The sequence below is a fragment of the Litchfieldia salsa genome (genome assembly GCF_900104555.1).
GTDB classification, from domain to species: Bacteria; Bacillota; Bacilli; order Bacillales; family Bacillaceae_L; genus Litchfieldia; species Litchfieldia salsa.
This window is the reverse complement of sequence record NZ_FNJU01000011.1, coordinates 1-115,343: the sequence shown is the minus strand read 5'-3', so window position 1 is coordinate 115,343 and position 115,343 is coordinate 1. Positions and strand designations below refer to the sequence as shown.

Sequence of the window (115,343 nt, the reverse complement as noted above, 5' to 3'; positions counted from 1 at the left end):
ATGGTGTAAGAAATGGGAACCGTGCCATGTTAGCTCAAGCAATTACTTTAGTGGAAAGTCATGCAAGTAAACATGCTGAAAAGTCTCAAAATGTGTTAAATGGGTTATTACCCTACACTGGGAACTCCATTAGGATTGGGATAACAGGTGTGCCTGGTGCAGGAAAGAGTACCTTTATTGAGGCATTTGGTCAGCATCTATGTAATATAGGGCATCGAGTGGCAGTCTTGGCAGTTGACCCCTCAAGTTCGATAACTGGTGGAAGTATTCTTGGTGATAAAACGCGAATGGAACAGTTATCGCAAGATCCCCGAGCGTTTGTACGTCCTTCTCCATCTGGAGGTACGTTAGGTGGAGTTAGTCGTAAAACACGAGAAACAATTCTATTATGTGAGGCTGCCGGATATGATATTATTTTGATTGAAACCATTGGTGTTGGTCAAAGTGAAGTTGTAGTAAGAAGTATGGTTGACTATTTTTTATTGCTTATGCTTACTGGAGCTGGAGATGAGCTTCAGGGAATGAAAAAAGGGGTATTAGAGTTAGCGGATTCAATTGTGATTCACAAGGCTGATGGTGATAATAAGCAAAAGGCATTGACTACTAAAGAAGAGTATAATCAAATCCTTCATTTCATGAAACCTACTACGAATGGGTGGGAAGTAAGAGCATACACTGCATCTAGTTATTCAGGTGAAGGAATTAAAGAGTTAGCAGGTACATTAGAATGTTTTATTGAAATCACAAAAAAAAATGGATTCTTTGAAGAGAGAAGAAAATCGCAGTTAAAAGAATGGCTCTATTCGATGATTAGAGATGATTTAGAGCGCCGTTTCTTTTCACATCCTAAAGTGAAGAAAGAATTGCCGCTTATCGAACAAAATGTCTATCTAGGAAAAGAAACGCCAACTAAAGCGGCCAGAGAAATACTCGGAATCTATAAGGAGGAAGGAGACTGAATAAGCAAAAAAAAATGAAGGAAAGAAAACTTTCCTTCCATCTAGGGAGTTTAGGGGTATGAACTAGATGTATTACTATCATCCCCACCTGAGGTGAATTTAAACATAAATAGTAAAAAGAAAGAGAAAACAATCTTCAAGATTGAATTTTTACGCTCTCTATTGATATGATATGATTGTACTGTATTGCATTTAATGTTTTTTTATTAAGGAGAGATCATGATGAGTATTGATTTTAATATGTTTATGAACGATGTCGTTCAACAAGCTCGTAAAGAAATTGTGGCTGCTGGCTATACTGAATTGACAACAGCTGAAGAAGTGGAAGATTGTTTAGCAAAAGAAGGCACAACATTAGTAATGGTTAATTCTGTTTGTGGTTGTGCAGGTGGAATTGCCAGACCAGCGGCTGCTAATGCGATCCATTTTGATAAGCGTCCAGATCAACTTGTAACAGTATTTGCTGGACAAGATAAAGATGCAACTGCAAAGGCTAGATCATACTTTGAGGGTTACCCACCATCATCACCATCATTTGCATTACTTAAAGATGGAAAGATATTAACAATGGTTGAACGTCACGAAATCGAAGGTCATGATCCAATGTCAGTAGTATCAAAGCTACAACAAGCATTTGATGAGTATTGTGAAGAAGTATAGGAACTAGGGGAGTCATTATGACTTCCTTTTTTTGTTCTTTGTAGTGAATAAGTTTAATGGAGTCGTAATTAGTAAGATTGTCACGATTTAGAGGTTGTAGTTGTAACTCGTGATACGTATAATGAGAAACATAAAATGACAATGGGTTCAGGAGTTGAAACATGTTTAAGATTGGTTATCGTACAATTAAAACAGCGAGTGGTGCTGCTATTTCAATTGCACTTGCTCAATTATTACATTTGGACTTTTATACTTCAGCAGGAATATTAACCATTTTATGTATTCAAGTTACAAAGAAAAAGTCTCTTAGAAGCTCTTTAGATCGTTTAATTTCCTGTCTTCTTGGCATCTTATTCTCTTTTCTTTTTTTTGAAGTGATCGGTTATCATCCGTTATCGGTTGGTTTGTTGTTACTCTTCTTAATTCCTACCATTGTGAAATTCAATGCGACAGAAGGAATTGCGTCAAGCTCTGTTATTATTCTACATATTTATATCACTGGAAGTTTTTCATATGAATTACTCATAAACGAGTTAGGAATTATTATGATCGGTATTGGCGTAGCTCTCGTTGTTAATTTATATATGCCAAGTGTTGAAAAACATTTGAAGCAATATCAACTAGATTTAGAAGATCAATTTGGTCATATTTTTAAAGAAATGGTTATCTACTTAAGAACAAATCAAAGTAATTGGGATGGAAAAGAAATCACTGAAACCGAAGAACTGTTACAAAAAGCAAAAACTCTTGCGTTTCGCGATGTGGAGAATCATTTCTCCCGTTTAGAGAATAACTATTATCATTATTTTAGAATGCGTGAAAAACAATTTGAGATTATTGAACGAATGCTACCAATCGTTACATCTATTACACACTCTGTAGAACAAGGTAAAATCATTGCGGATTTTATTGAAGAAATTAGTAATTCAATTCATCCGGGAAATACAGCGATCGAATTTTTGAAAAAGTTGGATCAAATGAGAAAAATATTTGAAGAAATGGAGCTGCCTACTACGAGAGAAGAGTTTGAAGCTAGGGCGGGACTTTTACAATTCCTTAAAGAAATGGAGCATTACCTGGTGATTAAGCAAACGTTCAAAGGTTTAGTTTAAATTTTTTCAGATGTATGGAATTTCTTAATTTAATCACACTAAGAGTAAAAGCGCTCAGAAGGTGATCTATGTGAAGGCGATAATCGCATTGATTCTAACAGTAACTCTCTCTCCAATTTGGCCATTAGGTCAAAATCCTCTTGTAGGTGACCCTTATATCATCATTAATAAACAAACGAACGAGCTTGCCTATTTTAACTATGGTGATATTCAAGAGATTTATCCTGTCGCTACTGGTGTATCGAAAGAATTAACCCCTGAAGGTGAATTTTCGATTACAGTCAAAGCGGCAAATCCGTATTACCGAAAAAAGAATATACCGGGTGGTTCACCAGATAATCCGCTTGGTTCACGTTGGATGGGATTAAATGCAGCTGGGACCGATGGCCGAATCTATGGTATTCATGGCACCAACAATGAGCAATCCATTTCAAAATATATTACAGGTGGTTGTGTTCGAATGTATAACAGAGATGTTGAGTTTCTATTCACAAAGGTACCGGTGGGAACGAAGGTGCTAATACTGAAAACTGACCAAAGCTTTGAAGAGTTAGGTAAATTGCACGGTGCGATCAATTAGTGGGCTATGAAAAAAATGAGGCTGTTCAACAAACGTTGAATCAGCCTCATTTTTATATGGTTGAATCTTTAATTTGCAGCTGATTTAAAGCATCATGCTTGCTCCAGCTAATAATGAAGTTAATAGCATCGTAGCAATCATTAGATAAACAACAATCTTTTGAGTTTTACGGGACATTACGAATTCCTCCCATTTTAGGTTTCTGATTCTATTTTAACTTGAAAGAATGAATAGAACAAGCCATTTTACTACAATTCAACTGTAACAATTTCACATAAAGTACACAATTTTGCAATCTTTCATGGTAAAATTAAGTGAGTGAATGTTCGAAAAAAATAAAATGTTAGCGCTTACTTAATGGGTTGGGCGCGTTATTTTCAGTAGGAGGTTGTCCTATCTTGATAAAGAACGTTGATCATATTGGAATTGCAGTCAAATCAATTAGAGAGATTCTCCCATTTTATACAGAGGTCCTTAATCTTACGCTTGAACACATTGAAGAAGTGGAATCAGAAAAAGTTAGTATCGCTTTTTTATCAATTGGTCAAATGAAAATTGAGTTGCTAGAGCCAACTTCAAATGAGAGTGCGATCGCTAAGTTTATTGATAAACGAGGTGAAGGTATACACCATATCGCATTTGGAGTTGAATCAATTGATGAAAGAATACATCAACTGAAAACTGAGGGGATTAGGATGATTCATGACCATGCAAAAAAGGGTGCAGGTGGAAAAAACATTGCATTCTTACATCCAAAATCAACAGGAAACGTTCTTATTGAATTATGTGAAAAAGAGAAAGGGGTCAAATCCTTATGACTGATATGTATAGTAAAATTAATGAACTGTATGATCGTCGGCGGGAAATTGAACTTGGGGGTGGGGATGAAAGAATAAAGAAGCAACATGAAAAGGGAAAACTAACAGCAAGGGAACGAATAGAACTTCTGTTAGATAAAGATACCTTTGTTGAGTTAAATCCATTTATAGAGCATCGTTGTTCAGATTTTGGACTTAACGATAAAAAAGGACCAGGCGATGGTGTAGTAACAGGTTATGGAAAAGTAAATGGTAGACCAGTTTATTTATTTTCTCAAGATTTCACTGTATTTGGTGGAGCATTAGGAGAAATGCACGCAAAGAAGATTGCTACAATTATGGATATGGCAGCAACAAATGGTGCACCTATTATCGGGTTAAATGATTCAGGTGGAGCAAGAATTCAAGAAGGCGTTGTTTCGCTTGATGGGTATGGTCATATCTTTTATCGCAATAGCATTTACTCTGGTGTTATTCCTCAAATTTCGGTCATCATGGGACCGTGTGCTGGTGGAGCTGTATATTCTCCAGCCATTACAGATTTTGTGTTTATGGTTGAGAAAACAAGTCAAATGTTTATAACAGGACCAAAGGTCATTGAGACAGTAACAGGTGAAAAAATTAGCTCTGAGGATCTTGGTGGTGCAAAAGTGCATAATACGATAAGTGGCAATGCTCATTTTTCTGGTGAGTCAGAGGAAGATGTATTAGAGCAGGTTCGAAATCTGCTAAGCTATTTACCTCAAAGCTATCAGGAAAAGCCACCATATGAAGAAAGTGCTACCATTGACAATGATGATCGTCCCAACCTATCAGACCTCATTCCATTCGATTCGACGAGGACTTATGATATTAGAAAAGTAATCAAAGAAATTGTGGATTTTAACTCTTTTACGGAAGTTCAAAAAGATTTTGCTAAAAATATTGTGGTAGGTTTAGCACGAATTAAGGGGGAAGTAGTAGGCCTTGTTTGTAACCAACCTAAATGGTTGGCAGGTGGTTTAGATATTGATTCGTCAGATAAGGCAGCTCGATTTATACGATTTTGTGATTCGTTCAATATTCCGTTGATCACATTTGAGGATGTTACAGGGTTCTTCCCTGGTATTAAGCAAGAGCATGGTGGAATTATTCGTCATGGAGCTAAAATTCTGTACTCCTATTCTGAAGCAACTGTTCCGAAGATTACAGTTATATTAAGAAAAGCTTATGGTGGGGCATATGTTGCTCTTAATAGTAAATCAATTGGAGCAGATCTAGTCTTTGCATGGCCTAATGCAGAAATTGCTGTGATGGGACCACAAGGTGCTGCAAATATTATTTTTACAAAGGAGATTAACGATAGCCAAGATCCAGAGAGTACAAGAAAACAAAAAATCGAAGAGTACAGGGAAAAGTTTGCTAATCCATTTATTGCAGCGAAGCAGGGAATGGTAGACGATGTTATTGATCCAAGAGATACAAGAATCAAATTAGTTCAGGCATTAGAGATGATGAGATTCAAACGTGAATCAAGACCGAACAAAAAACATGGTAATATGCCACTTTAGAATAAGGAGCACCGTGCAGATGGGCAATGTCCGTCTGTTTTTTTAACGTTTAAGAAGTATGTGGATTTCGTACTCAGTTATAGTGTCTAGCTCCAGCGCCTAGCCCCTCGGGGTCATAAGTCAAATCACTTCAGAAATCAAGATTTCCTGCGTGATTCGCCTTATGCCTGCCTGAGGCTGACCAAGGCGCTTCCGCTTTTCTTTGTTTTAAACACATTATTGGCTTGAATTCTTCTCTTATGGTAGTCTGAAATAAGAGTTATATTTAAATGGAGGTACATACATATGGTGAATCAAGATCGACTTGTTAATGAATTTTTGGAATTGGTTCAAATTGATTCTGAAACAAAATTTGAATCTGAAATTGCGAAGGTGTTAAAGGAAAAGTTCACTTCACTTGGAGTAAATGTAATAGAGGATGACACAACAGGTATAACAGGACATGGAGCAGGGAATTTAATTTGTACATTACCTGGAACAAAAGAAGGTGTAGATACAATCTATTTTACATCCCATATGGATACTGTTGTTCCTGGAAAAGGCATTAAGCCATCAATCAAAGATGGGTATGTCATTACTGACGGCACAACAATCCTTGGCGCAGATGATAAAGCAGGATTAGCTGCGATGTTAGAATGCATCAAATTACTTAAGGAAAGATCAATTGAACACGGAACAATAGAATTTATTATTACTGCTGGTGAAGAGTCAGGTCTTGTTGGTGCAAAAGCACTTGATCCTAAATTAATCACAGCTAAATTTGGGTTCGCACTTGATAGTGATGGAAAAGTTGGTAATATAATTGTTGCTGCGCCAACACAAGCTAAGGTAAAAGCAATCATACATGGGAAAACGGCTCATGCAGGAGTTGCCCCGGAAAAAGGAGTTTCTGCTATTACGATTGCAGCTAAATCGATTTCTAAAATGCCATTAGGTCGAATTGATGAAGAAACCACAGCAAACATAGGTCGATTTGAAGGTGGTACTCAGACGAATATCGTTTGTGATCGAGTTGATATTTTAGCAGAAGCACGTTCACTTGTGCCTGAAAAAATGGAAGCACAGGTTCAGAAAATGAAAACTGCTTATGAAACAACGGCTTCTCAAATGGGTGGAAGTGCCGATGTTGAGATAACGGTCATGTATCCAGGATTTAAATTCAAGGATGGAGATCATGTTGTAGAAGTGGCTAAACGTGCTGCATCAAAAATTGGTCGTACAAGTGAACTTCTTCAAAGCGGTGGAGGAAGTGACGCGAATGTAATTGCAGGTCACGGTATTCCAACGGTCAATCTTGCAGTTGGTTACGAAGAAATTCATACGACTAATGAAAGAATGCCAGTTGAAGAGCTTGTGAAACTTACCGAAATGGTCGTTGCAATTATAGAGGATGTAGCAGCAAATAATTAATGCTTGAAAAACAAGCAGTTACCCTATTTCATTAGCCGCTTCTCTTGTTTGTACGATATTGTAAGCAGAAATATAACATTGACTGTAACGGGAGTGTAGAACATGAAAAACATGTATCCAACAAATGGTAAAGTAATTCTGCATGTGGACATGAATAGTTTTTATGCTTCTGTCGAAATGGCTTATGATGCTACTCTCAAGGGAAAACCTCTTGCAATCGCAGGGAATGTGGAAGAACGACGTGGGATTATTATTACATGTAGCTATGAAGCTAGACGTTTAGGTGTGAAAACGACTATGCCTTTATGGGAAGCAAAGAGACTTTGTCCACACCTAATCATTAAAAAGCCTAACTTTGAACGATATCGTAAAGCTTCTCTCGCCATGTTTGAGTTTCTGAGGAGCTATACACCCGTTGTTGAACCAGTTTCTGTTGATGAAGGATATATGGATATTACAGAATGCTTTGAAAAAGGCTCACCCATTGAACTAGCGCAAGAAATACAGACTAAATTATATGAACAGTTAAAGCTTCCTTGTAGTATTGGTATTGCCCCTAATAAATTCTTAGCAAAAATGGCTTCCGATATGAAAAAACCAATGGGAATTACAATTCTGAGAAAGCGAGATGTCCCACATGTGTTATGGCCACTTACTGTGGGAGAAATGCATGGTATTGGGAGTAAAACTGCTGAGAAGCTAAAAGGGATTGGTATTGAAACGATTGGTGACTTAGCAAAAGGAAATGATGTTCAGCTTAAGACACTATTAGGCATTAATGGTGAAAGACTATTGCAAAGGGCAAATGGAATAGATAATCGTTCGGTTGACCCAGACAGTATTTCTGATTTCAAAAGTATCGGGAATTCTACAACTTTACCCCAGGATACCACACACCTTGAAGAAATCTATGAAGTAATGAAGCGATTATCCGCCTCTGTGGCTCGAAGAATTCGTCGCAAAAACATGATGACTACCAATGTTCAGCTTACAATAAGGTATTCTGATCGGAAAACTATTACACGAAGTAGAAAGCTTAATAATCCAATTGAACTGGAAGAAGATATATACCGAGCAGCCCTTTACTTATGGAAGCATCATTGGAATGAGGAAGCAGTTCGTTTAATTGGTATCACTGCACAAGATTTAGTTGAAAAAGGGGAAGCCTATAAGCAACTCGATTTGTTTTCATTTGAAAAGGACGCGAAAAAAGAGCCCTTAATGAAAGTAATGAACGAGTTGATTCAAAAGTATGGAAATGATGTTGTTAAAAAAGGAATGTCCCGAAGTGATGAAGAGAATATTGGAGATAATCATCATGGGACTAGTTTTGAGAAGGATTTTCTAAGTGATTTAAATAATAACAAAAATTCTAACAATTAAAAGGTGACAGTATCAAAGAAATTTGCTAAAGTAAAAGGTATTATGCTTAATGTAAATGAGCGCAAGAAAGGAAGTTTAATAATGGCAAAACAACAAATTGGTGTCGTTGGTTTAGCAGTAATGGGAAAAAACTTAGCTTTCAATATTGAAAGCAGAGGGTATTCAGTATCGGTATATAACCGTTCTTCTGAAAAGACAGAAGAAGTACTGAAGGAAGCAACAGATAAAAATTTAATTGGTACATATAGTGTTGAAGAATTTGTAAATTCACTTGAAACACCAAGAAAAATTTTATTAATGGTAAAAGCTGGAGCAGCAACAGATGCAACAATCGAAGCGTTAAAGCCTCATCTTGATAAAGGTGATATTCTAATTGATGGTGGTAATACATATTTTGTAGATACACAACGTCGAAATAAAGAGCTTGAAGAAGCTGGAATCCATTTCATAGGGACTGGTGTTTCTGGTGGAGAAGAAGGGGCATTAAAAGGACCTTCAATCATGCCTGGTGGACAAAAAGAAGCATATGATTTAGTTGAGCCAATCTTGAAGGACATTGCTGCGAAAGTGGATGGAGACGCATGTTGCACATATATCGGCCCAGATGGAGCGGGACATTATGTGAAGATGGTGCATAACGGTATTGAGTATGGTGACATGCAGTTAATTTCAGAAGCTTATTTCTTAATGAAGCAGGTTCTTGGTGTTTCTGCCCAAGAGCTTCACGAAATTTTTGCTGAATGGAATAAGGGTGAACTTGATAGTTATTTAATCGAAATTACTGCTGACATCTTCACAAAAATGGATGAGGAAACTGGAAAGCCTCTAGTTGATCTTATCTTGGATACAGCTGGACAAAAAGGTACTGGTAAATGGACAAGTCAAAGTGCTTTAGATCTTGGGGTACCACTTCCAATCATTACAGAATCTGTATTTGCTCGCTTTATTTCTGCAATGAAGGATGAGCGTGTAAAAGCAAGCAAGATTCTTAGCGGGCCTTCTGCAACTCCATACGAAGGTGATAAAGCGGCTTTAATCGAGTCTGTACGTAAAGCCCTTTATATGAGTAAAATCTGCTCATATGCTCAAGGGTTTGCTCAAATGAGAGCTGCTTCTGATGAGTATAACTGGAATTTAAGTTACGGTGAAATTGCAATGATCTTCAGAGGTGGATGTATTATTCGTGCGGCATTCCTTCAGAAGATTAAGGATGCATATGACCGTGAAGCAAATCTTTCAAACTTATTGCTTGATCCTTACTTCAAGGAAATCGTTGAGAGCTACCAAGGTTCATTACGTGAAATCCTAAGTGTTGCTATTGCTAACGGAATCCCAGTACCATCGTTCTCTAGTGCATTAGCATACTTTGATAGCTATCGTACAGAGACTTTGCCAGCTAACCTATTACAAGCGCAAAGAGATTACTTTGGTGCTCATACGTACCAACGTATTGATAAAGAAGGCGTGTTCCATACAGAATGGATGGAAAAGTAAAATAATTAATATTTGTGAGGACAGTTGGAGTGATCTGACTGTTCTTTTTTCTATGAATTGATTTATATTAATCAGAAAAAAAGACCTCATCCATAAAGATGAGGTCCAGTTTCTATTGAGATGCTTGTACACCTTCAAGCAATAATATACGAGCAGGTGCCGCTTCTATGCCTGTTAGTTTTAATGGAGCAGCAACCATGAAATATTCACCAGCAGGTACATCTTTAAGACGTAAGCCTTCAATAATGATGATATTTGCTCCAAATAGTGTTTTATGGGTTGGATGACCTTCCTGGCTGCGTTCGATTCCTAGTGCATCTGTAGCCACGCCACGAATGCCTTTTTCTACAAGATATTTTGCGGCTTCTTTAGCTAAAAAGATAAAGTCAAAGTTAAACTCCTCTTCAAAAGAGTTTTTTGTCTTGAAAATGATGAAATCGTTCTTTTGGATATCTAATGCTTCAAGGTCTTTTCTTGTAATTTTGTCTTCAATGTCTGTTAAATCAAAGACTTTACTAGAACCAACAAGATCCTCAAGAGCAAGTGTTTCGATGGCTTCACCATTAACGATCATATGTAACGGAGCATCAACATGTGTACCATTATGAACATCCATATCAAGTCTAGTTTCAGAAATATATCCGTCAGTCACAGTTGTGATAGTTGGTTTTTTTTCAGACTTGTTTTCATAAACAGCCATCCCATGTTGAATCGTTGTTGAAACATCATAGATTTTCATGTTAACACTCCTTTGTTACTTCTTATTTTCAAAGTCAGATAGTGGCCACCAATGATCACCATTTTTAGCTAATAGATCATCAGCTGCTTTTGGACCCATCGAACCAGCAGGGTAATTAGGGAAATCAGTCGTAATTCTACTTTCCCATACTGAAGAGATTGGGTCAACAAAGCTCCAAGAAAGTGAAACTTCATCCCAATGAGTAAAGTTGGTTGCATCACCACGAATGCAATCATAAATCAGCTTTTCATATGCCTCAGGTGTATTAATACCATCAATTAAATCATTGCTGAAATCTAACTGAACTGGTTGTGTTTCTTGTCCGGATTTCTTCACATTAAGATGTAGTGTAATTCCTTCTTCTGGTTGAATATGAATAACAAGAAGGTTAGGGTTTTGGACTGGTTCATTGACCCCTTTTTTGTAGTAAAGGTTCATTGGGATATCCTTAAATTGCACTACAATTTTTGTTGATTTGGCAGCCATTTTCTTCCCGGTTCGAATATAGAATGGAACACCAGCCCATCTGAAATTATCAATCATTAATTTTCCAGCTACATACGTTTCGGTAATCGAATTAGGATCAACATTATTTTCCTCACGGTAACCATTAACGTTAACGTCATTTACCGTTCCTGGTCCATACTGGCCTCTTACAAAGTATTCGTCGATATTGTTTTCATCAACTGGACGTAATGCACGTAATACTTTGATTTTCTCACTTCTAATTTCTTCTGTAGTTAATTTGATCGGAGGCTCCATTGCTAGTAGAGAAACCATTTGTAGCATGTGATTTTGAACCATATCACGAATGGCACCAGATTTTTCATAGTAGCCACCACGATCCTCAACACCTAGAACTTCACTTGAAGTTATTTGGATATTAGAAATATAACGATTATTCCATAGTGGTTCGAAAATCGCGTTTGCAAACCGGATAACCTCAATGTTTTGGACCATTTCTTTACCAAGATAATGATCAATACGGTAAATTTGATCTTCTTTAAAAGCATGTCGGATTTGATCGTTTAGTTGTTGTGCAGAAGGGTGGTTATGTCCGAATGGTTTTTCGATAACAAGGCGACTATATCCATTCGTCTTTGTTAATCCTTCTTCTTTCAAATGCTCGGCAATTGTTCCGAAGAATTCAGGTGCCATAGCTAAGTAAAAAATACGATTGCCTTCTGTGTGATATGTATCGTCTAATGTTCCTAATAACTGATTAAGCTCTTGATAAGAAGCGGTATTAGTCACATCAAACGGATGATAATAAAAATGACTAGAAAAGCCTTCTATATTCTCACAGTTTTGATCAACCTCAGAGACAGAGTTGATTACATTACTTCTGAATTCTTCGTTTGTCAATGGTCTTCTAGCAACACCAACCACTGCGAAATCTTCAGAGATTTTTCCTTTTTTGAATAAGCGGTAAATGGATGGAAATAGCTTTCGTTTTGCTAAATCACCAGTAGCTCCAAAAATAACAATTGTTGTTTTAGGTTTATATGTATTCACGAATAGTACCTCACTTTATTCATGCTTGATTATTTTGAAATTTTTATCCTATACAAATAATTAATTTTAGACTTTTATTTCAGTTAAATCAAACATTTAGTTTGTTTTTTGAAAAAATATTTTTGAATTGTGTCAAAATTCGAGAAACCAGTTCAATACATCGTTTTATTGTTTCCGATTTCACCGTTTATTACTTATTGATGTAGTGTATATGATTGTGGTATCGATAACATCATTTGTGCGATTCTTCCCCCATAGGTTAAAATGATACCATGTCTCTTTCTAATTTTGAAATATGACTACAGTTATTCTAGTTTATACAATTTTTCGAATTGTTACAATAATCTTTTTTCAAAAAGTGAGGTGTTTTACATGGAAATCATATTTCTCGGAACTGGTGCAGGGGTTCCAGCAAAAGAACGGAACGTTTCTTCAATTGCCCTACAGTTAGTTGCTGAAAGGGGTACAACATGGCTATTTGATTGCGGGGAGGCAACTCAACATCAAATTCTATATACACCAATTAAGCCACGTAGAATTGAGAAGATTTTTATAACACATCTACATGGTGATCATATATTTGGTTTACCTGGCTTGTTAGGTAGTCGCTCATTTCAAAGTGGTGATACTGTTTTAACTGTTTATGGTCCAAAGGGAATCAAGGAATTTATAAATACTTCTTTGTCCATTAGCAAAACACATTTGAAATATCCATTAAATGTTCATGAGATAGAAGAGGATGGAACGATTTTTGAGGATAATCAATTTGAGGTTATTGTAAAAAAGTTAGACCATGGAATTGATTCATATGGGTATCGTGTTATTGAAAAAGATCTGCTAGGTACATTACTGGTTGATAAACTAAAGGTATTTGAGATCCCACCTGGTCCTATTTATCAGAACATTAAAGCAGGGGAGGTCGTTACCCTTGATGATGGTAGAGTGATAGATGGTAAAGACTTTATAGGCCCTCCCCAAAGTGGTAGAGTAGTGACAATTCTAGGCGATACTCGTCATTGTGATAATAGTCTACTGCTAGCTAAAAATGCAAATACTCTGATCCATGAGGCTACATTCAGTTCTAATGAACAAGATTTAGCACATGAATATTTTCATTCAACAACCTCACAAGCAGCCCAAGTTGCATCTGATGCAAACGTAAAAACGCTTATATTGACCCATATTAGCTCAAGATATCAAGGCGATGATGCTAGTAGGTTAGAACGTGAAGCCAAAGAGATTTTCCCAAATACTTTTCTTGCCTTTGATTTATTTACATATGAAATCGTACGGTAAAGAGTGATGCTATAAATAATACTACAAGGGAGGGGAAGGCTTCGCTTTAGCTCTCCCCCTTAAAAGTATTATATTTTTTTCTCCATTACTGTGGAAACTTCCTTAAAACCTAGTTTCTCGTAAAGTTTTTTCGCATGGTTTCCTGAGAACACATTTAGATGGATTCGGTTAAGTCCAAGATGCTTAAAATAAGATAAGGCTGATTTTATTAATATTTTTCCTAACCCTCGATTTCGATGCTCCTTAAATACATATAATTCAAGAATCATTCCGGTCGTTTGACTTGTGTAATAGTCAAATGACTCGCCTACTAATACCCATCCTTGAATGACACCTTTATCCTCTGAAATAAAATAATCATTAAAGCCTTTCAATTCCTCTGCTGCATAAGGGCTATTAGCTAAATAACCTAATGAAGCTTCATCTCTAACTTTATCACCATAACTCCTGATTATTGCTATCTCATTGTGCGTGGCTCTTCGAATTGTCACGGTATTCTCTCCTCTTTGTAACTAATTTACCTATATATATTCAGTTGCAAGAGATGAGGTTAATAAGATGCCTTAATGCTTCTTTTTTGTTATAACTATAGTAGAGGAGGGATAATGATGATTATAAATTCAACAATCGAAACCATATTAAATCACCGATCGATCCGTAAATTTAAGGAAGAACCACTCTCCAAAGAGCAGATAGAGCTCATTGTTAACAGTGCCCAGGCAGCATCTACTTCTAGCTTTGTTCAGGCTTACACGATAATTGGGGTGAAGGACAAAGAGAAGAAAAGGAAATTAGCAGAGATTGCCGGAAATCAATCGTATGTTGAACATAATGGTCATTTCTTTGTTTTCTGTGCAGATTTATATCGTCATGAATTGGCTGCTGAAATGGAAGGAAAGGATATTTCGAAATCAATTGAAAGTACTGAGACATTTATGGTAGCCCTTATAGATGCAGCACTCGCTTCTCAAAACGCAGTGCTTGCCGCCGAATCAATGGGACTTGGGGCATGCTATATTGGTGGAATTCGAAATCACCTAGAGGACGTTCAAAATGTGTTAAAGATACCAAGAAGAGTGTTGCCTTTGTTTGGTCTTGCTATCGGTCACCCCTTAGATGAATCTAGCCAAAAACCTAGACTTCCTCTTTCAAATATCTATCATGAAGAGGAGTACCAACAGGATATAGAGCACTTTAAAGGGGAGCTCAAACAATACAATCAAGAAATATCAATGTATTATGCTGAGCGTACTAATGGTAATAGAAGAGACACGTGGACAGAGCAAATGTCAACGATGTTACAAATACCGAAAAGAACGTATATGAGAGAATACTTAACTAAACAGGGGTTTGGGTTAGATTAATCTATTCTTTTAGTTTTAATTACTTTGGTCAACATATTCTGCATCATACGAATTTTTACCAGCATGAACAGAAAGTAGTGTGTCTGCATATCCAACTAGTCGATCAATGGTTTCATCGCAAATCGCATATAAAAGTTGTTGATGTTTTTTTTCATGTAAAAGAGGATCATCAATGATAATGGTTGTGTTGATAAATACTTCTCGATTACCGTATAGATTATAATGTACGATTACTTTACCCGCAGCACCACCAATGTTTGGATCTTGAAAATGCTCAAGAAATAAATACCATTCTTCGGCTGAGGCTGACCGGAAATTCTTAGTGAAGCGGAGGCTTTTTAATTCAGTCTCAATCTTGAGTTTTTCTTCTTTATTTACTAAATTAATAATTTTTTTGTCGTCGCGTTTCATACGAATTCTCCTTTAATGGTGTTTTCTAGTAGTATTGCTCATATCGTATTGCTTACTCTTTAGTTTGGTTCTGAGTCTTTTTTATAACTTAAAAAATACAGGATGAGCACTAAGGAGTGCTATCCTGTATTTTTTGAAATCCACCAGCCTATGGATGTAAGTGGGGCTTCTTTCGCTTTTCTATTTGTCCAGCTACAGGCGCCATCGGCTCGGGGTCATAAGTCAGTCGCTTCGGAAGGCAAAAAGCGCCTTCTGTCAGCGCCTGTCTTATGCCTGTCGCCGATAAACGGGCTTCTTTCGCTTTTCTATTTGTCCAGCTACAGAAGCCACATCCTACGGCTGCTTCACAACTTCCGCCCGAGACCAAGGTCTCTCGTCAGTTGCTCCACCAACCTATGGATGTAAGCGGGCTTCTTTCGCTTTTCTATTTACCAACCACGGTCGTATTGTTTAGGGCTTTCGATTTCTACTCCTAATTGCTTTGCAGCGGTTCTTGGCCAGTAGGGGTCTCTTAATAGTTCGCGTGCGATAAAGATTAAGTCTGCTCGATCATTTCTTAGTATTTCTTCTGCTTGTAAACCATTTGTAATTAATCCAACTGCACCTGTTGCGATCCCAGCACCATGTCGAATTCTTTCTGCGAACTTAACCTGGTAACCTGGGTAAGGGGTGATAGGAGCTGGTACAACAGCACCTGAGCTTACATCGATCAAGTCTACTCCTTGTTCCTTCATCATTTTTGCATATTCCACATAATTATCCACATTCAGTCCGTCAGTGTGATAATCACTTGCTGATATACGCACCATTAGTGGACCATCCCAAACTTCTTTCACCGACTCAATAATTTCACCTAAGAAACGGTAGCGGTTTTCAAAGCTTCCGCCATATTGGTCATTTCTCTTATTTGATAATGGTGATAAAAATTGGTTAATTAAGTAGCCATGTGCTGCGTGAAGTTCAATGATCTCAAAGCCAGCCTCCTTGGCTCGACGGACACCTTCTCTAAATGCTTGAACGGTTTCTTTAATTTCTTCAAGCGTCATTTCTTTGGGCTGCTTCATTTGTTCATTAAACGCAATGGCTGAAGGTGCGATTATTTCTCCGTCTATGGTTGCTTTTCTCCCAGCATGGGCTATTTGAATAGACGATGTTGCACCATATTGCTTGATTGACTGAACTAGCTTTTGTAGTTCTGGGATATGTTCATCACTCCAAATTCCTAGATCAGCAGCTGAAATTCTTCCTTGAGGAGTAACTGCTGTTGCTTCTACCATAATTAGCCCCACTTGTCCAACTGCACGACTAATATAGTGAGTGTGATGAAAATCTTGAACCTTTCCGTCCTCATTATGGCTAGAATACATACACATTGGTGACATGACGATTCTATTTTTGATGGTTATGTTTTTAATCGTATAAGGTGAAAAAAGAGCAGTATCCATTAGGGAACCTCCTATGTAATAATTTCGATTATCTAAGTAATTATAGCACTTGACAGTAAGTTCCGTCATTTATCTTGCCCTAGAATGGTTATTCAGTTACTTCCTTTTTTGTTGGTCTCTCTTGTTCTTTCTTCTTAAACGGCATTGATTTACTATTCATCACAAACCAAATGTGGATAGGACCTAATAGATTAGCAAGGAACACTGTAGCGACAATTCCCCAAACCATCCAACGAGTATTTAAGATATGCTCATAAATCCAAGTATGATAAATATTCACAGGATCACCTCTTATTTTTTCTATATTCTCCATCTTGCTCTCTTTCATTCAAGTAGAATAGTGTTTTCTTTCTTAGGGGAAAATACTTCACAGAATAGAAAGGGAGAACTTTTATGAAACACGCAGACAAAGTGAGACACTTGTTAAAACAATCATTTAATAGTGGTCATGAGAATAATCTCGCATTATTTAAAGAGATTTTAAGTCATAATGATGACATCGTTTATAGAGAATTTGTATTCCACGATCATAATCGTGATATTAAGGGGACATGCATTTATACAGATGGTCTTGTTAATTCCCTTGAGATAAATGCGGTGTTAGATCTATTGGTGTATCGTGCAAATGAACTTCTAACTAGTATGCATGAGACGATGGAAGGTCCGGACTTTGCTGATAAATTGAAAAATGAGATATTAGCGAAACATAATGTTAAGTTAACGCGCAAAGTTGAAGAAGGAATTGATGCTATTTTATCTGGTGATTCATTATTTGTTATCGATCATTCCGAACAAGCATTTATAGCGTCTACAAAAGGCTGGAAGGAAAGATCGGTTGAAGATCCAGCGACAGAACAGGTGGTCCGTGGTCCAAGAGATGGCTTTACTGAAAATATTCGAACCAATACTGCCTTAGTGAGAAGAAGAATTAGAGACCCTCTTTTTAAGATGGAGGGAATGAAAATTGGTACTAAATCAAAAACAGACATTAATATTGCTTATTTAGAAGGAACTGTTAAACCGAGTTTAGTTGATGAGGTAAAGGAACGACTACAAAAAATTAAAATTGATAGCATTATGGATAGTGGGTATATTGAGGAACTTATTTCAGATGCTCCTTATTCGCCATTTACAACTGTTTTGAGCACGGAAAGACCTGATAAGGTTGCTTCAGCTATCTTAGAAGGAAGAGTGGCTGTTTTTGTTGATAATTCACCATTTGTTCTTCTAATGCCCACTTATTTCTGGCAGTTTTTACAAGCGAGTGATGATTATTATTCACGTTATATGGCTGGCTCCTTTTTTCGAATCATACGCTATATCGCTTTTGTGATTAGCTTAACTCTGCCATCTTTATATGTTATGTTAGTAAGCTTTCATCAGGAGATGATTCCAACTCCTCTAGCATTAACGATTGCTTCAGGGCGTGAGGTTGTACCTTTTCCAGTCTTATTAGAAGCAATCGTAATGGAGATTGCCTTTGAACTTATGAGAGAAGCGGGTCTCAGAATGCCGAAGCCTGTAGGGCAAGCTGTTAGTATCGTTGGGTCCTTAATTATAGGACAGGCTGCTGTACAAGCAGGTCTCGTTTCGCCATTTATGGTTATTATTGTTGCTGTTACGGGAATTTCTTCTTTCGCTATTCCTAATTATGCTGCTTCTTTTTCAATTAGGTTGATTCGGTTTCCGCTTCTAGTTGCTTCAGGAACACTAGGGTTACTAGGTTTTGCTACGATGTTTACGTTGTTAGCAATCCATGCCTTAACGATTCGCTCTTTTGGAGAATCATACCTTGCTCCAGCAGCTCCTTTCCAACCTTCAGATCAAAAGGACATTGTTGTCCGTATGCCATGGTGGAAAATGGAAAAGCAGCCACAGCTTGCTGAAGGGGTAGAGGATAGAGTTGGAAGTGACCAACTTCCTGAGCCTCCTGAAAAAGGGCCAAAAAAATAGTTTCTTATGAATTTATGAATGTGAGGAGAATGATAAGTGAATCGGAGGATTTTATTGTTTTCTTTAGTTTTTTTCTTGATACCCCTGCTGACTAGCTGTACTGGAAAAATTGAAATCGATGAGTTGGCATTAGTGATGGCTGTCGGTTTAGACAAAGGTGAAAAAGAAGGGTCGATCAGGGTTACAACTCAAGTTGCCCGGCCAGCAGATGCAAGAGGACAAACAGGGGCTCCTTCGGGACAAACAGGGGATCCTATTTGGTCCGCTTCTGCAGAAGGAGAAACGATCTTTGAAGCGATTCGAAATTTAGCTTCATTTTCTTCTCGCCGAGTGTTCTGGGCGCATAATTATGCCATTGTGATTAACGAGGATCTTGCTAGAGAAATAGGAATTGGTGATATCATTGATTTTTTTACTAGAAATCCCCAATTGCGCATGAGAACTTGGGTGGTCGTTACACCTGATAAAGCAAGTGAAGTAATTTCTACTATAACTGGTTTAGAGGTTGTTCCTGGTGAAGCCATTGATAAATTATTTCGATATACGACTATTTCTACTCATGCACCACAAACTCAAATGATGGATTTACAAGCTGCCTATTTAAGTGAAGAGACACAACCTGTTTTAGCAAGAGTAAAGCTACAAAAACGTGGCGTATCTAATAAAAAGGAAGGTCAATCTGGTTCATATAAGCAGGTCGATTTGGCAGGTGCGGGGATATTTAAAGACGATAAACTTGTTGGAATTGTCCAGCCAGATGAGGTTAAGGGATTATTGCCATTTATTGAGACTGTAGAATCAGGAGTAATCGGGATTAACTGTCCGAGTGATCCTACTAAAAAGTTAAGTGTGGAAGTTCTTGATCAGTCTTTTGATTTGAAACCTATGGTTAAAAATAATCTTCCTGCATTTGAAGCGACTATTGATATTTATGGTGCTGTTGTTGAAGCAGGTTGTCCATTTACTTTAAAAGATAGGGATCAAGTTGAAAAAATAGAGAAACTTGTCGCAGAAGAAATTAAAAGTCAGATTGAAACAGTATTTAATAAGGCTCAAGTAGAAAAATCAGATTTTCTGCAATTAGGGAAGGTATTTAATAATAGATATCCCTTGGAATGGAAAGGTTTTAAGGATGAGTGGGGGGATTTATTGCCCTCTATTACATTAAAGGTTCATTCAACAGCACATGTAAATGAATCTGCACTATTATATAATCCCACTGAGTCGGGTAAATAAAGAGGTGTTGCTATGAAAGTACGAATATCTAACGGAATGTTTATGGCACTAATGATTAATATGGTCTATGCAAAAGCCATTGGTGTGACTCAAGGATCAATGGCTCGTGAAATTGGAAATGATATTTGGATATCAACGCTCATATCGGTGGTGGTCGGTTTATTCATCATCGTATTTACTGTTTCTATTGTAAGAAGGCTACCAGATTCGGATATTATTCATCAAAGCGAAGTACTAGCTGGGAAGTGGTTTGGGAGAATAATAAGTCTACTCGTATTTATCTTTTTTCTTGCATCATATGGCACGATAATGGCTACATTTGTTTATCATATTAAAGATTATTTTCTACCTGATGCTCCGATTCTACTTGTGGTTTCTGTTGCATTTCTTTTAGGGGTTTATGCGATTCATTTTGGAATTGAAGTAATTGCAAGAATGGCGTTAATCGGCGTTTTTTCAATTTTAGCCTTAAATATTTTAATTATGATTGGTTCGTTGCCAAAGTTTGATATTCGTGAGTTAATGCCCGTGTTTGAATCTGGAGTAACAAAAACAATCTGGGCGAGTCGTCATCATAATGCAGATTGGATGATGTCGATTATGATGGCAGCTATTATTTTACCGATCGTAAAAAAACAGGAGGTATGGAAAAACTCTGGGGTGGCTGGAATTGCCTATGGTGGTTTATTTGTTGTCATTTGGCCCATTCTGGAGATCGGTGTACTGTCAGCCGAAGTAACGGGACAATATATTGTTTCATGTATGCAGATGGCCAGAAGTGCTGAAATTGGTCATTTTATTCATAGATATGAAATGATGATGGTTGCGCTTTTCGCATTATCCGTCTTAACGCAAATTATGATGACCTTTCTTTGTGCTTCAGTTTCTATCCAGCGGTTGTTCGGTCTAAAGGACTATAGACCTGTCATCATACCAGTATGTTCAGTGTTAACTGCTTATGGATACTGGGTTGTGTTTGATCATGAGAGAGCAATGATGTTTATAGAGACGTACTGGGTAATTATTGCACACGTTATAGGGATTGGGGTACTTGGAATTGTCTTTGTTCTCGGTCTGATTTTTAAGAAAAAGTTAGTTGTAGCTAGAGAAAAAGCAAATCCCTCCGAATGACGACAAGTTGGTGTTCTTCTTTTGTCAACGTGAGGGATTGTTATTCTTATTTTTGATTTAGTACATGTTCTTTAAGTTGTTCACCCATTTGCTCCGAGCGTTTGGTTGCTTGTTTGATACAGGAAATCATTGCTTCTTGATAATTGTAGTTTTCTAACACTTTTATTCCCGCTTCTGTTGTTCCACCAGGGCTTGTTACTTCTTTTCTTAACGTAGCAGGGTGTTTAGTCGATGATTTAAGCATCTCGGCTGCACCAATGATTGTTTGTAGGATTAAATCCTTAGCAACGTCCTTGTCTAGTCCGATTTCTGTGGCGGCTTTTTCCATCGCTTCTACTAGATAGTATACATATGCTGGTCCACTTCCTGATAGTCCTGTTACAGCATGTATTTCTGCCTCTTCAACTAATACTACAAGTCCTACTGTCTCAAATAATTCTTGCACAAGATCTCTATGTATATCTGTAGCATATTCCCCGAGTGCAATTGCAGTTGCAGATTTTCCAATAGCTGCTGATGTATTTGGCATGACCCTGACAATCGCCATGCTTTTATTAAATAACTGGAGGAGAGTGTCTGTGGAGACTCCAGCGAGAACCGAGATCACTAATTGGGATGTGTTTACAAAGGGGGCAATTTCTTTGACGCCCTCAGTGACATCTTTTGGTTTTATTGCTAAAAGGATTAGATCTGCATGTTGCAGAGCTTCTTGTTTGTTATGAGTTACTTGTACTCCATATGTTTCGTGTAGTTCTTGTAGTCGTTGTCTGTTTGAACGATTTGTTACAATGATTTGTTCTGGTGTGAACAACTGTTGCTGTAGCATCCCTGCGATAATCGCCTCTGCCATTGAGCCTGCTCCAATAAATGCAATTTTTTGCTTTTTCTTCATAAGATGATTCTCCTCTATTATGATGTTTTTGATCCTGAACTAATGTTTATTTTATAGTTAAGAAAGACAAAAAGTTGAGAGAATTATCTGTGTTTTTTTTCATAATGTCAATACTTTATTACGAAAAAGCATATTTGTAAACTTGACTTTATCTATTGATTAGGAGAAATTTAAGATATGTTTGATTTCTTTGAGGTGATAAAATGAATTCTGGTACATTAAAAAATAAAACAATTGTTATTACAGGAGCATCAAGTGGAATTGGTGAACGAGTCGCTTATATGGTTGCTGAACAAGGTGCTAGACCTGTTCTACTAGCTCGTAGTTATGAGAGATTAATTGAGATTGCAAAGAAGATTAAAGAGAGAACGGGTGTTGATTCCCTCTATTATAAAGTAGATGTCAGTGATTCAAAGGCTGTTGAGACTGTGTTTCTTGATATTTTAGACAAGACAAATAAGGTTGATGTGCTTATTAACAACGCAGGTTATGGTAAATTTGATCATGTTGTTGACGCTACTATTGCCGAAACGAAGGAAATGTTTGCTGTCAATGTGTTTGGACTGATTGCTTGTACAAAGATGGTGCTTCCAACCATGATGGCAAATAACAGCGGGCACATCATTAATATTGCATCACAAGCAGGAAAACTCGCTACACCAAAATCAAGTGTATATTCAGCAACGAAGCATGCTGTCTTAGGATTCACAAATAGTCTTCGAATGGAACTTACGTCTACAAACATTTATGTGACGGCTGTAAACCCTGGACCAATTCGTACTAAATTCTTTGATATTGCCGACGAATCTGGAAACTATGTAAAAAATGTTGAACGATTTATGCTTGAACCGGATGATGTAGCTAGAAAAATAGTGAACATTATGTTTACTTCTAAACGTGAGTTAAATCTTCCAGGATGGATGAACATCGGAAGTGTGCTATACACTCTCTTTCCGACAGTCGTTGAAAAAGTCGGTGGTAAAGCGCTATTTAAGAAATAGATGTTGAACCTTAGTGCCTGGCACCACGATCTCAATGTGGTGTTTGGCACTTTATTTTTGGCTAATTACGTGGTGAATTTGCGGATATGCACGAGAATTATATTTTTTGCGCGAGAAACAATCGTATATGCACAGAATTAGTCATTTTTTGCACCAAATTTTCAAGATATGCATATTTCACAATAGATTTTATTAGCTTCCTAAAAAAATTTAAAACTTAAAATAGACAAACAAGGATGTACAACTATGGGTATCCTCATTTTGTTAGATATTCATATACAAGGTCATTAATTATGTCATAGAGATTTTCATTGGGATTTATCGCTAGTACTTGCTTAATCTCCACCAGTAGATCTAGATACTCTTCCTTTGTGAGCGGAACTGATTCCAGATTATGATTATATTGTAAAAAGCATTTCTGTATCATTTTATGTAGTAATTTTTCGTCCATATATACACCCTCATTAGTTGGTACCTCATTATACCTCGTATTTTCAAAGATGATCATTTTCTGTTTGAAATTTCCATTGAAATCGAACGTATATTCGCTTAATATATAGAATATAATATAAATACGAACATACATTCTCTGAGTGAAGGTGATTTTATGATTGATTACAGTCAACTTCCAACACATAAAATTTTATGCATTGATATGAAAAGCTTCTACGCAAGCTGTGCAGCTGTTTTGCTAGGGTTAGATCCATTAGAATGCTATCTTGCTGTGGTCGGTGATACACAGCGCCAGGGGAGCATTGTTTTGGCTGCTTCTCCTAAAATGAAGCAGGAATTTGGCATTAAGACAGGTTCGAGGCTTTTTGAAATTCCAAAGGATCCAAGAATTCAAATTGTAAATCCTAAAATGGCTACATATCTAAGAATTTCAACTGAAATTACGAAACTATTCAACCGCTATGTACCAAAGGAAGCCATTCACACGTATAGCGTGGATGAAAGTTTCTTAAAGATAGATGGAGTAGAAAAGCTTTGGGGAGATGCAACAATCATTGCACAGAAAATTAAGGCTGAAATTGAACATGAATATGGACTTCCATGTGCGATTGGGATTGGACCGAATATGTTGGTAGCTAAATTATGTCTTGATCTTGAAGCAAAGAAAAAAGGGATTGCAGAGTGGACTTATCAAGATATAAAAGAAAAGCTTTGGCCCCTATCACCACTGAGCCAAATGTGGGGAATTGGAAGTAAAGTTGAAAAAACATTAAATAGAATGGGTATTACAACAATTGGGCAGCTTGCAAATTATCCACTTGACCTGTTAGAGAAGAAATTTGGAGTGATGGGAAACCAACTCTATCATCATGCATGGGGGGTCGATTTATCCGAATTAGGAGCTCCAATTATTCAAGGGCAAATCAGTTTCGGGAAAAGTCAAATTTTATTACGAGATTATCCAGACCCAACAGAGGTTAAGCATGTTATTTTGGAAATCTGTGAGGAAGTTGCAAGAAGGGCGCGACGACATAAAAAGGCTGGGCGAACAATCAGCTTAGGGATAGGTTATAGTCATGAGGAATTTGGTGGTGGTTTTTATCGTTCCAAAACCATCGATTCTAGCACGAATATTACAATGGAAATCTATAAAGTATGTCTTGAGTTATTTGAAAAGCATTATGTTCCAAGGACAGTCAGAAAAATTTCGCTAATGCTTTCAAATATTGAAGAAGATCAGGAAATGCAATTGGATTTATTTTATTCGAAGCGTTTGAAGCAACGCAAGGTAGGATATGTGATGGACTCTATTCGAAGTAAGTACGGTGCTAATGCCATTTTACGAGCAGTTTCTTATACGGATGCGGGAACCGCAAGGCATCGGAGTAAGCTTGTTGGTGGACATAAGGCGAATTAAGGGAAGGGATTTGAGTGCAGATGATTCGAGATCGTGGAGCTATAAAGTGGACATCAATGATGCTGCCAGAGCATGTGAAGTTATTAAGGGACTGGGCTAAGGAGGATTTAGATCAACAGAAGCCTGATCTTGACGAGCAACAGCTTGAAGCAATGAATAGTCTACTATTTGAAGCAATGGAAGCAGGAAAGCAGCTAGTTATTACTTATTACGAAAATAGGAGGCATAAGCTTCTGATTGGAAAAATGCATCATTATGATGAATTCAATCAAAAACTACATTTGGTGGATAAATTCGGTGAGCCTCATTATATTGGAGCAAGCCAACTGGTGGATTTAAGACTAAACAATTGAGGTAATAAAAAAGGATGGTCGTAACACTCTTTTGCCTAGGTGAACAAACTGGAGTGGACGTCATCCTTCAATCGTTTTGGAAATGAAAGCGCATAACTTTTTGGATAAAAAATTTTAAGAGAAGACTGTTTATTTTTGTTCGAAAATATTTAACTCAAACAGAGCTTTGAACACTTCTTCGCCTTCATCTGAAGTAATCTCAACTTCTTGCCCCGGTTGTAATGAAAGTGCTAATACTCCCAGTAAACTTTTTGCATCCACTACCCAGTGTTCTTTCTTAATAAGAACAGTTCCAGGAAATTGACTTGTTGTGTTCACTAACTGACTTGCCGCTTCAGCGAAAATTGGTTTTAAAACAGTAACAACCATTAAAAACACTCCTTTAAAATATGTATTTATCTTCTTTAGTATAGATAGGGAAGCAAGGTGTAGCAAGAGAAATTTTGAAAAGTTTGTAAAATAGACAAATGAATTACAGAATTCTGTATAAATTAGAGCGGAGAAGCCCTTATGATCATGATTATTTAGCGCTAACAACAGAGTCGAAATTTCCTTTGTGTGCTCCATCACAAAATGGTTTTTTTGCTGAAAGTCCACAGCGACAAAGTGAAAAAGTGTGTTTCGTGTCAAAGATATTTCCTTGCGCATCAATAAGCTCCACATCACCTGTCACTCGAAGAGATCCATTATTATTAACTTTAATTTGTCCTTTTGTCAAAATACTCCCCCCCTTTTTTTATAAAATAAGAAAAATTTTGCACTCGGTTTTAGTGTCTAGCTCCAGGCGCCATCGGCTCGGGGTCATAAGCCAAGCCGTCTAGAAGGTAAAAAGCAACCTTCTAGACGGCTCGTCTTATGCCTGTCGCCGATAAGCGGGCACCTTGCGCTTTTCTTAGGTGATATACATACAATATGTGTAAAATAGAGAAATATGATAAAATGAATGAACAAAGAAGTAAAGGGGATTTATAGATGGAATTTACATTTACAGAGGAAGCGATAACACGCTTAAATCATAAGAAAATTAATAATGAGCTTTTACTAAAGGTGAAATATGAAACTGAAGGCTGTGGGTGTGTGGTCAGTGGTGTCCCAACCCTTTGGATTGTTGATCACCAGGAAGAGGATGAGGAAAGGTTTGAAACGAATTTTTGTCCAGTATTAGTAGAGAAATCCAAAAAGGTCTTTTATGATGAACAACTAAAGATTGATTATGTAGAATCTGCGAACTGTTATTTATTGAGAAGTCCTAATCAAATATTAAATCCACGTATGATGTTAATAGAAAAGAGAGAACTCACACATGAACCAAAAGCTTAAAACGATTAAAAATGTAGCAGAAAACAAAACATGGGTATCATTTTTAAGTGATAATCACCCACTCAGCCTGCTTCACTGGTCTGTAGCAGGAAGTGATATGGAACAGAAAGATGTATGGTTGATTCAAGATGAGGTTACATTTGAAGCGAAAGAATTTGAGACAATAGATTTAGCGATTGCGTATATTGAAGAAAACTATACAGAGATTACAGATGTGTTAGGATAAGATGTCTTAACGCATAAAAAGTGCTAGGTACCACTTATGGTGCCTGGCACTTTTTATAATATTTCGTCTAAAAATTGATCAATGATTGATTCATACTCCTCTTTATTTTCGCCAAAGGAATAAGCATGATTTCCGTTCTTGGCAATAAATAATTTTTTAGGCCCTTCTTTTAATTCAAAGAGCTTTTTAGTCATTTCAGGGAGGATATAATCATCCTTAGCGCTATGAATGAACAAAACAGGATTTTTTATATTTTTGATAACTGTGATAGGGGATACATCCTCCATGCGATAACCCTCCCGAAGTTTCAACAGTTGATTTGCAATTGGAAGAACCGGAAACGGTGGGAGATTATAGTCTTTTTTTAGAAGATATTTCAGTTGGTCTTTAAAATCCGAAAAAGGACAATCGACAATATAGAAATCAGCACCATCCTCAACCATTCCAGCGTAAAGAAGAGTCGTCACTGCTCCCATGGATTCGCCGTGTATACCAATCACACTCTCATCTCCATACTGGTTTTTTATCCATGAAACAACTGATTGTAAGTCGAACTTTTCATAAAAACCATAACTAGTTGTTTTTCCGCCAGATTCCCCATGACTTCGATGATCGTAAACGACTACATTCCAGCCCCGACTTAAAAATAGCTTCATGTATTTAATTGAGTTGATTTTATTCATGGTCACACCGTGAGAAATAATCATAAATCTCTTGTCATTTGTTGCTTTAACAAACCACCCTTGAATCGAGTAGCCGAACTTAGAGGGAATAGTAATCGTGTCTTTATTTAAATGATTGAATTCTTCAAGTGTAAATCTTCCTTCAGATAACTCCCGATGTAGAATGGTATCGTCACTTTTCTTTTTAATATAGATGATTTTATTTGTAAAAAGAAGTCCAACTGCAGTTAAAGAAGCAATTCCTGCACCCAGTGAAAATAAAGTTTTTTTCATAAACAAATTCCTCCAACAAGTCTATAGGCTTATAGTATCACGAATGGGAAATTGATGCTCATGCCAAACAGTTTTTATAAAAAAACAAACATGATATAATCTGGTTAAAAGTAGGACTAATTTATAGAATCATTTTTAAGGTAGAAAAGGGAGAATTAAAATGGCAAAAAAGAAACAGCAACACCCAACTAAAAAGAAGCAAGAAGAAAAGCTAAGTCTAGGAGACTTATTGAATGAAGAGATTGTATCAAAATTAAAGAACACACAAAAAGAATTAAAGGAACAAGAAAGAGTGGAAATTGAGAGAGAGGAAGAAAGAAAACGCAAAGAACGAAAAGAACGTGAAAAAAACAAGTCATTCGAAGAATTGTTAAATGAAAGTCCTTTAAAGTGGAATGATTATAAATAAAATTAAAAAGAGGCTGTCTGAAACAAACAGCTGACAGCCTCAAACAAATGCTACAATCTATGTTGAGCATAACCTGCTGATTTAGTTAGTTGTCTAATTTGCTTCATTTCATCATCGGTGAGTGACGAAGATGATCCAGCAATAACGTTTGCATGTAATTGTTCGACATTACTTGCCCCGGCAATGACTGAAGAGACTGTTGAACTTTGAAGAATGTAACGCAAGCCAATTTCTGTTAAGGAACGGCCATCACAACTATTTCTAATCCTAGTAACGATCGATTTTAATTCTTCGGAAGAATAATCAAGATAGCCTTTTGAAAACAATGCTTCCTTGGATGGATTAAAGGAACGTTCAGTTAAAAAACCTTTTGCAACGGGACCACGAGCTAAAACACTAATTTGATTTTCTTCTAAAAGAGGAAGTACTTGTTCCTCTGGTCGTCGGTCAAGGATACTGTACTGCATCATTACACTGATAATCGAAGAACGTTTTACATATTCTTGAATAACATTAGGACGAATTGATGAAATCCCGTAATATCGAATGACACCCTCTTGTTTTAATGCCTCAAACGCATCGATTGTTTCATCAATATGATCTTCCATTGTTCCACCGTGCAACTGATAGAGGTCAATATAGTCAGTTTGTAATCGGCGTAAGCTTTCTTTAATAGCATTCATAATATGTTTTTTTGAAGGGTCCCAAGACCAGCCTTCTTTTCCTCGTTCAAAACGATTACCGACCTTTGTTGCAAGAATAAGGTCTTGTCTTTTACCCTTAATGGCCTTACCGACAAACTCTTCATTTAAACCTTGATCATATAGGTCGGCTGTATCAAGATAGTTAATCCCACTATCTATTGCTTCATCAATGATCCTTACTGCATGAGCTTCTTCAACTCCAATGCTCATACAACCAAGGCCAATCTCACTAGCAAATAAATCAGATTTTCCAATTTGACGTTTATTCATATTTTCGATTCCTCCAATCCTTGATTCCATTGTAACAATTTCACCATGTATAGCTCAAATAAGTTGAAACAGAAATGACTAGCATGTATTCTTAGCTATAAGAAAGTAAGAAGAAAAGGTGAGAAATAAAAGGAGGGGTAGAAATGAGTCGTGATGCATTATTAATCATCGATATGAGCAATGATTTCGTTTCAGATGAAGGGAATCTGACTGTGGGAAAGCCTGCACAGGTAATTGTTCCAAATATTTTGGAAGCAGCAAATCAGTTTTTAGAAAACGGAGATGTTGTGGCAATTTGCATGGACAATCATAAAGAAGACGACCCTCATTTTGAGTTATGGCCAGCTCATAATGTAGAAGGTACTTGGGGGCAAAAGTTGTTCAATGAGCTTGAGGAATGGTATGAAAAGAACAAGCATCATGAGAATGTAGTATACATAGGTAAACCAGAATATGATGCATTCTACAACACTGGTCTTGACGATGAGTTACGAAAGAGAGACGTTGCCAAAGTGCACTTAACAGGAGTTTGTACAGACATCTGTAATTTTTTAACAGCTTATGGTGCATATGTAAGAGGTTATAAAACAGTTGCACATCAGGATAAAATGGCTACTTTTACTGATCAACATGATACATTCATCAAGCACATGAGTACCGTTTTTAAAACAGAAATCGTCTAACATATAAAAAGGTCATTTGGAGGATTTAGAATCTAACCAAATGACTTTTTTTGTGCTATTTTTGGTGGAAAGGGCTTGATTAGCATTGAGCCATTCCTCAACGGTGTCAAACTCCTTACTGTACTCTTTTAGCTTTTGGCGAATCTCCCAAGGCTTACCAACCATTGTTAATCCTTTCTCTAACACATAAATTTTCATCAAAAGTTCACTCCTTTACCATTCATAATAATTCAACAGATTATGGTAAAATGTATGAGTATGATATCAGTGATAGAACAAGGAGTTGAGAAGAAATGGATCATTTAATAGAAAAAACACTCTCAAGGAAAACCATCTTTGAAGGTAAAATTATTGATTTACATGTAGATGATGTCGAGCTTCCTAACGGAAAAATGAGTAAAAGGGAAATCATTAAACACCCTGGTGCTGTTGCGATTATTGCCATTACAGATGAAGGTAAAATTTTGATGGTTAGACAATATCGAAAGGCAATGGAGAGAGTCATGGTAGAAATCCCAGCAGGAAAGCTTGAAAAGGGAGAAGAACCAATTGTGACAGCACGAAGGGAGCTTGAGGAAGAAACAGGTTATATATGTGAAACATTAAAACCACTTATTTCATTTTATACATCACCTGGTTTTGCTGATGAACTAGTCCACCTTTATGTTGCAGAAAAACTATCAAAAAAGGAAAATGCTGCACCATTAGATGAAGATGAGTTTGTTGATTTACTAGAAGTGTCATTAGAAGAAGCGCTTGGTTTACTAGAGGAGAAACAAATCTATGATGCCAAAACGGCATATGCTGTTCAATATTTACAGCTACAACAGGTATTAGGGAAATAATGAATCAGTATTATGTAGACTTACATATCCATATTGGTCGTACGAATACGGGGAAGCCTGTTAAGATTACAGGTGCAAAATCGTTAACAATCGAAAATATTCTATTAGAAGCGACTGAGATAAAAGGGATGGATATGATTGGCGTGATAGACTGTCATGTCCCAGAAGTGTTAAATGAACTAGAGCGGTTAATGGACAAAGGTGATGTTTTTCAGTTTGAAGAAGGAGGCTTGCGTTTCAAGGATGTAACCCTGCTATTAGGATCGGAATTGGAGATTTATGATGAAAATTGTAAAGGGCCAATTCATGTTCTTGCTTATCTACCGACAATAGAGAAAATGTGGGAGTTTTCACGATGGTTAGCAACAAGGATGAAAAATATTTCCTTGAGCTCCCAACGAATCTATGAACGTGGAACAGTACTTCAAGAAAAAGTCAAAGAGCTACAAGGTCTATTTATACCTGCTCACGTCTTCACTCCATATAAGAGTTTATATGGGAAAGGAGTCAAATCAACGCTAACAGAGGTGTTCAATCCATTACTAATTGATGCGATTGAACTGGGATTAAGCTCAGATACGATAATGGCTGATCATATATCAGAGCTACATGCGTACCCTTATGTAACCATCAGATGCACATTCACTAGGGAAAATTGCTAGAGAGTACCAAAAAATATTGATGGTAGAGCCTACTTTTGAAGAATTAAGGAAAGCTCTACATCGCGAACAGGGTAGACAAATTATGGTCAACTATGGTCTAGACCCATTGTTAGGAAAGTATCATAAAACGACCTGTGAAAAGTGTGAAAAGTTAATAAAGGATCTTGTAGAAGAAACCTGTCCCCATTGTGGACATCATCGATTTGTCAAAGGTGTTTATGATCGGATAATGGAGTTGGGGAGTGGTGAATCGGTTTCACCTTCAACAAGGGCTCCTTATATTCACCAAGTTCCACTTGAATTTATTCCGGGAATTGGACCGAAAACACTAAAAAAATTGAGGAATTATTTTAAAACAGAAATGGCAATCATCCATGAGGCGCCAGAGTCTGCAATAAAAGAAATTCTACCTAAAAAAATCGCAGAAACCATTATTTTTGCTAGAGAAGGTAAGTTAACCCTTCAATCTGGCGGTGGTGGGATTTATGGGAAAGTTAAATTGTAATCACCAAGCTCCTAACGGGGCTTTTTTTAATATAAAAGCTATTTTTCTAAAGGCTGTTTTTTAAAATTCTGTTGTTTTAGACATAAAACATTGAGAAGCTAGACTCTAGCAGGCTGAATACACGTAGACTCCTGCTCAGACCAGTGGCCAAAGTGATACACCAAAGGAGGTTCAGCGACGAGGAGGCTCACTGGTCACCCGCCGGACGCGGAGTGTATTCAGCCTGCGGCTTTAAAAGCAACAATCTATGCGAAAACAGCCATTATAAAATAATAAAATTACAAATAAATTCTCTTATCTGAGGTCATAGTTTCTAAAAAAATTCATAGAATCTAGTAAGAGACTGATAGGAGGAACAAAAATGAAAAAACAGACTCCAATAAAAATAGCATTACAAAACCATGGACGTGAGCATGCCTCTATTTATATATTTATCACAGTGCTCTTTTTAATGGGTGTAATTTTTGGTGCAGTTGTTGTTAATAGTTTAAATTTAAGCCAAAAACAGGATTTATATTATTACCTTAGTCAATTTTTTGGACAAGTATCTGAAGGTAGATTTGCGAGTGCTACTGATATGTTTAAGCAAAGCTATTTTCATAATATAAAATCGGTAGGATTAATGTGGTTACTTGGTATATCGATTATTGGATTACCGGTCATTCTGATTCTTTTATTTTTAAAAGGTGTAGTTGTTGGATTTACAGTTGGATTTTTAGTGAATCAAATGCAGTGGGACGGATTCTTGTTATCAATTGTATCTGTGCTACCCCAGAACTTGTTAATTATTCCAGCCTTTATCATTATCGGAACAATTTCCGTATCATTTTCCTTGAAAATGATTCGTCAACAATTTATGAAAAGAGCAAATGAACCTATCCTTCAGTTATTCACAAAATATACACTTGCAATGGTCGGAATAAGCATCGTATTATTACTGGCGTCTGGATTTGAAGCCTTTGCCTCACCAGCCTTAATGAAGAGTGTAATCGATGTTTTTAAATAACGAATATTAAAAACTGATCGGAATAGAGGGGTTTAAAAATTAAAATTATTTTTAAATGATATTCATTATTTTTATTTATTTGTAATAATTTTATTTGGACAGTTTCCGTATCTTTGCTATAATAGGATGGTAATGGCGAGGGAGGGAATTGTAAGATGGAAAATCGGATTGAACGGATCAAGAAGCAGTTGCATTCATCGAGCTACAAATTAACACCACAACGTGAAGCGACTGTAAGAGTACTTCTTGAACATGAAGAGGATCATTTGAGTGCTGAAGATGTATACCTCCTCGTTAAAGAAAAAGCGCCGGAAATAGGATTAGCGACTGTATATCGAACACTTGAATTATTAACCGAGTTAAAAATTGTTGATAAAATAAATTTCGGTGATGGAGTTTCAAGATATGATTTACGCCAAGAGGGCGCAGCTCATTTTCATCATCACTTAGTATGTATAGAATGCGGTGCTGTTGATGAAATCCAAGAAGATCTTCTTGAGGATGTAGAAGAAATAGTCGAAACAAAATGGAACTTTATTATAAAAGACCACCGTCTCACTTTTCATGGTATTTGCCATCGATGTCATGACAAAGATGAAGCAGCGACAGAACAAATAGAAGAATAAAAGTAAAGGCAGTTCACGGGTGGTATGTACGCTAACACCCTAGAACCTGCCTTTTTTCATTGAGGTAAACTAAACGAGCCGATCATAATATCTGAAAGATTTAGACAAGTATGTATAAAACAGAATCATTTTGGCATATCTTCTTAATAAAGTAACAATTTTGGAGGATTACAAAATGAGACAAATGATACAAATGATGTATGGGACTGTTAAAATCTTTATATTATTTACGGGCTGCACGATTTTATTTTATTATGGTATTATGTGGATCAATCAAGAATATGAAAACTATCACCGTTATGATGAACCACAGGGTACTGCTGTTAAGGTTTCAACAGTAGGTGAGGAAGAATATAAATGGTTTGATCGATTGAAGTTTTTCTACCATTATGGGGAGTAGTGAAAATGGAAGACCAGATTAAAGATTTCCTGCACTATCTAATCGTTGAACGAAGATTAGCAGAAAATACAATTGTTTCTTATGAAAGAGACCTAAGAGAATATCACAAATATATTTTCAATGTTGAGAAAATCACATCCTTTAAAGAAATAACTAGAATACATATTCTTCACTTTCTTAAATATTTAAACGAGCGGGGAAAATCAGCAAAGACTCTTGCTCGCCAAATTGCATCTATAAGATCCTTTCACCAATTTCTTCTTAGAGAACAAATAACGAGCCAGGATCCAACCGTTCACATCGAAACACCACAACAACATAAAACACTTCCTAAAGTGTTAAATATATCAGAAGTGGAAGCACTTTTAGAGGCTCCTAAAGACGATACCATCTTTGGAATCCGTGATAAAGCCATGTTAGAGTTGTTATATGCGACAGGGATACGTGTGAGTGAATTAATTAGCTTAAATATCCATGATGTTCATATAACAATGGGCTTTGTCCGCTGTATTGGGAAAGGAAATAAAGAACGAATCATTCCATTAGGAGCAACTGCAGCAAGAGCAATTTCTAGCTACCTTGAAAATGGAAGACCACTTTTATTAAAGCAGAATAAATCAGAGGCATTATTTTTAAATCACCATGGCAATAGAATGACTAGACAAGGATTTTGGAAAAATTTAAAAAAGTTAACAGCCTTGGCTAATATTCAAAAAGATTTAACACCACATACACTAAGGCATTCATTTGCAACCCACCTTTTAGAAAATGGTGCTGATATTCGTGCGGTTCAGGAAATGTTAGGACATGCTGATATTTCAACAACTCAAATCTATACACATGTAACAAAAGCTAGATTGAAAGACGTTTATAACCTATATCATCCAAGAGCATAATGGACAGAAAAGATTACTAGGGGGTCCTCAGTAGTCTATTTTTTTTAACAGAAAAGTTAAATGGAAAAAAATTCTACGATTCCATCATATTTTCCTTGCAATCAGAGACTATCAATTTTATACTCAGGTTGTCAGACTTCTGACAAGTGTAACCGTGGGATTAGTAAGTTCTCAGACGGGGAATATAATAAGTGTGTTGGGTAGTTCATAAACTAGGAAGTGAATATGAAAACCCTTTGATAGGAGGAGAACAACAATTGTCTATAAGTACATATAAAAGAATATTTCTAGTTGTAATGGATTCTGTAGGTATTGGCGAAGCACCAGATGCAGAGAAATTCGGCGATGTAGGCTCTGATACATTAGGGCATATTGCTGATCATGTAAATGGTCTTAACATGCCTTTCATGCAAAAGTTAGGATTAGGAAATATTAAAGAAGTGCAAGGGATCCCAAAAGCTGATAAACCACTAGCAGCTTACACGAAAATGCAGGAAGCATCAAATGGAAAAGATACAATGACAGGTCACTGGGAGCTAATGGGTTTATATATTGATACACCATTCCGAGTATTTCCAGAAGGGTTCCCAGATGAACTTTTACAGGAGCTTAAGGAAAAAACAGGTAGAGATATTATTGGAAATAAGCCAGCTTCGGGTACTGAAATATTGGATGAATTAGGCGAAGAGCATATGGAAACAGGTGCTTTAATTGTCTATACTTCTGCGGATTCGGTTTTACAAATTGCTGCACATGAAGAGGTTGTGCCACTTGACGAGTTATACAAGATTTGTGAAATTGCGCGTGAGTTAACTCTTGATGAAAAATATATGGTGGGTCGTGTCATAGCTAGACCATTCCTTGGTTCACCAGGTCAATTTGAACGTACTGCTAATCGGCACGATTATGCTCTAAAGCCTTTTGGACGAACGGTCATGAACGAGTTGGCGGATTCTGGGTTAGATGTAATTTCAATAGGGAAAATTGCAGATATTTATGACGGTGAAGGTGTTACAAAATCTTTACGGACTAAGTCAAATATGGACGGAATGGATAAATTAGTTGAAACATTACATATGGATTTTACAGGGCTTAGCTTTTTAAATTTGGTTGATTTTGATGCATTGTATGGTCATCGTAGAGATCCTGATGGGTATGGAAAAGCACTGGAGGATTTTGACTCAAGGTTAAATGAGGTAATGAAACTATTAAAAGAAGATGATTTATTAGTGATTACAGCAGATCATGGTAATGATCCTACGTATCCTGGTACAGACCATACAAGAGAATATGTTCCTTTGTTAGCGTACAGTCCTAAAATGATTAGTGGAAAAGAATTTCCAATAAGAAATACATTTGCGGACGTAGGTGCAACAATTGCTGAGAACTTCAATGTGAGTATGCCAAAGTATGGTGAGAGCTTTCTTTCATCAATTAGGGGGAATTTAAATGGTAAATAAAAAAACAATCGATATCTCTACAGAATTTCTGCAAAAGAAATTTCCTGAAACTCCTGAAATAGGATTAATTTTAGGGTCTGGATTAGGAGTATTAGCAGATGAAATTGAGAATGCAATAAAAATTCCATATCAAGAAATTCCTGAATTTCCTGTTTCAACGGTAGAAGGGCACGCTGGACAGCTTGTTTATGGAACACTTAATGGAAAGACAGTCATTGCTATGCAGGGACGATTTCATTTTTATGAAGGTTATAGCTTAGAAAAAGTAACCTTTCCAGTACGCGTGATGAAGAAGCTAGGTGTTTCTACATTAATCGTAACAAATGCAGCAGGTGGAATAAATGAATCCTTTGAAGCGGGCGATTTAATGTTAATAAGCGACCATATTAATAACATGGGAACGAACCCGTTAATAGGTGAAAATGACAAAGACTTAGGAGTTCGTTTTCCTGATATGTCAGAGGCATATTCAAAAGAATTAAGACAACTTGCAAAGTCAGTTGCTGACCGTCTAGGTATCTCCATTCAAGAGGGTGTTTATGTAGGGAATACAGGTCCAAGCTATGAGACTCCAGCGGAAGTGAGAATGCTTAGAGTGTTTGGTGGGGACGCGGTTGGTATGTCAACAGTACCCGAAGTTATTGTGGCGCGCCATTCAGGCATGAAAGTACTTGGTATTTCTTGTATCTCTAATATGGCAGCAGGAATACTAGATCAGCCATTAACCCATGATGAAGTAATTGAAACTACAGAAAATGTTAAAGCAAACTTTTTATCTTTCGTTAAAGAAATCATCAATCAGCTTTAATCTGTGTCATTGACTTGAAAAGATTGCATGAAAAGGAAAAAGGTGAATTATATGAGAATGGTTGATTTAATAGAGAAAAAGAGAGATGGACAAACACTTTCTAAAGAGGAAATCACGTTCATTATCGATGGATACACAAAAGGTGATATTCCAGATTATCAAATGAGTGCATTCACTATGGCAGTATTTTTCCGTGGCATGACAGATGAAGAACGCGCTGATTTCACATTGGCGATGGTTGACTCAGGAGAAAAGATTGACTTATCAGCAATTGAAGGAATTAAGGTTGATAAACACAGTACAGGCGGTGTTGGTGATACTACAACTCTTGTTTTAGCTCCGCTTGTAGCAGCTGTTGGAGTGCCGGTTGCGAAGATGTCAGGCCGAGGGTTAGGTCATACTGGTGGAACAATTGATAAGCTTGAAGCAGTCCCTGGGTTTCATGTTGAAATAACGAATGAAGAATTTATTGAGCTAGTTAACAAAAATAAAGTGGCTGTTATTGGGCAAAGTGGGAATTTAACACCGGCCGATAAAAAACTCTATTCATTAAGAGATGTTACAGCGACAGTAAATAGTATTCCTCTTATTGCAAGCTCAATTATGAGTAAAAAAATTGCTGCAGGTGCTGATGCAATTGTTCTAGATGTTAAAACTGGTGCAGGGGCCTTTATGAAGGATTTTGAAGAGGCAAAGGATCTAGCAAAAGCTATGGTTGATATTGGAAACAATGTTGGTCGACACACAATTGCTGTGATCACTGATATGAGTCAACCACTTGGTTATGCAATCGGAAATGCGTTAGAAGTTCAAGAGGCAATCGATACGTTGAAGGGTGAAGGTCCAAAAGACTTGGAGGAGCTTTGTCTGACATTAGGAAGCCAAATGGTTTACTTAGCCAAAAAAGCTAATTCGTTAGAGGCGGCGAGAGAACTTCTTGTAGAAGTAATCGAAAATGGAAAAGCGCTGGAAACACTAAAGGCGTTCTTAAGTGCTCAAGGTGGAGATGCTTCAGTAGTTGATGATTATTCTAAACTTCCACAAGCTACGTATAAAATCGAACTTGAAGCAAAAGAAGATGGCTATGTATCAGAGATTATCGCAGATGGTGTGGGAACTGCTGCTATGCTATTAGGTGCAGGAAGAGCAACGAAGGAATCAGTTATTGATTTAGCCGTAGGACTTCTTCTAAAGAAGAAAATCGGTGATCAAGTAATAAAAGGAGAAAATCTAGTTACTATTTATAGTAATCGTGAAAATGTCGAAGAAGTAAAAAATAAACTATACGATAGTATTAGAATTTCAAGCGAAAAAGTTGAAAGCCCAACATTAATTCTTGAAAAAATTATATAGAAGAAACGTAAAAACAGGTAAATTGCGAAGTATTAATGCAATTTACCTGTTTTTTTATTATTAGCTGTTTTATCAAAATTTGTTGTTTTAGCTTATAAAACATTGAAAAGCTAGTTTCTAGCAGGCTGAATACACGTAGACTCCTGCGGGACCAGTGGCCAAAGTGAGACCCCAAAGGAGATTCAGCGACGAGGAGGCTCACTGGTCACCCGCCGGACGCGGAGTGTATTCAGCCTGCGGCTTTTAAAGCAAAACTCTATACGAAAACAAGCTTTATTTTTTAATCCCAAAATTGACCAAAATTTTTGTATAGATTTGTGTTAATTGGGAAAAATGGGATGTATATAAGAATGGAGGGTTTGGAGATGAAACGCTATTTCATTAGTTTTTTACTATTATCAATGATAGTTTCTGTTAGTACCCCATTTGCTTTTGCAGAGGAAAAGGGAACATCTGTGAATCTGGCTGAGAATGCTAAATCAGCAGTTGTCATTGAAAGAGACACGGGTACAGTTTTATACGATAAAAATAGTCATGAAAAATTACCACCAGCAAGTATGACGAAAATAATGACAATGTTATTAATTATGGAAGCAATTGATCAAGGTAGTATTTCTTTAGATGAGAAGGTTCGAACAAGTGAGCATGCCGCTTCAATGGGTGGTTCTCAAATATTTCTTGAACCTGGTGAGGAAATGACAGTTGATGAAATGCTTCGAGGAATTGCAATTGCATCTGGTAATGATGCGTCTGTTGCCATGGCCGAAAGGATTGCAGGTTCTGAAGAAGGATTTGTTGAGAAAATGAATCAAAAGGTCAAAGAGTTAGGTTTAGAGAATACATTATTCCAGAACCCAACAGGCTTACCTGCTGAAAACCATTACAGTACCTCTTATGACATGGCTATAATGGCAAAAGAGCTTTTAAAATATGAATTAATCACAAAGTATACAGGGAAATATGAAGATTACTTAAGAGAAGATTCGGATGATAAATTTTGGCTAGTAAATACCAATCGTTTAGTGAAATTCTATCCGGGTGTAGATGGACTAAAAACTGGATACACAAGTGAGGCAAAGTATTGTTTAACAGCTACTGCTGAAAAAGATGGAATGCGATTAATTACAGTTATCATGGGTGCACCGACACCAAAGGAACGAAATGCTCAAACGACAAAAATGCTCGACTATGGCTTTAGTCAATTTAAAACACATCCGATGTTTGAGCGAAATGAAGTTGTTTCAAAGGTGAAGGTAGGTAAAGGTAGTGAAAATACAGTAGATTTAGTCACATCTGAACCAATTTCTGTTTTAACGAAAAAAGGTGAAGCGATTGATGATGTAAAAAAAGAATTCATCGTCAAAGAGGATGTTAGTGCTCCAGTTAAAAAAGGTGATGAATTAGGTACATTAATTATTAAGAAAAACGATAAAGTTTTAAGCGAAAGTCCACTTTTAGCTAGTGAGGATATCGAAGAAGCTAGTTGGTGGAAATTATTTAAACGTACAATTGGTACTTTTACAAAATCATCGTAAAGAATATTCACTAGTTTTGACGAATGAGCACTAGTTTTGTCATGAAGAAGGAATCTAGAGGGTTCTTATAGAAAAACTCATTATACGAAAAGCAAGGAGGAAAGTGTAGTGAGTCTCGCAATAGAACTAGAAGTTAAAAACAATGTGTTATGCATTCGTCTTACTGGTGAATTAGATCATCACGCTGCAGAAGAATTGCGTCAGAAGGTAACTAGTGTAATAGAGAGTAAGGATATTAATCATATTTTATTAAATCTTGAAAATTTATCCTTTATGGATAGCTCTGGACTAGGAGTCATTCTAGGGCGTTACAAACAAGTGAAAAGTAAGGGTGGGGAAATGGTTGTTTGTTCAATCTCTCCATCGGTCAAACGTTTGTTCGACATGTCAGGGTTATTTAAAATTATTCGATTAGAAACAGATGAAAATTATGCGTTACAAACATTGGGGGTGGCATAACATGAAAAATGAGATGCATCTCCAATTCTCAGCACTTAGCCAAAATGAGTCCTTTGCACGTGTGACAGTAGCGTCTTTCATTGCGCAGCTTGATCCGACTTTGGATGAATTAACAGAAATAAAAACAGTGGTATCAGAAGCTGTTACGAATGCTATTATCCATGGGTATGATAGTAACCCGGACGGCATCGTGTATATATCTTGTACACTTGAAGAAGACTGTGTGGTTTCAATGACGATACGTGATGAAGGAATGGGGATATCAAACCTTGAAGAAGCGCGTCAACCTTTATTTACGACGAAACCAGAACTTGAACGTTCAGGAATGGGCTTTACCATTATGGAAAATTTCATGGACGAAGTTGAAATTGCGACATCAGAGTCAAAGGGTACTGTATTACGTTTGAAAAAGCATTTATCAAAGAGCAAAGCGCTATGCAATTAAGGAGACTAGCCAATGGATGTGGAGGTCAAGAACGAAAAAACTGAAACGTATTTAAAGGATAATGAAGTAAAGAGTTTAATTAAGCGAAGCCAGAACGGGGAACAAGAGGCCAGAGATTTAATTGTCCAGAAAAATATGCGATTAGTTTGGTCTGTTGTTCAGCGCTTTTTAAACCGTGGTTATGAACCAGATGATTTGTTTCAAATTGGTTGTATAGGGTTATTAAAATCAGTTGATAAGTTTGATTTATCCTATGATGTGAAGTTTTCAACGTATGCAGTTCCGATGATTATCGGTGAGATTCAACGATTTATTCGAGATGATGGTACGGTGAAGGTCAGTAGGTCATTAAAGGAAACTGGTAATAAAATCCGTAAAGCAAAGGATGAGCTATCTAAGCGATTGGGAAGAGTGCCAACGGTGGTAGAAATTGCTACATTTCTAGAAATCACACCGGAAGATGTTGTATTAGCACAAGAGGCGAGCCGCACTCCATCATCTATCCATGAAACCGTGTATGAAAATGATGGTGACCCAATTACTTTGTTAGATCAAATTGCAGACAATAGTGAAACAAAATGGTTTGATAAGATTGCTTTGAAAGAAGCAATCCGAGAATTAGATGAACGAGAACGATTAATTGTGTATCTTAGATATTATAAGGATCAAACGCAATCAGAGGTTGCGGCACGATTAGGGATATCGCAGGTTCAGGTTTCAAGACTTGAAAAGAAAATATTGCAGCAAATGAAAGACCGAATGGATGCTTAGCACATCCATTCGGTTTTTTTGTGGAAATTAATGGTTGCATTAGAGAATGTAACAAATACCATACTACAGTTACAGAGATAACAACGTGTAGGGTGTGAAGGTAATGGAGAAAACGATATATGTACGCTTGCGCCATCGCATTCAAGTTAGACCTAATCAACTGGTGAGAATGAGCGATATTGCTCAAATTATTTGTAATAATGAAGAACAATGCAAGGAAATACAGAATATCCCAATTTACCAAATTACGATTCAGGATAAAACGATTGTTGTCATTGATCTAATGAATGTCATTAAAAAAGTGAAAATTTTTGATCCTGAGATAGACGTTCAAACAATCGGACCGTCCCAAGCGTTAATTGAAATTGTTTTTGCTAAAAAAAAGTATCCTTATTTATTTTTTGTATTGATTTGGTTTTTATTATTTGTAGGGGCAGCTTTAACAATTATGAATTTTCATGAAGATGTAAGCATGCAGCAGGTACATCAGAAGTTATATGAAGTGATAACTGGTGAAAAAGAAAAGCAGCCACTATTACTTCAAGTTCCTTACTCAATTGGATTGGGATTAGGGATGATCCTATTTTTCAATCACATTTTTAAAAAGAGAATTAATGAAGAACCTAGTCCACTCGAAGTTGAAATGTTTAATTACCAACAAGATTTAGATAACTACTTAATTATAAACGAAAATAAGGAAAGCATAAAAAAAATAGATGATCCTTAAAATAATCTTAATCGTTTTTATTGGATTCGCTAGTGGACTGGCTGTAGGTGCAGGATTTGTCGCCTTTTTAGCAGTGTTAGGGATTATACCTAGGCTAACTCAACTAACAAAAACATGGAAATATATTCACTTAATAGAGTGGGGAGTCGTGTTTGGTGCCCTTATGGGAGGTTGGTTTAGCCTTACAGATATCGTGCTTTCCTTACCAAACTTTTTTACCATTCCTGTGGGTTTAGCGAGTGGGATATATGTAGGCATGCTAGCAGCAGCGCTTACTGAAGTTCTTAATGTATGGCCAATTCTAGCAAAACGAATAAGGGTAGATGATAAAATTATTGCACTCTTAATGGCAATTGTTCTAGGTAAAGTAATAGGATCACTTTTTCATTGGTTATATTTTGTCAATCTTTAATGAACTTCTTATAAAGGAGGGGCTAGGATGGCTAATCGATTAAAAGACGATTATAAAAACAATATAAAACAATTTCAACCTAAACTACCACTATTGATGAATTGTTTAAAAGCATTTCTTGTAGGTGGAATCATTTGTACTTTTGGTCAAGGAATTCAAAATTTCTATATAAACGTATTTGATTTCACTAAAGAAACAGTTGGGAACCCTACTGTAGCAACATTGATTCTGATTGCGTCAGTTTTAACAGGATTCGGTGTATATGATAAGTTAGGTCAGTTTGCTGGTGCCGGATCGGCTGTGCCAGTAACGGGTTTTGCGAATTCAATGACAAGTGCGGCCCTAGAACATAAAAGTGAAGGCATTGTTCTTGGAATAGGTACTAATATGTTTAAACTTGCAGGAAGTGTAATTGTATTTGGTGTCGTTGCCACTTATGTGGTTGGAATTATTAGATACTTGTTTCACCTCGCATTAATGTAGATGAGAGGAAGATGTAAATGGAATTAGTAGGAAAACAAACATGGAAATTTAATCAGTCTATTTATATTAATTCAGTTGGAACTGCAGTTGGTCCAAAGGAAGCGGATGGTCCTTTAGGATTTCAATTTGATATTACACATAAAGACTTGCATTGTGGTGAAGAGAACTGGGAACTCGCAGAACGAAGGTTAATGGAGCAATCAATCACTACTTGTCTTGACAAAGTGAATCTTTCTTATGCAGATGTTGATTTTTTTCTAGCAGGTGATTTACTAAACCAAAATGTTACATCAAATTATGTTGCAAGACATACCCAAATTCCCTTCTTATGTATGTTTGGTGCTTGTTCAACCTCAATGGAAACTTTGGCTGTTGGATCAGCTCTTGTGGCAGGTGGATTTGCGAATCGAATCATTGCTTCAACAAGCAGTCATAATGCGACAGCTGAGAGACAGTTTCGTTATCCAACAGAATATGGAGGACAAAAACCAAGTACTGCCACATTCACGGTTACTGGTGCTGGGACTGCTTTAGTTAGCAAAGAAAAAGGACCAGTTAGAATTACGTCAGCGACCATTGGGAAAGTGAATGACCTAGGAATTAATAATCCGTTTGATATGGGATCTGCAATGGCTCCTGCTGCTGCTGATACGATAAAGACCCATTTCGAAGATCTTGGTACTTCACCAAAGGATTATGATCTAATCGTCACAGGTGATCTCTCGGGGATTGGAAGTCCGATTGTAAGGGAACTACTACTCGAAGAAGGCTACGATTTAAATACTAGGCATAATGATTGTGGATTAATGATTTACTCAAAGGATCAAGAAACCTTTGCAGGGGGAAGTGGGTGTGCATGTTCAGCGGTTGTAACGTATGGACATATTATCAAACAGTTAATCTTAGGGAATCTTCAAAAGGTACTAGTGGTTGCTACTGGCGCCCTATTGAGTCCAACGATGATACAACAAAAGGAGTCCATTCCAACCATCGCACATGGAGTTGTATTAGAAAGAACAATTGAAGAATAAAGGATGATCGTTCGTGGAATATATCATTGCATTTTTAGTTGGTGGAGGTATTTGCGTTATTGGGCAGATTTTGTTAGATGTGGCTAAGTTAACCCCCGCACATGTTATGAGTACATTCGTTGTACTTGGAGCAATTCTTGACGGATTTAATCTGTACGATAACTTTATTGAGTTCGCAGGTGCGGGTGCAACGGTACCTATTACAAGTTTTGGACATTCGCTTTTACATGGAGCAATGCATCAAGCTGATGAACACGGATTTATTGGGATTGGGATGGGTATTTTTGAATTAACTTCAGCAGGCATCTCATCAGCCATATTGTTTGCTTTTATCGTAGCATTACTATTTAAACCGAAAGGATAATGAGTGATGAATAAAGACCGCAGGAAGGTGATTCTTGTAACTGATGGGGATGAATATGCGCTTAAAACAATTGAATATATCGCTCGGGAATTTGGTGGACGATGTATATCAAAGTCGCAGGGTAATCCAACAACTCTTTCTGGTCCAGAGATCAGTGAATTAATCCTTCAGGCACCTAATGATCCAGTATTTGTTATGTTCGATGATAGTGGGTTTATTGGAGAAGGTGCAGGAGAACTGGCTTTGAAATATGTGGCTAATGACAAGAGACTTGATATATTAGGAATCATTGCGGTTGCATCAAAAACACATCAGGACGAATGGACAAGAGTGGATGTTAGCATTGATCGATTTGGAAAACTCACTCATTTTGGTGTTGATAAAAGTGGGGTTGAAGAATTTGATGTGGGGCGAATAAACGGTGACACCGTTTATTGTCTAGATGAATTAAATGTCCCGATCATTGTTGGGATTGGTGATATAGGGAAGATGGCAAGAAAGGATCATGTGCAAAATGGTTCGCCTATCACTCGGAAAGCTGTGGAATTGATATTAGAAAGGAGTGGATATTATGACGAATAACACTCAAAATAAAACCCCAATTTCTGATCAAATCAAGTTGAATGAAAAATTTTTTAAAGAGCATATCGAGATGGGCACCGGCAGCTTTGATATCGGTGTCAGAAAAATAACCATTCAAAAAAAGGATTTAAATCTATTTTATCTCAATGGTTTATGTGATACGAACTTCATTATTCAATTATTAAAGGAATTAGTGAATATCAATGACAAAGAAAAATTAGCACATCAGGCAATGGAAATTATTGAGAATAGAATGGTTCATCAGCAAGTATCGACGATCAAGAACCTGGATGAAGCTGTTGATAAGCTATTGTCAGGACTAATCATTATTCTAGTGGATGGTGAAGATACTGGACTAGCTGTGGATGTAAGAAGTTATCCAGGAAGAAATCCAGAAGAACCTGATACAGAAAAAGTAATCAGAGGTGCAAGAGATGGGTATACGGAAAACCTTGTCGTAAATGTTGCACTTACTAGAAGACGAATTAGAGACGAAAGATTAAGGAATGAAATACTGCAAGTTGGTGAACGATCAAAAACAGATATTTGTATTTCTTATCTTAAAGATGTAGCCAATCCAAATCTTGTTAAAAAGATCAAAGATGAACTTAACGCCATAAAAGTGGATGGTTTAACAATGGCTGATAAAACAGTTGAGGAATTCTTGGTAAAACAAAGTTATAATCCTTATCCGCTTGTACGGTATACTGAGCGACCTGATGTTGCAGCAAATCACTTGTTAGAAGGACATGTTGTGATTACTGTAGATACTTCTCCAAGTGTTATCATTACACCTACGACGATGTTTCATCATGTACAGCATGCTGAAGAATATAGACAAGCACCAGCTGTTGGGACCTATTTAAGATGGGTGCGATTTTTAGGGATTATTGCATCAATTTACCTGTTACCTCTTTGGTTTTTATTTGTATTAGAACCACAGTTATTACCTAAAGCTTTGGAGTTTATAGGTCCTAGTGAAAAAGGTAATATTCCAATTGTCGTACAGATATTTCTTGCTGATTTTGGGATCGAATTTTTAAGAATGGCCGCCATTCACACACCAACTCCTTTATCTACAGCGATGGGATTAATAGCAGCTGCGTTGATTGGTCAAATAGCCATTGATGTTGGATTATTTGTTCCAGAAGTTATTATGTACGTTGCAGTCGCTGCAATAGGGTCCTTTGCTACACCAAGTTATGAGTTAAGTATAGCAAATAAAATGGCTAGACTTATCTTGTTAGTAATAGTTGCAGTCTTTAAATTACCGGGATTTGTTATTGGGGCAACTGTTTTTTTCCTTTTATTAGCGAGTATAAGATCATTAAATACTCCTTACCTATGGCCATTTCTCCCGTTTAATGCTAGAGCGTTGTGGGAAATCGTTATTCGTTCTGCAGTTCCTGGTCAAAAATTAAGACCAAGTATCGTACATCCTCAAAATCCTTACAAACAACCAAAATAATTTTAAAATTGAAATGTTAAGATGATTGCATGATTGCCCAGCTTATGATATTTTTATGTCTATATAGCTGTAGTTAAAACGTATTTTCAATATGAAAGACAGCTAATGGTTTACTCCATTGCTGTCTTTTTTTAGGCTCTGTTGTGTGAAGTAGAGAAGAGCTGACCGTTGTTAAAAGATATTTATTGGAAATGAGTCAGTTCAACTATATCAATACTAATAATGAACATAGCTTATAAAAAGAATAGATTAATTACTAGTAGTGCTATGAAAAGAGGGAACTAATATGTATTTACATGGAACGAGTCGCGTTAATAAGCAAGGACATTTAGAAATCGGTGGGATAGACACGATTGAATTGACAAAAAAGTACGGCACTCCTTTATATGTATATGATGTAGCGTTAATCCGCGAAAGAGCAAAGAACTTTCGAGATACATTTGCAAAGTTAGGTATAAAGGCACAGGTGGCATATGCTAGTAAAGCTTTTTCAACCGTCGCGATGATACAACTTGTTGAAGAGGAAGGCTTATCACTAGATGTAGTATCAGGTGGTGAATTATACACGGCTCTTCAAGCTGGATTTCCGGTGGAGCGTATCCACTTTCATGGAAACAACAAAAGCTACGAGGAGTTAGAAATGGCGATTAAACATCAAGTTGGCTGTATAGTAGTTGATAATTTCTATGAACTAACCCTTTTGGATGAAATAAGTAATAAGCATCAAGTACAAACACCTATACTTCTGAGAGTGACCCCTGGAATTGAGGCACATACCCATGATTATATCTTAACTGGGCAAGAAGATTCAAAATTTGGTTTTGGTCTTGAAAATGGACAAGCAGACACAGCTGTTGAGACCGTACTATCCTTATCAGGAGTATCATTACTCGGAATCCACTGTCATATTGGTTCACAAATCTTTGAGACTACTGGGTTTGTGTTGGCTGCCAAGAAAATGTTTGGTAAATTAAAAGATTGGAAACAGGCCCATAATTATATTCCAGAGGTACTTAACCTAGGTGGAGGATTTGGGATACGTTATACGAAAGAAGACGATCCTATTCCTGTTGCTCAATATGTGGAAGAAATTATTAGGGAAGTTAAAATACATGCTGCGGAACTAAACATTGATGTTCCGGAAATATGGATTGAACCAGGTCGTTCAATGGTTGGTGATGCAGGAACAACTTTGTACTCGGTAGGTTCAAGAAAAGAAGTGCCTAATATACGCAATTATGTAGCGATTGATGGGGGAATGAATGATAATATTCGTCCAGCCTTATATCAGGCAAAGTATGAAGCAGTCCTAGCTAATCGAGTATACGATGAGGTTGAAGAAACAGTCTCTATAGCGGGGAAATGTTGTGAATCTGGAGATATGCTTATTTGGGATTTACCTCTGCCAAAAGCGAACTCAGCTGATGTTTTAGCCGTTTTCTGTACAGGAGCATATGGTTATTCTATGGCAAACAATTATAATCGGATTCCACGTCCACCAGTAATATTTGTAGAAAACAGTGAAGAACAATTAGTTGTAAAGCGTGAAAGTTATGAAGATATTGTTCGTTTAGATGTTCCATTAAAAGCAAATGTGAAAAAATAAAAAGTGAAGGGGATCCCCTTCATTTTTTTATACGAGTCTAACATTCATATATTTTAATTTGAAAAAAATTTAATCACAATTGGAATATTGAATTCAATTATAGTAGAATGGATACGTTCAATGATATTGACGAATCTATTTTTTTGGAGGTTTCACATGAAAAAAGCGAGTATCGAGTTTGAAAATGGAGAAAAAATTCTCATTGATTTATATGCTGATGCTGCACCAGGTACAGTAGAAAATTTTGAGAAGTTAGCAAAAGAAGGATTTTATAATGGATTAAACTTCCACCGTGTTATACCTGGTTTTGTTGCTCAAGGCGGTTGCCCAACAGGAACTGGTACAGGTGGTCCAGGATATACAATTAAGTGTGAAACAGCAGGGAATCCACATAAGCATGTAGCTGGTTCTCTTTCAATGGCACACGCTGGTAAAGACACTGGTGGGAGCCAATTTTTTATCGTACATGAGCCACAACCTCACTTAAATGGTGTACATACTGTTTTTGGACAAGTTACTGAAGGAATTGATTCAGTACTTAGAATTAAACAAGGTGATGTTATGAAGGAAGTTAAGGTCTGGGAAGAATAAGACATATGGCACAGCAGGCATTTGCCTGTTGTGCTTTTTTGAATGAAAGATGAGGGTGATCGCTTTGAAATCGACAAATTGGACTTTGTTTTTTATTATCATTACTATTTGTATTATTTGGGGACTAGTATACTGGTTTGTAATTGTCTAGGTAGCCAAACTTTGTTCAAATATAGGTAACCTAAATAGGTATAAAAAAACCAAAAATACGACAAAGCTATATATATTATGATATAATACTTGAAAATCAATATATTTCCTTCGGGGGTAGGGTGAAATTCCCAACCGGCGGTGATCATTTTTATGTGTAGCCCGCGACCCATATAGCTTTTTGCTATATGGCTGACTTGGTGTGATTCCAAGGCCGACAGTAAAGTCTGGATGGGAGAAGGAAAATCACAGGAAGCGGATAGGCCAAAAAATAGGGTTCTATTACCTTTATTTGGTGTGCTATAAATGCTTACATATCTAATGTGATATTCTGTTTAATATGAGGTTAACTCTTAAGCAAACTCCCTTGTTCACTTTTTTGTGGATTCTTTAGGGAATTCGTCTGAGAGTTAACCTTTTTTGTATACTACTTTTAAAAGGTGTTCTCCTTGAAGCATTGATTTGAGATGAAAAAAGTATGGAGAGGAGGATGAGCAGTTTGTTTACAGGAATCGTTGAGGAAATAGGTAAGATAAGTGACTTACAAGGCACAAAAGATTCTATTGTGATGAGAATAAAGGCAAAAAAAATTCTTGAGGATGTAGCATTAGGAGACAGTATTTCAGTAAATGGTGTTTGCTTAACTGTAACCTCTTTTACAAGTGATGAATTTACGGTTGATGTTATGCCAGAAACAGTGAAATCGACATCCTTACAAATGCTCAAAAAACAGTCATCAGTTAACTTAGAAAGAGCAATGTCTGCAGGTGGTCGTTTTGGGGGGCATTTTGTATCAGGTCATGTGGATGGAACAGGAAAGATTGTGTTGAAAGAACGTCAATCAAATGCTGTGTATTATGGAATTAAAGTAGATACATCACTCACAAATTATATGATTCCTAAAGGATCAATTACAGTCGATGGAACGAGCTTAACGATCTTTGGAATTTCTAACGATATCGTTACCATTTCACTAATTCCACATACAGTTACTGAAACCATTATTGGAGAAAAGGGGATTGGCGATATTGTAAATATTGAGTGTGATATGCTCGGGAAATACGTAGAAAAATTTATACTACAATCCAAACAGCAAACAAGGAAAACATCGGTTACCTCAAGCTTTCTTGAGGAAAATGGATTTAAATAGTAGGTAGAGAGAGGATGAGTTAAGCATGTTTGATCCGATTGAAGAAGCCATTTATGAATTAATGCAAGGCAAAGTCGTCATTGTTTGTGATGATGAAGATCGAGAAAATGAAGGTGACTTTATCGCTTTAGCTGATAAGGCAACACCTGAAGTGATTAATTTTATGATTAAGCATGGTCGTGGACTTGTATGTACGCCTATAACAGAAGAATTAGCTGGGAAACTACAGTTGTTACCGATGGTTAACCATAATACTGACCCACATGGAACCGCGTTTACGGTGAGTATCGATCATAAAACAACAACAACTGGTATAAGTACATTTGAAAGATCAACGACAATACTTGAATTGTTAAATCCTGAATCCAAAGGTTCTGATTTTAAAAGACCAGGCCATGTCTTTCCATTAATTGCTAAAAAGGGTGGGGTATTAAGACGAGCTGGACATACAGAGGCAGCAATTGATTTGGCTCGCTTATGTGGTTCAGAACCTGTAGGGGTTATTTGCGAAATTATTAATGAAGATGGAACAATGGCTAGAGTGCCAGAACTAAGAGCATTAGCAGATGATTTTGAATTAAAAATGATTACGATCAAGGATTTAATCGAATACAGAAACCGAAAGGATAATCTCATTAAACGAGAAGTTGAGATTGAATTACCGACAGAATTTGGTGATTTTAAAGCGATCGGTTTCTCAAATGTGATTGACGGGAAGGAACATGTTGCATTAGTAAAGGGTGAGATAATCCCTGGTGAAACAAGCCTTGTAAGAGTTCACTCTGAATGTCTAACAGGTGATGTATTTGGATCATATCGTTGTGATTGTGGTTCACAGCTTCACGCTGCATTAACTCAGATCGAAAAAGAAGGTTCGGGTGTACTATTGTACATGCGTCAAGAGGGCCGTGGCATTGGATTATTAAATAAAATGCGGGCTTACAAGCTACAAGAAGAAGGCTATGATACAGTTGAGGCCAATGAAAAGCTTGGTTTTGCACCTGATCTAAGAGATTATGGAATTGGTGCACAAATCTTAAAGAATCTCGGAATACAAAAGATGAGGCTATTGACAAATAACCCACGAAAAATCACTGGATTAAAAGGATATGATCTAGAAGTTGTTGACCGTATTCCATTGCAAATGCCAGCGAAAACAGAGAATGAAAAGTATTTAAGAACAAAGCATCAAAAACTAGGCCATATGCTTCATTTTTAAAAGTAGTAATTTGTACAATAATAATACGTTGTGTACAATGGGGTAACGTTAAGAAACAGAAAATGGAATATACTTAGGAGGATTATCATGAATACACAAATATATGAAGGCAATTTAATTGGTACAGGACTTAGAGTAGGAATCGTCGTTGCACGTTTTAATGAATTCATTAACAGCAAATTATTAGACGGTGCATTAGATGGTCTGAAAAGACATGGAGTTAAAGAGGAAGACATTGGAATCGCGTGGGTTCCAGGGGCTTTCGAAATTCCATTAGTTGCAAAAAAGATGGCAGAATCAGATAAATTTGATGCAGTCCTCACATTAGGAACTGTTATAAGAGGTGCTACAACACATTATGACTATGTGTGTAATGAGGTAGCAAAGGGTGTAGCTACAACAGCGTTATCTACAGGTAAACCAGTTGTATTTGGAGTGTTAACTACAGAAAATATTGAGCAAGCAATTGAAAGAGCAGGTACAAAAGCTGGGAATAAAGGATGGGAAACTGCAATCTCTGCGATTGAGATGGCTAATTTATTAAGATCATTCTAATAAGATCTTAATTACATGTATGATTTTTATGCACAATGGTAATCATGAGAGTGTTTTTCTTTTTAGTAACCAGGGTGAAGTGAATCCAACATCGCCACTGGTTATTCTTTTAGTTACTTTGCATCATATGGAATAATATTCAAATTATTTAGGTGAATGATGATTTTAACTATAGAAAAAAAAGTAGGAAAATGTTAATCTAAGGTAAAGTATAAACATAACTTAATTACTATTATTTTCAATTTCAGGAAAGTTATTTCATTAATGAGGGATATCTATGCTAATAAGATACAAAAAAAATTATGAAAAAATTGCGATGGGTCTTCTGTCTTTTATGCCATCAGAAAAAGATCTGAAAAAGCTTCAAGCAACAATGAGGCAATATGAGATGGAAGAAGATAGACAACTATTTCTTTGGAAAGAAGAGGATATCATCGGAATTATTGGAACACAATTGCTCGAAAACGAGGGCTTAGAAATACAGCATATTAGTGTTAATCCATCACACAGACTTCAAGGGATTGGAAAGAAAATGGTAAAGGCCTTAAAAGAGACATTTCCAAACAAGGCAATCCAGCCAAATGAATATACCGCAGCATTTTTTGATCGTTGTGACACTAAAGAAGAAAGGGACTAATTTGTCCCTTATTTTTATGGGGATTATAGCTACTATAAGTATGAACTCTGTTTGAGACCAGCTCCAAACCTAAAGGAACCGAGCTTCCTAGTCAGTGTCCGAAAGGTTTTTGGGGGATGAACAAGGTGCTTGCGCTTTTTTTAGTTTTTGCAACTCTCTTTCCGCTATTACCTCACTTCGATCCCTTCTTTTATGCTTTTCTATAAGTTCTATATTATCCAATTGACTTTCAGATCCCCAAATAAAACCAAGGCTTTCGCATTGTTCATTACATATTCTAATAAGAGCTGGATGACCAATTGGGAGATTAAAACTTTTATAGGCTACATGGTTTTGTATGTCATTAAGCCTTTCTTTTAGAATGGGTATTAAAGTTTCTGTATTTAAGCCAAATTCTTTAAGAGGTTTTCTGTTTTGTTCAATAATTGAGATTGCATTTGCCATCATTCGGAAGGCACCACTAAAATTACCTCTTCTATGATGATACAAGGAGACGGCAATTTGAATAAGTCCAACTAGATGATGTTTCCGTTTCCCTTTTGGATCTTGTTTCCAAAGCTCTTCTAATTCTTCATGACATTCAAAGTAATCCCTATCACCATGAAAATGGACAAGATAATTTATATATTCAGCTGGATATGTCAAAGAATACACTCCTTTTACGCATTTTACATCATATTAAGTTTATCATAATTATAACTTTTCGCGTATTTCACTTTCAATTAGTCTGTCTCGTAAACTTTGTTGATACTATAATTGTATGCCACCTCATATTCCAATTATCCAAGACAATATAGTATTTAAAAACAACAATCTCTTAAAAAAGAGCGTTCAATTAACATGTCCAGCAAGGTGTTAAGTATTTCCACTATGTTTTACATCAAATTATTATTGGACAAGACATGAATATACACTATACTATTAATTATCTATTAGTAAGTTAGTGTATGATATTTGGTGGGGTTATAATGGAATATAATGTAAAAATAGACTCATTTGAAGGACCTTTAGATTTACTGTTGCATCTGATAAATCGACTAGAAATTGATATATATGATATCCCAGTTGCAAATATTACAGAACAGTATATGTTTTATATAAAGACGATGACAGAAATGAAATTAGACATTGCAAGTGAGTACTTGGTCATGGCAGCAACACTACTTGCAATAAAAAGTAAGATGCTACTTCCTAAGCAGGAAGAGTTGTATGATGAGGATTTAGAGATTGATATTGAAGAAGATCCACGTGAAGAGTTAATGAATCGATTAATTGAATACCGTAAATACAAAGGTGCCGCTGAGGATTTGAAAGTACTGGAGGAAGAAAGAAGTCATATCTTTACAAAGCCTCCAAGTGATTTAGGTGAATGGATGGAAGAAACCACTAACCTCAACCAAAAAATCGATGTCAATCTGTATGATATGCTGGGTGCACTTCAGAAATTAATGCGCCGAAAAAAGCTTCAAAAACCATTAACAACGAGAATTACGAGGCAAGAAATACCGATTGAAAAAAGAATGGAAGAGATTTTAGTAGAACTTCAAAACAGTAGAGAACGAAGAAATTTCTTTGATCTTTTCCCATTACCTATAAAAGAACACATTGTTGTAACGTTTTTGGCTATTTTGGAACTATTAAAAAATAATTCAATAATTCTTGAACAAGACCAAAACTTTTCGGATATATTTGTATCTTGTAAGGAAAGGATTTGACGTTGTGAAAATAACCCAATGGAAAGCAATTGTAGAGGGTTTACTATTTGTAGCGGGTGATGAAGGATTAAGTCTTAAACAGCTTGCCGCAGTCCTTGAAGTAGACCAACAGATTGCTCAAGATATCATTAGTGATTTGATTATAGATTACAAAGACGAAGATAGAGGGTTGCATTTAGTTGAAATTGCAGGTGCATTTCAACTTACAACTAAAAAAGAGCATTCTGAGTATTTGAGAAAGCTTGTTGAGTCACCATCTAATACCGTTTTGTCACAGGCTGCACTTGAGACATTGGCTATTGTAGCATATCGGCAACCAATCACAAGAGCTGAAATTGAAGAAATACGAGGCGTGAAAACTGAAAGACCACTCCACACTCTCGCAGCTAAAGCATTAATCAAAGAGGTTGGCAGAGTTGAAAGAACAGGACGTGCGATCCTTTATGGTACGACAAAGGAATTTCTTGAGTATTTTGGTCTTAAAACCATTGAGGAATTACCACCCTTACCAGAAAAAATAGATGATGAATCAGTTCAGGAAGAAGCAGATTTATTTTTTGAGAGGTTCCAAGAAACAGTAGATGATTCAAAATAATCTCACATCATTGGCTAGTATATGTTAAAATAAAACTAAGCTAATTTTGTAGTTTGTTTTCCATTTTCAGAGTAAGGTAAATACAAACAAAGAGGTGGAATATGAAAATCAAAGACTGTAGGGGCTATGAACTTGAAAAAGAACAGCCTAATACATCTGAGGACTTTTTTAATCGTTCGGAGGTCGTTTATCTCGATCAAAATGAGGAAAGAATATTTCATGTGTTGTATGTGCGATACTTTGATGAGCAATTATCAGAAGAAATGCCATATAATAACAACAGTTTATTCAAAGTAGGAGATCGACAAGTAACGCTAAAGGATGTCATTGGCATCGTTTGTCTATTGAGTAATCCAAATTTCCGAAATCGCAAACGTGTCTATATTAATTCGCTGGAAGAATTACTATCGTATTTTAAGGGATTTGATTTTGACTTGTTACCAAAGATATTTCAAACGATTGAGGAAAACAAATTGTTTAATATTGAACCAACAATGCTATATACAACGATTAAATAAGTGAATTTACTTTTACATATAAGTAGTGGAGGGAAAGTTTTATGGGAAATCTAATTGTCAAATCACAAACAGAACAGGTAGAGGAATTCTTAAGAAATTCGGTTTCATCTATTACAAATTATTTAAACCAAACAACAATTGATTCATTAATAAATGAAGCAGATGGTGAAAAGGAATATTTTGAAAGTCTGTTAAGCAATATTAGACGTCTTGTGGTTTTTTGTGAAGAAGGACTTGATGCGTGTCAGGTTGTTTTGACGAACGAACCTTTTAGAAAAGGTGCTGCAGAAAAAACTTTGTATAAAATCTATCACCAATGTATTGAGGAGTTTTTCTCACCTAAAAATGATTCTTGGTATGAAGACAGTCGTTCAGCATATACAGGTAAGAATGCATTAACCTTTAGGCAGACTCCACCACCATCTACTGAGAAATTACTGTCTTCTTTGGAGGCAAGTTTTCAATCAATTCGTGAAGAGCTTGAATTTTACGAAACTGATTATCGCACAAAAATGCTACAGTCTAAATAGTGTTGAAAAAACTCAATCTGATTATGGATTGAGTTTTTTTAACTTAATCATAGGAAAGTTTAAACATTGGTTCTCGGTTTTGTTGGGTCACAGGCAGGAGGTTTAACATCTTTTGTAGATTGTGATAGTTTTGTTAAATAATAACATTCCTCCCTTGCCATATGATCTGCCATTAAAGGGGTTAACACACCTAATAATTCCTTGTTTAGCTCCATCTCCTCAAGTTCATTTAGAAATCCTTTGAAAATCGTCATTTCTAATTCGACTTGATTATTAAATCGTGATAGTGCAGGGAAATCGAACTGATTTGTACGTAAATACCCCACTAATTCAACCGCTTTAAGATAAAAATCTTCCCATTGCTTCGTATACTCCTGACCTTTCTCTTTCAAATCTTTTTCAACTCGATCAAGATTATCTGCTATCGCTCCTGCGTGACCAGCCGCATCAAGCAACCACAATAAGTGGTGATGAAGGGCATGGGTTGGTGGGACCGAATTCCCTTTCACAAGGTAACTTGCCACCCTGAGCCACTCTTCAAGTTCGTTTACCATGTGGCTTATAAAAGAGGGAGGAAGTTGAATCCCCACTTTCCCTACTAAATGCTGTTTGATAATATCTAACTTAAAGGCTCTTAACCTTTCTCCTTCTTCTATACCAGACTGAATAACAGCTTGTAACTCGTCAATATGTAATGACTGGTTTGATGCTCCAAGAAGTTTATCAAAACTGGAGATAAAATACTTCGCAGTAGAAATCCTTTTCTCTTCATTTGAAGATAAAGATTCAAAAATAAAGCGGCTATGATCTCCTAAAATCTGCATCCAAAAATTCACTTCAAAAACAGCTTCTTTTATAAACGCTTGATTCATATTAACACCTCCAAAATGTCCTTCTTAAATGTATGATTATTAATTGGTCTTCATGTGTAATAATTTTCCATTTTAAAACCGTGGGTTGATGTCACGTAAAATTAAAAACAGCATAGTATAAAGCGGAAAACAATAGGGGAGGAATTTATGGTATGAGTAATCAATTGAGTTATAAACAGTACATTCAGGAAGTTACTTTGTGGGCTGAACAACTAGAAACACTATTGGGTGAAATGCGAACCGAGGACAATGAAGCAAAGAAGAGTAAGAATGAAATTAGCGATTTGTTAAATTTGTTAAACAGCTTTGAGAATGAGATTCAGTATGAGGATATTGTTAGTATTAAAGAGAAGGTAGATATACTCTATCAGGATAGCTCATCAATCTTGCAAACTAACAGACAAACGGATGAGAGGTTAAACCTATACAATGGTATTAAAATTGGTGAGCACAAGTTACCTCCACTACCGTATAGCTATGATGCACTAGAGCCATATATAGCAAGTGAAATAATGGAATTACATCACAAAAAACACCATCAAAGTTATGTGGATGGACTAAACAAAGCAGAACGAATGATGGAAAAGGCTCGTCAAACAGGTGAATTTGATCTTATAAAGCACTGGGAACGAGAAGCTGCATTTCATGGTTCTGGTCATTACCTACACACCATTTTCTGGAATGTGATGAATCCAAGGGGTAAGAAAATTCCTACTGGCAAACTACTAAATAAAATCACAGAAGACTTCGGTAGTTTTGATGCATTCAAACAGCATTTCACAGAGGCAGCCAAAAAAGTGGAAGGTGTAGGATGGGCAATTCTAGTTTGGTCTACAAGATCACATAAATTAGAAATTCTACAATCTGAGAGACATCAAATGTTAACACAATGGGATACGATACCTTTATTAGTCTTAGATGTATGGGAGCATGCTTATTACTTACAATATAAGAATGAAAGAGCAGATTATGTTCAGAATTGGTGGAATATAGTTGATTGGAATGAAGTGGAAAATCGCTTTAAAGAAGCTTCAAAACTTCAATGGAAGCCATTTTGATCATTTAATAAATCTAAATAAATTGTCCTGAAGCTGTGTTCAAGGAGTGCAATGCACTACCTTAATGGAATACAGCTTTTTATTTATCATATTAGCTTTTCCAATTTTCGTTCATATACGGACTTGTATTGCATAAACTTGTACAAAACAGCAAAAGGGACGGGGATTTGATGACCTACTTAAGGAAATTTACCATATTACTACTAACATTGATGATCTTATTTTCTTATATTCCTCAAAAGACGGCTGCATTTGGATCAGTGAGTGCACTTAGTGCAGTTTTAATAGAAGAAAAAACTGGACGTGTCATATTTGAAAAAGATGCACATACACAAAGGAGAATTGCAAGTATTACAAAAATAATGACAGCAATATTGGCTGTTGAGTCTGGAAAGATGGATGAAATGGTCAAGGTAAGTAGTCGTGCATATGGAACAGAGGGGTCATCATTGTACCTACAAGAAAACGAGAAAATAAAATTGGAAGATTTAGTTTATGGATTAATGCTACGATCAGGAAATGACGCCGCAGTGGCTATAGCAGAGCATGTGGGAGGAAGTTTAGAGGGCTTTGTCATAATGATGAATCAAAAGGCGGCTGAAATTGGAATGAGAAATACTGAATTTGCCAACCCCCACGGACTAGATGATCATGAAAACCATTATTCGACTGCATATGACATGGCGATTTTAACACAGTACTCAATGGCTAATGAACAATTTAGGACCATCTTTGGGACAAAGGTACACCGGGCTCCAAATCCGAATGAGAAGTGGGATCGCGTTTGGAAGAATAAAAACAAACTATTAACTGGCATGTATCGGTACAGTACAGGGGGGAAAACCGGATATACTAAGCTTGCGAAAAGGACACTTGTATCAACAGCTTCCAAAGATGGGTTAGATTTAATTGCAGTGACAATAAATGCTGGTGATGACTGGAATGATCACATGAATTTATTTAATAGTGCTTTTGAAGAATACAAGCTTGTAAGATTAATGAAAAAGGGGAAATTAGATAACATAAAGGATACTTTCTATAAGAATAATGTTTATATTAACCGTGACTTAGTGTATCCATTAACAGAAGATGAGAAAGAGAACATAGAAATAGATATAAAACTGCTAAATCCAGAAGAGAACGAGTGGGATCAGCAAAGGGACGTTCCAGATATTGTTGGTTCCTTAATAGTAAAGCAAGGAGGAGAAAATATTGGGAAGCTCCCAATCTATTTCTCTCACAATAATAATGATGATCAAAAAAGTGGTTGGTGGGGAATATTTAAGAAACTCTTTATGATCACAATGGGTGTAAAGACTGATGGTTAATATTATATGGGTACTTATGACAATTGTTGGTATTGTTTTTGCGATGATCAATGGGACGATTGAGGAAGTAAATGAAGCCTTATTCAAAGGGGCTAAGGAAGCCGTTACAATTTGTATTGGACTTATTAGTATCCTAGTGTTTTGGCTTGGACTAATGAGGATTGCGCAGGATGCTGGGTTACTAAAGAAATTAGCAAGGCTTTTTCAGCCACTTGTAAGTAGATTATTTCCAGAAGTGCCTGTTAACCATCCTGCTATGGGATATATACTATCGAATATGATTGCAAATTTATTTGGTCTTGGGAATGCTGCAACTCCAATGGGAATAAAAGCGATGGAGCAATTAAGAGACTTAAACGGAGGATCTACAGAGGCAAGTCGATCAATGATTACCTTTCTTGCCATCAATACCTCTAGTTTAACTTTAATTCCAACAACAGTAATTGCGATACGGATGACTTATGATTCTGCCAATCCTACAGAAATTGTTGGGACTACTCTTATCGCAACACTTGCTTCAACAATAGGAGCGATATTGATTGATCGATATTTCTACCATCGTAGAAAGCGAAAAGGGGGTAACAGGTAATGGGGGTTGTTAGTCTCATTTCACTATATATTATTCCAGTCATAATAGGTTTCATCTTAATTTATGGAACCGCAAAAAAAGTGCCAACATACGAGTCTTTTGTTGAAGGTGGAAAAGAGGGTATCAATATTGCATTTTCTATTATACCTTATCTAGTAGGAATGCTTGTATCAATTTCAATCTTTCGAGCTTCTGGTGCAATGGATTTTTTCATAGATATATTACGTCCTGCTCTACAATTTATTGGTTTTCCTGCAGAAGTTGCACCATTAGCACTAATAAGGCCGATATCAGGGACAGCTGCATTAGGAATGACAACAGATTTGATCTCAACATATGGTCCTGATTCGTTTATTGGACGTTTGGCATCGACCATGCAGGGAAGTACAGATACAACTTTTTATGTATTAACAGTATACTTTGGTGCAGTAGGAATCAAAAAAATGGGAGATGCTTTAAAGGTTGGTCTTTTGGCTGATCTAGTAGGAATCATTGCTTCCATAGTTATTGTACTATTATTGTTTGGAGGTTGACGATAGAAGACATACCTAAGTGGGTATGTCTATTTTTTATTTTTATATCATGTAAGTGGATATATAATGTCGACGATTAGTGAATAAGTTTTGTTGAATATTAAGACATTAATGATATAAGGGTATTATTGATTACTTTGGCTTGTTTATTATGTGAGAAACAAGTAAGATGTTACAAGAGGTGAACACAATGGAACGATTACAAAAAATAATAGCTCAAGCAGGTGTTGCGTCTAGACGTAAGGCTGAAGAATTAATACTTGAGGGTAGAGTAAAGGTAAATGGAAAAGTAGTAAAAGAACTTGGAACGAAGGTAACCCTTAATGATAAAATTGAAGTGAACGGGATTCCACTTGAAAAGGAAAGACCTGTTTATTTCTTATTGTATAAACCAAGAGGCGTCATATCTAGTGTTTCAGATGATAAAGGAAGAAAGGTAGTAACGGATTTATTTCCATTTATTGAGCAAAGAATTTACCCAGTAGGAAGATTAGATTATGATACTTCTGGTCTTTTGCTTATGACTAATGATGGAGATTTTGCGAATATATTAATTCATCCTAAATATGAAGTTGATAAAGTATATGTTGCAAAGGTGAAAGGAATACCTTTACGTGAAAAGCTTAAACAACTAGAAAGAGGAATTATGCTTGAAGATGGAAAGACTGCTCCGGCTAATGTGAAAGTACTCTCTGTTGATAAGAAAAAACAAACATCAATTATTGAAATAATCATCCATGAAGGAAGGAATCGTCAAGTACGAAGAATGTTTGATGCAATTGGCCATGAGGTAATAAAGCTCAAACGGGAAAGATTTGGTTTCTTAACACTACAAGGATTGGCTACAGGAGAGTATCGAGAATTATCACCACATGAGGTTAAACAATTAAGAGCATTGGCGACAACAGAGGGTAATCGTTTGAAGAAATAAATATTTAAAAATAATTATTACAATTAGACACATAATGTTCAAAAATAACTAACGTGGGAATAGTGAAAAATGCTATAATATCATGTGTATTTAATGTTATTTTTAATGGGAGAGGTAGTATGAAAAAGTATCGTTTATTAATGCGAACTGTGATACTGCTACTTTTAGCAACTGCTTTGGGATACACGCTTTATTCTAACTTTTTTGTTGAAAAAGTAAAAGTAGCAGTCGGTGATAAAGCCCCTGACTTTGTCATAACAGACCTTAATGGCACAAAGCACCAATTATCAGAGTACCGAGGTCAAGCTGTGATTGTTAATTTTTGGGGTACTTGGTGTAAACCGTGTGAAAGAGAAATGCCGTATTTAGAAAACCAATATCAACTATATAAAGATCAAGGTGTTCAACTTATTGCGGTAAATGTAGGTGAACCGGAATTTAGTGTAGAAACATTCGTCGATAAATATCAAATGACATTCCCAGTGGGGATTGATAAAGGAAATGAACTCTTACATCTTTATGGAGTAGATCCGTTACCGACGACGTTTTTTATTGATAAAGATGGAATAGTGGTTGATATTGTATCAAGAGAACTAACAGAAAGAATGATTCATGATTATATGGAACAAATCAAGCCATAAGGGGTTTTAATAATGGAACAAACTAAGTGCACATGTGGACATATTAACCCGCATGGTACAATCTTTTGTGAATCTTGTGGAAGACCCATCGAAGAAAACAAGACTCAAAAATTACTAGATATGCGCTATGAAGGTAGTGCAAGGAGATCACAGACGTATAATAAAACCTTTATTGATAAGATTTGGAACTTTTTTTCATCTGTAAAGGTTGGAGTCTGGTTGATTGTCGTTACGTTAATTGCGTCGGCAGTTGGAACGATTTTCCCACAAGAAATGTACATACCCCCTACGGCGAATCCAGCTGACTTCTATGGTGAAGAATATGGATATGCAGGAAAACTCTATTATCTGTTAGGATTCCATAACATGTATGGCTCTTGGTGGTATATGATCCTTATTGCTTCAATTGGAATCTCTCTTTTTATTGCCAGTCTTGATCGAGTAGTTCCACTTTACCGTGCTTTGAAGAAGCAAGGAGTTACTAGGCATGGAAGCTTCTTAAGACGTCAACGCCTTTTCAGTGCTACTTCGGGAACTGAAGTAGCAGATGAGGACTTCAAAATAATAAAAGAAAATTTAGTAAAAAAACGATATAACATTAAAGAAGAAAATGGAAATATACTCGCTGAAAAAGGGCGCTTTTCAAGATGGGGCCCCTATGTAAATCATATTGGGTTAATCATTTTTTTATTTGGAGCAATGTTGCGTTTTATACCTGGAATGTATGTTGACGAAGTCATGTGGATTCGCGAAGGAGAGACAACTAGTATACCGGGTACTGATGGGAAATACTTTTTGAAAAACGAACAATTTCTAATGGAAGTCTATGAGAAAGAAAATGAGAAAGAAGTTTTTGGAGAAGCCATTGACAGAGTAGGAAATGGGATGGCAGTAAAAAATTATCAAACCAATGTAGTCTTATACGAACGCGATCATACGATGATTGCAGGGGATGACACCAATCTTCAAAAAATAAAAGATTGGAAGATTCGAGTAAATGAGCCGCTTAAACATAATAAGTATGCTCTATACCAAGTTGACTTTAAATTAAATGAGTTTAAAGCAATGTCATTTAACCTGATTGATAAGGAAACTGAGACCAATCACGGAAAGTTGACAGTAGAACTAAGAAATCCACAAAAAATGTATGAGCTAAACAATGACTATTCGGTAGAAATGGTTAGCTATTTCCCAGATTTCTTCTTTGATGAGAACGGCGACCCAGCAACGAAATCGAAAATACCGAATAATCCAGCGTTTGTATTTAAGATGTTTTCTCCCGAAAAACCAGAAGGTGAAGTGGCCTTTGTGGCCATACAACAAAACATTGAGCCGTTTGGTAATAACCAATACAAAATGACATTTGCAGGGCTCGATACGGCGAATGTATCTGGTTTGATCGTTCGAAAGGATCTAACTCTTTGGGCGCTTGCTCTAGGAGGTCTAATCTTTATGATTGGAGTTATACAGGGGATGTATTGGAATCACCGTCGTATTTGGGTTCAAAAAATCGACGGAGAAGTAATGATTGCTGGTCATACAAATAAAAACTATTTTGGTCTAAAGAGGGAACTTGAGTTCATTGTTGGGAACACAAGTATAACAACACCTATTGATCAATTAGATAAAGAGAACCCAAAAGAAATAGTAGAAACCAAAAAGGTTGAGAAGGAGGGGTAGGCATTGGCAGCATTGAGTGGGAATTTATTATATCTTTCTTTTATCCTTTATTTAATTGCAACATTTTTCTTTGGTGGTGCGATTCGAGATAAGAAAGAAAAGTCTAATATTAATCGATGGTCCCAAATAGGGATCATACTAACAATAATCGGTTTTATTGGACAGGTTGGATATTTTATTACCCGATGGATCGCTGCAGGACATGCTCCTGTAAGTAACTTATTTGAATTTACAACGTTTTTCGGAATGATGGTAGTTCTTGCTTTTATTTTTTTATATTTCATATATAAAACAAGTGCTCTCGGTTTATTCTCTCTTCCAGTTGCACTGCTTTTAATTGCTTATGCAAGTATGTTTCCTAGAGAGATTTCACCTTTGATTCCAGCACTTCAGAGTGATTGGCTTCATATTCATGTAACTACGGCTGCGTTAGGACAAGCGGTATTAGCAATTAGTGCGATTACTGGAGTTATCTATTTATTAAAAGTGGTTGACCAAAGTTTTTCAAGTAAGCGTACTTTCTGGCTCGAATTTATCATGTATACACTTGTTACAACAGTAGGATTTATTTTAGTATCAATTGTATTTAGTGTGATGAACTATGAATCAACATTTTCATGGATTGATAAAAATGAGAAACAAGCTGAAATGGTCTATCATTTACCTGCCCTTGTTGGCCCTAATGAGGGTGAGTTATTAACAGAAGGTAAGTTTGACCCAGTTATTGAACTACCTGCCATTTTAAGTGCAAGGAAAGTTAATACTGTACTATGGTCGTTTTTAGTTGGGACAATTCTGTACGGATTATTTAGACTTATGCTACGAAAGAGAATAAGTGCAGCACTTCAACCAATCGTTAAAAATGTTAATTTAGATTTAATTGATGAAATTGGTTACCGTTCTGTAGCCATTGGATTTCCAATCTTTACACTTGGCGCCTTAATATTTGCAATGATTTGGGCACAAATCGCATGGACTAGATTTTGGGGTTGGGATCCCAAGGAAGTTTGGGCACTAATTACATGGTTATTCTATGCTGTATTCTTACACTTACGATTATCAAAAGGCTGGCATGGTGAAAAATCAGCTTGGCTAGCTGTTATTGGTTTTGCCATCATCATGTTTAACCTCGTGTTTGTTAATCTAGTTATTGCTGGCTTACACTCATATGCGTAAATAGCAGAGGTCTGACAATTTTGTCAGACCTTTTTTAATTTGGCTAAATTATGATAAAATTGTGTCAGAAGAAAGAAAGTTTTTTACCTTTTGTGACAAATGTTATAGAAGTCTGTGTCTTATTTATGTACGATAATGTTGTCTTAAGGTTTTTTATATATTCATTGTATTAAAACAGTATTGAAAGTTTAGTATGTTCGATGTTCAAAGAGTGATACAGTCTGGAGGTTTTTTTGATGGAGAAAGAAGCTAGAATCTTAATTGTTGATGATGAAGAGAGAATTAGACGTCTATTAAAAATGTATTTAGAGAGAGAGAATTATGTAATTGAAGAAGCTGAAAATGGTGAAATTGCAATTGATAAGGCATTGCAATCTGAATACGATTTAATTTTATTAGATCTTATGATGCCAGGAAAAGACGGTATCGAGGTTTGTAAGGAAATAAGAGAAAAAAAATCAACACCGATTATCATGCTAACTGCTAAAGGTGAAGAGATTAATCGTGTTCAAGGTTTTGAGGTTGGCACTGATGATTATATTGTCAAACCATTCAGCCCAAGGGAAGTAGTATTAAGAGTGAAAGCATTGTTAAGAAGGTCTTCACCTACTTCATTTTTACAAACAGAAACGACTACAAAAGATGTTATCGTTTTCAGTCATCTTACAATTGATAATGATGCACATCGAGTAACTGCTGATGGTAAGGAAGTTAGCTTAACACCTAAGGAATATGAACTTCTTCTGTTCCTTGCGAAAGCACCTGACAAAGTGTATGACCGAGAGCAATTATTAAAAGAAGTATGGCATTATGAATTCTTTGGTGATTTAAGAACAGTGGATACTCATGTGAAAAGACTGAGAGAAAAGTTAAATAAAGTTTCCCCAGATGCAGCCAAGATGATAGTAACGGTTTGGGGAGTAGGTTATAAGTTTGAGGTAGTTAATGAATGATGTTCTGGCGAAGTATAGTTGGAAAACTTTGGATCACCATCCTTTTACTAGTTTCATTTGTATTATTTATCTTAACTGTCTTACTGCTTGAATACTTTGAAAATTATCACGTAAATGAAACAGAAGCTGATTTGACTCAGCTTGCCACAAAGATTGCAACAACACTCGAGACTTATGATGATAACGATGTTGCTAGAGCAATCGCATGGGAATTCGCTGATGATGTTACAAAAGTACTAATTATATATGATGAGAACACTTATTGGTATTCTCCGGACTTAGAAGGTATTGGGAATCTACCTATTTCATATTTTATGGATGATCCTAATTTACAAAAGGTCTTTTCAGAGGATATAAAGGTAAGTGAGAAGAAATATTTAACGGATGCTGGTCTGGATTCAGAGTTCCCTGATGAAATGTTTATCGTAGGTGCTCCACTACACTTCTCAAGTGATAAAACAGGTGCGGTATTTATTTATCAATCTTTAAATATCGTTGAAGAGACGTCCAAAAGAACAAGAACATTTATTTATTTTGCTGCAGGTGTAGCAATAATATTAACAACAATTTTTGCGTTTTTCTTATTAACAAGAATTACGGCACCACTTCGTAAAATGAGAGAGGCTGCTTTCGAATTATCTAAAGGCAAATTTGATACAAAGGTACCCATTCTGACAAATGATGAAATTGGCGAACTTGCAACAGCCTTCAATCAAATGGCACGTCAACTTAAATATAATATAAATGCAGTAAACCAGGAAAAAGAACAACTTTCGAGTATTTTATCAAGTATGGCAGACGGTGTTATTACATTAAATCGTGACAGTACAATACTAATTACAAACCCACCTGCAGAACGGTTCTTACAAGCGTGGTACTATCAGCAGGGAATGAAAAATAATCCTGGAGAAGAACTACCTGAAGAAATTAGAGAACTCTTTCAAAAAGCAGTTTCATTTGAAAAAGAACAAATTATTGAGGTAAGTCTCCAAGGGAGAAATTGGGTTATAATCATGAGCCCTCTTTATAATCAGACTTATATTCGTGGGGCTGTGGCTGTTTTACGCGATATGACTGAGGAAAGAAGACTTGATAAATTAAGAACTGATTTCATAGCAAATGTTTCACATGAGTTACGGACACCGATTGCAATGCTCCAAGGTTACAGTGAAGCAATTATAGATGATATCGCAAGTTCTGAGGAAGAAAAGAAAGAAATTGTTAAGGTCATCTATGACGAGTCATTGAGAATGGGGAGATTGGTTAATGAATTATTGGATCTTGCGCGTATGGAAGCTGGTCATATCACACTAAACAAGGATGAAGTAAATATTGACCAATTTATTGAGAAAATAATAAGGAAATTTCAGGGGTTAGCAAAAGATAAAGAAATTAAACTAACTACCTCCAAAAGTGAACAAACTGTGGGTTCTCTTGTGTTAGACCCTGACAGAATCGAACAAGTTCTCACCAATCTAATTGATAATGCAATTAGGCATACAAAAGAGCAAGGATCTGTCACCCTTAATATCATGTCACAAGAAAATGGAATTTTGTTTGATGTGTCAGACTCAGGGTCGGGAATTCCTGAAGAAGACTTACCATTTGTGTTTGAACGATTTTATAAAGCTGATAAAGCAAGAACAAGAGGACGTTCAGGAACCGGTTTGGGGTTAGCGATTGCAAAGAACATTGTTGATGCCCATCAAGGTGAAATATCAGTTCATAGCAAAATAAACGAAGGTACGACATTTACTTTCTTTTTACCTCGAAAAACTGAGTAATATGAAAGGTGTTGCCGAAGATTCTTGTTTCATAAGAAACAATGATGTTGAAACTAAGGAATTATACAATAGGAGGCTGTCCCATTTACTTAGGGGCAGTTTTTTATTATAACAAATTATATTCCCAAATTTGCCAAATTTAATGTATGATTAAGGTGAATTTATGTGAAACCTTTTGATTGGTTTTATCGACTATTATTTTGAACGAGGAGGTTAAAGAGTATGGAGGCTGTTTTTCAGAAACTTTATGAAAAATATCATCACGATGTATTTTCGTTTTTATTATATATGGTGAAAAATCGTGAACAAGCAGAAGACCTCGTTCAGGAAGTGTATATAAGAGTATTAAAATCATATGATCGCTTTGAAGGTAAGAGTAGTGAAAAGACTTGGTTATTTTCAATTGCTAGACATGTGGCGATTGATTCATTCCGTAAGCAAAAAGGTTGGAAACATCGCATTATGGAATCTTTTGATTGGAATAAACAACAAGTCCAAGATGAGACGCCGTTACCAGAAGAAATAACCATACAAAATGAACAGATTCAAATGATGTATAAATGTCTTGATAAATGTACAGTTGATCAACGTCTTGTATTAGTCTTAAGGTATATACAGTCCTTATCAATAACTGAAACAGCCGAGACCCTTGGTTGGACAGAAAGTAAAGTGAAAACAACACAACATCGCGGTTTAAAGGTGCTAAAAGGGTATATGGAAGAGTCTGGTGTAAAGGAGGAAACATTAGATGAAAAGATCAGAGTGGAGCGATGAACAGCTAGAGCGTTTATTAAGTGAAATGCCGCAAATCAAGGACAACCGCAAACCACAGGATATCTATCAAAACATTTCTACTAAGGTTAATAAAAGAAGAAAAACGCCATGGCTTGTACCTAGTATAGCTGGCATAGCTGCTGTGATTTTAATTATTATGATGGGACCTTCATTTATTAATGAAATGAACAGTGGGTCTGAAAGTTCCTCCAAGGAAAGTGCTGACTTTGCTAATGAAACTAAAGAAGCCGAATCAGGAATGATGTCGATGGCTGGTAAAGAAGAAGCTAGAATGGCAGAAGATACTAAAAAAGAAGCAATGATGGATATCACAAGTGAACAGAAATCCACCTATGTTCTATGGGAAGAGGACTTAGAAAACAAGACGTTATTAACGTTTACAGTACCAATCTCATCAGCACAGTTTTATACAACAGTTAGTGTACTTACTGAAAATGATGGACGAAGTCCTATTGATAAATATAATGAATATATTCCCATGCTCAATCATTTGTTGAGTGAGAATTATAACATATGGGGAGCTGAAACCTTTGCATTAGATTATTTAAGATTTTCGGAGGAAACGCAAAGTGACGGAACAAAAAATATCATAGCAACTATTCCAGCGGAGGCTAATACACCTTCTTTTTCACCGACTCTTACAGAGGTGTTTAATATAACGATGACTGAGTCTTTCAGGTGGTTACAAGAAGAATATAAAAAAGTTGTATATATGGTAGATGGTCAAATTGGAGCTGAAATTGGGCAAACTGGTATTGTTGAAGAGGGAGTTGATCTTGTATCCTCGACACAAAAGGGCTATTTTATGTATGCTAATAAATCATCAGAAAAGAAATTTTTATCACATTCACTAAAATCTTATGACACGATTGAGGAAGCTTTTGAAGCGATGAAGCTAGAAGAAAAAAGAGGAGATTTTGTTTTAAATCCTTCAATTCCTAACGAGATGGTGTATCAATTAGGACATGATGAAGGTGGTAAGAACTTAACAATATCCTTCCAATCAACACTTGAGAATAATGATGAATATATCTTTGCCCTTGAAGCAATGTTGCTTACCGCAAAAGAGTTCGGGTTCGAATCAGTGACTTTCGAAGGGGATATTGATAAAGTAGGTACTATTTCGATAGGAATATCGATCCCTGTTCCAGTTTCACCAAACCCCATTGATTTATAAGAATGATTTTCGAACTTTTGAAGAGACTATTATTTTAGTCTCTTTTTTGTATGAAAAAAATTACATATTTTATGAAAGTATGTCAAATAATGAAAGGGTGTTTGTTCTGTTAGGGATTAGATAATTGTAACGATTACGTTACAAAGGTAAAAACCTGTACTATGTATAGACAGGCTTACATAATATATCTAACAACATAGTATTCAAGGGGGATGAAGATGGGAATGCAAATAAACAGTACCCGCCTGACATGTTTTTTAATAGTGGCATTTAGTATTGGACTATTTTTTGTTGGAGGTAAACCAACAAGTGCAAATACAGTAATACAAGAAAACACAGACCATTGGGTATGGCCGGTTATTGGAGAAATTACAGATACTTTTGGGACAAGGTCTGGTCGACATAAGGGGTTGGATATTGCCGCACCAAATGGTGTAGACGCATTGACGGTTGATGAAGGAGAAGTTAAAAAATCATACTATTCAACCACATATGGCCATGTAGTATTTATTAGTCATCCTAATGGCTTAGAAACAGTCTATGCTCATCTAAGTAAGAGGAGTGTAAATGAAGGTGATAAAGTGAAAGCGGGACAAAAAATCGGTGAGGTTGGAAGCACAGGTGTCTCAACAGGAGCACATCTTCATTTTGAAGTACATATTGGGGAATGGACATATGAAAAAAATAATGCGATTGATCCACTACAAGTCCTAAATGATAAAGAACTTTACTTAGCAATAGAGCAGGAAGAAGACGAACAAAAACGACAAAGCATGAAGTTAGCAGCTAGTGAGTATATAGAGGATTTTGACTCGTGGGAAACCATTGAACGTGAAGAAGGTCAAATTGCAGGTCAATCTGTTGTTGTCTCAAATCATCAGCATGTAAATGAGGAGGCCGAACCTATAGTAGTTAAGGTTCAGGAAGGACAGACATTATGGGGGATATCAAAAGAGCACAGTGTTTCGATCGACTCTATTATTAAATGGAATGAATTATCAACAGATTTATTACACGTTGGACAAGAGTTAGAAATATATGAAAATGAAGACGATGTTTATATTGTTATGGCTGGTGATTCCCTTGAGAAGATTTCAAATCAATTAGATATTTCAGTAGAAGCATTAAAAACTCTGAATCATATAGAAGGAGATTTAATTTTTCCTATGCAAGAGTTAATCATAAAAAAAGAATAAAGACGAAAGTTTCTTAATTTTCGCGCGTTAGGTAATTGTATTTACTATACAGAATGGTATAATGGTTAAAAACTTGAGGGGGAACAAGTATGTTAACAGATTACCATAACCATTTAGAGAGAGGAACACTCACACTAGATTACTTAAAACAGTTCACAGATGAAGCTGAAAAGAAAAAAATCGAGCATTTTGGTATTTCGGAACACGCTTATCACTTTTATCAGACTAAAAATATTTTAAGTAACCCATGGGTGGATGAACGTCGATTTTACGATATGAAGGATTATGTAGAATTATTTAAGCAAGCTTGGAATCAACAGATTAATGTAAAAATGTCAATTGAAATGGATTATACACCCGGTAAACATAAGGAGATGAAAGAATTCATTGATTCTTATGATTTTGATTATGTAATTGGTTCAATACATTGGGTGGATGACTTTGGAATTGATTTGGCTGAATTTCGTAAAGAATGGGATCGAAGGGATTTATTTGTTACATATGAAAAGTATTATGACCAGGTTGTTACATTAGCACAATCGAATCTTTTTGATATTGTAGGTCATTTAGATTTAGTTAAGATTTTCAACTATATTCCAAAAGATGAAGAATTCCTATTACAGCAATTTGACCGAGCTACTACCGCTTTAGCAAATTCAAAGACTTGTGTAGAAATCAGTACTGCTGGATTACGCAAACCTATTGGAAAGTTGTATCCAGATCCAAGGTTGTTGCAAATGTGTTTTGATAAGGGCATTCCTATTGTACTATCATCTGATGCCCATGTACCTGGTGATGTGGGTGCTGACTATAACCAAGCTATCGAATTAGCAAGAAGTGTTGGTTATGATACACTTATGACCTTCGAAAAGGGTGAACGTAAGGAAGTTCCTATTGGATAAATTTTTATAAAACAAAAAGAGGTGATTCCATTTGTCTAGGACAATAATGGAATTGCCTTTTTTGGATTGAAAAAGAGCTGACTATGAAGTCAGCTCCCTTACAGAAGAAAAACTACTATTCAAATTTAAGTGCGTCACCATCAAATGATTCGTCAGCCACTTTAATTGAGTCAGTTGGACAACCTTCAAAAGCATCCATCATATCTTCCTCTAGTACTTCTGGAATCTCAACAATCCCTTGGTTATCATCTAATGTTACGAATGCAATACCTTCATCATCGTAATCATAAATGTCTGGTGCAGCTGCACCACAAGCTCCACATGCAATACATGTTTCTTTGTCAACAATTGTGTACTTTGCCATGAGTAAATTACCTCCCAAATATCTTTGAAAATGTTCTAGAACATACTACACTATCTTCATCTTACTGATCGATTGGTAGAAGATGCTACGTATCCTTCATACCTATTGTAAAACTGTTTTGAAAACTTTTCAATAGAAAACTCTAGTGAGAATGCTTATCACAGCTAGGTTTACACCTAAAAGGACTACCTTACTAAATAATATTATAAAAAATTAATAATATTCAACTTTTTACTACAAGCTACATTTTGTTGGATCAATGGACGCTAATTCATGGAAATTATTATTAAATTCGATGAACATTCCCTCTAGAGGGAGTATTCATATACTAATCGATTTGATAAAATAGAGAAAAACCTTATTTCGACAAATTTCTGGATTAGGTTGTAAAAAAGGTGGTACGATTTCATTGAAAGTATCCTACCGGTCACTAATTTTATTATATTGCATTAACAAAGTGAAAAGTGAAAGATCGATCTATGGTATATATCATATCCTAACAGGCAAAAAGTCATCACAGGCAATTACAGATGGAGAATTTTATCAATTATCTAATTTGTTTAGTGTCATGAAGAAGATGAGTCGGAATGAACTTTTAAATAGTATTACGGAACTTACTTCAAATGGATTAATAGAAATCACAGAACAAAATAAATATCTTCCGACTTCTAAAGGGTGTAAGGTGTTAGAAAGAGATCCTATGCATTCACTATCTTTTATTAATGGACGAAAATACTATGACATGGGTATTCAATTTTGGCAAAAATTATCGTTGCTCATTCAGGTTCTCTCAAACTTACTGAGAGAAAAAAGAGATTATATTACCATTCAGCAGGATCAAACTATTCTAAATTGGACAAAAATCTATTTATTATCAAATATAAAAGCCAAGCATGAGCTATCCTTCGAAATATACAAAGAATGTGAAGATTGTCTAGATCAATTATCAGACACAGAAAGTACCATTTTTGTATTGAAATTATCGAGTTTTAATCGTATTGGTTGGACCAACCATCAGATAGCCTCTTATTTATCAAAGGATGAGACCTATGTTGAGCTTCTATTTCTAAATGCCATTCATTTTATACTAATGAGAATAGAACAGGAGCCAGATTGCTTCCCAAGGCTTAATGAAATATTTTCTTCGATCAGTAAAAGCATGTATTCTTTAACTGAATCAACAGAAAAAACCTTTCAAATGCTGAGTAGCGGTAAAACTATTGAAGAAATTGTCTTAATAAGAAACTTGAAGAGAAGTACGATAGAAGATCATATTGTGGAAATTGCTCACCATGTTAAAGAATTCTCAATTATCCCTTTTGTATCTCAAGAACAGCAAGAACTAATCATCAAAACACAAGGATCAATTAACACAATGAGATTAAAAAAGATTAAAGATGAAATAAAAAGCGATGTTACTTATTTTCAACTAAGATTAGTCTTAGCAAAAAGTGGTGTAAAACATGAATCTTGAGCAGGTTTTATTTGAAAAGTTTAACTATAGTTTTTTTAGAGAAGGTCAAAAAGCAATTATTGAAGATATTATTGATGGTAATGACGTAATCGCGATGCTGCCAACTGGAGGGGGGAAGTCGATTTGTTATCAATTACCTGCATATGTTAAGGACGGCTCAGTATTAATTGTGTCTCCCCTTTTATCTTTAATGGAAGATCAGGTTTATCAGCTGAGAAGAAAAGGAGAAAAAAGGGTTGTTGCATTAAACAGCTTTTTAACTGCAAACGAAAAGAATTATGTGATGAGACATTTAAATACATTTAAATTTATATATGTCTCTCCTGAAATTATTCAGTCAAGTTGGATAATCGATAAATTAAAGGGATTAAAAATATCTTATTTGGTCATAGATGAAGCACATTGTATTTCCCAATGGGGACATGATTTTAGACCTGATTATTCGCGGTTAGGAACGATAAGAAAGCAAATTGGAAATCCGCCATGTGTCGCCTTAACAGCTACAGCCACACCTGAGGTAGTAAAAGATATAGCAGAGTGTCTACAGTTAGAAAGTGTTCAAAAACACATCCACTCGGTTGATAGAAAAAACATCTCATTTGTTGTTGAAAATGTAAGTAGTTATCAACAAAAATTAGAAAAAGTATTAGAGTTGGTTCGATCGCTACGGGGACCTGGAATTATTTATTTCTCAAGTCGTAATGTAGCTGAAGGTGTAGCGGCATTTTTGCAGGAACATCAGGTGCAAAATGTAGCCTATTATCATGGTGGTCTTGATCATGAACAAAGAATGCTCATACAGCAGCAATTCATACATGACCAATTATCAGTTATCTGTAGCACAAATGCATTCGGTATGGGAGTAGATAAATCAAATATTCGATATGTGATTCATTTTCATTTTCCACCACAATTGGAAAGTTATCTTCAGGAAATTGGTAGAGCAGGTAGAGATGGAAAAGAGAGTATAGCAATCCTACTTCATAGTGTGAACGATCATGAACTTTCTGAGATGCTTATACAAAATGATTTGCCTAATAGGACACAATTGGAAAATGTGCTTACTTACTTAAACAACAAGCTGCTTGGAAATACTGAAATAAACTTCACAAAAGAAATAGAAACTGAACTTATGACAACTAACGTAATTTCAGAGACGCATTGGCGATTTATAAAGTATCATCTTGAGGAAAGTATGGTCATTCAACATTCAAGAATGGTTAAATCCTTTAGCATAACAGAGTTTACAGAAAAAATAGATTTAATAGTAAAAGCGAGAATTGATTATAAAGAAGATAAGCTTCACTTTATGAAAAATTGGATTGCTACAAAGCATTGTCGTAGAGAGGAAATGTTAGCATATTTTCATGAACATCTTAATGAAAAGCCTAAACGGTGCTGTGATAACTGTGCGAGTGATATTGTCAAAGCCTACAATGAAGAAATGAAGGAGCAGTATGCTATGAGTAAGCTGGTTTACGATTGGAAAAGGGAACTTCACAGCATACTTGTGAAGGAAGAGTGTGAGAAAGTCTATGAGTAGACAAGCTAATGCTATTAAAAGGATGTCGCACAAGGAAATCATTCTTCACCTCTATCTAACTCAACTTGTTTTATTAGCACTATCCATCTTTTTAGCATTTGTTCTATTTGACGATTATTCATCATTTAAGTCATTATGGAAATTGAATATAGATGTGTTTTTTATTGGTGGTACTGTAGCACTAGTTGTCATTGTAGTCGATTTATTATTAGCTAAATGGCTACCAGAGGAATTGCTTGATGATGGTGGTATTAACAAGCGCATGTTTCAAGAGTTAGGTATTGTACACATTCTTTTTGTTTGTTTTCTAATTTCATTTACTGAAGAACTTCTTTTTAGAGGAATTCTTCAAACTCATTTTGGATTATATACTGCCAGTATTGTGTTTGCCCTATTGCATGTAAGGTACTTATATAAGTGGGTGTTGCTCTTATCAGTAGTCGTGCTAAGTTTTTTATTAGGAGTTGTGTATGAATTAACTGATAATTTGTGGATTACAATCTTTACACATTTCTTAATAGATTTTGTATTTGCTGTTAAGTTAAGAATTGAATATGTTAAAAGTTTAAGTTAAGGGGTGAGTACATGAATCATCAAGAAGAAGATATACTTGAAAAGGTTGAGGGTGAAACCCTACCACCGAGGAGTAAAGTTCATAAAAATTCGAAGAAGAATACGAAGTTGAAAATAAAGTTTCCAGTGGTTCGGTTGCTTAGTCTATTTTTTATTCTACTGGTTCTTACTATAATCAGTACTACCATTTATTATAAAGACTCTATTTCATTACCCATAATTGTAGAGGAAGATAATCAGATATATGAAAAAATTAATTATGCAAATAAGGAACCTTTACAAATCAAGACTAAGAACGAAATAATTGATAAAGAAATAGAAGATGAGCCCCTTGTAAGTAATAACGACGAAATAACAACTGACGAAAATACTACCACTGAAGTGAAGAATAATGATCTAGCCGTTCAAAGGAAACAACAGGAACCAAAAAACGAGTATGAAATAAAATATCATACGGTGAACTCAAGTGAAACATTATATCGTATTTCAAATATCTATTACCAATCCAGAGATGGAGAACAGCTTATTAAAGAATGGAATGGTCTAAAGGGAAATAGAATATACGAGGGACAAGTACTTAAAATCCCAATTAAAATAGAGAATACCAAATGAGGCTTTCGATTTTGAAAGCCTCATTTGGTATTAAAATATCGTTTTCTTATCTTTTTCCTCTTTTAAGATTTCGACAGCTTCTCTAAATCTTTGTGAATGGACAATTTCACGTTCTCGCAAGAATCGTAGGCTATCATTTAAATCTGGATCATCGCTCATATTGATAATCCATTGATAGGTTGCTCTTGCTTTTTCTTCTGCTGCAATATCCTCATATAAATCAGCAATTGGATCACCTTTGGCTTGAATATAAGTCGCAGTCCAAGGAGCGCCAGCAGCGTTATGATAAAACAATGCACTATCGTGATTGACATAATGAGAATCAATTCCTGCTATTTTTAATTGCTCAGGTGTTGCATCTTTTGTAAGCTTATAAATCATGGTTGCAATCATCTCTAAATGTGCAAATTCTTCAGTACCTATATCATTTAGTAATCCGATAATCTTGTCAGGAATCGTATATCTTTGATTTAAATATCTTAGAGCAGCCGATAATTCTCCATCTGCCCCACCATATTGTTCGATTAAGTATTTCGCTAATAAGGGATTGCAAGTACTTACCTTAACTGGATATTGTAGCTTTTTTTCGTATACCCACATTGAATGACGTCCTCCTTTAGATCACTGTATCGAAAGTTGTTTAAAACATACACGTTGAAGATAATTAAACCTGCCATGGCCATGGACTGTCATCCCAATTCCAGGGATAACTTGAATAGCTCTTGCCGTATTGCAATAGCGGATGAAATTGAGCTTCAAAAAGCTTCGCCACTTTCTTTCGTTCATAAGCTGTATCGTTAAATTGTTTTATTGCATCATAATCATTTGGGTGCGTATCTAAATACAAGGTTAATTCAACTAAAACAAAATCAAGTGCTTGAAGATCTTCTAGTAAAGCGTAATATTCTGGGGGCATTTTTTTCATTCGACTACCTCCCTTTTCATCTTTTCATAAGGACTGTAATAAGGATCATAAAAAGCTTTCCAAAGAGTACCAGCACACAATGCTTCCTTAGGTGAAAACTGAGGAAGGTTTGCTGGTTGATATCCTATATAAAGATTAGGTGGAGTGACATAAGTTTTTTTGGGGAGTGGACGACATGGGTCAAAAGGACTGGAATAGGGCATATAGCTCTTTCTCAAAGTATACATAAAACTAACCTCCTATTGAGAATTTACAAAACAGTGTCAATTCATATTTATGGTTAAATTGAGATTTAATGACAAATTATTGGTAAGAAAGAAAATGGTTTAGCGTATGAGTATTAGTCTCCGAATATAGTAGGAAATAGGGGGCGGTCTGATGCGAAAAAAAATCATTCAATTACTGATTGGGTTTATCTCGGGTTGCTTATTAGTTAAATATATGAACATAACATTCCCACTCAGACTTGAGGAAGTAGTTATTAATTTTTTGTTGAGTCCAATGGATTTTTTTATTGTAATGATTTGTTTTATAATAAGCTTTGTTTTCCATGCAATATTTATTGCTGAATCTATAGAGAATACATATTTGTTAATAAATGGAGTAAGAGTTCCATTTCGGAATACACTTTTGTGTTATAGTGTTTTTATAAGCTTTTTCATTTTAAGTTTATTAGCTGTATGGGATGCTATCTTAATTCTTGCTTTTTCGATTTTATACGGATTATTATCTGTAGATTATAATTATTTGAAAACGAACAGAAGGTAGGAGGAATCTTTGTGGTTGGTGTTATTATTCTCTTCTTGCTTTGTATTGGTATTTTAGTTTATATGATTATAGAGGCTAGACAAAACAATATAACCAGGCAAACACTTTTATTTAAGAATTTCCCAAAAAGTTTTGGAGAAATTACCATTTTTTTTATTTCAGATATACATAAGCGAAGTATTTCAGAGAAGCTGATTGAGGAAGTAAAAGGATCAGCAGATTTGGTTATTATTGGAGGGGATTTATGTGAAAAAGGCGTCCCTTTGACTAAGATTGAATCTAATATAAAATTATTAAAGTCCATTGCCCCTGTTTACTTTGTTTGGGGTAATAATGATTATGAAATAAATTATCATGAATTGGATTCGCTTTTATTGAGTCAAGGTGTGACAATTCTAGATAACACGGCTGCAAGGTTCGAATCTGAGAGTGGGGATTCAATTGCTATTTTAGGGATTGATGATATTAGAGTAGGTCGACATCGTTTAGATCTTGCTCTAAAGGATGTTGGAGAGGAAGTCCCTTTTAAGATTTTAATTAGTCATAACCCCGTAATAGTAGATGAAATAAAACCAGAGAATGGGATTGATTTCATCATGTCCGGTCATACTCATGGGGGGCAAATTCGAATTTTTAATATAGGTCTTTATAAAAAAGGCTGCATAGAGAAGATAGGTTCAACTACATTACTTACTAGTAATGGATATGGTACTACAGAACTACCGCTTCGACTTGGAGCTCCACCTGAAACTCATCTAATAACGATTAAATCATTGTGAAAAATCAATTTAGCAATGTAGTACATATTTTACACATCTTACAAATTTAGATATAATACGAGAAGATAAGCGATGAGCTTCGGTGATATGGAGGCTTAAAATGGTATCAGAATATGGTAAATACAATATTAAAGCAATAACTAAAATGTTAGGTATCCAAGCAGGAACATTAAGAGCTTGGGAACGAAGATATAAAATTATTGCTCCTAAAAGAAATGAATCAGGTCATCGATTATATACAGAAGAGCATGTTCAAGTGCTAAAGTGGCTAATAGACAAGGTAAATAAAGGCTTTACAATAAGTCAAGCTGTTGCACTAATTGAAACAAGTAAATTCACTACTAGCCCTATCTCAAGTGAGCAAGTTGAAGAATATTCATTAGCACTTCAAAATGAATTGTTAGAAAGCTTAATTAGTTTTGATGAACATCAAGCCCAAGAATTAATGAACAAAGCTTTTAGTCTTTATTCAATTGATAAAGTTGTTATTGAAATATTAGGTACTCTGCTTGTCCAAATCGGGAATCTATGGGAAGAAGGGAAAATTACAAGTGCACATGAACGTTTTGCTTCTTCTTTTTTAAGATCACGAATTGGAATGATCCTTCATAGCCTACCTGTTAATGGAATGCTCCCTAAAGTTGTTTCGGTTTGTGGACCAGGTGAAATGCATGAATTAGGATTGCTGATTTTTACCTTATATTTAAGACGAAAAGGCTTTGAGGTTATTTATATTGGGACAGGCATTGCTGATGGTGACTTAGAAATTGTATTAGAAGAGATACATCCGAAATTTCTGTTTGTTTCTTGTACAATGGAGAAAAATGTGGATGAAACGATAAAGTTAGTTGAACGAATTGCAACTAACTTTAATGACTTATCGATTGGATTAGGTGGGAGTGCTTTCCACAATAATGAAAAGAATTTGACCCCTTATGACTCATTAATTATTGGAGAGAACCAACATCAGTGGGATCAATGGTTAAAAGAAAGACTTAGTCAACTAAAATAATAAACTAACTTCTATTTCTATTCTAAAATATAAGAACCATCTCGAGATGGATTCATAAACTATGAATAGGAATGTTGGCGTGACGGTAGGGAGGGGTCTTTATGCGTCTTGAACGCTTAAATCATAATAAGATCAAAATATTTTTAACGTTTGATGATTTAATTGAAAGAGGACTAACAAAAGAAGATTTATGGCATGATTCAATTAAAGTACATCAACTTTTTCGTGATATGATTGAAGAGGCAAGTGAAGAACTAGGCTTTGAAGCGAATGGGGCTATTGCTGTTGAAGTTTATTCCTTACAAGCTCAAGGAATGGTTGTTATTGTGACTAAGGATGTTGAAAGTCAGGATCATGATGATGAAGACGATGACTTCTCAGATGATTATATTGAAATGCAGGTTACTCTAGATGAAAGTGATGATCTCTTTTATGAGTTCCATACATTTGAGGATGTAATACAACTATCTTCAAGACTTGTACCATTGAATATTCTTAGTGGGAAGTTATATTCGTATAATCATCATTTTTATTTATTATTTGAAGAAGACGACATTCCTGATTCTGAAGTTTTAATTTCAATTCTTGCTGAATTTGGTAATTCTTCAACCATTACAAAATATAAAGTACATGAGTATGGAAAAATGCTTATAAGTGAACGATCAATTGAAGATATCTATCGGTATTTTCTAAAACGGTAATTTGTTGATTAACTTAAGAAGGTAAGACATTACATGATTTTTGCTTATTATGCATATGATTGTTATATGAGATAATAAACATGTGATTAATGTCTCCTTTTTAAGTTTTTTTTAGGACTAATAATAAAAGAATCGAAACAACATTGAAATCGCTTTCCTGTTTTTCGACATTTTCTTTGCTTGGATCAACAGCAGTTGTATACTATTTCTTGAAAGAGTTTAGTGATGGTTTTTAAAAAACAAAAATCATAAGTAAAATATCCAATGTTTAGCCTTTGAATATTTTTGGGAGGTTTCGAAATGGTAGCCGATAAAAATAAGGACAACAATGATCAAAAACAAGATAAACTAGATGTCCTGAAGTCAACGCAAACTGTTATACATAAAGCTTTAGAGAAATTGGGTTACCCTGAAGAGGTCTATGAGTTATTAAAAGAACCGATTCGGATGATGACTGTTAAGATACCTGTTCGCATGGATGATGGAGCAGTGAAGATATTCACTGGCTATAGAGCACAGCATAACGATGCAGTTGGGCCTACAAAAGGTGGAATCAGATTCCATCCAAATGTATCAGAAAAAGAAGTAAAAGCATTGTCGATATGGATGAGCTTAAAGTGTGGAATTGTTGATCTTCCATATGGTGGTGGTAAGGGTGGAATTGTTTGTGATCCTAGAGATATGTCATTTAGGGAGTTAGAGCGATTGAGTAGAGGGTATGTTCGTGCAATTAGCCAAATAGTTGGTCCTACAAAAGATATACCTGCGCCAGACGTTTTTACGAACTCTCAAATTATGGCTTGGATGATGGATGAATATAGCCGAATTGATGAATTTAATTCTCCAGGTTTCATAACCGGTAAGCCTCTAGTCCTTGGTGGATCCCATGGGAGAGAATCGGCGACAGCTAAAGGTGTGACAATCTGCATAAGAGAAGCAGCTGCAAAAAAGGGTATTGACTTGAAGGGTGCTCGTGTAGTTGTTCAGGGCTTTGGTAATGCTGGTAGTTTTTTAGCGAAATTTATGCATGATGCAGGTGCGAAAATCGTAGGAATATCAGATGCTTATGGTGGGCTTTACAATGCTGAAGGATTGGATGTTGATTACCTATTAGACCGACGTGATAGCTTTGGAACAGTTACTAAACTGTTTAGTGATACAATTACTAATAAAGAATTACTTGAACTTGATTGCGATATATTAGTACCTGCTGCAATTGAAAATCAAATCACTGAAGAAAATGCTTATCAAATTCAAGCTAGTATTGTTGTGGAGGCGGCTAATGGACCAACAACTCTAGAAGCTACCGAAATATTAACTCAAAGAGGAATCCTACTTGTTCCAGATGTATTGGCTAGTGCAGGGGGAGTAACTGTTTCATATTTTGAGTGGGTACAAAATAATCAAGGCTATTATTGGACAGAGGAAGAAGTAGAAGAACGACTTGAGAAAGTAATGGTTAAATCATTTAATAATATCTATGATACGGCTGTAACTAGGCGTGTGGATATGAGGCTTGCAGCATATATGGTTGGAGTCAGAAAGATGGCAGAGGCATCTCGATTTAGAGGCTGGATTTAACCAAGGAATTGTATATTGTTTGCACAATGAAAAAAAATCTCCTATGATTTTAATAGGAGATTTTTTGTAGATTTCGAAAATAATTTGAGGTGAACGTGTATGCAGAATGAGTCAGTAATTATTATTGGAGGAGGCCCCTGTGGTTTAGCTGCTGCAATTGCTTTGCAAAAGATTGGTCTTGATCCACTTGTAATTGAAAAGGGGAATATAGTAAATAGTATCTATCATTATCCAACACACCAGACCTTTTTTAGTTCTAGTGAAAAATTAGAGATTGGGGAAGTAGCTTTTATCACTGAAAATCGCAAACCTGTTCGAAATCAAGCACTCGCATATTATCGTGAAGTTGTTAAAAGGAAGAATATAAGAGTAAATTCTTTCGAAGAAGTTATTCAAGTTACTAAAAGTGACAAATTCTTGGTAGAAACTTCACTTGAAACTTATCATGCCAATTTTGTTGTAATTGCAACAGGCTATTATGACCATCCGAATTATATGGATATACCTGGTGAAAGTCTAGATAAAGTGTTCCATTATTTTAAAGAGGCTCATCCTTATTTTGATTGTGAAGTTGCTGTAATAGGTGGGAAGAATTCAAGTGTAGATGCAGCGTTAGAACTTGTAAAGGCCGGAGCGAGTGTAACTGTTTTGTATAGAGGGAGCGAATACTCTCAAAGTATTAAACCATGGATATTACCTGAATTTGAATCTCTAGTCCGGAATGGACAAATTAAGATGGAATTTGAGGCACAAGTAAAGGAAATTACAAATTCAGCAATCGTTTATGAAAAAGATGGGAGACGTATTTCGATCAAAAATGATTTTGTTTTTGCGATGACAGGGTACCATCCTGACCATGAGTTTTTAAAGAAAATGAATGTCAAAATTGATTTAAATACAGGTAGGCCCTTTTTTTATGAAGAGACAATGGAAACAAATATAAATGGTTTATTTATTGCTGGAGTAATTGCAGCAGGTAATAACGCAAATGAAATTTTTATTGAAAATGGTCGTTTTCATGGCGATATGATTGCAAAGAAAATTCAAGCTGAAATAGGGTAGAGAGGAAATAACCTGGTCATATCTTTTGAAAAGAAATCACCAGGTTTTTTATGTTGTTCTTATTTTTGAAATAAATCGTGTAATCCATCCTGACTTACGTTATTTTCTAGAGCAACTAACAATTTGAGTCTAGCTTTTTGACCATTTAAGCCATTAGAAAAGATAACACCTAGATCTTTAAGGTGTTTTCCTCCACCTTCGTAACTATATATGTCTTCAACAAATCCATTGAAGCATCGGGATACTAATACAACTGAGATTTGTTTTTCTATTAAATCATTAAGTTCCTGAATCATTGCAGGTGGTAAATTCCCTTGCCCGAGTGCCTCAATGACAAGACCATCAACACCTATATCCCGAGCAGCTTTAAGAAGTGCTCCGTCCATACCTGCATATGCCTTTAACATGATGACGTTTTTTGTAAGGGATTCAATATTGTAGGTTTGTCTGTGAATAGGTGTTTGATAAAATGTTACACCTCTTTTCGTGACAATGCCGATTGGTCCGTATTGTGGACTCTGAAACGTTGCAACATTGCTTGTATGTGTTTTGGTGACATTTCTAGCAGTGTGAATTTCGTCATTAAGTACGACCAACACACCTTTTCCTCTTGCAGAGTCACAAGCCGCAACCTTAATTGATGATATTAAATTGTATAAACCATCAGCACCTAATTCATTACTTGAGCGCATAGCACCAGTCACAACAATAGGTATCTCAAATGGCAGGGTCAAATCTAAGAAATAGGCTGTTTCTTCAAGTGTATCTGTACCATGAGTGATTACTACACCCTCAATTTTTTCAAGTTTCACTATTTCTTTAACCTTTCTCATCAGAATAAGCATTTCGTTTGTTGTTATATGTGGTGAAGGTAAATGAAATAACTCAATGACTGTTATGTCGGCTAAACTACTTAAATTATTCGTTGAACTCAAAAGTGGGTTTTCTTGATCTTGTTGAACCGTACCAGTTGTTTTATCCTCTTTCATAGAAATGGTTCCACCTGTATGTATAAGTAAAATCTTTTTCATTAAATATCTCTCCTACTTGGGTCATTTCTCTTATTTATGGATGTTCAATTTCTCTTTCTCATGTTACGATATTCTTAAATGAATCTCAATGACTATTACTTTTTTTGTGACACTTTTTAGAATTTTACGAAATGAGGAAGCATATGGTAGCTATCATTTCTGCGGGTATTGCTCCTGGGTTAGCACTACTTAGCTATTTCTATTTAAAAGACAGATATGACAATGAACCAATTTATATGGTTTTTCGTGTGTTTATATTTGGTGCAATTTTGGTATTTCCACTTATGTTTGTTCAATATGTTTTACAAGTAGAAGGAGTCTTTATTTCTGAATTTTTACATGCATTTATTGCCTCAAGTCTTTTGGAGGAGTTTTTTAAATGGTTTATTCTTATGTATATTGTGTTTCAACATATTGAGTTTGATGAGCCATATGATGGTATTGTATACGGTGCCTCAGTTTCATTAGGCTTTGCAACGTTCGAAAATATTCTATATCTATTTGGAAATGGGTTACAGTTTGCATTTGGTCGTGCATTATTACCCGTTTCGAGTCATGCATTATTTGGTGTAATAATGGGCTATTACATTGGTAAAGGGAAGTTTGCACCTAAAGATAAGAAGGCAAAATGGCTTATTCTTTCGTTGTTCATTCCTTTTATGTTACACGGTACTTATGATTTCATCTTACTTACACAAGAGCAATGGTTATTTTATATGCTCCCTTTTATGGTTTTTTTATGGTGGTTAGGGCTTAGGAAAGCAAAAAAAGCAAGGTTTTCAATGATAAATTAAAAATTATGATCTTTGAAGAGTCTAACGGTTGTTAGGCTTTTTTTATTTGGATTTAAATGAATTTCTATTGTTTTGTATAAAAACGACAACATTACAGAAAATACATGTAAGTTTATATAGAATTTGGTTAAGGAGGTAAATAAAATAATGAACTTCAAGTTGTTCATAAAGTTACCGATATTAGTGTTTATTATAATGTTTACATTGTTTGGAGGAAGTGGATTTGACAAAGTCGAAGCTTTCTCAGATCAGATTATTCAAAGGGGAGCAACTGGTGATGACGTCATCGAACTACAATCAAGACTTCAATACAATGGCTATTACCATGGAACTATCGATGGTGTTTATGGTTGGTCAACCTATTGGGCAGTAAGAAATTTTCAAGAGGCTTTTGGTTTAACTGAGGTTGATGGTTTGGCCGGCCAAAAAACAAAGGATATGTTAAAACGAGCAACAAAATACAACCGTGAATTTGTATATGAGAATTTGAAGAAGGGGAACCGATTTACACATTACGGTGGAGTGCCTTGGGATATACAGTCGGCACCAAATCAACAAACAATTGAAAAAGCTAAAAAAACTGCAGAAGCAAGACGTGCAGAGTCAGAGAAACGTTTCACAGCACAAGGATCCGCTAAAAGTAGTGACAACACTAAAGCACAGCCACAAGAAGGTGGAGGCCAAGCTCCTAAAGAAGAGAATCCACAAGGTGGAGGCCAAGCTCAAGGTGGAGAGAGTCCACAAGGTGGAGGCCAAGCTCAAGGTGGAGAGAATCCACAAGGTGGAGGCCAAGCCCAAGGTGGAGAAAATTCACAAGGTGGAGGCCAAGCCCAGGGTGGAGAGAATCCACAAGGTGGAGGCCAAGCCCAAGGTGGAGAAAATCCACAAGGTGGAGGCCAAGCCCAGGGTGGGGACAGTCCCGAAGGTGAAGCACAAGCACAGGGAGAAAATCCGCAGGGTGAGGAAGAACAACCACAAGATTCACCTGAACCAGCACAGGAGCCTGCGAAAGAAGAAGCTCCACCAGCAGAGTCTGCAGGACCAACAGCTGTAAATGTGCCTGGAGGATTTTCGCAAAATGATATTCAATTAATGTCAAATGCTGTTTATGGTGAAGCACGTGGAGAGCCTTATATTGGTCAAGTAGCAGTAGCTGCGGTGATATTAAACCGTTTAAATAGTGCAACATTCCCAAACACAATTTCAGGGATTATCTTTGAACCATTGGCATTTACTGCAGTTGCGGACGGACAAATCTGGTTAACACCAAATGATCAGGCAAGGAAAGCGGTGTTAGATGCAATTAATGGGATGGATCCGACTGGAGGAGCGACCTATTACTTTAATCCTGAAACAGCAACTAGCAAATGGATTTGGGGTAGACCACAAATCAAGCGAATCGGTAAGCACATTTTCTGTAGATAGAAAGGGTGAATAAGTATGCTACGAGGAATCTTTATCACGATATTAACTATAGGAATTATTGGTACCTCTTATTGGGGGTATAAAGAACACCAAGAAAAAAATGCAGTATTAATTCATGCTGAAAACAACTATCAACGAGCATTTCATGATTTGTCTTATCAAGTTGATTTGCTTCATGATAAGATTGGAACAACGTTAGCGATGAATTCACGTGATTCTTTATCACCAGCATTAGCTGAGGTGTGGAGAGTGACGTCAGAAGCGCAATCTGATGTTGGCCAACTACCATTAACATTGTTGCCTTTTAATAAGACAGAGGAGTTTTTAGCAAATATCGGTGATTTCAGTTACCGTACTGCAGTAAGAGATTTAAATGGTGAACCTTTATCTAAAGAAGAATATAAAACATTACAACAGCTCTACAAAAATGCTGAAGATATTCAAAAGGAATTAAGAAAAGTTCAGCATTTAGTAATAGAAAATAATTTAAGGTGGATGGATGTAGAATTAGCATTAGCTTCAGGAGAAAAACAAGCTGACAATACAATCATCGATGGCTTTGAAACGGTTGAGAAAAATGTTGAAGCCTACTCTGGAACAGACTTTGGACCTTCATTTGCAAGCATGAAAAATGGTGGTGAGTTTGAAGGTCTAGAAGGTAAAAAAATAGATGAGAAAAAAGCTCAGGAAATTGCAAAAGAATTTCTAGGACTTAAAGGCGACGTTAAAATGTCTGTGTCTGAGAATGGTGAGGGAGCAACAAACGGATTTTATAGCTTAAGAATAGATGACCCCGATTCTAAGTCTGAAATCTTTATGGATATCACAAAAAAAGGTGGATATCCAATTTGGGTCATCCAACATAGAGATGTAAAAACAGCAAAAATTAGCTTAAATGAAGCTAGTAACAATGCTATGAAGTTTCTCAAAGAACATAATTTCCACAACCAAGAGCTTTTCGAAAGTGCTCAATATCAAAATATCGGAGTCTTTAACTTTGTAGCAAGTGTCGATGGAGTTAGAATCTATCCGGATTCAATTAAAATGAAAGTAGCATTAGATGATGGTCATATTATTGGCTTCTCTTCAAGAGATTTTCTGATTTCTCATAAGGAAAGGGAAATACCAAAACCGGAAATCTCAATAGAGGAAGCTCGAAAAAAAGTAAATCCAAATCTAGAGGTAATGGAAGATCGACTTGCTATCATTACAAATGACTTGGGTGAAGAAGTTCTTTGTTATGAGTTCTTAGGTGTTATTGACAATGATACCTATCGATTATATATTAACGCTGAAAATGGATATGAAGAAAAAGTAATAAAGCTTAAAAATGCAGAACCATTGTATAATCAATCATAAGATATTAATTGGGAAAGTGAAATATGCTTTCCCTTTTTTTTATTACATGATTTAATAGAATATAGGCATTTTTAGAGGACCCAAAGAAATACATCCAACTAAGGCTTGAAGTTGTAAGAATATCCTAGACATTAGATGGTAGAAAGAGTGATATAGTTTGTTGAAAATTGGAGAAACAATCACCTTAGAGTCGCTTGACGACAATGCACATAAATATCGTTGCCGATTAGTTGAAAGCAATGGTCATCAATTATATATTGATTATCCTATAAATGAGCTAACTGGTAAGTCTGCTTTTTTTATGAATGGGACAAGATTAAAAGGTTCTTTTGTTGGTCAAGATAATTCGATTTATTTATTTGACACAGAGGTTGTTGGGCGAATGATTAAGGAGATTCCAATGGTCATTATCTCCTTCCCAGGCTATGAAAAATTAAAAAGAATCCAAAGAAGACAATTTGTTAGAATTGATGTAAATGTTGACGTTGCTGTTCACTCAAAGCAACAGCGTTTTTCTCCTTTTGTTACCTTATCAACTGATATTAGTGCAGGCGGTGCTTCAATTATTCTACCTAATAAAAATCAATGTCAAGCTGGTGATGAGTTAATTACGTGGTTTGCATTACCTATGGTTTCGGGCGAAAATCAATTTTTGAAACTAGAAAGTAAATTAATTAGAGTATTAACGGATAAGGAAACTGGCAGGAAAAGAGCATCATTACAATTTATTAACCCTAATAATAACGAAGTCCAGGTGGTCACAAAGTTTTGCTTTGAAAAACAGGTGTCTCTTCGTAAAAAAGGAATTCAAGATATCGAATAATTATTCCTCTTTTTTCGCATAATAATAAAAAAAGTATGGAGTTGTGCGACATGAAGAGGTTTGAGAAAATATTGATAAAATTAATCATCATTCAACTAGTATCCTTAATCATAGCTCAAGGCCTATTGTTATATACTCCTATCTCACCTTATCTAACAAAGATGGTTGATTATGAAGGAGTCAATAAATCTGAAGCTACACAAACAATTGAAACATTTTTTCATAATAAGTAATTTCAAATAGAGATTTTAAGTTATATTTTGTTTTGTATTATAGGGGGATTTAAACTTAATGGAAAAACATATTTCAATTGCAATCGATGGTCCGGCAGCTGCTGGGAAAAGTACGGTTGCAAAAATTATCGCTAAAAAACTATCTTACATATATATTGACACTGGAGCAATGTATCGATCATTAACTTATAAGGCAATAGCAGAAGAGATCAACCTAGAGGATGAAGATAAATTACTTGAACTGTTGCTTCATACTAAAATTGAATTAAAACCGGTTCCAAATGGTCAACTTGTTTATTTGGATGGAGTTAATGTTACAGAGGAAATAAGATCAAATTTGGTTACCAATTCTGTATCAATTGTAGCAAAGCATCGTGCTGTTCGTGAAGAAATGGTATCAAGGCAACAGCAATTAGCTGTTAATGGTGGAGTTGTCATGGATGGAAGGGATATTGGAACACACGTCCTTCCTAATGCAGAAATTAAAGTATTCTTATTGGCTTCAGTAGAAGAAAGAGCAGTAAGGCGACATGAAGAGAACGTCTCAAAAGGAATGGAATCGAATCTTGATCGCTTAAAAGAAGAAATTGCTCTAAGAGATCAGTTGGATTCTGAGCGTGAAGTAGCACCTCTGAAAAAGGCAGATGATGCAATAGAAATTGATACTACATCTATGGCGATTCCTGAAGTAGTGGACAAAATTATGAATCTTGTCAATGAGAGGGGTTGATATGAAATGAGTTTTTATATCTTTGCAAGAGAAACAGTTAGGACACTTTTAAAACCATTTTATCGTATAGAAGTTATTGGCCAAGAAAACGTGCCAAAGAATGATCCTGTCATCATATGTTCTAATCATATAGATAATTTAGACCCCCCTGTTGTTGGTATTACAGTGGAAAGACCTGTTCATTTTATGGCAAAAGAAGAATTATTTAAAGTTCCTGTTCTTGGTAAACTTATTAGTAAAACAAACGCATTTCCTGTTAAACGCGGTATGAGTGACAGGGAGGCCTTACGAAAAGCGATGAAGATCCTAAAAGATAATGAGGTTTTAGGATTATTCCCTGAAGGTACTAGAAGTAAGGATGGTAAGCTTGGGAAAGGGTTAGCAGGTGCAGGTTTTTTTGCTCTCCGTTCAAATGCTGTTGTTATTCCATGCGCCATTATTGGACCTTATAAAATATTTGGCAAGATAAAGGTGGTCTATGGACAACCAATTGAAATGGATCATTTAAGGCAGGAGAAAGCATCTGCTGAAACAGTGACAGAACATATTATGGCTGGAATACAACAATTGCTTGAAAAAAATATATAGTTTAAGAGTTTGTACTTGACAAAAAGTAGCATTTATTAGAAGTTTATTAAAGAAAGAATTTTAGAATAGATATAGTCCTGAGAATTTTCTGCTAACAATTCGCGAGGGTATATGACACATTTGCATGGCAAAGTAGTACTCTAGTTTTGTCAGCAGGTGGACTTAAGGAGGTTAAGTGATGGTTGAGGATATGAATCAAGTTGATGTGAAAGATTTAGAAGTTGGAGACATTGTTACTGCCACAGTAACAAAAGTTGAAGAAAAGCAAGTAATCGTGAGCATTACAAACAGTAAGGTTGATGGCATTATTCCCATAAGTGAACTCTCTAGTCTTCATGTAGAAAAAGCGAGTGATGTAGTATCAGAAGGGGAAGAATTAGAGTTAAAGGTCACTAAAGTTGAAGAAGAGACTTTAATTCTTTCTAAGAGAGCTGCAACTGCAGAAAAATCTTGGGAAATATTAGAAGAACGATTTAATTCTGGTGAAGTGTTTGAAACAGAAGTGAAGGATGTAGTGAAAGGTGGTTTAGTCGTTGATATTGGTGTTAGAGGTTTCATTCCTGCCTCGTTAGTTGAAACACACTATGTTGAGGACTTTTCTGAATACTTACACAACACTTTAACAGTAAAAGTAGTAGAATTAGACCGTGAAAAAAATCGAGTGATTCTTTCCCATCGTGCGGTTGTTGAAGCAGAACAGAAGCAACAAAAGAACAAAGTAATTCATTCATTAGAAGCTGGTCAAGTTCTGGAAGGTACAGTTCAGAGATTAACTGATTTTGGTGCATTTGTTGATTTGGGTGGAATTGATGGTCTAGTACATATTTCACAATTGTCACATAACCATGTTGATAAACCTTCTGATGTGGTAGAAGAGGGTCAAAAGGTTACTGTGAAAATTCTATCAATTGATCTTGATAATGATCGAATATCTCTATCTATTAAGGATACCTTACCTGGACCATGGGCAAATATTCATGAACAAATTGCGCGTGGTGACGTAAAAGAAGGTACAGTAAGAAGACTTGTATCATTTGGTGCATTTGTTGAAATTATTCCAGGTGTGGAGGGCCTTGTTCATATCTCTCAAATTTCTAATAAACATATCGGTACACCGCATGAGGTTCTAAAAGAAGGACAAAAAGTAAATGTAAAAGTCTTGGAAATTAATGAAAAAGAGCAAAGAATTTCTTTGAGTATGAAAGAGCTAGAAGAAGACTATTTTAATGAAGAGGATCTTATTAAGTACCAACAAAAAGAAGAGTCTTCTTCAGGTTTTCAATTAGGGGAAATGATTGGGGATCAATTAAAAAAATTAAAATAAGATTCGGTGGTAGAAATGAGCAGCAGAAAACAAAGGAAGTTAGAACATATACAGCATGCTCTATCAGTAGGTCAAGATAGAACACATGGATTAGAAGACATAAAGTTCGTGCATCAAAGCCTACCCAATACCAATATCGATCAAATAGACATTTCCACTAAAGTAGGCGAACTTTTATTGAGTTCGCCTATTTTAATAAATGCTATGACAGGTGGCGGTGGAGAGTATACGAGATCGATTAATAAATCGCTATCATTGGTGGCTAAGTACTCAAACATTCCATTAGCAGTTGGCTCGCAAATGTCAGCTATTAAGGATCCATCTGAGCGCTCAACCTTTCAAATTGCTAGAAAAGTTAATCCCAATGGAATAATTCTAGCCAACTTAGGAAGTGAGGCAACTGTAGAAGATGCTAAAAGAGCGGTTGATATGATAGAAGCGAATGGGCTACAAATCCACCTTAATGTTATACAGGAACTTGTAATGCCTGAAGGAGATCGGAACTTTGAAGATGCTTTACTAAGAATAGAAAAAATCATTCATTCAATATCAGTACCAGTAATTGTTAAAGAAGTTGGTTTTGGTATGAGCAAAGAAACTTGTCAACGTTTAACAGATGCTGGGGTTTCATTAGTTGATATAGGGGGAATGGGAGGTACGAATTTTTCTAGTATAGAAAATAAACGTCGGACCCGAGTTCTGGATTATTTCGAAACATGGGGTATTCCAACTGCAGCATCAATTGCAGAAGCGGCAAGCAGTAAACTTCCTCTAACCATTATTGCATCCGGTGGAATACAAAATGCTTTAGATGTTGCAAAATCAATTGCTTTAGGGGCTTCAGTTACAGCTTTTGCTGGACACTTCCTAAAGCTGCTATTGAATTTAGGTGAACAAGCATTGAAAGAAGAAATTTCTAATATTGAAAGAGATCTTAAATTCATTATGACAGCCCTAGGTGCAAAGAGTATAAAAGAACTACAAAATGCACCTATTGTTATAAGTGGTGATACATATCACTGGTTAGTTCAAAGAGGTATTGATCCCAAAAATTATAGTCAAAGGATGATTAAAGAAAGCAGGCTGTCTGATTAGACAGCCTGCTTTCTTCGTTATATAGAAAACCAAGTATTTAATGTTCATTTCTCTCTCTTGCTTCTTCAGGTCCTTCTAACTTCGTAGCGCCTGGATTATGAAGTTCAGGATCTCTGTCAGCACGTACAACATTTCGTTCTCGCAGCTTCTTCTCTTGTCTATCCTTTCCCATTTTCTTTCCCTCCTTTAACCCCTGAAATTTAATTGTGATCTCATAAGAATCATATTTTACTTACTATCGTTATTGTTTCTGAAATTTCTTTATCTATTCTTCCTAATTTCTATGGAAATTCAGTCTAATATACAATTATTTTACCCATAATGAAAAAGGTAGGAGGTGGCTGATGGAAGGTCTTTATTTTTATTGGATTACTTGGTTGGGGTGGATTTATACAACCTTTTTTATGGATAAAGGAAAAAAACGTTTAATACTTTCATTTTTGATATTACTAATTCTTAGTCTTTCATCGATTGATTTATTGATTAACACATATCACTTAAATCTTGTTCATTTAATTATTCTCATTCTTCCTTTTGCTTTAATCGTAAAAAAAACAATTGCTCAAAAAGTATATTTACTCATTTGTTCGCTAACCATAACTATTGCATACGTAACCTTCCAATTGTTTGAATTATTTGATCCGATTTGGCTGTTTCTTGACCGGAAATGGATGCTAGCCATTGTGCTTGTATACTTAACATTAATGCTAACGAAAGAAAGAGTGTCTAGAATAGCTTGTCTATTAATTGGGAGTTGTCAGGGTGAATTACTCTATGGATTCATCATTAATAAGTTTCGGTTCAACTATGAAATTGGTTCTTATTCATTTTTAGATGTATTATCACTTTCTTTTATTATTGTGTTTGTTTGGTTAAAATTAGAGGTTTTAATCCAGTATATTGATGAGATGGTTCAAAAAAATGCAAAAGGAGAAACTCGAATAAATGAATGAATATACATATCCAATCTTGTTCGGATTAATATTTGGTGTTGCGACAAGAATTTATATGCTCCGCACCGATTATCGACAATATCCAACTTATCTGCACGGTAAGATTATTCATGTTGCTTTAGGTTTTATTGCAGCGGGTTTAGGTTCTGTTGCTGTTCCGTCCATCATGGAACAAGAATTTACAGCCATTACATTTCTTACAATTGCAGCTTCACAGTTTAGAGACGTAAGAAATATGGAACGAAATACATTAACAGAGTTAGATCAATATGAACTAGTAAAAAGAGGGAGTACATATATTGAAGGGATTGCGGTCGCATTTGAAAGTAGAAATTATTTAGTTATACTAACATCATTCTCGACAACTTTTGCTTATTTAGTTTGGAATGTTTGGATTGCACTTGTCGTAGGGATCCTTGGTATCTTTGTTTCTAAAAAGTTAATGGCAGGTGGAAAACTAAAAGATATTGTTGAAATTGAATATATGGAACCTAGGTTTGATGGTGCAGGCTTATATGTTGATAATATTTATATTATGAACATCGGCCTACCGGCAAGGCAAAAAGAAGTACTGAAATATGGTATGGGTTTTGTATTAAAGCCAAAAAACTTTAATGTACGCTCAACGATTGCTAACTTGGGACAAAGACAAGCGATCTTACATGATGTTTCAACTGCATTAGGTGTGTATAGGGACTCAGGAACACCTGCACTTGTTCCGTTAGCCAAAAGAGACCTTGATGATGGAAGGGTAGGTATCTTTGTCTTACCTCAAGAGAAAGACATAGAGAAAGCGATAGCGGTAATTGGTCAAGTACCAACATTGGAAAATGCGATAAGAATGCCTACTGAATCAAAGGCCAATAAGAAAGGGCGGCGTTTAAAATAAATATAGAAAAGTATATTTTAGCCATTATTACGACAAACCCTTCAAAGGTAGCTGGCAGCACTGCGATTTTTACATGTCAATCAAAGGAAGAGATGGAACAGACAGCGGCAAGCTTAGAAGCGATATTAGATGGAATTGCGCATGGACTTAGTGACGACCTATATGTCATAGTAAAACACTGATATTTAATTTAATTGCTTTTATAACCATTTCTGATAAAATATAAAAGTTAGCCCTTCTAAAAGAGAAGGGTTTATTTCATACATATTGCTAGTTGTTTATATTGGCTTTTTAAATTTCGCCTTAAAAGCATGTCTTAACATAAGAACTGTGAAAAATAGCTTACAATATTAAATAGAGGAAGGGTGATTGTATAATGGTGAAACCAGTAGTAGCTATTGTTGGACGACCTAATGTAGGGAAATCAACCATTTTTAATCGTGTAGTTGGAGAAAGAATTTCAATTGTAGAAGATGTACCAGGAGTGACGAGGGATAGAATTTATAGTTCCGGAGAATGGTTAAATCAGGTTTTTAATATTATTGATACAGGTGGAATAGAGGTTGGAGACGAGCCGTTTTTAGCACAAATACGCTATCAAGCAGAGATTGCGATTGACGAAGCGGATGTGATTATCTTTATGACCAACAGTCGTGAAGGAGTAACTGCGGCAGACGAAGAGGTCGCAAAATTGCTCTTTAGATCTAAGAAACCAGTTGTACTTGCCGTTAACAAGGTAGATAATCCTGAAATGCGGGAAGCTATTTATGATTTTTATTCGTTAGGGTTTGGAGAGCCGTATCCAATCTCAGGTTCTCACGGGCTTGGTTTAGGTGATTTGTTAGATGCAGTAATTGAGCATTTCCCTAAAAAGGGAAATGATGATGATGATGATGATAAAATCAAGTTCAGCTTAATTGGTAGACCAAATGTAGGGAAATCTTCATTGGTAAATGCGTTATTAGGTGAAGAAAGAGTAATTGTTAGTGATATAGCTGGAACAACAAGAGATGCAATTGATACTGAGTTGAAGTATAACAATAAGGAATACGTCATTATCGATACTGCCGGAATGCGCAAAAAAGGGAAAGTATATGAAACAACAGAAAAATACAGTGTCCTTAGGGCTTTAAAGGCGATTGAAAGATCTGATGTCGTTTTAGTCGTTATTAATGCAGAGGAAGGTATTATTGAACAAGATAAGAAAATTGCGGGATATGCGCACGAAGCAGGTAGAGCTGTTGTTATTGTTGTTAATAAGTGGGATGCAGTAGAAAAAGATGAAAAAACAATGAAGGAATTTGAGCAAAAAATTAGAGATCATTTCCTATTTCTTGATTATGCACCTATTGTGTTTTTATCTGCAATCACGAAAAAACGTATTCATACACTAATCCCTATGATTGAATTGGCTAGTGAAAATCACTCATTAAGAGTGGAGACAAATGTCTTAAATGATGTCATAATGGATGCAGTTGCAATGAATCCTGCACCTACAGACAAAGGAAAACGATTAAGAATTTATTATGTAACACAAGTTGGGGTAAAGCCACCTACTTTTGTTGTATTTGTTAATGAACCAGAAATTATGCATTTTTCATATGAACGCTTCTTAGAGAATCGAATCCGTGCTGCTTTTGGATTTGAAGGAACGCCTATCAGATTATTGACAAGAGCGAGAAAATAAGAATTAGTAGTGAGGTGTGAGAAATGGGTCAACAAATAATCGTTATAGGTGCAGGTAGTTGGGGAACTGCACTAGCAATGGTGTTAGCCGATAATGGACATGAAGTTAGGTTATGGGGGCATAACAAAGATTTAATTTCAGAAATTAATCAATACCATACAAACAGTCGGTACTTACCCGATATTAAGCTACCTGAAGAGATTATTGGATATCATGATCTCGAAGCAGCGTTAGAGGGTATACATACAGTAGTCCTCGCAGTTCCAACAAAGGCAATACGTGAGGTTTTACAAAAGGTAACTGGTTATACAGATAAACCCTTAACAATTGTCCATGTGAGTAAGGGAATTGAGCCTGATTCATTAAAGAGAATTTCTGAAATTATTGAAGAGGAAATGCCAAAAGAATTGTTAAAGGATGTTGTCGTTCTATCCGGACCAAGTCACGCAGAGGAAGTTAGTTTACGTCATCCGACAACAGTTACATCTTCATCTAAAAATATAACTGCTGCTGAACATGTACAAGATCTATTTATCAACAAATATTTTAGAGTTTATACAAATCCTGATATTGTAGGTGTTGAAATAGGTGGTGCATTAAAAAATATTATTGCATTGTGTGCTGGAATTACGGATGGGCTAGGTTACGGGGATAATGCAAAAGCAGCATTAATTACAAGAGGACTCGCTGAAATTGCTAGATTGGGAAGCGTTATGGGTGCAAATCCTTTAACTTTTTCTGGACTTACAGGTGTTGGAGATTTAATTGTTACTTGTACAAGTGTTCATTCGAGAAATTGGAGAGCGGGTAATTTGCTCGGAAAAGGTCAGAGTTTAGAAGAAGTGTTAGAAAACATGGGTATGGTTGTTGAAGGAGTAAGAACAACAAAGGCTGCTTATCAACTTGCACATAAGATGAATGTTAGCATGCCAATTACATTTGCTCTATATGATGTTCTTTTTAATGATAAAAGTCCTAAAGAGGCAGTGGATTCTTTAATGGGACGTTTACCGACACATGAAATGGAGGACCTTTCAAATATACTAGGTGAGAGTAGGAATTAATCGCTCACACTAGGCGTTTGTTCTGCATAGCATAAACAGAGTGCAGTTCGAAGGAGGTTTTCTATGGAGAGTTTACGTCCGAAAAAAATGGTTTTTTACCTCTCTAATTAATTTTTTTATATAAACTACAAACTTATTATAAATAGATTTACGAAAGATAGGCATTAGACGATACATTTTGAACTTCGTTCGCATAGTATGCAACGTGATACTGTAAGGGTTGAACATGTGGTATGGGTTAAAATAGTTATTCATGATACTGAAGTAAAGATGCCCCTCTTTACTTCAGTATTTTTTTTAAATGATTTGGTTTCATTTATCGATTATGAATTTTATGGTATAATATTTTGCGGTGGACAAGACATATAGTGCTCAGTACGTCGGAGAATTAAGATAAGGAGATGTAAGAATGACACCAGGTTTAATTAAAATGTGGATTTCTTTATCAGCGATGGGCTTTATGTTTATTGCGGTTATTGGGATTTATTTTAGCAGGTATAAATTTAAAGGTATATTTAAGATCATTACAACCGTGTTAGCCTACTTTTTTATGGTATTAGCGGGGATTATCATTTTCTTTGTCGTATTCAGTGGTCCGGTTAGTGATTAGATGAATAAAGGCGGATTTTAATGAAAAAATATAGTATTTACATAATGTTAATTGCGGTTTTAATTTTGTTAACGGGATGTATGTATCCCGACGAAAAGCTGGTGGAAAACCAAGTTCCTTTTGAACATCAACTAGATTCTGTACAACAATCCGTTATAAATTTTCAAGAAGCAAACGGTGGTCTGCTACCTATAAAGACAAGGGAAATGGATACACCGATCTATCAGAAGTATCCTGTGGATTTTAATAAACTTATTCCTAGATTCATAGGAGAGCCACCTGGTTCTGCTTTTGAAAGTGGGGGAGTTTATGTTTATGTCCTAGTAGATGTGGAAACAGATCCCAAGGTTAAACTTTTTGATTTAACGATTACTGAAAAAATAAGAGAATTGAAACTTAGGTTAGATGTGTACAGAAGAGAGAATGGATATCCACCAGTAAAAGATGTAATAGATACAAATATCTTCACATTAGACTATGAAAAGCTAGGTATGAAAGAGGAGCTTTTTGTAGTTAGTCCATTCACAGGAAACAATCTACCACTTGTTATTAATAATGAAGTAGAAGTGTTTGTTGACTATCGGATAGATCTCTATAATGCCCTAACTAACAATAAACATTCCTTTAAACCAGGTGAAGATATTCGGAATATCTTGGTGGAAAATTCAATGTTCGTTCCTGCTCATTCAGCTCCTTATACAATTAATTCTGAAAACGAACCAATTTTTTTAAAAAAATAGTTATGAACCCTTCCTTGCTGAATAGAATCTAGAGGAAGGGTTTTTTTACTCTAAAAAAATTAATAACTTGGGTTCTGAAATTATTTTTAACATCTAGTCATAATTAAATAGGACAACGTCATACATATATAGTGTCCTAGATTATTTAATTTGTCGGATATTATTATCCCAGGAACTCTAAGATCAGGAGGGGATCACTTGGAAAAGGTAGATATTTTCAAAGATATCGCTGAACGTACCGGTGGCGATATTTACTTAGGAGTCGTTGGTGCGGTAAGAACAGGTAAATCTACTTTCATCAAGAAATTTATGGAGCTAGTAGTTCTACCGAATATCGGTAATGAAGCTGATAAAGCAAGAGCGCAGGATGAGTTACCTCAAAGTGCGGCTGGAAAAACAATTATGACTACAGAACCAAAATTCGTACCAAATCAGGCAGTTTCAGTCCATGTGGGTGAGGGGCTTGATGTAAACATTCGTCTGGTAGATTGTGTTGGGTATACTGTGCCTGGTGCTAAAGGTTATGAGGATGAAAATGGACCAAGAATGATTAATACACCTTGGTATGAAGAACCAATTCCTTTTCACGAAGCTGCTGAAATTGGAACGAGAAAGGTTATTCAAGAACACTCAACTATTGGAGTGGTTATTACTACTGATGGTTCGATAGGTGACATTCCACGAAGAGATTATATTGATGCAGAGGCAAGAGTAATTAATGAACTAAAAGAGGTTGGCAAACCTTTTATTATGGTCATCAATACGGTTCAACCACATCATCCTGATACCGAAGCGTTAAGACAAGAGCTTACTGAAATGTATGATATTCCTGTCTTAGCGATGAGTGTTGAGAGTATGAGAGAAGGCGACGTTTTCAATGTACTTAGAGAGTCGCTATATGAATTCCCTGTACTTGAAGTCAATGTTAATTTACCAAGCTGGGTCATGGTATTACGTGAAGATCATTGGCTAAGAGAGAGTTATCAGGATGCTGTAAAAGATACAGTAAAAGATATTAAACGTCTGCGGGATGTTGACAGGGTCGTTGGTCAATTTAGCGAGTACGACTTTATTGATCAAGCGAGCCTTGCGGGGATTGAAATGGGTCAGGGTGTAGCAGAGATTGATTTGTATGCCCCAGATGACCTATATGATCAAATACTAAAAGAAGTTGTTGGTGTAGAGATTCGTGGTAAGGATCACTTATTACAACTTATGCAAGACTTTGCTTATGCAAAGGCAGAGTACGATCAAGTATCTGATGCGCTTCGAATGGTGAAGCAGACAGGTTATGGTATCGCAGCTCCTGCATTAGCAGATATGAGTCTTGATGAACCAGAAATTATCCGTCAAGGATCAAGATTTGGGGTACGATTGAAGGCTGTTGCACCTTCCATTCATATGATAAAAGTGGATGTTGAATCAGAATTTGCTCCAATCATTGGAACTGAAAAGCAAAGTGAAGAACTTGTTCGATACTTAATGCAAGATTTTGAAGATGATCCACTATCGATTTGGAATTCTGATATCTTCGGAAGATCTCTCAGTTCAATTGTTCGAGAAGGTATTCAAGCGAAATTATCACTAATGCCGGAAAATGCAAGATACAAGTTGAAGGAAACTTTAGAACGCATTATTAATGAAGGCTCTGGTGGATTGATTGCTATAATTCTATAAAACAATTAAGGCTCCTTTCTCAAGGAGTCTCTTTTTAATTTGACAGCCAAATATTTGTATTAAATATGGCTAAATATACCTAAAACGGAAATAAACTGCTCGAAAAATATTGAAATATGTCTAATTATCGTTTAATATAAGGCATGTTAGCATTTACTAGACTTTTTGAATGTATAGGAATAGCTAAATATGTAAAGAAATGATTAATGAATTGCAAGTATCGTTGCATAATTATATTTCTTAGATTTTGGGAGGAGGTGAATAGCATGAACAAAACAGAATTAATTAACGCTGTAGCCGAAAGTACAGAACTTTCTAAAAAGGATGTAACTAAAGCTGTTGATGCTCTATTTGACTCAATTTTGGAAGCATTAAAAAATGGTGATAAAGTACAATTGATTGGTTTCGGAAACTTTGAAGTTCGCGAACGTGCAGCTCGTAAGGGACGCAATCCGCAAACAGGAGAAGAAATCGAAATTGCAGCAAGCAAAGTTCCTGCATTTAAACCAGGTAAAGCTCTAAAGGACGCTGTGAAATAATACATAATCACCTGATATAAAAAGGAGAATCGTTTATAAATGATTCTTCTTTTTTTTGCTTTTCATATCCCCAATATGCTAAAATTTCAATTACATTAGTATTTTATAAATTATGGTCACAGAAAACATTGATATGTTTGACAGATATAGCTTTTTAAGAGATAGTTATGGAAGATTATTTAAAAGTCTTCTTTACATAAGGGGAGAAAATTTCATGAGTTTGAATGATAAAAATGATTTTATCGTAATAAAAGCAGTAGAAGATGGAGTTAATGTGATTGGATTAACACGTGGCACAGATACGAGATTTCACCACTCCGAAAAATTAGACAAAGGCGAAGTGATGATTGCTCAATTTACTGAGCATACTTCAGCTATAAAAATTAGAGGTAAAGCAGTTATCCAAACTAGTCACGGAGAAATTGAAGCGGATGCGAAGAAATAAGCAGGACATATTCCTGCTTTATTTTTTAATGTTAGATTTGATTTCTTGGTTGTCAATAAATAGTTTACTTTAAAGCTCATGTATGAGCCAAAAAAGCAAAAAGAAGTTAGATATGATATAATATAGTTTGTTTATTAAAAGTAGATAAGATAATAAGTTATAAATAGGGGAAACAAGGGTGATTGAATGCTGGACATCAATGTGAAAATAACCAATTTTAAGAAGCGAATTGAAGGGGAAATTAATCATTCATATTTACATAAGTATTTAAACCCCCCTAAGATTGATGAGGACAAGCTTCTTTTGTTATATACAATATTTGAAGAAATAGAAATTGGGGAGAAGGAATTAGAACATTATGTTTTAACTACAATGCTTATTCAATTGGCCCTAGATACGCACGACCAAGTGAGTACAAGTCCTACTAGTACATCTGAGGATCTTTTGAAAAATCAGCTCACTGTGTTAGCAGGGGATTATTTTAGTGGTTTATATTATTATTTCCTTGCTCAGGAAGGCGATATTCCGATGATACGGTCTTTAGCTGAGGCTACAAAAGAAGTAAATGAACATAAAATCAAAGTTTATCAATGTGATATAACACAAATTGATACCCTACTTGAAAGTATAGAAAAAATCGAATCTTTATTAATTTCACAAGTAACACAATATTTCCAACTATCAAAGTGGGAGGATTTCATTTCAAAGTTTCTACTTCTGAAGCGTCTATTACATGAAAGAGAGTTGTACACTAGGGAAGGTGTTTCACCTGTCATAGATGCATTTCATAATGTGCTACAGTCTCAGTTTAAACTTACAAGTGAGTCCTTTGAACGAGAGGAAATCAAGAATAAATTTGATTTGTACATTTATGATGTAAAAACATCTCTTTTACAATTAGTGTCAAAGAACTTTAAATGTAACCAAACACTTGAGGTAAGAATTAATCAGTTACTTAATTGTCAACCCCAGTTATCAATGAAAAAGATTGTGGAGGAAGGTTCATAGGATGCAACAATCAAAAGAAGATCGTGTTCATCATGTGTTTGAAAGTATTTATAAAAATTATGATAAGATGAATTCAGTAATTAGCTTTCAGCAACATAAAGCATGGAGAAAAGATACAATGAAGAGAATGAATGTCCAAAAAAATCAAGCAGCACTTGATTTGTGTTGTGGTACTGCCGATTGGACAATTGCATTAGCTGAAGCGGTAGGTCCAGGTGGAAAAGTAATAGGTTTGGATTTTAGCAAAAACATGTTAAAAATCGGACAAAATAAAATAGAAAAACTAAAATTAGATCAAGTAACGTTAGTCCATGGTAATGCAATGGAACTACCATTTGAAGATAATTCTTTTGATTATGTAACCATTGGATTTGGACTTAGAAATGTTCCGGATTATATGCAGGTGTTAAAAGAAATGTGTCGTGTGGTAAAGCCTGGTGGAAAGGTAGTGTGTCTGGAAACGTCACAACCAACCCTAATTGGTTTTAAACAAGTATACTATTTCTATTTTCAATACGTGATGCCCGTATTTGGGAAGCTTTTTGCGAAGAGCTACAAAGAATATTCCTGGTTACAAGAATCAGCTCGTGAATTTCCTGGAATGATAGAGCTTGCACAATTATTTAGAGATGCTGGGTTATCTGATATTGAAGTGAAACCATATACAGGTGGGGTTGCAGCCATGCATTTAGGATATAAAAAATAGAAGTTTTTTGTCTTCTAGACTAAAGTAAATTAAGGTGATTTTCCATGAAACTAAAAATGATGTACTCTTTCTTAAACGCAGATATAGGTTTGATCGAAAAGGAACTTGAGGCTACTGTACAGGCTGAACATCCTCTTCTTAGGCAAGCTGGAGTTGAATTACTACAAGCTGGTGGTAAACGTCTTCGTCCAGTTTTTGTCCTCTTAGCTGGTAAATTTGGAGAATATGATATCAATCGAATTAAACATGTGGCCGTTGCTCTTGAGCTAATACATATGGCATCGTTAGTTCATGATGATGTTATTGATAATGCTGAACTTCGAAGAGGCAGACAAACGATAAAAGCAAAATATGATAATAAAATTGCAATGTATACAGGTGATTTTTTGTTTGCCAGAGCATTAGCGTTAATGACTAAATTGGAAAATCCTGTAGCTCACAAAATTCTTTCACATACAATGGTTGAACTTTGTATTGGTGAGATCGAACAAATTAAAGATAAGTATAATTTTAACCAAGACCTTCGTACTTATTTAAGAAGAATAAAAAGAAAAACAGCCTTATTAATTGCTGTTAGTTGCCAACTTGGTGCAATAGGAGCAAATGCATCAGAGGATATCCAAAAAAAGTTATATTTATTTGGATATTATGTTGGTATGTCTTTTCAAATTACAGATGATATTTTAGATTTCACTGCAACTGAGGAACAGTTAGGCAAACCAGCAGGAAGCGACTTGTTACAAGGAAATATAACACTACCTGTATTATTAGCTCTAAAGAATCTTGAAATAAGAGAGAGTATCTCCGCAATAACTAAAGATTCAACTGAATCTGATATTAGACCCATTATTGATATGATAAAGACTTCTAGCTCTATTGAAAAGTCCTTTGAACTTAGTAACTTATACCTTAATAAGGCGTTTAAGATATTGGAGGAGTTACCGAATAATAAAACGAAAACTGCTTTGAATAATATTGCTAAGTTTATTGGCAAAAGGAAGTTTTAACCCCCAATGGATATTGATAACCAATCAAAAAAATGTTAATATTTTGATTGGTTGGTCTTTATTGCCAGTCAATACATACATAACTTTTGTGGGGTGGAGAAGAGATGGAAAAGACATTTTTAATGGTAAAACCAGATGGGGTACAACGTCAATTGGTCGGAGAGATTATTTCTCGTTTCGAAAGAAAGGGCTTTCAATTGGTTGGCGGGAAATTAATGAACGTTTCGAGTGAACTTGCTGGAGAACACTATGCTGAGCACAAAGAACGACCATTTTTTAATGATTTAGTTGAATTTATAACATCCGGACCAGTTTTTGCTATGGTATGGCAAGGGGAAAATGTCATCTCTACTTCTCGTAAAATGATGGGTGTAACAAACCCTAAAGAAGCTACACCTGGAACAATCCGTGGTGATTTCGGTTTAACTGTTAGAAAGAATATTATTCACGGCTCGGATTCTCCTGAAAGTGCTGTTCGTGAAATCGGTTTATTCTTTTCTGAACAGGAATTGCAAGATTATAGTAAGTTAATAAATAGATGGATTTATTAACTTTAATGGGTTAAACTTTTAGTAGACGCCAAAAAAAACAGATATATTTTAACGTGCCTGGCACCCATTTGATCTCAAAATAAGGTCGATTGATTTGTGCTAGGTACTTTGTTTTGGTAGGTGTAAAAGTTTTAATGTCAGAGGAGCAAGCAAATGAGTGAAGAAGATTATATTCAATTTACAATGGATATTAAAAAGAAATCAGGGATCGATTTGTCTCTTTATAAAGAGGCACAAATGAAGCGTAGGCTATCATCCTTATATGAAAAAAAGGGGTATAAAAATTTTAAGGAATTTTTCATAGCACTGAATAAGGAAGATAAATTGTTTCATGAATTTCTAGATAGGATGACTATTAACGTCTCCGAATTCTATCGTAATGGTAAGCGTTGGGAAGTACTTGAACAAAAGATTATCCCACAATTGTTAAGTAAGAGTAAGACTTTAAAGGTGTGGAGCGCAGCATGTTCAACTGGGGAAGAACCTTATACATTAGCGATGATTCTTTCAAATTTCCTACCGTTATCTGCAATCTCTATTCTTGCAACTGATATAGATACTAATGCGATTGCACGAGCGAAAATGGGAGTCTATCCTGAGCGTTCGCTTAAAGAAGTTCCTGAAAAGATGAAACAAAAATTTTTCACATTAGAAGATAATCACTTTAAGGTTAATGATGATTTGAAAAGTAGGGTAACATTTAAGCAGCAAAATTTATTAGCCGATTCATTTGATCGTAATTTTGACATCATTGTTTGTAGAAATGTTTTAATTTACTTTACTGATGAAGCGAAAAATCTTTTATACCAAAAGTTTAGTTCTGCTTTAAAGAAGGATGGTATTTTCTTTGTTGGTAGTACTGAACAGATTTTTAATCCTAGTTTGTATAACCTGGAGACAGAAGAAACATTCATTTACAGAAAAATATAAATTGTTAAAAAGTTCATCACCTGTGGTGGACTTTTTTTATTTCTGATATAAGATATAATTATGTCGATTTATTCAAATTTTTAAAAAATATTGCTACTCGTACACTCTATTCTGTGATATATTGGTACATAATCGCTTTAAAGTCATGAAGGGGGATATAAAAATGAGGTACTTAACCGCAGGAGAATCACATGGTCCACAGCTTACAACTATTATAGAAGGAGTACCAGCAGGACTAAGTATAACACACGAAGATATTGATATAGAACTAGCAAGACGACAAAAAGGCCATGGTCGTGGAAGAAGAATGCAAATAGAGAAAGATCAGGTCCAAATATTAAGTGGAGTTCGACATGGAAAGGCGTTAGGCTCACCAATTACATTAGCTGTTGAAAATAGAGACTGGACTCATTGGACAAAAATAATGGGAATTGAGCCAATTGAAGAGGGAGTAGAGGATGAAATAAAGAGAAAAATATCACGTCCTCGCCCAGGGCATGCTGACTTAAATGGTGCAATTAAATATGGTCATCGTGATATGAGAAATGTATTAGAACGTTCTTCAGCTCGGGAAACAACAGTGAGAGTTGCAGCAGGTGCGGTTGCTAAAAAGCTATTGTTTGAGTTAGGAATTACTGTTGCAGGTCATGTTGTTGAAATCGGTGGGGTGAAAGCTGAACGTGTTCCTTACAAGGATTTAACAGAATTACAAGAAGTGACTGAAGCATCTTCAGTACGTTCTTTTGACCCAAAAGTAGAACAACAAATGATGGATGCCATTGACCAGGCGAAAGAAAATGGTGATTCGATTGGTGGAGTAGTTGAGGTCATTGTTGAGGGCATGCCAGCTGGTGTGGGTAGTTATGTCCATTATGATCGAAAGCTTGATGCTAAGATAGCTGGAGCTGTAATGAGTATAAACGCATTTAAGGGTGTTGAATTTGGTATTGGCTTTCAAGCAGCCCAATTACCTGGAAGTAAAGTTCATGACGAAATCATCTGGGATGAGGAAAATGGTTACACAAGACGAACCAATAACTTAGGTGGATTTGAAGGTGGCATGACGACTGGGATGCCTATAGTTGTAAGAGGTGTGATGAAGCCTATTCCTACACTTTACAAACCATTAAATAGTGTCGATATTGAAACTAAAGAAGTATTTGCTGCAAGTATCGAAAGGTCTGATAGTTGTGCAGTACCAGCTGCGAGTGTTGTAGCTGAAGCAGTTGTTGCATGGGAGGTAGCGTCAGCAATTGTCGAGCAATTTGGTCAAGACCGAATTGATTTACTATTAGAGAATATTAATCGTAGTAAAGTTCATGCGAGGGATTTCTAAATGGAAGTACTTCAAATCAAGACCCAAACGAAGGATTATCCTTTGTATGTTGGATCAAATATATCAATAAACCTTCCGGAGTTTATAAAAGGAAAAGTGACGAAAATTTTAATAATTACTGATGAAAATGTCAGTAATTATTATCTAAAACATATAGAAGAGATATTAAAGGAACATTTTCCTGTTACTTCTTTTATCATACCAAGCGGAGAAAAAGCAAAATCAATTGATGTTTTTTACAAATGCCACACCCACGCCCTCCAAGAGAAATTAGACCGTTCATCACTTGTCATCGCTCTTGGTGGAGGAGTTGTGGGAGATTTAGCTGGATTTGTTGCGGCTACATACATGAGGGGAGTCCCCTTTATTCAGATGCCTACTACACTTTTAGCACATGATAGTGCTGTAGGTGGAAAAGTGGCTATTAACCATGAACTGGGTAAAAATATGATTGGTGTATTTAACCAACCAGAATCTGTTGTTTATGATATTTCATTATTGAAAACTTTACCAGAGAGTGAAATGAGATCTGGATTTGCAGAAGTTATTAAACATGCGCTAATAAAAGATGTAGAGCTTTACAATTGGTTGAAAAAGAATGTTCACTCGATGGCAGACGTACAAGGTGAACACCTACAGCATATGATCATTAGTGGAATTAAAGTGAAAGCTGATGTTGTTTATGAAGATGAAAACGAAACTGGAATTCGTGCGTACTTAAATTTTGGTCATACCTTAGGTCATGCGATTGAAGCAGAGTTAGGGTATGGTCAGATTTCTCATGGAGATGCTGTTGCGATAGGAATGCTATTTGCTATTAAAGTGAGTGAGAATCATTATGGTATCGAACTTAACCATGATTCATTCCTGGCTTGGTTTGAGCAATATGGATTTCCAATTTCAATTCCAAGTGGTTTGAGTGCAACATCACTTTTAGAAAGAATGAAAAGAGATAAGAAATCAAAAGAAGATAAAATTCGAATGGTTCTTCTTCGGGAAATTGGAACTGTCGAATTAGTACAGGTAAATGAAGAAATGATCAGGTCCATGCTTGGGGAGGTTTGTAATGATTAGAGGAGTAAGGGGAGCTACGACAGTAGCTGAAAATAATGACGTAGAAATCATTAAAGCTACAGATGAACTCGTAAAAGAAATGATCAGTAAAAATCATATTGCAGCTACAGATGTAGCGCAGGTTTTGATATCGGTAACAAATGACCTTGATGCTGTTTTTCCAGCAGCAGCTTTAAGAAAAATTGAGGGTTGGTCATTTGTTCCCGTAATGTGTATGCAGGAAATTCCTGTACCGAATTCACTTAGAAAATGTATAAGAGTAATGATGACGGTAAATACATCAATTCCTCAAGAGAATATTAATCATATTTATCTAGGGAATGCTGTTAGTCTAAGACCAGACTTGAAGGCTGAATAATTTTAAATTTCTGAGTATTGTTGACAAATTGCAAGGATATGTAATAACATTATATTAGATAGTGTTTTATGAGTATAGAATAAGTAAGTATTAGATTTTAGATTAGTTTAGAAATCAGTGTTTCATAGCAGAGCATAGGGTAGTCAGAGTAAATAGGCAGGTAATTAGATATACTACAAGGTTTACTACTTTTGTATGTATATTAGTTTGTGTTATTTACTTTGAGAGAATGAGTGAGTTTAGCCGAGGTTAGCTAGGTTTATTAAGTGTTCAACTCCTACCCCAAGACAAATACATGTCTTTGGGTTTTATTTTTTTAAAAATCCTCCTAAACCTCATTCTCCATAAATAAAAAATATGGAGGAATGAAAAAATGACAAATCCTGATGTAACCTCTTTTTTATCAGATTCACTTAAATATAAGACAATACCGATTATTAAACGGTTTATTGTTGACACATTAACCCCCATTCAAATATTTCAAAATGTTGAGAGTGATGCTTCGTTTTTACTAGAGAGTAAAGATGATGAGTCATCTTGGTCAAGATACTCGTTCATTGGTTTAAAGCCATTTCTCTTTATTCAAGAGAACAGCGGTGTTTTTACCGTAAAGAATGAAAGTAAACAGAAATTAATTAAGAAAGAGACTCTAAAGGAAGCCTTTAACTGGGTAGAGCAAACCCTTGCTATAAAGAAAATAGAGTTGGATATTCCTTTTAGCGGAGGAGCTGTTGGTTATCTTGGCTATGATTCCATTTCTACATTTGAGAAAGTAGAAGAAAATCCTAATAAAGATATTAATGTAGAACGACAACAGTTTTTCTTCTGTGAAACAATTATCGCCTACGATCATCATGAACGAGAAGTGATCTTTATTCATAACGTTAGGTTGAATGGCGATGAGAATGATAATAGTAAACTGGCAATATTGGAGCACGCCTATTCTAAGATTAATATGTATATTTCTAAAATCATGCATCAGGGTAATCAACAGGAGTTGAAACTGGAAAATGAATATTCAGTAGATGTCTCATTTGAAGGTGTTAAATCAAACTACGAGAAAGAAAAGTTTATCGAAGATGTAAATAAAATTAAAGAATATATTGCGGCAGGGGATGTTTTTCAGGCAGTACTATCACAACGCTTTGAAATTCCTGTTAATGTTACTGGCTTTCAATTATATCGAGTGTTGAGAATGGTTAATCCATCACCATATTTATTTTATATTAAAATTGATGATCTTGAAATTGTTGGTAGTTCGCCAGAAAGACTTATAAAAATTGACAATACCCATCTTGAAATTCATCCGATTGCAGGTACAAGAAGACGAGGTCGAACAGAAGAAGAGGACTTACGACTTGAAGAGGAATTAAAGAACGATAAGAAGGAACAAGCAGAGCATTATATGTTGGTAGATTTAGCTAGGAATGATATTGGTAGAGTTGCGAAATATGGAAGTGTAAATACACCTGTATTAATGGAGCTTGGCCGATTCTCCCATGTTATGCATTTAATTTCTAAAGTAACAGGTATATTAGATGAAAGAATTGATCCGATCGATGCATTAATTGCAGCTTTTCCAGCAGGAACTGTTTCAGGTGCACCTAAAATCCGTGCTATGCAGATTCTAAATGAATTAGAACCGACAGCTAGGAATTTATATGCTGGCACTGTTGCATATATCGGTTTTGATGGAAACATAGATTCTTGCATAACGATTAGAACAATCGTACTAAAGGATGGAATTGCTTATGTTCAAGCTGGTGCAGGTGTTGTAGCTGATTCTATACCAGAACTTGAATGGAAAGAGACAAGAAATAAGGCAAGTGCATTAATCAAAACCATTGAAGTTGCTCAAAAAACTTTTAGTGAACAGGAGGATCTTTATGTTTAAAGAACTCTTAAATAAGTGTGTTCAAGGAAATACTTTGTCTGAACAGGACTCATTTAAAATAATGAATGAAATTATGGAAGGAAGAGCAACTGCTAGTCAAATTGCTAGTCTGTTATCGATCATGAGATTTCGCGGTGAAACTGTTGATGAAATGACGGGTTTTGCTAGAGCGATGAGAACTCATATGACGACACTTGAGTATCAAGGCGACGTGATTGATACTTGTGGAACTGGTGGGGATGGTACGCAAACTTTTAATATTTCTACTGCCTCGGCCATTATCGTTTCTTCTCTAGGTGTAAAAGTTGCAAAACATGGTAATCGTGCAGTTTCATCAAAAAGCGGTAGTGCTGATGTGCTTGAAAAACTAGGTATAGAAACACAAGGTACGAGGGAGCAAGCAATCACTGCTTTAAACGAGAACGGTATGAGTTTTTTATTTGCCCCTCTTTATCACTCTGCGATGAGGCATGCAGTTTTGCCAAGGAAGGAAATCGGATTTAGAACTATTTTTAACTTGTTAGGTCCTTTATCAAATCCAACAGGGTGTAAAAAACAGGTGATTGGTGTTTATTCAACTGATTATGCGGAAAAAATGGCCGAGACATTGAAAACACTTGGTTCAGAGCATGTGTTATTCGTAACTGGTAGAGATGGGTTAGATGAAGTGACAATCACAAATGAAACTGATGTCGTTGAATTGAAGAATGGTCAGATTAGTAGGTTCACCTTGAAGCCTGAGGATGTAGGTCTTACTAGAGGTTGTTTAGACGAATTAGTAGTATCTTCATCAGAAGAAAGTGCAGCAATGATTCAAGATATTATGTGTAATAAATCTAATGAGAGTGCAACCAATATTGTTATTATAAATTCAGCGGTAGCGTTGTATGTTGCTGGTAAAGTAGAAACGATTAATAAAGGTGTCTTACTAGTGAAAGATGCTTTGCAAAATGGTCTAGTAAAAGAGCATTTTAATAAACTACGTGCTCGAAAGGTTGAAAAATATGCTTAATAAGATTATTGAACAAAAAAAGATTGAATTAGAACGTCTTTACATGCCAGAAAATAAAATGATAGAAAGAAAATCTCTCTATCAAGCACTTACTCATTCTGATAGAAAACCAGCGTTGATTGCAGAAATTAAAAAAGCTTCTCCATCAAAAGGCATTATTCGTGAAAATTTTAACCATCTTGAGATAGCCAAAGACTACAAATTTGCTAAAGTAGATGCAATGTCTGTCTTAACCGATGAAAAATTTTTTAAAGGTGCGATCCAATATTTAATTGAAGTAAAAGAGATTGTTGATGTTCCTGTATTAAGAAAGGATTTTATCATTGATTCTAGGCAGATAGAGCAAAGTGTTCAAATTGGAGCCGATGCCATTCTTTTAATTGGTGAGGTTCTAGAGCCTTCACAATTATATGAGTTTTATCAAGAAGCATATGAAAAAGGTTTAGAGTGTTTAGTCGAGGTACACTCAATTGATACACTAGAAAGAATCTTGAAACAATTCTCTCCTAAAATATTGGGTGTCAATAACCGTAATCTTAAAACCTTTGAAACAAGTCTTAACCAAACACAGGAATTGGCAGAGTATATCCCAAAGGACAGTATATTAGTAAGTGAAAGTGGAATTCATACTCCGAACGACCTAAATCGTGTTCGGGAATATGGCGCAAAAGCTGTATTGATTGGTGAGGCATTTATGCGACTTGAAAAGCCAAGTATGGGTATTAGGGCTTTATATGGTGAACATTAAGGATTCGCTTAAAGTTAAATATTGTGGTAATAAATCATTAGTTGATTTGAAGATAACCGCTTCTAGTCAGGCACAGTATCTGGGTTTTATTTTTGCTAAGAGTAAAAGGGAAGTGCGTCCTGAAGATTTAAAGTCTTGGTTAGAACATGTAGATGTCAGATCAAAGAAACTAGTTGGTGTATTTGTAAATTCAGCTATTGATGAAATTCTATCTGTTGTATCTAAGGTTCCTTTATCAGTTATTCAATGTCATGGAACAGAATCTCCTCAAATGCTTACAGAAATAAAAACGGTATTAAATAGAGAGGTTTGGAAAGTCATTCACCATTCTGACAACAGTTTTAAACATATGGAAGATTATAGTGGAATCGCGGATGCCTATGTTATTGATAGTAAGGTGAAAGGGATGTGGGGTGGTTCTGGTGAAGTATTTGATTGGAGCTTTATCCCGCAATATATAAAAGAAGCAAAACGTCAAGGGGTACCATGCTATATAGCTGGTGGTGTAAACAAAGATAATCTTAAAGAATTATTAACGTTTCAAATAGATGGGATAGATCTATCTAGTGGAATAGAGTTAAATAATATAAAAGATAAAGAAATTATAAAAAAAATTGAAGAGCAGGTGAAGCTATATGATACAGGTTCCAGATCATAATGGTCGTTTTGGTGAGTTTGGCGGGAAATTTGTGCCAGAAACATTGATGCAACCTCTAGAAGAAATTGAGATTGCTTTAAAAGAAGCCTTAGAAGATGATGCCTTTAAAAAAGAGTATTTTGATATTTTGAAAGAGTACTCGGGACGTCCAACAGCTCTAACTTATGCAGAAAATGTCAGTAAGAGCTTAGGTGGAGCTAAAATATATCTGAAAAGAGAAGATTTAAACCATACAGGTGCCCATAAAATTAATAATGCGATTGGTCAGGCTCTTTTAGCAAAGAGAATGGGAAAGAAAAAAATTATTGCTGAAACTGGAGCAGGACAGCATGGTGTTGCATCAGCAACAGTAGCTGCAAGATTCGGAATGGAATGTAAGGTATTCATGGGAGAAGAAGATATTGCCCGTCAAAAACTGAACGTCTTTCGTATGCAATTATTAGGTGCGGAAGTAATTCCGGTTTCAAGTGGAAATAAGACATTAAAGGATGCAACCAATGAAGCAATTCGTTATTGGGTATCAAATTGTACAGACCATTTCTATATAATTGGTTCTGTTGTAGGGCCACACCCTTATCCAAAAATGGTTCGAGATTTTCAACGAGTTATTGGAGATGAGGCAAGAAGTCAATTTTTAGAAAGAGAAGGAAAACTGCCTACTAAGATTGTAGCGTGTGTTGGTGGTGGAAGTAATTCAATTGGTATGTTTTACCCGTTTCTTGAAGATCAGGTAGAAATGATTGGAGTCGAGGCAGCTGGGAAAGGTGTCGACTCGGATCTTCATGCAGCTACTATTACAAAAGGAACAAAAGGAGTTATTCATGGATCACTTACCTATTTATTACAGGATGAGTATGGCCAAATTACAGAACCTTATTCAATATCTGCTGGTTTAGATTATCCAGGTGTGGGTCCTGAACATGCCTACTTGGCTGACACAGGCAGAGTTAAATATGAGAGCGTTACAGATGCACAGGCAATTGAAGCACTTCAGCGGCTTACAATTGAAGAAGGCATTATTCCTGCAATTGAATCTGCACACGCTTTGGCAAAGACGTTTGAAATAGCAGCTATGATGAAGCCTGATGAAACGATTCTAGTTTGTTTATCTGGGCGCGGGGATAAAGATGTGCACTCATTAATGGAGGTTATCGAAGGAGGAATAGAATATGAACACAACGTTTAATGAACGGTTACCAAAGGTTGACCATTTGTTTATTCCGTTTATTGTAGCAGGTGATCCACATCCAGATGTGACAATTGAGCTAGCACTAGCCCTTCAAGAGGCTGGAGCATCTGTTCTAGAACTAGGAATCCCATATTCTGATCCACTTGCAGATGGACCAATCATTCAAAGAGCATCACAAAGAGCATTAAAAAATAATATGACACTTGAACAAGCAATGAACTTAGTGGGTAAAATGAGAGAAAAAGGGTTAAATATTCCTGTTGTAGTATTTACCTATTACAATCCTGTGCTACAATTAGGAGAGGATCGCTTTTTTACTTTAGCGCATAAAAATGGCGTTGATGGTCTACTTGTTCCTGATTTACCTTATGAAGAAAGTGAACATCTTCGTGAAGAGTGTCAACAGCAGGGGATTAAATATATCTCTTTAGTAGCACCAACATCTTCAAAACGTATCGAAAAAATTGCAAATAACGCACAAGGCTTCCTTTATTGTGTTTCTTCATTGGGCGTAACTGGTGTAAGGGATACATTAAATGAAGATGTACTTGGGTTTTTAACTGAAGTTAAGCAGTATAGTAAAATACCAGTAGCGGTAGGTTTTGGTATTTCTAATGCTGACCATGTCCGTTTACTTCAAGACCATTGTGACGGAATTGTCATTGGTAGTGCAATTGTAAGAAAGATTGAAGAATTAAACGAAGCTTTACTTCTTCCTACTTCAAGACAGAAGGCACTGGTAGAATTCAAAGGATACGTAGAAACCATTATTGCGCCAATTAAACCATGTGAGGTGTAATTGTAGGAATGGAAATTAAAGAGCAGTTATTAGATTTGAAGCCATATCAACCCGGTAAGCCGATTGAAGAAGTAAAAAGAGAGTTTGGATTAAAAAAAATTACGAAGTTAGCATCGAATGAAAATCCATATGGATGCTCTGAAAAAGCAAAACAAGCTATAGTAACAGAACTTAATACACTTGCATTATACCCGGATGGTTATTCTACTGAGTTAAGACAAACGTTGTCTAAGCATTTGGGGGTAGAGGGATCACAAATCATTTTCGGAAATGGATCTGACGAAGTCATTCAAATTATTTGTAGAGCCCTTTTAGCTCCAGGGAAAAATACAGTAATGCCAACACCTTCTTTCCCACAATATAAACATAATGCAGTTATTGAAGGTGCTGAGATAAGGGAAGTCGAATTGGTAAATGGTGAGCATAACTTGCCTGAGATGTTAGCGTCAATCGATGATAATACTCAAATTGTATGGATTTGCAGTCCGAACAATCCAACAGGTACTTATGTTAATAAAGAGAAGTTGCTTTCATTTGTAAGTCAAGTTCCAGAGCATGTACTTATCGTTCTAGATGAAGCCTATTATGAATATGTTGACGCAGATGATTACCCTGAAACAATTGAATTATTAAGTAGTTATCAAAATGTAGTGGTTCTCCGTACATTCTCGAAGGCATATGGTTTAGCATCATTGCGTATTGGTTATGGAATTGGATCGAGCCGATTAATTGGACAAATCGAACCAGCACGTGAGCCTTTCAATACGACAAGAGTGGCCCAAGCAGCTGCAAATGCAGCGATTGGGGATCAAGCCTTTATACAAGAATGTGTTAAAAAGAATAAAGCCGGTTTGGCACAATTCTATTCATTTTGTAAGGAGTATGATCTTTCCTACTATCAATCACAAGGGAATTTTATCTTAATAGATTTCAAGCAAGAAGGAAATCAAGTGTTCCAGTATTTACTTGAGCGAGGGGTTATTGTAAGGTCAGGTAATGCGCTCGGATTTCCTACAAGTGTTAGAATTACTGTTGGGACAGAGGAACAAAACTCAGACATCATTCGTCTTTTAGCTGAAATGCTACAATCTCAAAAAGCAAAAGTTTAACGTGAAAGCGCGAGATAGGAGATGTTATGATCTTCTTTCTCGCTTTTCTATTGTCTAGCTCCAGGAGCCATCGGCTCGGGTCATAAGCCAATCCGCCAAGAAGGT

Annotated in this window: 129 protein-coding genes, 2 pseudogenes and 1 riboswitch (1 of these 132 running past the window's edge); of the genes and pseudogenes, 109 read left to right on the top strand and 22 right to left on the bottom strand. The window is 35.9% G+C overall.

Annotated features, from left to right (window positions below):
* From meaB to BLQ56_RS18130, 4 genes are all read left to right on the top strand, one after another.
* On the top strand, positions 1-959 hold the 3' portion of the coding sequence (gene meaB / locus BLQ56_RS18145) for a methylmalonyl Co-A mutase-associated GTPase MeaB (RefSeq protein WP_090857726.1). 73 nt of this gene lie to the left of the window's left edge; the window shows 959 of its 1,032 coding nt (coding positions 74-1,032); its start codon lies off the left edge, out of view; its stop codon occupies positions 957-959.
* Positions 960-1,181: 222 nt separating this feature from the next.
* Entirely contained in the window at positions 1,182-1,619 is a 438-nt protein-coding gene (locus BLQ56_RS18140; RefSeq protein WP_090857723.1) for a BrxA/BrxB family bacilliredoxin, read from the top strand.
* A 161-nt stretch (positions 1,620-1,780) separates the two neighbouring features.
* Positions 1,781-2,731: an aromatic acid exporter family protein gene (locus BLQ56_RS18135; protein ID WP_090857720.1), complete on the top strand. Its 951-nt coding sequence runs from the start codon at positions 1,781-1,783 to the stop codon at positions 2,729-2,731.
* Between the two features lie 70 nt (positions 2,732-2,801).
* On the top strand, positions 2,802-3,311 hold the full coding sequence (locus BLQ56_RS18130; protein WP_090857718.1) for a L,D-transpeptidase: 510 nt from the start codon (positions 2,802-2,804) through the stop codon (positions 3,309-3,311).
* A gap of 84 nt (positions 3,312-3,395) precedes the next feature.
* Here the strand turns inward: BLQ56_RS18130 and prli42 are convergent, their stop codons facing one another.
* Complete coding sequence (prli42, locus tag BLQ56_RS23660; RefSeq protein ID WP_175490375.1) at positions 3,396-3,488, bottom strand: stressosome-associated protein Prli42; 93 nt, start codon at positions 3,486-3,488, stop codon at positions 3,396-3,398.
* A gap of 218 nt (positions 3,489-3,706) precedes the next feature.
* On the opposite strand from prli42, the gene mce reads away from it, so the two are divergent.
* The 5 genes from mce to gndA all read left to right on the top strand — a co-directional run bounded on the left by mce (position 3,707) and on the right by gndA (position 9,966).
* On the top strand, positions 3,707-4,129 hold the full coding sequence (gene mce, locus BLQ56_RS18125) for a methylmalonyl-CoA epimerase (protein WP_090857874.1): 423 nt from the start codon (positions 3,707-3,709) through the stop codon (positions 4,127-4,129).
* Positions 4,126-5,679, top strand: a complete 1,554-nt coding sequence (locus BLQ56_RS18120; protein WP_090857715.1) for an acyl-CoA carboxylase subunit beta — start codon at positions 4,126-4,128, stop codon at positions 5,677-5,679. Before mce ends, BLQ56_RS18120 begins: the two co-directional genes overlap by 4 nt.
* Positions 5,680-5,964: 285 nt before the next feature.
* Positions 5,965-7,089: a tripeptidase T gene (locus BLQ56_RS18115; RefSeq protein ID WP_090857712.1), complete on the top strand. Its 1,125-nt coding sequence runs from the start codon at positions 5,965-5,967 to the stop codon at positions 7,087-7,089.
* Between the two features lie 102 nt (positions 7,090-7,191).
* The gene (locus BLQ56_RS18110; protein ID WP_090857709.1) at positions 7,192-8,472 is read left to right on the top strand and encodes a DNA polymerase IV; all 1,281 of its coding nucleotides are present in this window, start codon (positions 7,192-7,194) and stop codon (positions 8,470-8,472) included.
* 81 nt (positions 8,473-8,553) lie between these two features.
* Positions 8,554-9,966 carry an NADP-dependent phosphogluconate dehydrogenase gene (gene gndA, locus BLQ56_RS18105; protein WP_090857706.1) on the top strand — a complete coding sequence of 471 codons (1,413 nt, stop codon included), beginning with the start codon at positions 8,554-8,556 and terminating at the stop codon, positions 9,964-9,966.
* Positions 9,967-10,078: 112 nt separating this feature from the next.
* Here the strand turns inward: gndA and BLQ56_RS18100 are convergent, their stop codons facing one another.
* Both BLQ56_RS18100 and zwf read right to left on the bottom strand, forming a co-directional pair.
* Positions 10,079-10,705, bottom strand: coding sequence for a cyclase family protein (locus tag BLQ56_RS18100; protein ID WP_090857703.1), 627 nt, complete (start codon positions 10,703-10,705; stop codon positions 10,079-10,081).
* A gap of 15 nt (positions 10,706-10,720) precedes the next feature.
* Entirely contained in the window at positions 10,721-12,220 is a 1,500-nt protein-coding gene (gene zwf / locus BLQ56_RS18095; RefSeq protein WP_090857700.1) for a glucose-6-phosphate dehydrogenase, read from the bottom strand.
* Positions 12,221-12,592: 372 nt separating this feature from the next.
* Here zwf and rnz point away from each other — a divergent pair, with 372 nt between their 5' ends.
* A complete protein-coding gene (gene rnz / locus BLQ56_RS18090; protein WP_090857697.1) occupies positions 12,593-13,516 on the top strand; it encodes a ribonuclease Z in 924 nt (307 codons plus the stop codon).
* A 68-nt stretch (positions 13,517-13,584) separates the two neighbouring features.
* On the opposite strand, the gene BLQ56_RS18085 is transcribed toward rnz, so the two are convergent.
* On the bottom strand, positions 13,585-14,007 hold the full coding sequence (locus BLQ56_RS18085) for a GNAT family N-acetyltransferase (RefSeq protein ID WP_090857694.1): 423 nt from the start codon (positions 14,005-14,007) through the stop codon (positions 13,585-13,587).
* Positions 14,008-14,130: 123 nt separating this feature from the next.
* Here BLQ56_RS18085 and nfsA point away from each other — a divergent pair, with 123 nt between their 5' ends.
* On the top strand, positions 14,131-14,880 hold the full coding sequence (gene nfsA / locus BLQ56_RS18080; RefSeq protein WP_090857870.1) for an oxygen-insensitive NADPH nitroreductase: 750 nt from the start codon (positions 14,131-14,133) through the stop codon (positions 14,878-14,880).
* A gap of 15 nt (positions 14,881-14,895) precedes the next feature.
* Here the strand turns inward: nfsA and BLQ56_RS18075 are convergent, their stop codons facing one another.
* The 3 genes from BLQ56_RS18075 to BLQ56_RS18060 all read right to left on the bottom strand — a co-directional run bounded on the left by BLQ56_RS18075 (position 14,896) and on the right by BLQ56_RS18060 (position 17,049).
* Positions 14,896-15,291, bottom strand: coding sequence for a hypothetical protein (locus tag BLQ56_RS18075; RefSeq protein ID WP_090857691.1), 396 nt, complete (start codon positions 15,289-15,291; stop codon positions 14,896-14,898).
* Between the two features lie 428 nt (positions 15,292-15,719).
* Positions 15,720-16,736: an NADPH dehydrogenase NamA gene (gene namA, locus BLQ56_RS18065; RefSeq protein WP_090857684.1), complete on the bottom strand. Its 1,017-nt coding sequence runs from the start codon at positions 16,734-16,736 to the stop codon at positions 15,720-15,722.
* 88 nt (positions 16,737-16,824) lie between these two features.
* Positions 16,825-17,049 carry a hypothetical protein gene (locus BLQ56_RS18060; RefSeq protein WP_238457312.1) on the bottom strand — a complete coding sequence of 75 codons (225 nt, stop codon included), beginning with the start codon at positions 17,047-17,049 and terminating at the stop codon, positions 16,825-16,827.
* Positions 17,050-17,129: 80 nt separating this feature from the next.
* Here BLQ56_RS18060 and BLQ56_RS18055 point away from each other — a divergent pair, with 80 nt between their 5' ends.
* Genes BLQ56_RS18055 through BLQ56_RS18045 form a run of 3 tightly spaced genes read left to right on the top strand, consistent with a single transcriptional unit; the run spans position 17,130 to position 21,056 of the window.
* On the top strand, positions 17,130-18,689 hold the full coding sequence (locus tag BLQ56_RS18055; protein WP_090857681.1) for a spore germination protein: 1,560 nt from the start codon (positions 17,130-17,132) through the stop codon (positions 18,687-18,689).
* Between the two features lie 54 nt (positions 18,690-18,743).
* Entirely contained in the window at positions 18,744-19,925 is a 1,182-nt protein-coding gene (locus tag BLQ56_RS18050) for a Ger(x)C family spore germination protein (RefSeq protein ID WP_238457311.1), read from the top strand.
* Positions 19,926-19,937: 12 nt separating this feature from the next.
* Positions 19,938-21,056 carry a GerAB/ArcD/ProY family transporter gene (locus BLQ56_RS18045; RefSeq protein ID WP_090857674.1) on the top strand — a complete coding sequence of 373 codons (1,119 nt, stop codon included), beginning with the start codon at positions 19,938-19,940 and terminating at the stop codon, positions 21,054-21,056.
* A gap of 46 nt (positions 21,057-21,102) precedes the next feature.
* Here the strand turns inward: BLQ56_RS18045 and proI are convergent, their stop codons facing one another.
* The gene (gene proI, locus BLQ56_RS18040) at positions 21,103-21,948 is read right to left on the bottom strand and encodes a pyrroline-5-carboxylate reductase ProI (RefSeq protein WP_090857671.1); all 846 of its coding nucleotides are present in this window, start codon (positions 21,946-21,948) and stop codon (positions 21,103-21,105) included.
* 203 nt (positions 21,949-22,151) lie between these two features.
* Between proI and BLQ56_RS18035 the strand changes: the two genes are divergently transcribed.
* Positions 22,152-22,949 carry an SDR family NAD(P)-dependent oxidoreductase gene (locus BLQ56_RS18035; RefSeq protein WP_090857668.1) on the top strand — a complete coding sequence of 266 codons (798 nt, stop codon included), beginning with the start codon at positions 22,152-22,154 and terminating at the stop codon, positions 22,947-22,949.
* A gap of 256 nt (positions 22,950-23,205) precedes the next feature.
* On the opposite strand, the gene BLQ56_RS23655 is transcribed toward BLQ56_RS18035, so the two are convergent.
* Complete coding sequence (locus BLQ56_RS23655) at positions 23,206-23,400, bottom strand: YqzH family protein (protein ID WP_175490374.1); 195 nt, start codon at positions 23,398-23,400, stop codon at positions 23,206-23,208.
* A 156-nt stretch (positions 23,401-23,556) separates the two neighbouring features.
* Between BLQ56_RS23655 and BLQ56_RS18025 the strand changes: the two genes are divergently transcribed.
* Together BLQ56_RS18025 and BLQ56_RS18020 are read left to right on the top strand one after the other, a co-directional pair.
* Positions 23,557-24,819: a Y-family DNA polymerase gene (locus BLQ56_RS18025; protein ID WP_090857662.1), complete on the top strand. Its 1,263-nt coding sequence runs from the start codon at positions 23,557-23,559 to the stop codon at positions 24,817-24,819.
* 20 nt (positions 24,820-24,839) lie between these two features.
* Entirely contained in the window at positions 24,840-25,172 is a 333-nt protein-coding gene (locus BLQ56_RS18020) for a YolD-like family protein (RefSeq protein ID WP_090857864.1), read from the top strand.
* Between the two features lie 129 nt (positions 25,173-25,301).
* Here BLQ56_RS18020 and BLQ56_RS18015 read toward each other — a convergent pair whose 3' ends face one another.
* Both BLQ56_RS18015 and BLQ56_RS18010 read right to left on the bottom strand, forming a co-directional pair.
* A complete protein-coding gene (locus BLQ56_RS18015; protein WP_090857659.1) occupies positions 25,302-25,541 on the bottom strand; it encodes an HPr family phosphocarrier protein in 240 nt (79 codons plus the stop codon).
* Between the two features lie 151 nt (positions 25,542-25,692).
* Positions 25,693-25,890 carry a CDGSH iron-sulfur domain-containing protein gene (locus tag BLQ56_RS18010; protein ID WP_090857656.1) on the bottom strand — a complete coding sequence of 66 codons (198 nt, stop codon included), beginning with the start codon at positions 25,888-25,890 and terminating at the stop codon, positions 25,693-25,695.
* Positions 25,891-26,144: 254 nt separating this feature from the next.
* Here BLQ56_RS18010 and BLQ56_RS18005 point away from each other — a divergent pair, with 254 nt between their 5' ends.
* A complete protein-coding gene (locus BLQ56_RS18005; protein ID WP_090857654.1) occupies positions 26,145-26,492 on the top strand; it encodes an iron-sulfur cluster biosynthesis family protein in 348 nt (115 codons plus the stop codon).
* Positions 26,476-26,718 (top strand): DUF2552 family protein, encoded by a 243-nt coding sequence (locus tag BLQ56_RS18000; RefSeq protein WP_090857652.1) that lies wholly within the window; start codon positions 26,476-26,478, stop codon positions 26,716-26,718. Before BLQ56_RS18005 ends, BLQ56_RS18000 begins: the two co-directional genes overlap by 17 nt.
* Before the next feature lie 53 nt (positions 26,719-26,771).
* On the opposite strand, the gene BLQ56_RS17995 is transcribed toward BLQ56_RS18000, so the two are convergent.
* Positions 26,772-27,674 carry an alpha/beta hydrolase gene (locus tag BLQ56_RS17995; protein WP_090857650.1) on the bottom strand — a complete coding sequence of 301 codons (903 nt, stop codon included), beginning with the start codon at positions 27,672-27,674 and terminating at the stop codon, positions 26,772-26,774.
* A 160-nt stretch (positions 27,675-27,834) separates the two neighbouring features.
* On the opposite strand from BLQ56_RS17995, the gene BLQ56_RS17990 reads away from it, so the two are divergent.
* The gene (locus BLQ56_RS17990; RefSeq protein ID WP_090857647.1) at positions 27,835-28,083 is read left to right on the top strand and encodes a YqkE family protein; all 249 of its coding nucleotides are present in this window, start codon (positions 27,835-27,837) and stop codon (positions 28,081-28,083) included.
* A 50-nt stretch (positions 28,084-28,133) separates the two neighbouring features.
* Here BLQ56_RS17990 and BLQ56_RS17985 read toward each other — a convergent pair whose 3' ends face one another.
* Positions 28,134-29,057 (bottom strand): aldo/keto reductase, encoded by a 924-nt coding sequence (locus tag BLQ56_RS17985; protein WP_090857861.1) that lies wholly within the window; start codon positions 29,055-29,057, stop codon positions 28,134-28,136.
* Between the two features lie 143 nt (positions 29,058-29,200).
* On the opposite strand from BLQ56_RS17985, the gene BLQ56_RS17980 reads away from it, so the two are divergent.
* Positions 29,201-29,740, top strand: a complete 540-nt coding sequence (locus BLQ56_RS17980) for a cysteine hydrolase family protein (RefSeq protein WP_090857645.1) — start codon at positions 29,201-29,203, stop codon at positions 29,738-29,740.
* Positions 29,741-29,815: 75 nt separating this feature from the next.
* Here BLQ56_RS17980 and mciZ read toward each other — a convergent pair.
* Positions 29,816-29,938: pseudogene (gene mciZ, locus BLQ56_RS17975) on the bottom strand (Z-ring formation inhibitor MciZ); the annotation flags it as partial.
* 95 nt (positions 29,939-30,033) lie between these two features.
* Between mciZ and BLQ56_RS17970 the strand changes: the two are divergent.
* The 26 genes and pseudogenes from BLQ56_RS17970 to BLQ56_RS17845 all read left to right on the top strand — a co-directional run bounded on the left by BLQ56_RS17970 (position 30,034) and on the right by BLQ56_RS17845 (position 52,486).
* The gene (locus tag BLQ56_RS17970) at positions 30,034-30,585 is read left to right on the top strand and encodes an NUDIX domain-containing protein (protein WP_090857640.1); all 552 of its coding nucleotides are present in this window, start codon (positions 30,034-30,036) and stop codon (positions 30,583-30,585) included.
* Positions 30,585-31,752, top strand: a pseudogene (locus BLQ56_RS17965) (endonuclease Q family protein). Before BLQ56_RS17970 ends, BLQ56_RS17965 begins: the two are co-directional and overlap by 1 nt.
* Positions 31,753-32,113: 361 nt before the next feature.
* Positions 32,114-32,758 (top strand): stage II sporulation protein M, encoded by a 645-nt coding sequence (gene spoIIM, locus BLQ56_RS17960; RefSeq protein ID WP_090857636.1) that lies wholly within the window; start codon positions 32,114-32,116, stop codon positions 32,756-32,758.
* Positions 32,759-32,913: 155 nt separating this feature from the next.
* Positions 32,914-33,384, top strand: coding sequence for a ferric iron uptake transcriptional regulator (gene fur / locus BLQ56_RS17955; protein ID WP_090857633.1), 471 nt, complete (start codon positions 32,914-32,916; stop codon positions 33,382-33,384).
* 175 nt (positions 33,385-33,559) lie between these two features.
* A complete protein-coding gene (locus BLQ56_RS17950; RefSeq protein WP_090857630.1) occupies positions 33,560-33,784 on the top strand; it encodes a YqzK family protein in 225 nt (74 codons plus the stop codon).
* A 5-nt stretch (positions 33,785-33,789) separates the two neighbouring features.
* A complete protein-coding gene (gene xerD / locus BLQ56_RS17945) occupies positions 33,790-34,680 on the top strand; it encodes a site-specific tyrosine recombinase XerD (RefSeq protein ID WP_090857627.1) in 891 nt (296 codons plus the stop codon).
* A gap of 263 nt (positions 34,681-34,943) precedes the next feature.
* Positions 34,944-36,140, top strand: a complete 1,197-nt coding sequence (gene deoB, locus BLQ56_RS17940) for a phosphopentomutase (protein WP_090857858.1) — start codon at positions 34,944-34,946, stop codon at positions 36,138-36,140.
* On the top strand, positions 36,130-36,948 hold the full coding sequence (locus BLQ56_RS17935) for a purine-nucleoside phosphorylase (RefSeq protein ID WP_090857624.1): 819 nt from the start codon (positions 36,130-36,132) through the stop codon (positions 36,946-36,948). Before deoB ends, BLQ56_RS17935 begins: the two co-directional genes overlap by 11 nt.
* A gap of 51 nt (positions 36,949-36,999) precedes the next feature.
* The gene (locus BLQ56_RS17930) at positions 37,000-38,301 is read left to right on the top strand and encodes a pyrimidine-nucleoside phosphorylase (protein WP_090857622.1); all 1,302 of its coding nucleotides are present in this window, start codon (positions 37,000-37,002) and stop codon (positions 38,299-38,301) included.
* A 365-nt stretch (positions 38,302-38,666) separates the two neighbouring features.
* Positions 38,667-39,836: a D-alanyl-D-alanine carboxypeptidase family protein gene (locus BLQ56_RS17925; RefSeq protein ID WP_090857619.1), complete on the top strand. Its 1,170-nt coding sequence runs from the start codon at positions 38,667-38,669 to the stop codon at positions 39,834-39,836.
* Between the two features lie 108 nt (positions 39,837-39,944).
* Complete coding sequence (gene spoIIAA, locus BLQ56_RS17920; protein ID WP_090857616.1) at positions 39,945-40,295, top strand: anti-sigma F factor antagonist; 351 nt, start codon at positions 39,945-39,947, stop codon at positions 40,293-40,295.
* 1 nt (position 40,296) lies between these two features.
* On the top strand, positions 40,297-40,740 hold the full coding sequence (gene spoIIAB, locus BLQ56_RS17915) for an anti-sigma F factor (protein ID WP_090857613.1): 444 nt from the start codon (positions 40,297-40,299) through the stop codon (positions 40,738-40,740).
* 12 nt (positions 40,741-40,752) lie between these two features.
* The gene (gene sigF, locus BLQ56_RS17910) at positions 40,753-41,511 is read left to right on the top strand and encodes an RNA polymerase sporulation sigma factor SigF (RefSeq protein WP_090857610.1); all 759 of its coding nucleotides are present in this window, start codon (positions 40,753-40,755) and stop codon (positions 41,509-41,511) included.
* 103 nt (positions 41,512-41,614) lie between these two features.
* Positions 41,615-42,238, top strand: a complete 624-nt coding sequence (locus BLQ56_RS17905; RefSeq protein ID WP_090857607.1) for a stage V sporulation protein AA — start codon at positions 41,615-41,617, stop codon at positions 42,236-42,238.
* Complete coding sequence (locus tag BLQ56_RS17900) at positions 42,228-42,650, top strand: stage V sporulation protein AB (RefSeq protein WP_090857604.1); 423 nt, start codon at positions 42,228-42,230, stop codon at positions 42,648-42,650. Before BLQ56_RS17905 ends, BLQ56_RS17900 begins: the two co-directional genes overlap by 11 nt.
* Before the next feature lie 27 nt (positions 42,651-42,677).
* A complete protein-coding gene (gene spoVAC, locus BLQ56_RS17895; protein ID WP_090857602.1) occupies positions 42,678-43,133 on the top strand; it encodes a stage V sporulation protein AC in 456 nt (151 codons plus the stop codon).
* A gap of 17 nt (positions 43,134-43,150) precedes the next feature.
* Positions 43,151-44,164, top strand: a complete 1,014-nt coding sequence (spoVAD, locus tag BLQ56_RS17890) for a stage V sporulation protein AD (RefSeq protein WP_090857600.1) — start codon at positions 43,151-43,153, stop codon at positions 44,162-44,164.
* A 13-nt stretch (positions 44,165-44,177) separates the two neighbouring features.
* Complete coding sequence (spoVAE, locus tag BLQ56_RS17885; protein ID WP_090857597.1) at positions 44,178-44,528, top strand: stage V sporulation protein AE; 351 nt, start codon at positions 44,178-44,180, stop codon at positions 44,526-44,528.
* Between the two features lie 6 nt (positions 44,529-44,534).
* On the top strand, positions 44,535-45,110 hold the full coding sequence (gene spoVAEA / locus BLQ56_RS17880; protein WP_090857594.1) for a stage V sporulation protein SpoVABEA: 576 nt from the start codon (positions 44,535-44,537) through the stop codon (positions 45,108-45,110).
* Complete coding sequence (locus BLQ56_RS17875; RefSeq protein WP_090857591.1) at positions 45,100-46,578, top strand: spore germination protein; 1,479 nt, start codon at positions 45,100-45,102, stop codon at positions 46,576-46,578. The genes spoVAEA and BLQ56_RS17875 overlap by 11 nt, the downstream gene beginning before the upstream one ends.
* A 286-nt stretch (positions 46,579-46,864) precedes the next feature.
* Positions 46,865-48,184 (top strand): diaminopimelate decarboxylase, encoded by a 1,320-nt coding sequence (gene lysA / locus BLQ56_RS17870; RefSeq protein ID WP_090857588.1) that lies wholly within the window; start codon positions 46,865-46,867, stop codon positions 48,182-48,184.
* A 156-nt stretch (positions 48,185-48,340) separates the two neighbouring features.
* A complete protein-coding gene (locus tag BLQ56_RS17865; RefSeq protein ID WP_090857585.1) occupies positions 48,341-48,775 on the top strand; it encodes a peptidylprolyl isomerase in 435 nt (144 codons plus the stop codon).
* Positions 48,776-49,028: 253 nt separating this feature from the next.
* Positions 49,029-49,172: riboswitch (FMN riboswitch) on the top strand.
* 252 nt (positions 49,173-49,424) lie between these two features.
* Positions 49,425-50,075 carry a riboflavin synthase gene (ribE, locus tag BLQ56_RS17860; protein WP_090857582.1) on the top strand — a complete coding sequence of 217 codons (651 nt, stop codon included), beginning with the start codon at positions 49,425-49,427 and terminating at the stop codon, positions 50,073-50,075.
* Between the two features lie 25 nt (positions 50,076-50,100).
* Positions 50,101-51,294: a bifunctional 3,4-dihydroxy-2-butanone-4-phosphate synthase/GTP cyclohydrolase II gene (locus BLQ56_RS17855; protein WP_090857579.1), complete on the top strand. Its 1,194-nt coding sequence runs from the start codon at positions 50,101-50,103 to the stop codon at positions 51,292-51,294.
* A gap of 87 nt (positions 51,295-51,381) precedes the next feature.
* Positions 51,382-51,849 carry a 6,7-dimethyl-8-ribityllumazine synthase gene (gene ribH, locus BLQ56_RS17850; protein WP_090857577.1) on the top strand — a complete coding sequence of 156 codons (468 nt, stop codon included), beginning with the start codon at positions 51,382-51,384 and terminating at the stop codon, positions 51,847-51,849.
* 277 nt (positions 51,850-52,126) lie between these two features.
* Positions 52,127-52,486, top strand: a complete 360-nt coding sequence (locus tag BLQ56_RS17845) for a GNAT family N-acetyltransferase (RefSeq protein ID WP_090857574.1) — start codon at positions 52,127-52,129, stop codon at positions 52,484-52,486.
* A gap of 87 nt (positions 52,487-52,573) precedes the next feature.
* Here the strand turns inward: BLQ56_RS17845 and BLQ56_RS17840 are convergent, their stop codons facing one another.
* A complete protein-coding gene (locus BLQ56_RS17840; RefSeq protein WP_090857570.1) occupies positions 52,574-53,131 on the bottom strand; it encodes a DUF309 domain-containing protein in 558 nt (185 codons plus the stop codon).
* A 323-nt stretch (positions 53,132-53,454) separates the two neighbouring features.
* Between BLQ56_RS17840 and BLQ56_RS17835 the strand changes: the two genes are divergently transcribed.
* The 4 genes from BLQ56_RS17835 (at position 53,455) to BLQ56_RS17820 (ending at position 55,844) form a co-directional block, all read left to right on the top strand.
* On the top strand, positions 53,455-54,201 hold the full coding sequence (locus BLQ56_RS17835; protein WP_090857566.1) for a segregation/condensation protein A: 747 nt from the start codon (positions 53,455-53,457) through the stop codon (positions 54,199-54,201).
* A 4-nt stretch (positions 54,202-54,205) separates the two neighbouring features.
* Complete coding sequence (scpB, locus tag BLQ56_RS17830; protein WP_090857563.1) at positions 54,206-54,796, top strand: SMC-Scp complex subunit ScpB; 591 nt, start codon at positions 54,206-54,208, stop codon at positions 54,794-54,796.
* 101 nt (positions 54,797-54,897) lie between these two features.
* Complete coding sequence (locus tag BLQ56_RS17825; RefSeq protein WP_090857560.1) at positions 54,898-55,314, top strand: hypothetical protein; 417 nt, start codon at positions 54,898-54,900, stop codon at positions 55,312-55,314.
* Between the two features lie 41 nt (positions 55,315-55,355).
* Positions 55,356-55,844 (top strand): YpuI family protein, encoded by a 489-nt coding sequence (locus BLQ56_RS17820; RefSeq protein ID WP_090857558.1) that lies wholly within the window; start codon positions 55,356-55,358, stop codon positions 55,842-55,844.
* Positions 55,845-55,903: 59 nt separating this feature from the next.
* Here the strand turns inward: BLQ56_RS17820 and BLQ56_RS17815 are convergent, their stop codons facing one another.
* Positions 55,904-56,716: a DUF2935 domain-containing protein gene (locus BLQ56_RS17815; protein WP_090857555.1), complete on the bottom strand. Its 813-nt coding sequence runs from the start codon at positions 56,714-56,716 to the stop codon at positions 55,904-55,906.
* A 152-nt stretch (positions 56,717-56,868) separates the two neighbouring features.
* Here BLQ56_RS17815 and BLQ56_RS17810 point away from each other — a divergent pair, with 152 nt between their 5' ends.
* The 14 genes from BLQ56_RS17810 (at position 56,869) to BLQ56_RS17745 (ending at position 71,459) form a co-directional block, all read left to right on the top strand.
* Positions 56,869-57,774: a superoxide dismutase gene (locus BLQ56_RS17810; RefSeq protein WP_090857552.1), complete on the top strand. Its 906-nt coding sequence runs from the start codon at positions 56,869-56,871 to the stop codon at positions 57,772-57,774.
* Positions 57,775-57,944: 170 nt separating this feature from the next.
* Positions 57,945-59,102: a D-alanyl-D-alanine carboxypeptidase family protein gene (locus BLQ56_RS17805; RefSeq protein ID WP_090857549.1), complete on the top strand. Its 1,158-nt coding sequence runs from the start codon at positions 57,945-57,947 to the stop codon at positions 59,100-59,102.
* On the top strand, positions 59,095-59,691 hold the full coding sequence (locus tag BLQ56_RS17800) for a nucleoside recognition domain-containing protein (RefSeq protein WP_090857545.1): 597 nt from the start codon (positions 59,095-59,097) through the stop codon (positions 59,689-59,691). Before BLQ56_RS17805 ends, BLQ56_RS17800 begins: the two co-directional genes overlap by 8 nt.
* The gene (locus BLQ56_RS17795) at positions 59,691-60,224 is read left to right on the top strand and encodes a spore maturation protein (RefSeq protein ID WP_090857542.1); all 534 of its coding nucleotides are present in this window, start codon (positions 59,691-59,693) and stop codon (positions 60,222-60,224) included. Before BLQ56_RS17800 ends, BLQ56_RS17795 begins: the two co-directional genes overlap by 1 nt.
* 190 nt (positions 60,225-60,414) lie before the next feature.
* Positions 60,415-61,155 carry a 23S rRNA pseudouridine(2605) synthase RluB gene (gene rluB / locus BLQ56_RS17790; RefSeq protein WP_090857539.1) on the top strand — a complete coding sequence of 247 codons (741 nt, stop codon included), beginning with the start codon at positions 60,415-60,417 and terminating at the stop codon, positions 61,153-61,155.
* Between the two features lie 119 nt (positions 61,156-61,274).
* Positions 61,275-61,796: a thiol-disulfide oxidoreductase ResA gene (gene resA / locus BLQ56_RS17785; protein WP_090857536.1), complete on the top strand. Its 522-nt coding sequence runs from the start codon at positions 61,275-61,277 to the stop codon at positions 61,794-61,796.
* 12 nt (positions 61,797-61,808) lie between these two features.
* The gene (locus BLQ56_RS17780; RefSeq protein ID WP_090857533.1) at positions 61,809-63,476 is read left to right on the top strand and encodes a cytochrome c biogenesis ResB family protein; all 1,668 of its coding nucleotides are present in this window, start codon (positions 61,809-61,811) and stop codon (positions 63,474-63,476) included.
* Positions 63,477-63,479: 3 nt separating this feature from the next.
* Positions 63,480-64,652 (top strand): c-type cytochrome biogenesis protein CcsB, encoded by a 1,173-nt coding sequence (ccsB, locus tag BLQ56_RS17775; protein WP_090857530.1) that lies wholly within the window; start codon positions 63,480-63,482, stop codon positions 64,650-64,652.
* 236 nt (positions 64,653-64,888) lie between these two features.
* Complete coding sequence (locus BLQ56_RS17770; RefSeq protein WP_090857528.1) at positions 64,889-65,605, top strand: response regulator transcription factor; 717 nt, start codon at positions 64,889-64,891, stop codon at positions 65,603-65,605.
* On the top strand, positions 65,602-67,389 hold the full coding sequence (locus tag BLQ56_RS17765) for an ATP-binding protein (protein WP_090857525.1): 1,788 nt from the start codon (positions 65,602-65,604) through the stop codon (positions 67,387-67,389). Before BLQ56_RS17770 ends, BLQ56_RS17765 begins: the two co-directional genes overlap by 4 nt.
* Before the next feature lie 222 nt (positions 67,390-67,611).
* Positions 67,612-68,163 carry an RNA polymerase sigma factor SigX gene (gene sigX, locus BLQ56_RS17760; RefSeq protein WP_090857522.1) on the top strand — a complete coding sequence of 184 codons (552 nt, stop codon included), beginning with the start codon at positions 67,612-67,614 and terminating at the stop codon, positions 68,161-68,163.
* Positions 68,138-69,361 (top strand): hypothetical protein, encoded by a 1,224-nt coding sequence (locus BLQ56_RS17755; protein ID WP_090857519.1) that lies wholly within the window; start codon positions 68,138-68,140, stop codon positions 69,359-69,361. The genes sigX and BLQ56_RS17755 overlap by 26 nt, the downstream gene beginning before the upstream one ends.
* Positions 69,362-69,579: 218 nt before the next feature.
* Complete coding sequence (locus tag BLQ56_RS24140) at positions 69,580-70,557, top strand: M23 family metallopeptidase (RefSeq protein WP_090857517.1); 978 nt, start codon at positions 69,580-69,582, stop codon at positions 70,555-70,557.
* An 89-nt stretch (positions 70,558-70,646) separates the two neighbouring features.
* A complete protein-coding gene (locus BLQ56_RS17745; protein WP_090857514.1) occupies positions 70,647-71,459 on the top strand; it encodes a histidinol-phosphatase in 813 nt (270 codons plus the stop codon).
* A 115-nt stretch (positions 71,460-71,574) separates the two neighbouring features.
* Here BLQ56_RS17745 and BLQ56_RS17740 read toward each other — a convergent pair whose 3' ends face one another.
* Entirely contained in the window at positions 71,575-71,823 is a 249-nt protein-coding gene (locus BLQ56_RS17740) for a ferredoxin (RefSeq protein ID WP_090857511.1), read from the bottom strand.
* 409 nt (positions 71,824-72,232) lie between these two features.
* Here BLQ56_RS17740 and BLQ56_RS17735 point away from each other — a divergent pair, with 409 nt between their 5' ends.
* From BLQ56_RS17735 to BLQ56_RS17720, 4 genes are read left to right on the top strand one after another with little or no spacing between them, the layout of a single operon-like run.
* A complete protein-coding gene (locus tag BLQ56_RS17735) occupies positions 72,233-73,297 on the top strand; it encodes a YpbB family protein (protein WP_090857508.1) in 1,065 nt (354 codons plus the stop codon).
* On the top strand, positions 73,287-74,840 hold the full coding sequence (locus BLQ56_RS17730; protein WP_090857505.1) for a RecQ family ATP-dependent DNA helicase: 1,554 nt from the start codon (positions 73,287-73,289) through the stop codon (positions 74,838-74,840). The genes BLQ56_RS17735 and BLQ56_RS17730 overlap by 11 nt, the downstream gene beginning before the upstream one ends.
* Positions 74,821-75,414 (top strand): CPBP family intramembrane glutamic endopeptidase, encoded by a 594-nt coding sequence (locus BLQ56_RS17725; protein ID WP_338011858.1) that lies wholly within the window; start codon positions 74,821-74,823, stop codon positions 75,412-75,414. The genes BLQ56_RS17730 and BLQ56_RS17725 overlap by 20 nt, the downstream gene beginning before the upstream one ends.
* Positions 75,415-75,425: 11 nt before the next feature.
* Complete coding sequence (locus tag BLQ56_RS17720; RefSeq protein ID WP_090857499.1) at positions 75,426-76,025, top strand: LysM peptidoglycan-binding domain-containing protein; 600 nt, start codon at positions 75,426-75,428, stop codon at positions 76,023-76,025.
* 30 nt (positions 76,026-76,055) lie between these two features.
* Here the strand turns inward: BLQ56_RS17720 and BLQ56_RS17715 are convergent, their stop codons facing one another.
* From BLQ56_RS17715 to BLQ56_RS17705, 3 genes are all read right to left on the bottom strand, one after another.
* Positions 76,056-76,625, bottom strand: a complete 570-nt coding sequence (locus tag BLQ56_RS17715; protein WP_090857497.1) for a manganese catalase family protein — start codon at positions 76,623-76,625, stop codon at positions 76,056-76,058.
* Positions 76,626-76,689: 64 nt separating this feature from the next.
* Entirely contained in the window at positions 76,690-76,950 is a 261-nt protein-coding gene (locus tag BLQ56_RS17710) for a spore coat protein CotJB (protein WP_090857495.1), read from the bottom strand.
* Entirely contained in the window at positions 76,947-77,177 is a 231-nt protein-coding gene (locus tag BLQ56_RS17705; protein ID WP_090857492.1) for a spore coat associated protein CotJA, read from the bottom strand. Before BLQ56_RS17705 ends, BLQ56_RS17710 begins: the two co-directional genes overlap by 4 nt.
* Positions 77,178-77,328: 151 nt before the next feature.
* Here BLQ56_RS17705 and BLQ56_RS17700 point away from each other — a divergent pair, with 151 nt between their 5' ends.
* The 6 genes from BLQ56_RS17700 to BLQ56_RS17675 all read left to right on the top strand — a co-directional run bounded on the left by BLQ56_RS17700 (position 77,329) and on the right by BLQ56_RS17675 (position 82,853).
* The gene (locus tag BLQ56_RS17700; RefSeq protein ID WP_090857489.1) at positions 77,329-77,718 is read left to right on the top strand and encodes a hypothetical protein; all 390 of its coding nucleotides are present in this window, start codon (positions 77,329-77,331) and stop codon (positions 77,716-77,718) included.
* A gap of 11 nt (positions 77,719-77,729) precedes the next feature.
* Complete coding sequence (locus BLQ56_RS17695) at positions 77,730-78,497, top strand: metallophosphoesterase (RefSeq protein WP_238457310.1); 768 nt, start codon at positions 77,730-77,732, stop codon at positions 78,495-78,497.
* A gap of 100 nt (positions 78,498-78,597) precedes the next feature.
* A complete protein-coding gene (locus tag BLQ56_RS17690) occupies positions 78,598-79,509 on the top strand; it encodes a MerR family transcriptional regulator (RefSeq protein WP_090857485.1) in 912 nt (303 codons plus the stop codon).
* A gap of 101 nt (positions 79,510-79,610) precedes the next feature.
* Complete coding sequence (locus tag BLQ56_RS17685; RefSeq protein ID WP_090857482.1) at positions 79,611-80,210, top strand: genetic competence negative regulator; 600 nt, start codon at positions 79,611-79,613, stop codon at positions 80,208-80,210.
* 300 nt (positions 80,211-80,510) lie between these two features.
* On the top strand, positions 80,511-81,791 hold the full coding sequence (locus tag BLQ56_RS17680; protein WP_090857477.1) for a Glu/Leu/Phe/Val family dehydrogenase: 1,281 nt from the start codon (positions 80,511-80,513) through the stop codon (positions 81,789-81,791).
* Between the two features lie 99 nt (positions 81,792-81,890).
* A complete protein-coding gene (locus tag BLQ56_RS17675) occupies positions 81,891-82,853 on the top strand; it encodes a YpdA family putative bacillithiol disulfide reductase (RefSeq protein WP_090857472.1) in 963 nt (320 codons plus the stop codon).
* A gap of 59 nt (positions 82,854-82,912) precedes the next feature.
* On the opposite strand, the gene BLQ56_RS17670 is transcribed toward BLQ56_RS17675, so the two are convergent.
* Positions 82,913-83,884, bottom strand: a complete 972-nt coding sequence (locus BLQ56_RS17670; protein ID WP_090857467.1) for an asparaginase — start codon at positions 83,882-83,884, stop codon at positions 82,913-82,915.
* A 143-nt stretch (positions 83,885-84,027) separates the two neighbouring features.
* Here BLQ56_RS17670 and prsW point away from each other — a divergent pair, with 143 nt between their 5' ends.
* From prsW to fni, 9 genes are all read left to right on the top strand, one after another.
* On the top strand, positions 84,028-84,678 hold the full coding sequence (gene prsW / locus BLQ56_RS17665; protein ID WP_090857464.1) for a glutamic-type intramembrane protease PrsW: 651 nt from the start codon (positions 84,028-84,030) through the stop codon (positions 84,676-84,678).
* A gap of 147 nt (positions 84,679-84,825) precedes the next feature.
* A complete protein-coding gene (locus tag BLQ56_RS17660; RefSeq protein ID WP_090857461.1) occupies positions 84,826-86,103 on the top strand; it encodes a cell wall hydrolase in 1,278 nt (425 codons plus the stop codon).
* A 15-nt stretch (positions 86,104-86,118) separates the two neighbouring features.
* Positions 86,119-87,462, top strand: a complete 1,344-nt coding sequence (gene ypeB, locus BLQ56_RS17655; protein ID WP_090857459.1) for a germination protein YpeB — start codon at positions 86,119-86,121, stop codon at positions 87,460-87,462.
* 157 nt (positions 87,463-87,619) lie between these two features.
* Positions 87,620-88,285 (top strand): flagellar brake protein, encoded by a 666-nt coding sequence (locus BLQ56_RS17650; protein ID WP_090857456.1) that lies wholly within the window; start codon positions 87,620-87,622, stop codon positions 88,283-88,285.
* Between the two features lie 50 nt (positions 88,286-88,335).
* Positions 88,336-88,518 (top strand): DUF5359 family protein, encoded by a 183-nt coding sequence (locus BLQ56_RS17645; RefSeq protein WP_175490373.1) that lies wholly within the window; start codon positions 88,336-88,338, stop codon positions 88,516-88,518.
* A 58-nt stretch (positions 88,519-88,576) separates the two neighbouring features.
* The gene (gene cmk, locus BLQ56_RS17640) at positions 88,577-89,248 is read left to right on the top strand and encodes a (d)CMP kinase (RefSeq protein ID WP_090857450.1); all 672 of its coding nucleotides are present in this window, start codon (positions 88,577-88,579) and stop codon (positions 89,246-89,248) included.
* 6 nt (positions 89,249-89,254) lie between these two features.
* Positions 89,255-89,836, top strand: a complete 582-nt coding sequence (locus BLQ56_RS17635; RefSeq protein ID WP_090857447.1) for a lysophospholipid acyltransferase family protein — start codon at positions 89,255-89,257, stop codon at positions 89,834-89,836.
* Between the two features lie 178 nt (positions 89,837-90,014).
* A complete protein-coding gene (gene rpsA / locus BLQ56_RS17630; protein ID WP_090857444.1) occupies positions 90,015-91,160 on the top strand; it encodes a 30S ribosomal protein S1 in 1,146 nt (381 codons plus the stop codon).
* 15 nt (positions 91,161-91,175) lie between these two features.
* Positions 91,176-92,255: a type 2 isopentenyl-diphosphate Delta-isomerase gene (fni, locus tag BLQ56_RS17625; protein ID WP_090857441.1), complete on the top strand. Its 1,080-nt coding sequence runs from the start codon at positions 91,176-91,178 to the stop codon at positions 92,253-92,255.
* Between the two features lie 37 nt (positions 92,256-92,292).
* Here fni and BLQ56_RS17620 read toward each other — a convergent pair whose 3' ends face one another.
* Positions 92,293-92,427 (bottom strand): YpzI family protein, encoded by a 135-nt coding sequence (locus BLQ56_RS17620; RefSeq protein WP_090857438.1) that lies wholly within the window; start codon positions 92,425-92,427, stop codon positions 92,293-92,295.
* A 172-nt stretch (positions 92,428-92,599) separates the two neighbouring features.
* Between BLQ56_RS17620 and BLQ56_RS17615 the strand changes: the two genes are divergently transcribed.
* The 25 genes from BLQ56_RS17615 (at position 92,600) to hisC (ending at position 115,238) form a co-directional block, all read left to right on the top strand.
* A complete protein-coding gene (locus tag BLQ56_RS17615) occupies positions 92,600-93,208 on the top strand; it encodes a YphA family membrane protein (protein ID WP_090857435.1) in 609 nt (202 codons plus the stop codon).
* The gene (locus tag BLQ56_RS17610; protein ID WP_090857433.1) at positions 93,201-94,097 is read left to right on the top strand and encodes a YIEGIA family protein; all 897 of its coding nucleotides are present in this window, start codon (positions 93,201-93,203) and stop codon (positions 94,095-94,097) included. The genes BLQ56_RS17615 and BLQ56_RS17610 overlap by 8 nt, the downstream gene beginning before the upstream one ends.
* On the top strand, positions 94,094-94,279 hold the full coding sequence (locus tag BLQ56_RS23935) for a capping complex subunit for YIEGIA (RefSeq protein ID WP_090857430.1): 186 nt from the start codon (positions 94,094-94,096) through the stop codon (positions 94,277-94,279). The genes BLQ56_RS17610 and BLQ56_RS23935 overlap by 4 nt, the downstream gene beginning before the upstream one ends.
* 194 nt (positions 94,280-94,473) lie before the next feature.
* A complete protein-coding gene (gene der, locus BLQ56_RS17600; RefSeq protein WP_090857427.1) occupies positions 94,474-95,784 on the top strand; it encodes a ribosome biogenesis GTPase Der in 1,311 nt (436 codons plus the stop codon).
* 23 nt (positions 95,785-95,807) lie between these two features.
* Positions 95,808-96,848, top strand: coding sequence for an NAD(P)H-dependent glycerol-3-phosphate dehydrogenase (locus tag BLQ56_RS17595; RefSeq protein ID WP_090857424.1), 1,041 nt, complete (start codon positions 95,808-95,810; stop codon positions 96,846-96,848).
* Positions 96,849-97,257: 409 nt separating this feature from the next.
* A complete protein-coding gene (locus BLQ56_RS17590; protein ID WP_090857420.1) occupies positions 97,258-97,458 on the top strand; it encodes a DUF2768 domain-containing protein in 201 nt (66 codons plus the stop codon).
* Positions 97,459-97,478: 20 nt separating this feature from the next.
* Positions 97,479-98,198: a hypothetical protein gene (locus tag BLQ56_RS17585; RefSeq protein ID WP_090857417.1), complete on the top strand. Its 720-nt coding sequence runs from the start codon at positions 97,479-97,481 to the stop codon at positions 98,196-98,198.
* A gap of 198 nt (positions 98,199-98,396) precedes the next feature.
* Positions 98,397-99,875: a stage IV sporulation protein A gene (spoIVA, locus tag BLQ56_RS17580; RefSeq protein ID WP_090857414.1), complete on the top strand. Its 1,479-nt coding sequence runs from the start codon at positions 98,397-98,399 to the stop codon at positions 99,873-99,875.
* Positions 99,876-100,141: 266 nt separating this feature from the next.
* Positions 100,142-100,414: an HU family DNA-binding protein gene (locus BLQ56_RS17575; RefSeq protein WP_175490372.1), complete on the top strand. Its 273-nt coding sequence runs from the start codon at positions 100,142-100,144 to the stop codon at positions 100,412-100,414.
* Positions 100,415-100,628: 214 nt separating this feature from the next.
* Positions 100,629-100,859, top strand: a complete 231-nt coding sequence (mtrB, locus tag BLQ56_RS17570; RefSeq protein ID WP_090857409.1) for a trp RNA-binding attenuation protein MtrB — start codon at positions 100,629-100,631, stop codon at positions 100,857-100,859.
* Positions 100,860-101,045: 186 nt separating this feature from the next.
* Positions 101,046-101,867, top strand: coding sequence for a heptaprenyl diphosphate synthase component 1 (locus tag BLQ56_RS17565; RefSeq protein ID WP_090857406.1), 822 nt, complete (start codon positions 101,046-101,048; stop codon positions 101,865-101,867).
* Position 101,868: 1 nt separating this feature from the next.
* On the top strand, positions 101,869-102,573 hold the full coding sequence (locus BLQ56_RS17560; protein ID WP_090857404.1) for a demethylmenaquinone methyltransferase: 705 nt from the start codon (positions 101,869-101,871) through the stop codon (positions 102,571-102,573).
* Positions 102,574-102,617: 44 nt separating this feature from the next.
* Entirely contained in the window at positions 102,618-103,580 is a 963-nt protein-coding gene (hepT, locus tag BLQ56_RS17555) for a heptaprenyl diphosphate synthase component II (protein WP_090857402.1), read from the top strand.
* A 104-nt stretch (positions 103,581-103,684) separates the two neighbouring features.
* Positions 103,685-104,131, top strand: a complete 447-nt coding sequence (gene ndk / locus BLQ56_RS17550) for a nucleoside-diphosphate kinase (RefSeq protein ID WP_090857399.1) — start codon at positions 103,685-103,687, stop codon at positions 104,129-104,131.
* Between the two features lie 153 nt (positions 104,132-104,284).
* Positions 104,285-105,061 carry a CheR family methyltransferase gene (locus tag BLQ56_RS17545; protein ID WP_090857396.1) on the top strand — a complete coding sequence of 259 codons (777 nt, stop codon included), beginning with the start codon at positions 104,285-104,287 and terminating at the stop codon, positions 105,059-105,061.
* A 163-nt stretch (positions 105,062-105,224) separates the two neighbouring features.
* On the top strand, positions 105,225-106,397 hold the full coding sequence (gene aroC / locus BLQ56_RS17540) for a chorismate synthase (RefSeq protein WP_090857393.1): 1,173 nt from the start codon (positions 105,225-105,227) through the stop codon (positions 106,395-106,397).
* Positions 106,398-107,471, top strand: coding sequence for a 3-dehydroquinate synthase (gene aroB / locus BLQ56_RS17535; RefSeq protein WP_090857391.1), 1,074 nt, complete (start codon positions 106,398-106,400; stop codon positions 107,469-107,471).
* Positions 107,464-107,829 (top strand): chorismate mutase, encoded by a 366-nt coding sequence (gene aroH, locus BLQ56_RS17530; RefSeq protein WP_090857388.1) that lies wholly within the window; start codon positions 107,464-107,466, stop codon positions 107,827-107,829. The genes aroB and aroH overlap by 8 nt, the downstream gene beginning before the upstream one ends.
* 373 nt (positions 107,830-108,202) lie before the next feature.
* Positions 108,203-109,723, top strand: a complete 1,521-nt coding sequence (gene trpE, locus BLQ56_RS17525) for an anthranilate synthase component I (protein WP_090857385.1) — start codon at positions 108,203-108,205, stop codon at positions 109,721-109,723.
* The gene (trpD, locus tag BLQ56_RS17520) at positions 109,716-110,735 is read left to right on the top strand and encodes an anthranilate phosphoribosyltransferase (protein WP_090857381.1); all 1,020 of its coding nucleotides are present in this window, start codon (positions 109,716-109,718) and stop codon (positions 110,733-110,735) included. The genes trpE and trpD overlap by 8 nt, the downstream gene beginning before the upstream one ends.
* Entirely contained in the window at positions 110,728-111,483 is a 756-nt protein-coding gene (gene trpC / locus BLQ56_RS17515; RefSeq protein WP_090857378.1) for an indole-3-glycerol phosphate synthase TrpC, read from the top strand. Before trpD ends, trpC begins: the two co-directional genes overlap by 8 nt.
* A complete protein-coding gene (locus tag BLQ56_RS17510; protein WP_090857374.1) occupies positions 111,470-112,141 on the top strand; it encodes a phosphoribosylanthranilate isomerase in 672 nt (223 codons plus the stop codon). Before trpC ends, BLQ56_RS17510 begins: the two co-directional genes overlap by 14 nt.
* A complete protein-coding gene (gene trpB / locus BLQ56_RS17505; RefSeq protein ID WP_090857371.1) occupies positions 112,119-113,327 on the top strand; it encodes a tryptophan synthase subunit beta in 1,209 nt (402 codons plus the stop codon). The genes BLQ56_RS17510 and trpB overlap by 23 nt, the downstream gene beginning before the upstream one ends.
* Positions 113,311-114,129 (top strand): tryptophan synthase subunit alpha, encoded by an 819-nt coding sequence (gene trpA, locus BLQ56_RS17500; RefSeq protein ID WP_090857368.1) that lies wholly within the window; start codon positions 113,311-113,313, stop codon positions 114,127-114,129. The genes trpB and trpA overlap by 17 nt, the downstream gene beginning before the upstream one ends.
* 8 nt (positions 114,130-114,137) lie before the next feature.
* Positions 114,138-115,238 (top strand): histidinol-phosphate transaminase, encoded by a 1,101-nt coding sequence (gene hisC, locus BLQ56_RS17495; protein WP_090857365.1) that lies wholly within the window; start codon positions 114,138-114,140, stop codon positions 115,236-115,238.
* Positions 115,239-115,343: the final 105 nt, after the last annotated feature.

Coding starts and splice junctions, on each gene's coding strand:
- ribH (WP_090857577.1), top strand. CDS start 51,382: ATGAATACACAAATATATGAAGGCAATTTAATTGGTACAGGACTTAGA.
- ypeB (WP_090857459.1), top strand. CDS start 86,119: ATGCTACGAGGAATCTTTATCACGATATTAACTATAGGAATTATTGGT.
- BLQ56_RS17755 (WP_090857519.1), top strand. CDS start 68,138: ATGAAAAGATCAGAGTGGAGCGATGAACAGCTAGAGCGTTTATTAAGT.
- BLQ56_RS17905 (WP_090857607.1), top strand. CDS start 41,615: ATGGAGAAAACGATATATGTACGCTTGCGCCATCGCATTCAAGTTAGA.
- BLQ56_RS18115 (WP_090857712.1), top strand. CDS start 5,965: ATGGTGAATCAAGATCGACTTGTTAATGAATTTTTGGAATTGGTTCAA.
- BLQ56_RS17745 (WP_090857514.1), top strand. CDS start 70,647: ATGTTAACAGATTACCATAACCATTTAGAGAGAGGAACACTCACACTA.
- BLQ56_RS18135 (WP_090857720.1), top strand. CDS start 1,781: ATGTTTAAGATTGGTTATCGTACAATTAAAACAGCGAGTGGTGCTGCT.
- BLQ56_RS23655 (WP_175490374.1), bottom strand. CDS start 23,400: ATGGACGAAAAATTACTACATAAAATGATACAGAAATGCTTTTTACAA.
- BLQ56_RS18120 (WP_090857715.1), top strand. CDS start 4,126: ATGACTGATATGTATAGTAAAATTAATGAACTGTATGATCGTCGGCGG.
- sigF (WP_090857610.1), top strand. CDS start 40,753: ATGGATGTGGAGGTCAAGAACGAAAAAACTGAAACGTATTTAAAGGAT.
- hisC (WP_090857365.1), top strand. CDS start 114,138: ATGGAAATTAAAGAGCAGTTATTAGATTTGAAGCCATATCAACCCGGT.
- rluB (WP_090857539.1), top strand. CDS start 60,415: ATGGAACGATTACAAAAAATAATAGCTCAAGCAGGTGTTGCGTCTAGA.
- spoIIM (WP_090857636.1), top strand. CDS start 32,114: ATGAAAAAACAGACTCCAATAAAAATAGCATTACAAAACCATGGACGT.
- BLQ56_RS18140 (WP_090857723.1), top strand. CDS start 1,182: ATGAGTATTGATTTTAATATGTTTATGAACGATGTCGTTCAACAAGCT.
- lysA (WP_090857588.1), top strand. CDS start 46,865: ATGTATTTACATGGAACGAGTCGCGTTAATAAGCAAGGACATTTAGAA.
- trpA (WP_090857368.1), top strand. CDS start 113,311: ATGAACACAACGTTTAATGAACGGTTACCAAAGGTTGACCATTTGTTT.
- BLQ56_RS17810 (WP_090857552.1), top strand. CDS start 56,869: ATGAGTAATCAATTGAGTTATAAACAGTACATTCAGGAAGTTACTTTG.
- BLQ56_RS18005 (WP_090857654.1), top strand. CDS start 26,145: ATGGAATTTACATTTACAGAGGAAGCGATAACACGCTTAAATCATAAG.
- fur (WP_090857633.1), top strand. CDS start 32,914: ATGGAAAATCGGATTGAACGGATCAAGAAGCAGTTGCATTCATCGAGC.
- BLQ56_RS18075 (WP_090857691.1), bottom strand. CDS start 15,291: ATGAAACGCGACGACAAAAAAATTATTAATTTAGTAAATAAAGAAGAA.
- BLQ56_RS17835 (WP_090857566.1), top strand. CDS start 53,455: ATGGAATATAATGTAAAAATAGACTCATTTGAAGGACCTTTAGATTTA.
- BLQ56_RS17970 (WP_090857640.1), top strand. CDS start 30,034: ATGGATCATTTAATAGAAAAAACACTCTCAAGGAAAACCATCTTTGAA.
- BLQ56_RS17995 (WP_090857650.1), bottom strand. CDS start 27,674: ATGAAAAAAACTTTATTTTCACTGGGTGCAGGAATTGCTTCTTTAACT.
- rnz (WP_090857697.1), top strand. CDS start 12,593: ATGGAAATCATATTTCTCGGAACTGGTGCAGGGGTTCCAGCAAAAGAA.
- resA (WP_090857536.1), top strand. CDS start 61,275: ATGAAAAAGTATCGTTTATTAATGCGAACTGTGATACTGCTACTTTTA.
- BLQ56_RS17795 (WP_090857542.1), top strand. CDS start 59,691: ATGGGGGTTGTTAGTCTCATTTCACTATATATTATTCCAGTCATAATA.
- BLQ56_RS18110 (WP_090857709.1), top strand. CDS start 7,192: ATGAAAAACATGTATCCAACAAATGGTAAAGTAATTCTGCATGTGGAC.
- BLQ56_RS18045 (WP_090857674.1), top strand. CDS start 19,938: ATGAAAGTACGAATATCTAACGGAATGTTTATGGCACTAATGATTAAT.
- BLQ56_RS17635 (WP_090857447.1), top strand. CDS start 89,255: ATGAGTTTTTATATCTTTGCAAGAGAAACAGTTAGGACACTTTTAAAA.
- BLQ56_RS17930 (WP_090857622.1), top strand. CDS start 37,000: ATGAGAATGGTTGATTTAATAGAGAAAAAGAGAGATGGACAAACACTT.
- BLQ56_RS17980 (WP_090857645.1), top strand. CDS start 29,201: ATGAGTCGTGATGCATTATTAATCATCGATATGAGCAATGATTTCGTT.
- BLQ56_RS17780 (WP_090857533.1), top strand. CDS start 61,809: ATGGAACAAACTAAGTGCACATGTGGACATATTAACCCGCATGGTACA.
- trpC (WP_090857378.1), top strand. CDS start 110,728: ATGCTTAATAAGATTATTGAACAAAAAAAGATTGAATTAGAACGTCTT.
- BLQ56_RS17595 (WP_090857424.1), top strand. CDS start 95,808: ATGGGTCAACAAATAATCGTTATAGGTGCAGGTAGTTGGGGAACTGCA.
- aroC (WP_090857393.1), top strand. CDS start 105,225: ATGAGGTACTTAACCGCAGGAGAATCACATGGTCCACAGCTTACAACT.
- BLQ56_RS17585 (WP_090857417.1), top strand. CDS start 97,479: ATGAAAAAATATAGTATTTACATAATGTTAATTGCGGTTTTAATTTTG.
- BLQ56_RS17565 (WP_090857406.1), top strand. CDS start 101,046: ATGCTGGACATCAATGTGAAAATAACCAATTTTAAGAAGCGAATTGAA.
- BLQ56_RS17865 (WP_090857585.1), top strand. CDS start 48,341: ATGAAAAAAGCGAGTATCGAGTTTGAAAATGGAGAAAAAATTCTCATT.
- BLQ56_RS18015 (WP_090857659.1), bottom strand. CDS start 25,541: ATGGTTGTTACTGTTTTAAAACCAATTTTCGCTGAAGCGGCAAGTCAG.
- BLQ56_RS17715 (WP_090857497.1), bottom strand. CDS start 76,625: ATGTGGGTATACGAAAAAAAGCTACAATATCCAGTTAAGGTAAGTACT.
- BLQ56_RS17545 (WP_090857396.1), top strand. CDS start 104,285: ATGAGTGAAGAAGATTATATTCAATTTACAATGGATATTAAAAAGAAA.
- BLQ56_RS17855 (WP_090857579.1), top strand. CDS start 50,101: ATGTTTGATCCGATTGAAGAAGCCATTTATGAATTAATGCAAGGCAAA.
- BLQ56_RS17820 (WP_090857558.1), top strand. CDS start 55,356: ATGGGAAATCTAATTGTCAAATCACAAACAGAACAGGTAGAGGAATTC.
- BLQ56_RS17705 (WP_090857492.1), bottom strand. CDS start 77,177: ATGTATACTTTGAGAAAGAGCTATATGCCCTATTCCAGTCCTTTTGAC.
- BLQ56_RS17710 (WP_090857495.1), bottom strand. CDS start 76,950: ATGAAAAAAATGCCCCCAGAATATTACGCTTTACTAGAAGATCTTCAA.
- mtrB (WP_090857409.1), top strand. CDS start 100,629: ATGAGTTTGAATGATAAAAATGATTTTATCGTAATAAAAGCAGTAGAA.
- BLQ56_RS18035 (WP_090857668.1), top strand. CDS start 22,152: ATGAATTCTGGTACATTAAAAAATAAAACAATTGTTATTACAGGAGCA.
- rpsA (WP_090857444.1), top strand. CDS start 90,015: ATGGTTGAGGATATGAATCAAGTTGATGTGAAAGATTTAGAAGTTGGA.
- BLQ56_RS17560 (WP_090857404.1), top strand. CDS start 101,869: ATGCAACAATCAAAAGAAGATCGTGTTCATCATGTGTTTGAAAGTATT.
- BLQ56_RS17685 (WP_090857482.1), top strand. CDS start 79,611: ATGCGTCTTGAACGCTTAAATCATAATAAGATCAAAATATTTTTAACG.
- BLQ56_RS17615 (WP_090857435.1), top strand. CDS start 92,600: ATGGAAGGTCTTTATTTTTATTGGATTACTTGGTTGGGGTGGATTTAT.
- BLQ56_RS18020 (WP_090857864.1), top strand. CDS start 24,840: ATGATTCGAGATCGTGGAGCTATAAAGTGGACATCAATGATGCTGCCA.
- proI (WP_090857671.1), bottom strand. CDS start 21,948: ATGAAGAAAAAGCAAAAAATTGCATTTATTGGAGCAGGCTCAATGGCA.
- BLQ56_RS17935 (WP_090857624.1), top strand. CDS start 36,130: ATGGTAAATAAAAAAACAATCGATATCTCTACAGAATTTCTGCAAAAG.
- BLQ56_RS17620 (WP_090857438.1), bottom strand. CDS start 92,427: ATGGGAAAGGATAGACAAGAGAAGAAGCTGCGAGAACGAAATGTTGTA.
- BLQ56_RS17720 (WP_090857499.1), top strand. CDS start 75,426: ATGAATCATCAAGAAGAAGATATACTTGAAAAGGTTGAGGGTGAAACC.
- BLQ56_RS17985 (WP_090857861.1), bottom strand. CDS start 29,057: ATGAATAAACGTCAAATTGGAAAATCTGATTTATTTGCTAGTGAGATT.
- spoVAC (WP_090857602.1), top strand. CDS start 42,678: ATGGCTAATCGATTAAAAGACGATTATAAAAACAATATAAAACAATTT.
- BLQ56_RS17770 (WP_090857528.1), top strand. CDS start 64,889: ATGGAGAAAGAAGCTAGAATCTTAATTGTTGATGATGAAGAGAGAATT.
- BLQ56_RS17950 (WP_090857630.1), top strand. CDS start 33,560: ATGAGACAAATGATACAAATGATGTATGGGACTGTTAAAATCTTTATA.
- BLQ56_RS17825 (WP_090857560.1), top strand. CDS start 54,898: ATGAAAATCAAAGACTGTAGGGGCTATGAACTTGAAAAAGAACAGCCT.
- fni (WP_090857441.1), top strand. CDS start 91,176: ATGAGCAGCAGAAAACAAAGGAAGTTAGAACATATACAGCATGCTCTA.
- BLQ56_RS17680 (WP_090857477.1), top strand. CDS start 80,511: ATGGTAGCCGATAAAAATAAGGACAACAATGATCAAAAACAAGATAAA.
- sigX (WP_090857522.1), top strand. CDS start 67,612: ATGGAGGCTGTTTTTCAGAAACTTTATGAAAAATATCATCACGATGTA.
- BLQ56_RS17875 (WP_090857591.1), top strand. CDS start 45,100: ATGACGAATAACACTCAAAATAAAACCCCAATTTCTGATCAAATCAAG.
- BLQ56_RS17610 (WP_090857433.1), top strand. CDS start 93,201: ATGAATGAATATACATATCCAATCTTGTTCGGATTAATATTTGGTGTT.
- BLQ56_RS18000 (WP_090857652.1), top strand. CDS start 26,476: ATGAACCAAAAGCTTAAAACGATTAAAAATGTAGCAGAAAACAAAACA.
- BLQ56_RS18100 (WP_090857703.1), bottom strand. CDS start 10,705: ATGAAAATCTATGATGTTTCAACAACGATTCAACATGGGATGGCTGTT.
- aroH (WP_090857388.1), top strand. CDS start 107,464: ATGATTAGAGGAGTAAGGGGAGCTACGACAGTAGCTGAAAATAATGAC.
- BLQ56_RS17765 (WP_090857525.1), top strand. CDS start 65,602: ATGATGTTCTGGCGAAGTATAGTTGGAAAACTTTGGATCACCATCCTT.
- BLQ56_RS17730 (WP_090857505.1), top strand. CDS start 73,287: ATGAATCTTGAGCAGGTTTTATTTGAAAAGTTTAACTATAGTTTTTTT.
- BLQ56_RS17900 (WP_090857604.1), top strand. CDS start 42,228: ATGATCCTTAAAATAATCTTAATCGTTTTTATTGGATTCGCTAGTGGA.
- trpD (WP_090857381.1), top strand. CDS start 109,716: ATGTTTAAAGAACTCTTAAATAAGTGTGTTCAAGGAAATACTTTGTCT.
- der (WP_090857427.1), top strand. CDS start 94,474: ATGGTGAAACCAGTAGTAGCTATTGTTGGACGACCTAATGTAGGGAAA.
- spoIIAB (WP_090857613.1), top strand. CDS start 40,297: ATGAAAAATGAGATGCATCTCCAATTCTCAGCACTTAGCCAAAATGAG.
- BLQ56_RS17800 (WP_090857545.1), top strand. CDS start 59,095: ATGGTTAATATTATATGGGTACTTATGACAATTGTTGGTATTGTTTTT.
- trpB (WP_090857371.1), top strand. CDS start 112,119: ATGATACAGGTTCCAGATCATAATGGTCGTTTTGGTGAGTTTGGCGGG.
- spoVAEA (WP_090857594.1), top strand. CDS start 44,535: ATGAATAAAGACCGCAGGAAGGTGATTCTTGTAACTGATGGGGATGAA.
- ndk (WP_090857399.1), top strand. CDS start 103,685: ATGGAAAAGACATTTTTAATGGTAAAACCAGATGGGGTACAACGTCAA.
- BLQ56_RS17740 (WP_090857511.1), bottom strand. CDS start 71,823: ATGGCAAAGTACACAATTGTTGACAAAGAAACATGTATTGCATGTGGA.
- BLQ56_RS17805 (WP_090857549.1), top strand. CDS start 57,945: ATGACCTACTTAAGGAAATTTACCATATTACTACTAACATTGATGATC.
- xerD (WP_090857627.1), top strand. CDS start 33,790: ATGGAAGACCAGATTAAAGATTTCCTGCACTATCTAATCGTTGAACGA.
- BLQ56_RS17660 (WP_090857461.1), top strand. CDS start 84,826: ATGAACTTCAAGTTGTTCATAAAGTTACCGATATTAGTGTTTATTATA.
- BLQ56_RS18055 (WP_090857681.1), top strand. CDS start 17,130: ATGAAACACGCAGACAAAGTGAGACACTTGTTAAAACAATCATTTAAT.
- BLQ56_RS18025 (WP_090857662.1), top strand. CDS start 23,557: ATGATTGATTACAGTCAACTTCCAACACATAAAATTTTATGCATTGAT.
- cmk (WP_090857450.1), top strand. CDS start 88,577: ATGGAAAAACATATTTCAATTGCAATCGATGGTCCGGCAGCTGCTGGG.
- BLQ56_RS18060 (WP_238457312.1), bottom strand. CDS start 17,049: ATGGAGAATATAGAAAAAATAAGAGGTGATCCTGTGAATATTTATCAT.
- BLQ56_RS17575 (WP_175490372.1), top strand. CDS start 100,142: ATGAACAAAACAGAATTAATTAACGCTGTAGCCGAAAGTACAGAACTT.
- namA (WP_090857684.1), bottom strand. CDS start 16,736: ATGGATACTGCTCTTTTTTCACCTTATACGATTAAAAACATAACCATC.
- BLQ56_RS17700 (WP_090857489.1), top strand. CDS start 77,329: ATGCGAAAAAAAATCATTCAATTACTGATTGGGTTTATCTCGGGTTGC.
- trpE (WP_090857385.1), top strand. CDS start 108,203: ATGACAAATCCTGATGTAACCTCTTTTTTATCAGATTCACTTAAATAT.
- BLQ56_RS17925 (WP_090857619.1), top strand. CDS start 38,667: ATGAAACGCTATTTCATTAGTTTTTTACTATTATCAATGATAGTTTCT.
- BLQ56_RS17815 (WP_090857555.1), bottom strand. CDS start 56,716: ATGAATCAAGCGTTTATAAAAGAAGCTGTTTTTGAAGTGAATTTTTGG.
- BLQ56_RS17510 (WP_090857374.1), top strand. CDS start 111,470: ATGGTGAACATTAAGGATTCGCTTAAAGTTAAATATTGTGGTAATAAA.
- BLQ56_RS17590 (WP_090857420.1), top strand. CDS start 97,258: ATGACACCAGGTTTAATTAAAATGTGGATTTCTTTATCAGCGATGGGC.
- BLQ56_RS17990 (WP_090857647.1), top strand. CDS start 27,835: ATGGCAAAAAAGAAACAGCAACACCCAACTAAAAAGAAGCAAGAAGAA.
- hepT (WP_090857402.1), top strand. CDS start 102,618: ATGAAACTAAAAATGATGTACTCTTTCTTAAACGCAGATATAGGTTTG.
- BLQ56_RS17675 (WP_090857472.1), top strand. CDS start 81,891: ATGCAGAATGAGTCAGTAATTATTATTGGAGGAGGCCCCTGTGGTTTA.
- BLQ56_RS17845 (WP_090857574.1), top strand. CDS start 52,127: ATGCTAATAAGATACAAAAAAAATTATGAAAAAATTGCGATGGGTCTT.
- prsW (WP_090857464.1), top strand. CDS start 84,028: ATGGTAGCTATCATTTCTGCGGGTATTGCTCCTGGGTTAGCACTACTT.
- BLQ56_RS17670 (WP_090857467.1), bottom strand. CDS start 83,884: ATGAAAAAGATTTTACTTATACATACAGGTGGAACCATTTCTATGAAA.
- spoVAD (WP_090857600.1), top strand. CDS start 43,151: ATGGAATTAGTAGGAAAACAAACATGGAAATTTAATCAGTCTATTTAT.
- aroB (WP_090857391.1), top strand. CDS start 106,398: ATGGAAGTACTTCAAATCAAGACCCAAACGAAGGATTATCCTTTGTAT.
- BLQ56_RS17645 (WP_175490373.1), top strand. CDS start 88,336: ATGAAGAGGTTTGAGAAAATATTGATAAAATTAATCATCATTCAACTA.
- gndA (WP_090857706.1), top strand. CDS start 8,554: ATGGCAAAACAACAAATTGGTGTCGTTGGTTTAGCAGTAATGGGAAAA.
- prli42 (WP_175490375.1), bottom strand. CDS start 3,488: ATGTCCCGTAAAACTCAAAAGATTGTTGTTTATCTAATGATTGCTACG.
- BLQ56_RS24140 (WP_090857517.1), top strand. CDS start 69,580: ATGGGAATGCAAATAAACAGTACCCGCCTGACATGTTTTTTAATAGTG.
- BLQ56_RS17690 (WP_090857485.1), top strand. CDS start 78,598: ATGGTATCAGAATATGGTAAATACAATATTAAAGCAATAACTAAAATG.